At 73.9% G+C, this 111,639-nt stretch carries 102 protein-coding genes, 4 tRNA genes, 2 pseudogenes and 1 riboswitch (2 of these 109 only partly in view); of the genes and pseudogenes, 39 read left to right on the plus strand and 69 right to left on the minus strand.

Annotated features, from left to right (window positions below):
• Nucleotides 1-1,280, plus strand: partial view of a CocE/NonD family hydrolase gene (locus AB0H75_RS11670; RefSeq protein WP_367794402.1) — the 3' portion only. The gene continues 319 nt to the left of window position 1, outside the view; only the last 1,280 of its 1,599 coding nucleotides appear in the window; its start codon lies beyond the left edge, outside the window; it ends in the stop codon at nt 1,278-1,280.
• Here the strand turns inward: AB0H75_RS11670 and AB0H75_RS11675 are convergent.
• The 4 genes from AB0H75_RS11675 to AB0H75_RS11690 all read right to left on the minus strand — a co-directional run bounded on the left by AB0H75_RS11675 (nt 1,255) and on the right by AB0H75_RS11690 (nt 3,714).
• Nucleotides 1,255-1,974, minus strand: coding sequence for a class I SAM-dependent methyltransferase (locus AB0H75_RS11675; RefSeq protein ID WP_367794406.1), 720 nt, complete (start codon nt 1,972-1,974; stop codon nt 1,255-1,257). The genes AB0H75_RS11670 and AB0H75_RS11675 overlap by 26 nt on opposite strands.
• Nucleotides 1,971-2,744, minus strand: a complete 774-nt coding sequence (locus tag AB0H75_RS11680; RefSeq protein WP_367794409.1) for a phosphotransferase — start codon at nt 2,742-2,744, stop codon at nt 1,971-1,973. Before AB0H75_RS11680 ends, AB0H75_RS11675 begins: the two co-directional genes overlap by 4 nt.
• A 210-nt stretch (nt 2,745-2,954) precedes the next feature.
• Entirely contained in the window at nt 2,955-3,149 is a 195-nt protein-coding gene (locus AB0H75_RS11685; RefSeq protein ID WP_367794412.1) for a CsbD family protein, read from the minus strand.
• A gap of 103 nt (nt 3,150-3,252) precedes the next feature.
• Nucleotides 3,253-3,714, minus strand: a complete 462-nt coding sequence (locus tag AB0H75_RS11690) for a MarR family winged helix-turn-helix transcriptional regulator (protein WP_367794415.1) — start codon at nt 3,712-3,714, stop codon at nt 3,253-3,255.
• 57 nt (nt 3,715-3,771) lie between these two features.
• Here AB0H75_RS11690 and AB0H75_RS11695 point away from each other — a divergent pair, with 57 nt between their 5' ends.
• On the plus strand, nt 3,772-4,551 hold the full coding sequence (locus AB0H75_RS11695) for an alpha/beta fold hydrolase (protein WP_367794418.1): 780 nt from the start codon (nt 3,772-3,774) through the stop codon (nt 4,549-4,551).
• Nucleotides 4,552-4,597: 46 nt separating this feature from the next.
• Here the strand turns inward: AB0H75_RS11695 and AB0H75_RS11700 are convergent, their stop codons facing one another.
• The 5 genes from AB0H75_RS11700 to AB0H75_RS11720 all read right to left on the minus strand — a co-directional run bounded on the left by AB0H75_RS11700 (nt 4,598) and on the right by AB0H75_RS11720 (nt 13,849).
• Nucleotides 4,598-6,970, minus strand: coding sequence for a glycoside hydrolase N-terminal domain-containing protein (locus tag AB0H75_RS11700; protein ID WP_367794421.1), 2,373 nt, complete (start codon nt 6,968-6,970; stop codon nt 4,598-4,600).
• A gap of 144 nt (nt 6,971-7,114) precedes the next feature.
• Complete coding sequence (locus AB0H75_RS11705; protein WP_367794424.1) at nt 7,115-8,320, minus strand: Cmx/CmrA family chloramphenicol efflux MFS transporter; 1,206 nt, start codon at nt 8,318-8,320, stop codon at nt 7,115-7,117.
• A gap of 443 nt (nt 8,321-8,763) precedes the next feature.
• A complete protein-coding gene (locus tag AB0H75_RS11710; protein ID WP_367794427.1) occupies nt 8,764-9,645 on the minus strand; it encodes a hypothetical protein in 882 nt (293 codons plus the stop codon).
• 22 nt (nt 9,646-9,667) lie between these two features.
• On the minus strand, nt 9,668-13,594 hold the full coding sequence (locus AB0H75_RS11715) for a WD40 repeat domain-containing serine/threonine protein kinase (protein ID WP_367794430.1): 3,927 nt from the start codon (nt 13,592-13,594) through the stop codon (nt 9,668-9,670).
• 75 nt (nt 13,595-13,669) lie between these two features.
• Nucleotides 13,670-13,849: a hypothetical protein gene (locus AB0H75_RS11720; RefSeq protein ID WP_367794434.1), complete on the minus strand. Its 180-nt coding sequence runs from the start codon at nt 13,847-13,849 to the stop codon at nt 13,670-13,672.
• A gap of 98 nt (nt 13,850-13,947) precedes the next feature.
• On the opposite strand from AB0H75_RS11720, the gene AB0H75_RS11725 reads away from it, so the two are divergent.
• The 4 genes from AB0H75_RS11725 (at nt 13,948) to AB0H75_RS11740 (ending at nt 17,117) form a co-directional block, all read left to right on the plus strand.
• Entirely contained in the window at nt 13,948-14,397 is a 450-nt protein-coding gene (locus tag AB0H75_RS11725; RefSeq protein WP_367794437.1) for a MarR family winged helix-turn-helix transcriptional regulator, read from the plus strand.
• Between the two features lie 95 nt (nt 14,398-14,492).
• Entirely contained in the window at nt 14,493-15,218 is a 726-nt protein-coding gene (locus AB0H75_RS11730) for a LuxR C-terminal-related transcriptional regulator (RefSeq protein ID WP_367794440.1), read from the plus strand.
• Nucleotides 15,219-15,334: 116 nt separating this feature from the next.
• Nucleotides 15,335-16,006, plus strand: a complete 672-nt coding sequence (locus AB0H75_RS11735; protein WP_367794443.1) for a hypothetical protein — start codon at nt 15,335-15,337, stop codon at nt 16,004-16,006.
• Nucleotides 16,007-16,136: 130 nt separating this feature from the next.
• On the plus strand, nt 16,137-17,117 hold the full coding sequence (locus tag AB0H75_RS11740; RefSeq protein ID WP_367794446.1) for a C40 family peptidase: 981 nt from the start codon (nt 16,137-16,139) through the stop codon (nt 17,115-17,117).
• A gap of 26 nt (nt 17,118-17,143) precedes the next feature.
• Here AB0H75_RS11740 and AB0H75_RS11745 read toward each other — a convergent pair whose 3' ends face one another.
• Genes AB0H75_RS11745 through lepB form a run of 3 tightly spaced genes read right to left on the minus strand, consistent with a single transcriptional unit; the run spans nt 17,144 to nt 19,089 of the window.
• Nucleotides 17,144-17,722 (minus strand): TetR/AcrR family transcriptional regulator, encoded by a 579-nt coding sequence (locus AB0H75_RS11745; RefSeq protein WP_367794448.1) that lies wholly within the window; start codon nt 17,720-17,722, stop codon nt 17,144-17,146.
• Complete coding sequence (locus AB0H75_RS11750) at nt 17,719-18,510, minus strand: SDR family NAD(P)-dependent oxidoreductase (RefSeq protein WP_367794450.1); 792 nt, start codon at nt 18,508-18,510, stop codon at nt 17,719-17,721. Before AB0H75_RS11750 ends, AB0H75_RS11745 begins: the two co-directional genes overlap by 4 nt.
• A 45-nt stretch (nt 18,511-18,555) precedes the next feature.
• On the minus strand, nt 18,556-19,089 hold the full coding sequence (gene lepB / locus AB0H75_RS11755) for a signal peptidase I (protein WP_367794452.1): 534 nt from the start codon (nt 19,087-19,089) through the stop codon (nt 18,556-18,558).
• A 126-nt stretch (nt 19,090-19,215) separates the two neighbouring features.
• Here lepB and AB0H75_RS11760 point away from each other — a divergent pair, with 126 nt between their 5' ends.
• Nucleotides 19,216-20,187, plus strand: a complete 972-nt coding sequence (locus AB0H75_RS11760; protein ID WP_367794454.1) for a glycosyltransferase family 2 protein — start codon at nt 19,216-19,218, stop codon at nt 20,185-20,187.
• Nucleotides 20,188-20,221: 34 nt separating this feature from the next.
• Here AB0H75_RS11760 and AB0H75_RS11765 read toward each other — a convergent pair whose 3' ends face one another.
• From AB0H75_RS11765 to AB0H75_RS11805, 9 genes are all read right to left on the minus strand, one after another.
• Nucleotides 20,222-21,454: a glycosyltransferase family 4 protein gene (locus tag AB0H75_RS11765; protein ID WP_367794456.1), complete on the minus strand. Its 1,233-nt coding sequence runs from the start codon at nt 21,452-21,454 to the stop codon at nt 20,222-20,224.
• 11 nt (nt 21,455-21,465) lie between these two features.
• Complete coding sequence (locus AB0H75_RS11770) at nt 21,466-22,806, minus strand: hypothetical protein (protein ID WP_367794459.1); 1,341 nt, start codon at nt 22,804-22,806, stop codon at nt 21,466-21,468.
• Nucleotides 22,794-23,552, minus strand: coding sequence for an NDP-sugar synthase (locus AB0H75_RS11775; protein ID WP_367794461.1), 759 nt, complete (start codon nt 23,550-23,552; stop codon nt 22,794-22,796). The genes AB0H75_RS11770 and AB0H75_RS11775 overlap by 13 nt, the downstream gene beginning before the upstream one ends.
• Entirely contained in the window at nt 23,545-24,234 is a 690-nt protein-coding gene (locus AB0H75_RS11780) for an HAD family hydrolase (protein ID WP_367794464.1), read from the minus strand. Before AB0H75_RS11780 ends, AB0H75_RS11775 begins: the two co-directional genes overlap by 8 nt.
• A gap of 71 nt (nt 24,235-24,305) precedes the next feature.
• On the minus strand, nt 24,306-25,469 hold the full coding sequence (locus AB0H75_RS11785; protein ID WP_367794467.1) for a 2-phospho-L-lactate transferase CofD family protein: 1,164 nt from the start codon (nt 25,467-25,469) through the stop codon (nt 24,306-24,308).
• On the minus strand, nt 25,466-26,257 hold the full coding sequence (locus AB0H75_RS11790; protein WP_367794470.1) for a glycosyltransferase family 2 protein: 792 nt from the start codon (nt 26,255-26,257) through the stop codon (nt 25,466-25,468). Before AB0H75_RS11790 ends, AB0H75_RS11785 begins: the two co-directional genes overlap by 4 nt.
• A 3-nt stretch (nt 26,258-26,260) precedes the next feature.
• Nucleotides 26,261-26,932, minus strand: coding sequence for a hypothetical protein (locus tag AB0H75_RS11795; protein ID WP_367794472.1), 672 nt, complete (start codon nt 26,930-26,932; stop codon nt 26,261-26,263).
• Nucleotides 26,933-27,321: 389 nt separating this feature from the next.
• A complete protein-coding gene (locus AB0H75_RS11800; protein WP_367794475.1) occupies nt 27,322-28,611 on the minus strand; it encodes an FAD-dependent oxidoreductase in 1,290 nt (429 codons plus the stop codon).
• Nucleotides 28,604-29,740 carry a cupin domain-containing protein gene (locus AB0H75_RS11805; RefSeq protein ID WP_367794477.1) on the minus strand — a complete coding sequence of 379 codons (1,137 nt, stop codon included), beginning with the start codon at nt 29,738-29,740 and terminating at the stop codon, nt 28,604-28,606. Before AB0H75_RS11805 ends, AB0H75_RS11800 begins: the two co-directional genes overlap by 8 nt.
• A 92-nt stretch (nt 29,741-29,832) precedes the next feature.
• Between AB0H75_RS11805 and AB0H75_RS11810 the strand changes: the two genes are divergently transcribed.
• Entirely contained in the window at nt 29,833-30,606 is a 774-nt protein-coding gene (locus AB0H75_RS11810) for an IclR family transcriptional regulator (protein ID WP_367794480.1), read from the plus strand.
• A gap of 115 nt (nt 30,607-30,721) precedes the next feature.
• On the opposite strand, the pseudogene AB0H75_RS11815 reads toward AB0H75_RS11810, so the two are convergent.
• Nucleotides 30,722-31,222: pseudogene (locus AB0H75_RS11815) on the minus strand (dioxygenase); the annotation flags it as partial.
• A 267-nt stretch (nt 31,223-31,489) separates the two neighbouring features.
• Here AB0H75_RS11815 and AB0H75_RS11820 point away from each other — a divergent pair.
• Nucleotides 31,490-31,681 (plus strand): helix-turn-helix domain-containing protein, encoded by a 192-nt coding sequence (locus AB0H75_RS11820; RefSeq protein WP_367794482.1) that lies wholly within the window; start codon nt 31,490-31,492, stop codon nt 31,679-31,681.
• A gap of 7 nt (nt 31,682-31,688) precedes the next feature.
• Here AB0H75_RS11820 and AB0H75_RS11825 read toward each other — a convergent pair whose 3' ends face one another.
• From AB0H75_RS11825 to AB0H75_RS11835, 3 genes are all read right to left on the minus strand, one after another.
• A complete protein-coding gene (locus AB0H75_RS11825; RefSeq protein WP_367794485.1) occupies nt 31,689-32,042 on the minus strand; it encodes a hypothetical protein in 354 nt (117 codons plus the stop codon).
• A 211-nt stretch (nt 32,043-32,253) separates the two neighbouring features.
• Nucleotides 32,254-32,955: a glycosyltransferase family 2 protein gene (locus tag AB0H75_RS11830; protein ID WP_367794488.1), complete on the minus strand. Its 702-nt coding sequence runs from the start codon at nt 32,953-32,955 to the stop codon at nt 32,254-32,256.
• On the minus strand, nt 32,952-33,932 hold the full coding sequence (locus AB0H75_RS11835; RefSeq protein ID WP_367794491.1) for an NAD-dependent epimerase/dehydratase family protein: 981 nt from the start codon (nt 33,930-33,932) through the stop codon (nt 32,952-32,954). Before AB0H75_RS11835 ends, AB0H75_RS11830 begins: the two co-directional genes overlap by 4 nt.
• 129 nt (nt 33,933-34,061) lie before the next feature.
• On the opposite strand from AB0H75_RS11835, the gene AB0H75_RS11840 reads away from it, so the two are divergent.
• From AB0H75_RS11840 to AB0H75_RS11850, 3 genes are all read left to right on the plus strand, one after another.
• The gene (locus tag AB0H75_RS11840) at nt 34,062-35,372 is read left to right on the plus strand and encodes a glycosyltransferase 87 family protein (RefSeq protein WP_367794494.1); all 1,311 of its coding nucleotides are present in this window, start codon (nt 34,062-34,064) and stop codon (nt 35,370-35,372) included.
• Nucleotides 35,373-35,479: 107 nt separating this feature from the next.
• A complete protein-coding gene (locus AB0H75_RS11845; RefSeq protein ID WP_367794497.1) occupies nt 35,480-36,121 on the plus strand; it encodes a TIGR04282 family arsenosugar biosynthesis glycosyltransferase in 642 nt (213 codons plus the stop codon).
• Nucleotides 36,118-36,729, plus strand: coding sequence for a class I SAM-dependent methyltransferase (locus AB0H75_RS11850; RefSeq protein ID WP_367794500.1), 612 nt, complete (start codon nt 36,118-36,120; stop codon nt 36,727-36,729). Before AB0H75_RS11845 ends, AB0H75_RS11850 begins: the two co-directional genes overlap by 4 nt.
• A 92-nt stretch (nt 36,730-36,821) precedes the next feature.
• On the opposite strand, the gene AB0H75_RS11855 is transcribed toward AB0H75_RS11850, so the two are convergent.
• Nucleotides 36,822-37,307 (minus strand): hypothetical protein, encoded by a 486-nt coding sequence (locus AB0H75_RS11855; RefSeq protein WP_367794503.1) that lies wholly within the window; start codon nt 37,305-37,307, stop codon nt 36,822-36,824.
• Between the two features lie 371 nt (nt 37,308-37,678).
• Between AB0H75_RS11855 and AB0H75_RS11860 the strand changes: the two genes are divergently transcribed.
• From AB0H75_RS11860 to AB0H75_RS11870, 3 genes are all read left to right on the plus strand, one after another.
• Nucleotides 37,679-38,335 (plus strand): response regulator, encoded by a 657-nt coding sequence (locus tag AB0H75_RS11860; protein ID WP_367794506.1) that lies wholly within the window; start codon nt 37,679-37,681, stop codon nt 38,333-38,335.
• A gap of 15 nt (nt 38,336-38,350) precedes the next feature.
• Nucleotides 38,351-39,583, plus strand: coding sequence for a sensor histidine kinase (locus AB0H75_RS11865; RefSeq protein WP_367794509.1), 1,233 nt, complete (start codon nt 38,351-38,353; stop codon nt 39,581-39,583).
• A gap of 219 nt (nt 39,584-39,802) precedes the next feature.
• Nucleotides 39,803-40,495 carry a hypothetical protein gene (locus AB0H75_RS11870; RefSeq protein ID WP_367794512.1) on the plus strand — a complete coding sequence of 231 codons (693 nt, stop codon included), beginning with the start codon at nt 39,803-39,805 and terminating at the stop codon, nt 40,493-40,495.
• On the opposite strand, the gene AB0H75_RS11875 is transcribed toward AB0H75_RS11870, so the two are convergent.
• From AB0H75_RS11875 to AB0H75_RS11930, 12 genes are all read right to left on the minus strand, one after another.
• Nucleotides 40,474-40,653 carry a hypothetical protein gene (locus AB0H75_RS11875; RefSeq protein ID WP_367794515.1) on the minus strand — a complete coding sequence of 60 codons (180 nt, stop codon included), beginning with the start codon at nt 40,651-40,653 and terminating at the stop codon, nt 40,474-40,476. The genes AB0H75_RS11870 and AB0H75_RS11875 overlap by 22 nt on opposite strands.
• Before the next feature lie 136 nt (nt 40,654-40,789).
• Nucleotides 40,790-40,924 (minus strand): hypothetical protein, encoded by a 135-nt coding sequence (locus tag AB0H75_RS11880; protein WP_367794518.1) that lies wholly within the window; start codon nt 40,922-40,924, stop codon nt 40,790-40,792.
• Nucleotides 40,925-40,977: 53 nt separating this feature from the next.
• Nucleotides 40,978-41,757 carry a class I SAM-dependent methyltransferase gene (locus AB0H75_RS11885; protein ID WP_367794521.1) on the minus strand — a complete coding sequence of 260 codons (780 nt, stop codon included), beginning with the start codon at nt 41,755-41,757 and terminating at the stop codon, nt 40,978-40,980.
• A gap of 226 nt (nt 41,758-41,983) precedes the next feature.
• Entirely contained in the window at nt 41,984-43,075 is a 1,092-nt protein-coding gene (locus AB0H75_RS11890; protein WP_367794524.1) for a mechanosensitive ion channel family protein, read from the minus strand.
• Between the two features lie 12 nt (nt 43,076-43,087).
• On the minus strand, nt 43,088-44,083 hold the full coding sequence (locus AB0H75_RS11895) for a ribonucleotide-diphosphate reductase subunit beta (protein ID WP_367794527.1): 996 nt from the start codon (nt 44,081-44,083) through the stop codon (nt 43,088-43,090).
• Nucleotides 44,084-44,111: 28 nt separating this feature from the next.
• Entirely contained in the window at nt 44,112-46,355 is a 2,244-nt protein-coding gene (locus tag AB0H75_RS11900) for a ribonucleoside-diphosphate reductase subunit alpha (protein ID WP_367794530.1), read from the minus strand.
• Between the two features lie 93 nt (nt 46,356-46,448).
• Nucleotides 46,449-46,644: riboswitch (cobalamin riboswitch) on the minus strand.
• 4 nt (nt 46,645-46,648) lie between these two features.
• Entirely contained in the window at nt 46,649-47,614 is a 966-nt protein-coding gene (locus tag AB0H75_RS11905; RefSeq protein ID WP_367794533.1) for a tripartite tricarboxylate transporter substrate-binding protein, read from the minus strand.
• Between the two features lie 125 nt (nt 47,615-47,739).
• Nucleotides 47,740-48,537 (minus strand): SAM-dependent methyltransferase, encoded by a 798-nt coding sequence (locus AB0H75_RS11910; RefSeq protein ID WP_367794536.1) that lies wholly within the window; start codon nt 48,535-48,537, stop codon nt 47,740-47,742.
• A gap of 69 nt (nt 48,538-48,606) precedes the next feature.
• Complete coding sequence (glmS, locus tag AB0H75_RS11915; RefSeq protein ID WP_367794539.1) at nt 48,607-50,427, minus strand: glutamine--fructose-6-phosphate transaminase (isomerizing); 1,821 nt, start codon at nt 50,425-50,427, stop codon at nt 48,607-48,609.
• A gap of 35 nt (nt 50,428-50,462) precedes the next feature.
• Nucleotides 50,463-50,738: a hypothetical protein gene (locus AB0H75_RS11920; RefSeq protein WP_367794541.1), complete on the minus strand. Its 276-nt coding sequence runs from the start codon at nt 50,736-50,738 to the stop codon at nt 50,463-50,465.
• A 72-nt stretch (nt 50,739-50,810) separates the two neighbouring features.
• The gene (locus AB0H75_RS11925) at nt 50,811-51,563 is read right to left on the minus strand and encodes an ABC transporter permease (protein WP_367794544.1); all 753 of its coding nucleotides are present in this window, start codon (nt 51,561-51,563) and stop codon (nt 50,811-50,813) included.
• The gene (locus AB0H75_RS11930) at nt 51,550-52,359 is read right to left on the minus strand and encodes an ATP-binding cassette domain-containing protein (protein ID WP_367794547.1); all 810 of its coding nucleotides are present in this window, start codon (nt 52,357-52,359) and stop codon (nt 51,550-51,552) included. Before AB0H75_RS11930 ends, AB0H75_RS11925 begins: the two co-directional genes overlap by 14 nt.
• A 53-nt stretch (nt 52,360-52,412) precedes the next feature.
• On the opposite strand from AB0H75_RS11930, the gene AB0H75_RS11935 reads away from it, so the two are divergent.
• The 7 genes from AB0H75_RS11935 (at nt 52,413) to AB0H75_RS11965 (ending at nt 56,555) form a co-directional block, all read left to right on the plus strand.
• The gene (locus tag AB0H75_RS11935) at nt 52,413-53,021 is read left to right on the plus strand and encodes a TetR/AcrR family transcriptional regulator (protein ID WP_367794550.1); all 609 of its coding nucleotides are present in this window, start codon (nt 52,413-52,415) and stop codon (nt 53,019-53,021) included.
• A 65-nt stretch (nt 53,022-53,086) separates the two neighbouring features.
• Entirely contained in the window at nt 53,087-55,087 is a 2,001-nt protein-coding gene (locus AB0H75_RS11940) for an N-acetylmuramoyl-L-alanine amidase (RefSeq protein ID WP_367794553.1), read from the plus strand.
• Between the two features lie 91 nt (nt 55,088-55,178).
• A tRNA-Gly gene (locus AB0H75_RS11945) sits at nt 55,179-55,250 on the plus strand.
• Between the two features lie 15 nt (nt 55,251-55,265).
• A tRNA-Cys gene (locus AB0H75_RS11950) sits at nt 55,266-55,336 on the plus strand.
• A gap of 48 nt (nt 55,337-55,384) precedes the next feature.
• Nucleotides 55,385-55,456 (plus strand) — tRNA-Gly (locus tag AB0H75_RS11955).
• Nucleotides 55,457-55,475: 19 nt separating this feature from the next.
• Nucleotides 55,476-55,550 (plus strand) — tRNA-Val (locus tag AB0H75_RS11960).
• A 147-nt stretch (nt 55,551-55,697) separates the two neighbouring features.
• On the plus strand, nt 55,698-56,555 hold the full coding sequence (locus AB0H75_RS11965) for a hypothetical protein (RefSeq protein WP_367794556.1): 858 nt from the start codon (nt 55,698-55,700) through the stop codon (nt 56,553-56,555).
• 221 nt (nt 56,556-56,776) lie between these two features.
• On the opposite strand, the gene AB0H75_RS11970 is transcribed toward AB0H75_RS11965, so the two are convergent.
• Both AB0H75_RS11970 and pobA read right to left on the minus strand, forming a co-directional pair.
• The gene (locus tag AB0H75_RS11970; protein WP_367794559.1) at nt 56,777-57,043 is read right to left on the minus strand and encodes a DUF6401 family natural product biosynthesis protein; all 267 of its coding nucleotides are present in this window, start codon (nt 57,041-57,043) and stop codon (nt 56,777-56,779) included.
• A 54-nt stretch (nt 57,044-57,097) separates the two neighbouring features.
• Entirely contained in the window at nt 57,098-58,285 is a 1,188-nt protein-coding gene (pobA, locus tag AB0H75_RS11975) for a 4-hydroxybenzoate 3-monooxygenase (protein ID WP_367794562.1), read from the minus strand.
• 81 nt (nt 58,286-58,366) lie between these two features.
• Here pobA and AB0H75_RS11980 point away from each other — a divergent pair, with 81 nt between their 5' ends.
• A complete protein-coding gene (locus AB0H75_RS11980) occupies nt 58,367-59,146 on the plus strand; it encodes an IclR family transcriptional regulator (RefSeq protein WP_367794565.1) in 780 nt (259 codons plus the stop codon).
• Here the strand turns inward: AB0H75_RS11980 and AB0H75_RS11985 are convergent.
• Nucleotides 59,115-60,881, minus strand: a complete 1,767-nt coding sequence (locus AB0H75_RS11985) for a thiamine pyrophosphate-dependent enzyme (RefSeq protein WP_367794568.1) — start codon at nt 60,879-60,881, stop codon at nt 59,115-59,117. The two genes, AB0H75_RS11980 and AB0H75_RS11985, sit on opposite strands and share 32 nt — an antisense overlap.
• A gap of 68 nt (nt 60,882-60,949) precedes the next feature.
• Between AB0H75_RS11985 and AB0H75_RS11990 the strand changes: the two genes are divergently transcribed.
• Nucleotides 60,950-62,137 (plus strand): SDR family oxidoreductase, encoded by a 1,188-nt coding sequence (locus tag AB0H75_RS11990; protein WP_367794571.1) that lies wholly within the window; start codon nt 60,950-60,952, stop codon nt 62,135-62,137.
• A 255-nt stretch (nt 62,138-62,392) separates the two neighbouring features.
• Here the strand turns inward: AB0H75_RS11990 and ligD are convergent, their stop codons facing one another.
• On the minus strand, nt 62,393-63,580 hold the full coding sequence (gene ligD, locus AB0H75_RS11995) for a non-homologous end-joining DNA ligase (RefSeq protein WP_367794574.1): 1,188 nt from the start codon (nt 63,578-63,580) through the stop codon (nt 62,393-62,395).
• A gap of 43 nt (nt 63,581-63,623) precedes the next feature.
• Entirely contained in the window at nt 63,624-64,388 is a 765-nt protein-coding gene (locus tag AB0H75_RS12000; RefSeq protein ID WP_367794577.1) for a crotonase/enoyl-CoA hydratase family protein, read from the minus strand.
• 116 nt (nt 64,389-64,504) lie between these two features.
• On the opposite strand from AB0H75_RS12000, the gene AB0H75_RS12005 reads away from it, so the two are divergent.
• Nucleotides 64,505-64,861 carry a hypothetical protein gene (locus tag AB0H75_RS12005; protein ID WP_367794580.1) on the plus strand — a complete coding sequence of 119 codons (357 nt, stop codon included), beginning with the start codon at nt 64,505-64,507 and terminating at the stop codon, nt 64,859-64,861.
• Between the two features lie 6 nt (nt 64,862-64,867).
• On the opposite strand, the gene AB0H75_RS12010 is transcribed toward AB0H75_RS12005, so the two are convergent.
• Entirely contained in the window at nt 64,868-66,562 is a 1,695-nt protein-coding gene (locus AB0H75_RS12010; RefSeq protein ID WP_367794583.1) for an acyl-CoA dehydrogenase family protein, read from the minus strand.
• Nucleotides 66,563-66,592: 30 nt separating this feature from the next.
• Between AB0H75_RS12010 and AB0H75_RS12015 the strand changes: the two genes are divergently transcribed.
• The 3 genes from AB0H75_RS12015 to AB0H75_RS12025 all read left to right on the plus strand — a co-directional run bounded on the left by AB0H75_RS12015 (nt 66,593) and on the right by AB0H75_RS12025 (nt 69,038).
• The gene (locus AB0H75_RS12015; RefSeq protein ID WP_367794586.1) at nt 66,593-67,315 is read left to right on the plus strand and encodes a PaaX family transcriptional regulator C-terminal domain-containing protein; all 723 of its coding nucleotides are present in this window, start codon (nt 66,593-66,595) and stop codon (nt 67,313-67,315) included.
• Nucleotides 67,316-67,404: 89 nt separating this feature from the next.
• Nucleotides 67,405-68,439 carry a metalloregulator ArsR/SmtB family transcription factor gene (locus AB0H75_RS12020; protein ID WP_367794589.1) on the plus strand — a complete coding sequence of 345 codons (1,035 nt, stop codon included), beginning with the start codon at nt 67,405-67,407 and terminating at the stop codon, nt 68,437-68,439.
• A complete protein-coding gene (locus AB0H75_RS12025; RefSeq protein WP_367794592.1) occupies nt 68,436-69,038 on the plus strand; it encodes a dihydrofolate reductase family protein in 603 nt (200 codons plus the stop codon). Before AB0H75_RS12020 ends, AB0H75_RS12025 begins: the two co-directional genes overlap by 4 nt.
• A 7-nt stretch (nt 69,039-69,045) precedes the next feature.
• On the opposite strand, the gene AB0H75_RS12030 is transcribed toward AB0H75_RS12025, so the two are convergent.
• Both AB0H75_RS12030 and AB0H75_RS12035 read right to left on the minus strand, forming a co-directional pair.
• Nucleotides 69,046-70,029 (minus strand): hypothetical protein, encoded by a 984-nt coding sequence (locus AB0H75_RS12030; RefSeq protein ID WP_367794595.1) that lies wholly within the window; start codon nt 70,027-70,029, stop codon nt 69,046-69,048.
• A gap of 108 nt (nt 70,030-70,137) precedes the next feature.
• Nucleotides 70,138-71,535: a glutamate--cysteine ligase gene (locus AB0H75_RS12035; RefSeq protein WP_367794598.1), complete on the minus strand. Its 1,398-nt coding sequence runs from the start codon at nt 71,533-71,535 to the stop codon at nt 70,138-70,140.
• A 113-nt stretch (nt 71,536-71,648) separates the two neighbouring features.
• Between AB0H75_RS12035 and AB0H75_RS12040 the strand changes: the two genes are divergently transcribed.
• Entirely contained in the window at nt 71,649-72,686 is a 1,038-nt protein-coding gene (locus AB0H75_RS12040) for a zinc-dependent alcohol dehydrogenase family protein (protein WP_367794601.1), read from the plus strand.
• Here the strand turns inward: AB0H75_RS12040 and AB0H75_RS12045 are convergent.
• Complete coding sequence (locus AB0H75_RS12045) at nt 72,661-73,104, minus strand: carboxymuconolactone decarboxylase family protein (protein WP_367794604.1); 444 nt, start codon at nt 73,102-73,104, stop codon at nt 72,661-72,663. The genes AB0H75_RS12040 and AB0H75_RS12045 overlap by 26 nt on opposite strands.
• 209 nt (nt 73,105-73,313) lie before the next feature.
• Here AB0H75_RS12045 and AB0H75_RS12050 point away from each other — a divergent pair, with 209 nt between their 5' ends.
• Nucleotides 73,314-73,919, plus strand: coding sequence for a DNA-binding response regulator (locus tag AB0H75_RS12050; protein WP_367794607.1), 606 nt, complete (start codon nt 73,314-73,316; stop codon nt 73,917-73,919).
• A gap of 28 nt (nt 73,920-73,947) precedes the next feature.
• Here AB0H75_RS12050 and AB0H75_RS12055 read toward each other — a convergent pair whose 3' ends face one another.
• The 6 genes from AB0H75_RS12055 to AB0H75_RS12080 all read right to left on the minus strand — a co-directional run bounded on the left by AB0H75_RS12055 (nt 73,948) and on the right by AB0H75_RS12080 (nt 83,433).
• Nucleotides 73,948-75,933 carry a prolyl oligopeptidase family protein gene (locus AB0H75_RS12055; protein ID WP_367794610.1) on the minus strand — a complete coding sequence of 662 codons (1,986 nt, stop codon included), beginning with the start codon at nt 75,931-75,933 and terminating at the stop codon, nt 73,948-73,950.
• Nucleotides 75,930-77,723 (minus strand): ATP-binding cassette domain-containing protein, encoded by a 1,794-nt coding sequence (locus AB0H75_RS12060; protein WP_367794614.1) that lies wholly within the window; start codon nt 77,721-77,723, stop codon nt 75,930-75,932. The genes AB0H75_RS12055 and AB0H75_RS12060 overlap by 4 nt, the downstream gene beginning before the upstream one ends.
• Complete coding sequence (locus AB0H75_RS12065) at nt 77,720-79,453, minus strand: ABC transporter ATP-binding protein (protein ID WP_367794617.1); 1,734 nt, start codon at nt 79,451-79,453, stop codon at nt 77,720-77,722. Before AB0H75_RS12065 ends, AB0H75_RS12060 begins: the two co-directional genes overlap by 4 nt.
• Nucleotides 79,454-79,542: 89 nt before the next feature.
• Nucleotides 79,543-79,674: a SapB/AmfS family lanthipeptide gene (locus AB0H75_RS12070; protein ID WP_367794620.1), complete on the minus strand. Its 132-nt coding sequence runs from the start codon at nt 79,672-79,674 to the stop codon at nt 79,543-79,545.
• Entirely contained in the window at nt 79,661-82,216 is a 2,556-nt protein-coding gene (gene lanKC, locus AB0H75_RS12075) for a class III lanthionine synthetase LanKC (protein ID WP_367794623.1), read from the minus strand. Before lanKC ends, AB0H75_RS12070 begins: the two co-directional genes overlap by 14 nt.
• Nucleotides 82,217-82,350: 134 nt before the next feature.
• Nucleotides 82,351-83,433 (minus strand): sensor histidine kinase, encoded by a 1,083-nt coding sequence (locus AB0H75_RS12080; RefSeq protein ID WP_367794626.1) that lies wholly within the window; start codon nt 83,431-83,433, stop codon nt 82,351-82,353.
• A 257-nt stretch (nt 83,434-83,690) separates the two neighbouring features.
• Between AB0H75_RS12080 and AB0H75_RS12085 the strand changes: the two genes are divergently transcribed.
• Entirely contained in the window at nt 83,691-84,662 is a 972-nt protein-coding gene (locus AB0H75_RS12085; protein ID WP_367794629.1) for an aldo/keto reductase, read from the plus strand.
• A gap of 295 nt (nt 84,663-84,957) precedes the next feature.
• On the opposite strand, the gene AB0H75_RS12090 is transcribed toward AB0H75_RS12085, so the two are convergent.
• The 3 genes from AB0H75_RS12090 to AB0H75_RS12100 form a co-directional block, all read right to left on the minus strand.
• Nucleotides 84,958-85,146: a hypothetical protein gene (locus AB0H75_RS12090; protein WP_367794632.1), complete on the minus strand. Its 189-nt coding sequence runs from the start codon at nt 85,144-85,146 to the stop codon at nt 84,958-84,960.
• A gap of 65 nt (nt 85,147-85,211) precedes the next feature.
• Nucleotides 85,212-85,370 (minus strand): hypothetical protein, encoded by a 159-nt coding sequence (locus tag AB0H75_RS12095; protein WP_367794635.1) that lies wholly within the window; start codon nt 85,368-85,370, stop codon nt 85,212-85,214.
• Nucleotides 85,371-85,606: 236 nt separating this feature from the next.
• Entirely contained in the window at nt 85,607-86,827 is a 1,221-nt protein-coding gene (locus AB0H75_RS12100) for a helix-turn-helix domain-containing protein (RefSeq protein WP_367794638.1), read from the minus strand.
• A gap of 283 nt (nt 86,828-87,110) precedes the next feature.
• On the opposite strand from AB0H75_RS12100, the gene polX reads away from it, so the two are divergent.
• Nucleotides 87,111-88,796, plus strand: a complete 1,686-nt coding sequence (gene polX / locus AB0H75_RS12105; protein ID WP_367794640.1) for a DNA polymerase/3'-5' exonuclease PolX — start codon at nt 87,111-87,113, stop codon at nt 88,794-88,796.
• A gap of 53 nt (nt 88,797-88,849) precedes the next feature.
• On the opposite strand, the gene AB0H75_RS12110 is transcribed toward polX, so the two are convergent.
• Nucleotides 88,850-89,029 carry a hypothetical protein gene (locus AB0H75_RS12110; protein WP_367794643.1) on the minus strand — a complete coding sequence of 60 codons (180 nt, stop codon included), beginning with the start codon at nt 89,027-89,029 and terminating at the stop codon, nt 88,850-88,852.
• Here AB0H75_RS12110 and AB0H75_RS12115 point away from each other — a divergent pair.
• Complete coding sequence (locus tag AB0H75_RS12115) at nt 89,024-89,371, plus strand: TetR/AcrR family transcriptional regulator C-terminal domain-containing protein (protein WP_367794646.1); 348 nt, start codon at nt 89,024-89,026, stop codon at nt 89,369-89,371. The two genes, AB0H75_RS12110 and AB0H75_RS12115, sit on opposite strands and share 6 nt — an antisense overlap.
• Here the strand turns inward: AB0H75_RS12115 and AB0H75_RS12120 are convergent.
• Nucleotides 89,335-90,402, minus strand: a complete 1,068-nt coding sequence (locus AB0H75_RS12120) for a hypothetical protein (protein WP_367794649.1) — start codon at nt 90,400-90,402, stop codon at nt 89,335-89,337. The two genes, AB0H75_RS12115 and AB0H75_RS12120, sit on opposite strands and share 37 nt — an antisense overlap.
• 97 nt (nt 90,403-90,499) lie before the next feature.
• Here AB0H75_RS12120 and AB0H75_RS12125 point away from each other — a divergent pair, with 97 nt between their 5' ends.
• Nucleotides 90,500-91,276, plus strand: a complete 777-nt coding sequence (locus AB0H75_RS12125; protein ID WP_367794652.1) for a hypothetical protein — start codon at nt 90,500-90,502, stop codon at nt 91,274-91,276.
• Nucleotides 91,277-91,302: 26 nt separating this feature from the next.
• On the opposite strand, the gene AB0H75_RS12130 is transcribed toward AB0H75_RS12125, so the two are convergent.
• Nucleotides 91,303-92,049: a helix-turn-helix domain-containing protein gene (locus tag AB0H75_RS12130; RefSeq protein ID WP_367794655.1), complete on the minus strand. Its 747-nt coding sequence runs from the start codon at nt 92,047-92,049 to the stop codon at nt 91,303-91,305.
• Between the two features lie 267 nt (nt 92,050-92,316).
• Here AB0H75_RS12130 and AB0H75_RS12135 point away from each other — a divergent pair, with 267 nt between their 5' ends.
• From AB0H75_RS12135 to AB0H75_RS12145, 3 genes and pseudogenes are all read left to right on the plus strand, one after another.
• Complete coding sequence (locus tag AB0H75_RS12135) at nt 92,317-93,027, plus strand: alpha/beta fold hydrolase (RefSeq protein WP_367794658.1); 711 nt, start codon at nt 92,317-92,319, stop codon at nt 93,025-93,027.
• Nucleotides 93,028-93,562: 535 nt separating this feature from the next.
• Nucleotides 93,563-94,612, plus strand: coding sequence for a sulfite oxidase (locus tag AB0H75_RS12140; protein WP_367794661.1), 1,050 nt, complete (start codon nt 93,563-93,565; stop codon nt 94,610-94,612).
• Nucleotides 94,613-94,754: 142 nt separating this feature from the next.
• Nucleotides 94,755-96,653 (plus strand): annotated as a pseudogene (locus AB0H75_RS12145) (wax ester/triacylglycerol synthase domain-containing protein); the annotation flags it as partial.
• Between the two features lie 12 nt (nt 96,654-96,665).
• Here AB0H75_RS12145 and AB0H75_RS12150 read toward each other — a convergent pair.
• Together AB0H75_RS12150 and AB0H75_RS12155 are read right to left on the minus strand one after the other, a co-directional pair.
• Nucleotides 96,666-97,196 carry a TetR/AcrR family transcriptional regulator gene (locus tag AB0H75_RS12150; RefSeq protein WP_367794664.1) on the minus strand — a complete coding sequence of 177 codons (531 nt, stop codon included), beginning with the start codon at nt 97,194-97,196 and terminating at the stop codon, nt 96,666-96,668.
• Nucleotides 97,197-97,297: 101 nt separating this feature from the next.
• Nucleotides 97,298-98,290, minus strand: coding sequence for an alpha/beta hydrolase (locus AB0H75_RS12155; protein WP_367794667.1), 993 nt, complete (start codon nt 98,288-98,290; stop codon nt 97,298-97,300).
• Nucleotides 98,291-98,326: 36 nt separating this feature from the next.
• On the opposite strand from AB0H75_RS12155, the gene AB0H75_RS12160 reads away from it, so the two are divergent.
• The gene (locus AB0H75_RS12160) at nt 98,327-99,262 is read left to right on the plus strand and encodes an aldo/keto reductase (protein ID WP_367794670.1); all 936 of its coding nucleotides are present in this window, start codon (nt 98,327-98,329) and stop codon (nt 99,260-99,262) included.
• 459 nt (nt 99,263-99,721) lie between these two features.
• On the opposite strand, the gene AB0H75_RS12165 is transcribed toward AB0H75_RS12160, so the two are convergent.
• Nucleotides 99,722-100,735, minus strand: coding sequence for a polyprenyl synthetase family protein (locus tag AB0H75_RS12165; RefSeq protein ID WP_367794673.1), 1,014 nt, complete (start codon nt 100,733-100,735; stop codon nt 99,722-99,724).
• 365 nt (nt 100,736-101,100) lie between these two features.
• Between AB0H75_RS12165 and AB0H75_RS12170 the strand changes: the two genes are divergently transcribed.
• Nucleotides 101,101-101,688: an ATP/GTP-binding protein gene (locus AB0H75_RS12170; RefSeq protein ID WP_367794676.1), complete on the plus strand. Its 588-nt coding sequence runs from the start codon at nt 101,101-101,103 to the stop codon at nt 101,686-101,688.
• A gap of 152 nt (nt 101,689-101,840) precedes the next feature.
• On the opposite strand, the gene AB0H75_RS12175 is transcribed toward AB0H75_RS12170, so the two are convergent.
• The 7 genes from AB0H75_RS12175 to AB0H75_RS12205 form a co-directional block, all read right to left on the minus strand.
• On the minus strand, nt 101,841-102,584 hold the full coding sequence (locus AB0H75_RS12175) for a TioE family transcriptional regulator (RefSeq protein WP_367794679.1): 744 nt from the start codon (nt 102,582-102,584) through the stop codon (nt 101,841-101,843).
• A 71-nt stretch (nt 102,585-102,655) separates the two neighbouring features.
• Complete coding sequence (locus AB0H75_RS12180; RefSeq protein WP_367794682.1) at nt 102,656-104,572, minus strand: hypothetical protein; 1,917 nt, start codon at nt 104,570-104,572, stop codon at nt 102,656-102,658.
• The gene (locus tag AB0H75_RS12185) at nt 104,566-107,097 is read right to left on the minus strand and encodes an alpha-mannosidase (RefSeq protein ID WP_367794685.1); all 2,532 of its coding nucleotides are present in this window, start codon (nt 107,095-107,097) and stop codon (nt 104,566-104,568) included. Before AB0H75_RS12185 ends, AB0H75_RS12180 begins: the two co-directional genes overlap by 7 nt.
• Nucleotides 107,098-107,108: 11 nt before the next feature.
• The gene (locus AB0H75_RS12190) at nt 107,109-107,705 is read right to left on the minus strand and encodes an SIS domain-containing protein (RefSeq protein WP_367794688.1); all 597 of its coding nucleotides are present in this window, start codon (nt 107,703-107,705) and stop codon (nt 107,109-107,111) included.
• A complete protein-coding gene (locus AB0H75_RS12195) occupies nt 107,702-108,685 on the minus strand; it encodes an ROK family protein (protein WP_367794691.1) in 984 nt (327 codons plus the stop codon). Before AB0H75_RS12195 ends, AB0H75_RS12190 begins: the two co-directional genes overlap by 4 nt.
• A 109-nt stretch (nt 108,686-108,794) precedes the next feature.
• Nucleotides 108,795-109,835: a LacI family DNA-binding transcriptional regulator gene (locus AB0H75_RS12200; protein WP_367794694.1), complete on the minus strand. Its 1,041-nt coding sequence runs from the start codon at nt 109,833-109,835 to the stop codon at nt 108,795-108,797.
• Nucleotides 109,832-111,639: the 3' portion of an MBL fold metallo-hydrolase gene (locus tag AB0H75_RS12205; protein WP_367794697.1), read on the minus strand. Its footprint extends 40 nt past the window's final position; only the last 1,808 of its 1,848 coding nucleotides appear in the window; its start codon lies off the right edge, out of view; its stop codon occupies nt 109,832-109,834. Before AB0H75_RS12205 ends, AB0H75_RS12200 begins: the two co-directional genes overlap by 4 nt.

The following is a 111,639-nucleotide window of genomic DNA, read 5'->3' on the forward strand; positions in this document are numbered from 1 at the left end:
CGAACGGTGACGTGGTGATGAGCGGCATGTCGTACCTGGCCGGCTGCGCCCTCCAGGCCGCCGCCACCCGGCCGCCCGGCCTCAGGGCCGTCGTCGCCCAGATGACGCCGCACGACTTCCACGACGGGCTCAAGTACCACGGCGGCGCGTTCGCGCTGGGCTCGGCCCTGGGCTGGGGCGCGATGCAGGCGATGCTGGGGCTGCTGCACGCCGCCGAGGCGGGCGAGGACGCCGGTCCCGGCCTCGGCACGCTGCTGCCCGTGCTCGGCGACCAGCAGGCGGCGGCGCGGACGCTGCCGGTGCGCGACATCCCGGGCATCCCCTGGTGGCACGAGTGGACCGGGCATCCGGAGCGGGACGCGTACTGGGAGGAGCTGGCCGGGACGCTGCGGCACGACCGCATCGAGGTGCCGGTCATGCACGTCGCGGGCTGGTTCGACCTGTTCCTGGCCGGGACGCTGGAGAACCACCGCCGCCTGGGCGGCCCGCTGGTCGTCGGGCCGTGGACGCACCTGGCGCCCGGCGCGTCGGGGGCCGGGCGGCTGGACTTCGGCTTCTTCGCGCAGGCCGCGGCGATCCAGCTCGAACAGCGGCAGCTCGCCTTCCTCAAGGGCGAGGACACCGGGCCCGCCGTGCACCTGTTCGTGATGGGCGACGACGTGTGGCGGGAGGAGGAGTCCTGGCCCCTGGCGCGGGCCGTCGAGACCCGCTACCACCTGCACGCCGACGGCCTGCTGTCGCCCGCCGCTCCCCCGTCCGGCGAGCCGCGCGTGTTCACCTTCGACCCGCGCGACCCGGTGCCGACGACCGGCGGCCCGCTGCTGCTGCCCGACCCGACCAACGTCGGCCCGCAGGACCAGCGGGACGTGGAGCTGCGGCCCGACGTGCTCTGCTACACCACAGAGCCGCTGGCGGCCGACGTCGAGGTGACCGGCCCGGTGTCGGTGACGCTGCGCGCCGCCACCTCGGCGGCGAGCACCGACTGGACGGCGAAGCTGGTGGACGTCCACCCCGACGGGCGGGCGATGAGCGTCATCGACGGCATCACGCGCACCACCACCGCGTCGGGCACCTACCACGTGGACCTGGTGGCCACGAGCCAGGTCTTCAAGGCCGGGCACCGCATCCGGGTGGAGATCTCCAGCTCCAACTTCCCGCGCTTCGACCGCAACCCGGGCACCGGCCGGCCCGCCGCCGAGGCCACCGAGGCCGACCTGGTGGTGCAGCACCAGCGGGTCTACCCGGACTCCTCCATCACCCTGCCGATCGTGCCCCGCTGACGCCCCCGGGCGAGCGGCGGGCACGCAGGGCGAGCACCATCGGGACCGGGCGCTCGCCCGGCTCCTCGGCGTGCTCGACGGCCAGCCCCGCCCCGGCGAAGGCGTTGATCAGCTCGGCCAGCGGGACGTGGCTCATGCCGAGCCGGTCGCGCACGCCGCCCTCGCGCCACCACGGCGCGCGCCGGTGCCAGCCCTGGACGCGGTAGGTGGGATGGATGACGACCGCGCCCTCCCCGCCGGCGCCTCGGGCCTCCAGGTGCGGGCCGGTCTCGATGTGCGGGCCGTTGAAGCACGGGTGCACGCCGTAGAACAGCAGCAGCCCGCCCGGCCGCAACACCCGCGCGGCCTCCCGGAGCACGCCGGGGAAGCCCGGGATGTCGGTGGAGACCCAGATCGCGGTGACGGTGCCGAACGTCGCGTCGGCGAACGGCAGCGCCGCCGCGTCGCCCTGCAGCAGCGGCGCGCCGTCGCGCCGCCGGGCCCGGCCGAGCTGGTCGGCGGAGCGGTCGAGGCCGACCGGGGTGCGGCCGGTGGAGCGGATGGCGTCGAGGTAGAGCCCGGTGCCGCAGCCCAGGTCGAGGCAGGGGCCGTCGCCGGGGCCGAGCAGCCGGGCGACGTCGGCGATGCCGTCGCCGGCGGTGGACCCGATGTACTCGTCGTACCACTCGGCCAGGCCGTCGTATCGCGCGCTCATGGTTCCTTGATAACGCGGGAGGGCAGCGGGAAGCCGTCGAGTTCGCCGACGGCTTCATCGAGGTCGTCGGCCACGCCCTGGCGCAGCAGGCGGGCGTGCAGCGGGTCGCCAGCCGGGCCCAGCCGGCGGATGCGCGCGGCCCGCTCGGTCATGCGGCGGCGGATGTCGGCGATGAGCGTCACCGGGTCGCCCGTCCAGCCGTAGGCGTCGAGGAACGTCAGCAGCCGGGCCGGGCGCGCGGCGAAGTCGGTGAAGCCCTCGGCGGCGGCGACGCGCCGGGCGTGCAGCGGGACCCAGGACAGCGCCACCCAGGCCACGTCGGAGTCCACGGTGGCGGGCCCGGCGAAGTCCCAGTCGAAGAAGCCGGCCAGGCGGCCCTCGTGCCAGGCCGCGTTGAACGGGCTGGCGTCGTTGTGCGCGATGACCAGGCCGGGCGCCCACCGGCCGCCGGTGCGCCAGCGGGCGGACGGGGACGGCACGAAGTCGGCCACTGCCTCGTGGTAGGCGCGCAGCCAGCGGGCCACCTGGCGCAGGGTGTCCTCGGTCCGGGTCCACTGCGGCCAGACGCTGCGCCCGCCGAGCGTGTCGCCGTCCAGGTAGGTGAGGATCTCCCGGCCGTCGGCGTCCACGCCGAGGACGCGCGGCGCGCCCTCGAACCCCTTGGACTCCAGGTGCCGCAGCAGTTCGTGGACGGAGGCCGTCCAAGCCCGCACCGGCCGCCGGACCGTACGGCCGATGCGGATCGCGCCCGAGTCGTTGCCGCCTTCCATCGCCCCACCGCCAGCACGCGTGAACGGACCCGCTACCGGCACTATCGCCTATCGGGGCCGTGTCGCCTATGCCTCTTCCGCGGGGACCTGGCGGGGCACGCCGGCGGCCGCCGTCCGGCCCGGTGAGCCGGCGGCGGCCGCCGGTGAGCGTGTCCGCGCGCGCGCCGCTGGTGCGGCGGGCGTCACGTCTTGGACGTCACTTCTTGAACGTCACTTCTTGAAGGCGTCCTTGACCTTGCGGCCCGCGTCCTTGACCTTCTCGCCGGCCTGCCGGAGGTTGCCCTCGGTCTGGTCGGCGCGGCCCTCGGCCTGGAGCCGCTCGTCGTCGGTGGCGTCCCCCAGGTTCTCCTTGGCGCGGCCCTTGAGCTCCTGAGCCTTGTTAGCGATCTTGTCGTCGGCGCTCATATCCCGTGCCTCCTCGATGTCCTTCAGAAGCACTCCTCTTTCCCGGAGACCGGAAGGGAAACCTGGACGGCCCGTTCCCGGCCGCCACCCCTCCCTCGCCCCGTCAATCGACGTCCACGTCGTCGAGGAGCCGCAGCAGGCGCGACAACACGCGCAGGCAGGCGTCGATCTCGGCGTCGGTCAGGTCGCCGCCGATGCGGCGCAGCACCGCCCGCTCGCGCGCCAGCACGGCGTCGATGGCCGCCCGCCCCTCCTCGGTGAGCCGGACGAGGGAGGACTTCTTGTGCGCCGGGTTGGGGCCGAGCGCCACCAGGCCGCGGGCGGCCGCGTCGTTGGTCATGCGCTGCACGAACTGCCGGCTCAGCGCCTGCTCGCGGCCCATCTGCGGCACGGTCATGGGGCCGTGCGCGCGCAGCAGGTGGAGCACGGCGCGCACCCCCACCGACAGGCCCTCGATGGGCGCGTCCAGCTCGACCTTGCGCTGGGCCCGCCGGTACAGGGGGCCCACCAGGTCGAACACCTCTGTCAGCCGGTCGGTCGGCCGGCCGCGGTCCGTCTCGCTCACCCCTCCATCATGACACCTGGGTTGTCATCTCGCCGCAAAAATGACACCTTAGTTGTCATGAACGACCTCTTCTGGCTCGACACCGGCGGCTCCGGCCGGCCCCTCGTCCTGTTGCACGGCGGTTTCCTGGACCACGGCATGTGGGCCGACCAGCTCCCCTTCTTCGCCGGGCGGCACCGGGTGATCGTCCCCGACGCGCGCGGCCACGGCCACTCCGCCAACGCCACCGGCCCGTACCGGCTCGCCGACGAACTCGCCGCCCTGCTGCGCCACCTGGACACCGGGCCGGCGGTCCTGGCCGGCGTGTCCATGGGCGCGGGCATCGCGGTGGACACCGCGCTGGAGCATCCGGAGCTGGTGAGGGCCGTGGTGGTCAGCGGCGCGGGCACCTCCGAGCCGTCCTTCACCGACCCCTGGACCACCCGCGCCCTGGCCGCCTGGAACGCGTCCATGGCCGCCGGCGACCTGGAGGGCTCGATCGAGGGCTTCATGCTCTTCGCCGCGGGCCCGCACCGCGCCGTGGCCGACCTCGACCCGCGGGTCGAGGGCCGCCTGCGCCGCATGGCCAGGGCCACGATGTCCAAGCACGCCGTGGGCGAGCCGGCCCACCTCGTGCCGGTCCACGACACCTGGAAGCGCCTGCCCGAGATCGAGGTCCCGGTGCTGGCCGTCAACGGCGACCTCGACTCCCCCGACCACCTCGGGATGGCCGAGCGCCTCGTCGCGGCCGTCCCCGACGGGCGGGCCGTCCGCGTCGGCGGGGCCGCCCACTACCCCAACATGGAGCACCCCGGCGAGTTCAACGAGATCGTCGGGGAGTTCCTGAGCGGCGTGTGAGCGGGACGCCCGGCGGAAGGCCGGGTGGCGGCGCCGCCGCCGGGCGTCAGGGGTCCAGGGTGAGCGCGGCGGGCGCCGTGATCGCCACCGCCGCCTCGTTCTCGATCGTGTACGCCTTGCCCGCGCGGGCGTCCCAGCTCAGCGTGTCACCGTCGCGGCGCGGGACGACCTCGTGGCCCTCCTCGTCGTGGACGCGGTAGCGGCCGGCGGCGAACGGCGTGGCGACCCTGACCGGCCCGGTCCTGCCGGGGCGGACCGTGACCGTGTCGGGGGCGCCGTTCCGCCAGGTGGCGTCCACGGTGAGGTCGCCGCGGGCGCGCAGGCCGCGTACCGACCCGTCCCGCCACGCCGGCGGCAGGGCGGGCAGCACGCGCACCACGTCGTGCTGGCTCTGCACCAGCATCTCGGCGATGCCGGCGGTGGCGCCGAAGTTGCCGTCGATCTGGAACGGCGGGTGGGTGTCCCACAGGTTGTCCAGCGTGGCGGACCTGAGCTGCTCGGCGAGCATCCGGTGGGCGCGGTCGCCGTCCAGCAGCCGCGCCCAGAAGTTGATCTTCCAGGCTCTGGACCAGCCGGTGCCGCCGTCGCCGCGCGCGGCCAGCGAGACCTTCGCGGCCTCGGCCTCGGGCGTGCCCGGCCGGATCCGGTCGCCGGGGTGGAGGGCGTACAGGTGGGAGACGTGCCGGTGGGTGTCGGTCCTGGAGTCCCAGTCGCCCTTCCACTCCTGGAGCTGGCCCCAGGAGCCGACGCGCAGGCCCGGGTCGAGCCCGGTCAGCGCGGCTTCCAGCTCCTCCTGGAGAGCCTCGTCCACCTCCAGCGTCCGCGCCGCGGCCAGGGCGTTCGCCAGCACCTCGCCGACAATCTGCTGCGACATCGACGCGCCCGCCGAGAAGTCGCCGTGCTCGGGCGAGTAGCTGGGGCTGGCGACCAGCGTGCCGTCGCGCGGGTCGGTGTGCAGGAAGTCCAGCCAGAACTCGGCCGCGCCCCTGATCACCGGGTACGCGGTGTCGCGCAGGTACGCCTCGTCGCCGGTGAAGCGGTAGGTGTCGTACAGGTGCCGGGCGACCCAGGCGGCGGCCTCGGGGAACCAGAAGGCGGTCGCCCAGTCGTGCACGCCGGTGAAGCCGAACGGGTTGGTCTCGTTGTTGACCACCCAGCCGCGGGCGCCGTACATCTCCCGGGCCGTCCTGCTGCCGGGCGCCACCATCGACGTGACGTAGCGGTCGTACGGCCTGGTGGTCTCGTGCAGGTTGGTCTGCTCGGCGAGCCAGTAGTTCATCTGCAGGTTGATGTTGACGTGGTAGTCGGCCGACCAGGGCGGGCTGGTGGAGTCGTTCCAGACGCCCTGGAGGTTGGCGGGCAGCAGGTCGTTCTCGCGGGAGGAGGAGATGAGCAGGTAGCGGCCGTAGGCGAAGAACAGCGCCTCCAGCGCGCGGTCGCCGGGCGCGGCGCCGCCGGTGTAGTCCCGGCGGAGCCGGTCGGTGGGGATCCCCGGCGCCCGGCCGCCGAGGTCCAGCTCCACCCGGTCGAACAGCTTCCGGTAGTCGGCGACGTGCGCCCGCCTGAGCTGGTCGTAGCTGCTGGCCGCGGCGGCGTCCACGGCGGCGGTGACCCTGGCGTGCGGGTCCTCGCCGCGGTAGGAGGGGTAGGTGTCGGCGTAGTCGGTGCCGGCCGACAGGACGAGCACGGCGCTGTCGGCGCCGGTGACGGTGATCCGGTCGCCCGCGTCGGTACGGGTGCCACCCTGGACGACCACCTGTACCTGGGCCTCGAACACCATCGCGTTGTCGCCGAGCCGCCCGCGGACGGTGAGCCGGCCGCCGGCGGCCGTGACGGTCTTGTCGTCGCGCGGCGAGGCGTGGCGCAGCGTGAACGACACCTCGCCGCCCCGGTCGGCCGAGATCCGGCCGACGATGACGTTGCCGGGGTTGCTGGCGAAGTACTCGCGCTCGTGACGCACACCGGCGACGGTGTAGCCGACCCGGGCGACGGCCTCGCGCAGGCTCAGCTCGCGGCGGTACCCGGCGGCCCCCGCGTGGCCGAGGTCGAGGAACAGCTCGCCGAAGGTCTGGTACGCGCCGAACCCGGTCCTGGGCTGCCCCAGCTTGGCGGCCACCGCCTCCGGGGCCACCCTTCCCTCGCGGTCGATCCGCCGCCGGACCCCGGCGACGGCACCGGGCCTCGGGACCTTCCAGCCGCCGTGGTCGTAGCCGGGAACGCCGGGACCGCCGGTCCACAACGTCTTCTCGTTGAACTGGAGCCGCTCCGTCGCCACGCCGCCGAACACCACGGCACCCAGAGGGCCGTTGCCGATGGGCAGGGCCTGGGTCTCCCAGTCGGTGGCCGGCCGGTCGTACCAGAGGGTGAGGCCATCGGCGGGAACGGGCACGCCGAGGCGTGCTGGCGGGGGGTGGGGCACGATTCCTCCGATCAAAGGGACCCTGAATCTTAGGGGACAGCACCTGATCCTCGCACCAACCAGGAACGACATCCGATGTATCGACCCCAGCACGGGCCGATGAGCGGGTCCCGCCCATCGGCCCGTACTCCTTGCGGGCAGGTGTCACGGGCCGGCCGGGGTCTCTCCGGCCGGGGTTCCTCCGGGGGCGTGGAGCAGGCGCCGGGCCGGGCGGGTGAGGAGTGCGACGGCGAGGGCGGTCGCCACCAGGAGGGCGCTGACCCAAGGGGGTGAGCGGTGGCCGAGGTCCGCGGCGAGGGCGAGGCCGCCGAGGGCCGGGCCGGCCGTCGCGCCCACGTTGAGGGCCGCGGTGGCGAAGGAGCCGCCGAGCGAGGGTGCCGCGGACGCCGCGTACAGCGCCTGGGCGATCAGGGTCGAGCCGACGGCGAACGAGAGCGTCCCCTGCGCCAGGACGAGCAGGACGGCCGCCACCGGGCTGCCGGCCGTGGCGGCGAGCAGCGCCCAGCCGGCCAGCAGCGCGATCCCGCCCGCGACCAGGACGCGCGCCGGCCGGGTGTCCGACAGGCGGCCGGCGATGCTCACCCCGGCGAACGAGCCGATCCCGAACAGCGCCAGCACCACCGGCACCTGGCCCCCGGGCAGCCCGGAGACGCCGGTCACCAGCGGGGCCAGGTAGGTGAAGGTGCAGAAGGTGGCGGCGTTGACCAGGGCCGCCAGCAGCAGCACCACGAGCAGCCGCGTGTCCCGCAGCGCCCGCAGCTCCTCCCGCACCCCCGGCAGCCCCTCGCCGCCCGGGGCGGCCGGGGCGGTGTCGGGGATCGAGCGGAAGATCGCGTAGAGGGCCGGGAGGGAGACGAGGGCGACGGCCCAGAAGGCGGCGCGCCAGCCGAGCGCCTGCCCGAGCACCGCCCCTCCGGGCACGCCGGCGACGCACGCCAGCGTGACGCCGCCGAGCAGGACGGAGGTGGCCCGCCCCTTGGCGCCCGGCGGCACCATCGCGACCGCCGCCGCCAGGCCCACGGCGAGGAACCCGGCGTTGGCCAGCGCGGCGAGCACCCGCGTCAGCAGCAGCACCGCGAAGCTGGTGGTGACCGCGCCCGCGACGTGCACGAGCACGAACACGACCAGGAAGGCCAGCAGCGCCCGCCGGCGCGGCAGGCGCATCCCGGCGATCGCCGTCAGCGGCGCGCCGACGACCATTCCGGCGGCGAACGCGGAGGTCAGCGCGCCGGCGGCGGAGAGGGACACGCCGAGGTCGCGGGCGATGTCCGGGATGAGGCCGGACAGCATGAATTCAGAGGTTCCCTGGGCGAAGACGGCCAGCCCGAGGATGTACAGGGCGAAAGGCATGAGAGGCGACTCCACGGCCACGTCGAGAGGATCAACGGATCGGTCGGAACGACGGGACGGTGATCCGGTGGCGTGGAACGGGCCGCGCGAGCGCGCGAAGGCGCGGGCGAGGCACGCGGCACTAGGCGTGGGGCACTAGGCGTGGGGCGCTAGGCACGGAGAGGCGCCGGTGACGGCGGCACGCGTCACGACTGGGCACGCGTCACGACTGAACGTGTCGTACGTGTCGTACGCGGCGGGCCGCCGGAAAGGCGGGCACGAGGGCTTGAGCGCGCGAACCGGTCAGGGCGCGCGCCGGGTCAGCCCCGGTGCTGCCGGGTCAGGAGGACACCTCGGAGAGCCACCGGATGACCGGTGGCCGGCGTCTTGACGCCTCGGGGCCGGAAGACATGATCACACCCTAGTGAACGCCCGGCCCCGCCGTCCAACCGGTTTCGCCCGGCTCAGGGATAACTCCTGGTGCTGTGCGAGGAGCCGTAGCCGTGGCCGGCGAAGAAGTCGGCGCGCCAGACGCCGCCACTGCGCGGCGTGATGACGGTGAACCGCCCGGAGGGGTTGCCGGTGCTGTGGTCGGTGACCGAGACGCCGCCCTTGGAGACCGTCACCGCGAGATCGTCGAGCTTGGTGTGCCCGTTCCTGGTGCGCAGGATGCCGGAGTGCTTGAGCCGGTCGTCCGGGTAGGGGCTGATCGTGTACTTGTAGATCTCGGTGCCGGTGAGGGCGCGCGCGACGCGCGGCCTGCTCCGCGAGCCGATGAACCTGTCGTCGCCGTCCAGCTCGCCGCGCCACTCGCCGTCCTCCAGCGCCTGTGCGAGGGTGCTGAACGCGCCGTCCTCGCGGGTCAGGACCTGGGTGACGGTGTGCCAGCCGCACTCGTCCGCGCCGCGGAAGGCGATGCGGACGATCACCCCGGCCAGCGGCACCCACCTGTCGCCGCTCTCGACCTCCACCGTGCCCAGGACGGCCAGCCGCTCGCCGGGCGACACCTCGCGCGGCCGCAGCTCGAACGAGGCGAACCGGGTCCGCGGCTTCGACCCCGCCCGCTCGACCCGGAACTCCTCGACCACCGACGCGGCCCCGTCCGTCACCTCGGCCCGCCAGCGCCCGGCCGGCGCGCCCGGCTCGAAGACGTGCTGGGCCCGCCAGTCGCACGGCCCCTGCGCGGCGGCCAGGTCGAGCTCCACCGGCGGCCCGTCCGGCGGGTGCAGCAGCCCCCGGGCCTCCGGCAGCCCGAACGCCACCAGGAACGTCACCTCCACCGGCGCGTCGCCCATGACGACGGGGTCGGGCACGATCTCGATGGATCCACCGGTGACACACGGCATCGTCCTGCTCCTTCGCTCGCGTTCAACAGACCTGGCGGTACGGCGTCCACGGGATCAGCCGGGCCCACGCCTGCGGGGCCAGCGTGGCGCCGGCCCTGGCGCACACCTCCCGGACCAGCAGGCCGGGGTCGAGCGGGTGGACGCCCAGCCGGCCGTCGCCGCCGGCGCTGTACAGCAGGCGGCCGTCCCGGCTGAAGGCGAGCGCCAGCACGGCGCCCTGGTGCTGGGGCACCGGCAGCCCCAGCTGGACGGCGCGGGCCACGTCCCACAGCCACACCTTGCCGTGCGCGCCGGCGGCGGCCAGGGTGCGGCCGTCCGGGGAGAAGGCGAGGGCGTCGATCTGCTCGCCCTCCTCCGCGCCGACCGGCAGCCGCCGCAGCGGCCGGGTGCCCGCCCACAACGTGACGCCCTCCGTGGTGGCGCCGGTGGCGAGCAGCCCGCCGTCCGGGCTGTAGGCGAGCGCCCGGACGCCGTCCGCGGCGGTGAAGGGGGCCTCGGCGGCGCGGCCGGAGCGCAGGTCGAGCAGGGCGTTGTCCCTGCCGTTGACCGCCAGCGCGCCGCCGTCGGGGCGGAAGGCCATCCGGGCGCCGCCCGCGTGCGGCAGGACGGCGGCCCGCCGGCCGGTCGCCACGTCCCAGCGCTCGGCGGGGCCCCGGCCGCGCGCGGCGCTCTGCGGGGAGACCACCAGCGTGCGGCCGTCCGGGCTGAAGGCCAGCCCCTCGATCTCGTCGGCGCCGCGGACGCCGAAGGCACGCGGCCTCCCGCCGGGGGTCAGGGTGTCCCACAGGGTGACGGTGGCCGGGTAGGACGTGCCGATCGCCAGGGTGCGGCCGTCCGGGCTGTAGGCGAGCGTGGCCGGGCCGGCGCCGGCGGACGCGGCGAGGCGGGCGACGCGGCGGCGGGCGGCGACGTCCCACAGCTCGGCCGCGCCGCCGCGCCACAGCGCCAGGGTCCGGGCGCCGGGGGCGATCGTGGCCGCCTCGGGGTCGCGGGCCAGCGGCGGGGGCGCGGCGAGGTCCAGGACGGCGGCCGTCCCGTCCGTCCTGAGGGCGACCAGCGTGCGGGCGCCGGGGCCGAAGGCGAGGGCGGCGGGCGGGCGCGGCATCGGCCACGCCAGGAGCGGGTCGTCGCGGTCCGGCGACCAGAGGGCGACGTCCGTGCCGTCGTAGGTGGCCAGGCGGTGGCCGTCCGGGCTGAAGGCCAGGACGCGGGCGCGGGCGGGGAGCCGCCGCGGCCACGCGGGAGCGGCCGGGGCGGCCGGGGCTCGGCCCGCTGCCAGGGCGGGCGGGCTGCTGACGTGTACGGCGGCGCCGCTGGTCACGGCCAGGGAGCCCCGGGTGAAGGCGACCGCCTGGCCGGGTGCGCGGGCCAGGCGGTGCCGGCGGTCCCACAGCTCGTACCGGCCGGCCGAGACGGGCACGGCCAGGTGCCGTCCGTCCGGCGCGAACGCGACCTCCAGCGCCTCGGGAACGTCCAGCGGGAGCGGCTCGGGGACGGGCGCCGCCAGGTCCCAGGCCCGGGCCCGCCCCTCGGGGGTGACCGCGCCGAGCAGGCGCCCGCCGGGCCCGAAGCCCAGCCACTCCGCGCCGCTCGTCGTGATCGCGCCGGCCGGGCGGGCCGACGGGACGTCCCAGAGGCGGATGGAGCGCCCGTCGCCGACGGCGAGCGTCCTGCCGTCGGCACTCAGGGCCAGGGCGTGCGCCGGCCCGCCGACCCCGGGCAGCGCCACCACCGCCGCCGTCGCCGTCCCGGTCGCTGGCGTCGTCCCGGTCGTGGGTGGGGCGGGCAGGCGCCAGACGGTCGCGGAGTCCCGGTCGGCGACGGCCAGGGTGCGGCCGTCGCCGCTCAGGGCGAAGCGGGCGTTCCCGCTCGCCCGCACCGGCGGCGCGAACGTGCGCAGCTCCCGCTGGGCGAGCGAGCTGTGCAGCGCCGCCACGGCCTGGGGTACGGGGGCCACCCGCCAGGCGGCCACGCTCAGCAGCATCGCGGTGACCGGGTCGTCGGCGCGCGTCGCCGCGGCGAGCTGGGCGATCCTGGCCGCGGCCGCCTCGTCGCGCTGCCGGGAGCCCGTCCGGCCCTGGGCGACGGCGACGGCGGTGGCCGCGAGGGCGAGGGCCAGCAGCGCGGCCATGCCGCCCGCGGTGCGCCGGCGCCGCCTGACCCGGGTACGGCTCCGCGCCGCCGACGCCGCCAGGAACGCGCCCTCCAGCGAGTTCGGCCGCAGCAGGCCGCTGCCGGTGTCGGCCCAGGTCAGGGCTTCGCGCAGGGCCGTGCCCCGGTACAGGTCGTCCGGGTCGCGGCCGTGGTCGTCCCACAGGCGGGCGGCCGCGCCCAGGGGGCCGTGCACGGCCAGGGCCGGCCGTTCGGCCTCGATCCAGCCGCGCAGCCGGGGCCAGGCACGCAGCAGGCCCGCGCCGGCCAGCGTCACCACGTCGTCGCGCCGTACCAGCAGGCCCCCGCCCGCGAAGCCCTGGAGCACCCGCTCCACGGCGCGCGGGTCGGTGGCGGGGTCGGCCAGCTCGTGCACGTACGCGGTGCGCAGCGCGCCGTCGGCGCCCTCGCCCGGCAGCACGAGGCGCAGCAGGACGCGCGGCACGACCTGCCGGTCCTGCGGGGCCAGCTCGGTGTAGACCTGCTCGGCCAGCTCGGCGGGCGAGGGCTCGGCGGGCACCGCGGGCCGGGCCAGGGTGGCGGCGGTCCTGCTGCCCAGGAGGAGCAGCCGGTCGGTGCCGTCCCAGAGGTGGCCGTGGGAGCGGAGGCCGGGGCCGTCGTCCTCGGGCCGGTCGGGATCGTCGCCCACGGGCCGGTCGGGGGCCTCGTCCTGGGGACGGTCGGGGTTCTCTGGCCGGTCGAGGGCGGGGTCGGTGCGGAGGGCGGGGAGGGGCTGCGGGGCGGGTGTGCCCGGTTCGTCCCCGCGGAGGGCGGGCGCGCGCCCCGCCAGGGCCTCGGCCCGCAGGAACGGGAACTCCCGCGTCCCGGACGCGTCGCCGCCGCCGTGTCCGCCGCCGTGTCCGCCGCCGTGTCCGCCGTCGTGTCCGCCGCCGTCGCCGCCGGGCGGCGCGGAGCGCGCGAGGAGTTCGGGTCTGGCCAGCCCGTCCGGCGTGAGCATGGTCTCGGGGAGCAGCCGTTTGGGCGCCCAGCCGCCGGCCAGCCGGAGCAGCAGCGTCACGGCGTCCGGCCGGGCCTCGGCCCGCAGGGACAGCGCGGCCTCCACCAGCTCTCTCAGGGGCTGCCGGCGGACGGCGGAGAAGTCGGGCCGGCGGTTCAGCACCCGGTAGCGCACCAGGGTCACGTCGTTGCCGCTGTCGCCGGCGAAGGGCGAGTGCCCGCTGGCCGCGAACAGCACCACGGCGCCCCATGCCCACACGTCCACGGCCGTCCCGCCGCGCCGGCCGGCCAACCGCTCCGGCGCCATGTACGCGGGCGTCCCGGCGGCGGCGCGGCCCTCGTTCGTCAGGGTCATGTCGCCGGCGCGGGCGATCCCGAAGTCGATCAGCCGCGGCCCGTCCGGGCCGAGCAGCACGTTGTCGGGCTTGAGGTCGCGGTGCACGATGCCGACCCGGTGGATGCCGGCCAGCGCGGTGGCCAGGCCGACCGCCAGCCGGTGCAGCGAGTCGTCGTCGAGCGGGCCGCCGTCGCGCACGGCCCGGCGCAGGTCGGGGCCTTCGACGTACTCGCTGACGATGTACGGCGGCACCGCGTCCAGGTCGGCCTCAAGGATGCGCGCCGTGCAGAACGGCGCCGCCCGCCGCGCCGCCTGGACCTCCTTGGCGAAGCGGGCCCGCATGTCCTCCTGGTCCAGGAACTCGTCCCGCAACGCCTTGATCGCGACGCGCCGCCCCGCGCGGTCGTACCCCTCGTAGACGACCCCCTGCCCGCCCGCTCCGAGACGCCTGGCCAGCCAGTAGTCCCCGAGCTGCCGCGGGTCCCCCGGTAGAAGGAGCCCCATGGCGCCCGCCATCCCCACACCTGTCGAAGCCTCGTCCTGTGCAGAGGGCGGAGGGGGGTCTTCTGATACGGGCCGTCAGGAGGAGAAGTGCATCACGATGCCGAGGCCGACGAAGTGCATGAGCACCACGGCGACGATGAGCGCCACGAAGACGAACTTGGCCGGGCCGTGCTCGAAGTGCTTGCCCTCCTTCAGCGGCGGGAGCTTGGCCTGGCGCTCGGCGATGCGCTCCTCGATCGGCTTGCGGTGAAACACGGCGGTCCTTCCCGGCGGTTCGTTTGCGTACTCATATTTTGCGGGCTAATACTTTGTACACAAACTAATTTACCAGAGAGCACCGGAGGTGCCTCACGATGGAGACTGTGACAGAGGCGACAGATCCCCTCGCGCTGGAGCGGCAGGTGTGCTTCGCCCTCAGCGTCGCCTCGCGCAGCGTGATCGCCCTCTACCGGCCGCTGCTCCAGCCGATGGGGCTGACCCATCCCCAATACCTGGCCATGCTCGCCCTCTGGCAGCACGAGCCGCTGTCGGTCAAGAAGCTGGGGGAGCTGTTGCAGCTCGACCCCGGCACCCTGTCCCCGCTGCTCAAGCGGCTCGAAGCCCTGGGCTACGTGCAGCGCGAGCGCAACAGCAGGGACGAGCGCTCCCTGTCGGTGACCCTCACCCCCGAGGGCAGGCGGCTGCGTTCGGAGGCGGAGAAGATCCCGCCCGCCATCGTGTCCAGGCTCGGGATGAGCCTCGACGAGCTGCAGGAGCTGCACGGGGCGCTGACCCGGGTGATCGCCGCCGCCCAGCGCGGGTGAGCCGCGGCCCCGGACCCGGGGCGCCGTTGTCCTTATCATGTCGGTCTTTACCATGTCGGTGTCGCGATCCGGCTCGATGCCGAACGAGGAGAGGTGTGGACGAGAACGTGCCGCTGGACCAGCTGGCCCGACGGCTGGAGAGGGTGGTGAGCGAGCTGCGCGGCCTCCCCGTGGACGTCGAGCGGCTGGAGGACGGCGCCCTCGTCCAGCAGCGGATCGCGCAGGCCGTCGGCGCGGCCCGCGAGCTGCGCGCCATGCACCCGGTGGGCACGGCCGACCTCGGCCGGCAGGAGCAGCGCTCCCGGCGCGAGGTGCTCGACGCCCTGGAGCGCGGCATGGCGATGCGCACGATCGTGCACGCGAGCATCCTGGACGACCCGCGCAAGGCGGCCCGCATCCGGCAGTTGCACGCCGCCGGCGACCTGCACCGGGTCGTGGACGAGCCGATCCAGCAGTTGCTGATCTTCGACCGGACGGTGGCGTTCCTCCGGCTGACCCCGCTCCCCTACGCGCCCGGCGCGCTGATGATCCGGCACCAGAGCCTCATCGCCACGCTCATCGACCTGTTCGAGCAGACCTGGGCCAGGGCCAGGGAGGTCGGCGAGCCGGCGTACCGGCTGACCGCGCGCGAGCGCGAGGTGCTGGCGCTGATCGCCGAGGGTCGCTCCAACGGCGCGGTCGCCCGGGCGCTGTCGATCACGGAGGCCGCCGTCGGCAAGCACGTGGCCAGTGTGTTCGCCAAGCTGGAGATCCCGGCGGGCCCCGACGACAACCGGCGGGTGCTGGCGGTGCTCGCCTACCTGCGAGGGGCGGCCCGGTGAGCCGCGCCGGGCAGGGCCGGTGAGCCGCGCCGGGTAGGGATGGCCCTACCTCGATCTCGCCCTGTCCCCCGTGCGGCGGGTGCCCGCGGCGCCGTTGAATGGGCGCCATGCAACGCATGACCGGACTCCTCATCGGCGCGATCTTCGGCGCCGTCTTCGTCGTCGTCAACGCGCACGAGCCGCTGAACGGCGTGCTCGCCACCGTCCTGCGGGTGGCGGCCTGCCTGGCGGCCGCGGCCGTCGTCGCCCTGTGGCTCGCCGCCGCCCGCGAGCGACCGGCCGGGGCGGAGGAGGGCGACCAGGCGAGTGGCCAGGAGGGCGGCCGGGCGGACGGCCGGGCGAGCGGCCAGGAGGGCGGCCGGGCGGACGGCCGGGCGAGCGGCCAGGAGGGCGGCCAGGAGGGCGGCCGGGCGGACGGCCGGGCGGGCGGCCGGGCGGGCGGGGCCATGTACGGCCGCGGTTACCTGGCGGTGGTGGCGGCCGAGGCGGTGCTGCTGTTCGGCGGGCTGCGGGCGCTCGCCGCCTGGGGCGCCCCCGAGCAGGCCAACGTGGCCTGGATCGCCCTGGTGGTGGGCGGGCACTTCGTCGTGCTGGCGCCGATCTGGCGGAGCTGGGACATCGCCGTTCCCGGCGCGCTGCTGGCGGCGCTGGGGATCGCCGGCCTCGCGCTGGCCTGGACGCCGATGGCCCCCTGGGTGCCGCTCGTCAGCGGCGTGCTGTCGGGCGTGGTGCTGCTGGCCGGGTCCCTGACGATGGGCCGCCGGACGGTGTCCGCCCGGGCGGCGTGACCGCGGGCTCGCCGGCCATCGGCCGCCGGTACCGCTGAACGTCCTTCTCGCTTGAACGCCTCCGCCCCCGCCGGCGTACCTCCCTATGGGCCGCGCACCCCCGCAGGGAGATCGACGAGGAGGCTTCGTGGTGGCCGTGCCGACAGCGCTCGCGCGAATGGCGGTGGCGGTCGCGCTCGCCGCCGCCGCGGTGGCCGCCCAGCCGGGCGCCGCCCGCGCCGAGCCGACCCCCGCCCAGGCCAGGGCGCGACTGGTGAAGCTGAACGAGCGCGCCGACCAGCTCGTCGAGCAGTACAACCAGGCGACCGAGACCTACCGGAAGGCCAGGGCCAGGTACACCGCCCTCGACGTCGAGATCCGCCGCAAGGACGCCGCGACCGCCGAGCTGCGCCGCCAGGTCATGGCGGCCGTGGTCAGCGACTACCAGACCGGCCCCATCGACGGCTGGGCCAGGCTCGCGGGCCGGGGCAGCCCGGAGACGCTGCTGAGCGGCATGGCCACGCTCGACCAGCTCGCCCTGGCGCGGGCGGCGAGGCTGCGCGCCTACGAGGCCGCCACCGCCGACCTGCGCGAGCGGCACGCCCGGGCCAGGGCCGTCCTGGCCGAGGCGGGGTCGGCCCGCGACCGGGTACGCGACCGGCAGGCGAAGGTGGACAAGATGGTCGCCGAGCAGACGAAGCTCCTGCGCAGGCTGGGCACCTTCCGCACCGGCGACCCGGCCGGCTCGGGCATGACGTACGCGGGGCCGGCCTCCGGCAGCGCCCGCAAGGCGCTCGAGTTCGCCTTCGCCCAGGTCGGCAAGCCCTACCGGTACGGCGGCACCGGGCCGGACGCCTACGACTGCTCCGGCCTCGTCCAGGCCGCCTGGCGCGCCGCCGGCGTCGAGCTGCCCCGCACGACGTACACGCAGTGGAGCTGGGGCGCCGCCCGCCGCGTCCCGCTGGACGCCCTGCAACCCGGCGACCTGCTGTTCAGCAGGGGGCTCGGCCACATGGGCATGTACGCCGGCGACGGCCGGATGGTCCACGCCCCGCAGACCGGCGACGTCGTCAAGGTGGTCGACCTCGACGGCTACTGGCGTGGCCGGCTCGTCGGCGCGATCCGTCCCTGACGGCCCCCGCGCCCGCGACCAGGGGGTCAGGCGCTCAGCGAGCGCCAGATCCGCTCGGGCAGGACGCACGCCGCCTCGGCCAGGTCGATCTCCGGCGCGCCGGCCAGCCACCGCCTGGTCACCTCGGCCACCGGCCCGATCAGCAACATCTCCACCTGTGCCGCGGGCAGCGGCGCGACGCTCCCCGCCTCCATGTGGCGGCGGATCCAGCCGTTCAGCCGTTCCAGCCGCTCCGCCTTGTCCGCCGCGATCCGGCCGGCGTGCGGGCCGAGGTCGACCGCGTACGGGGCCGCGTGGATGAAGCGGGCCTTGTCCGGGTGCCCGGCGGCGAAGCCGAGGTAGGCGAGCACCGCCCGGCGCACGCCGTCGCGGGCGTCGGCGGCGCCCTCCACGGCGGTGACGAGCGTGTCGAGGAGCTCGGCCATGCACCGGCTGTACAGGGCGGCGGCCAGTCCCTCCAGGCTGCCGAAGTGGTGGTACAGGCTGCCCATGCTGACGCCGCTGCGGGCGGTCAGCGCCCTGAGGGTGAAGTCGCCTGGATGGAGCTCCAGGGCCGTGTCGAGGAGCCTGCCGATCGTCTCCGCGCTGCGGCCGTGCCGGGTCACCGGGCCGCCGTCAGGGCCTCGGCCTCGTCCCAGATGCGCGCGGCCAGCTCCCGGTCCCGGGCCGGGCCCTGCAGCGGGACCTCGCGGGCCTGGTCGAAGAAGCGGCCGCTGCCGGTGCCCGCCGCGAGGGCCGCGACGGACGCGGCGCCCTCCTCGGGCGTGGCCCACGTGCGCTTCACGGCCTTGAGCAGCCAGCCGAGCGGGCCGCGCCGGTCGCCCAGGCCGGTGCGGATCACGCCCGGGTGCACGGCGTCGATGGTGATGCCCGCCTCCCGCCAGCGCTCGGCGAACAGCGGGACGGTCAGCAGGTTGCACAGCTTGGTGTCGGCGTAGGTGCGTACGGCGGAGAAGTCCGCGCCCACGGCGGTGCGGCCCGGCTCGGCCCTGCCCTTGACGTAGAGGCCGGCGCTGACCTGCACCACCCGCCCGAGCCGGTCCTCCAGCAGGTGGTTGAGCAGGAACGGCGCCAGGTGGTTGACCGCGAAGGACTCCTCGACCCCGTCACCGGTCAGGACGCGGCGGTTCGGCCACAGCCCGGCGTTGTGGACGAGCACGTCGAGGCGCGGGCACCGGGAGCGCAGCTCCCCGGCCAGCCGCCGGACGGATGCCACGGTGGTGAGGTCACCGGTCACGGGCTCGACGTCCCCGGGCAGCTCGGCGGCGGCCCGCCGCCCGCGCTCCGGGTCGCGGGCGACCAGCAGCACCTTGTATCCGTCGGCGGCCAGGCGCGCGCACACCGCGCGCCCGATGCCGCGGTTGCCGCCGGTCACCACCGCGAGAGAGGCCATGCCAGAGCATTTTTCTGGAGAAATGCTCTAATTTCAAGGGTCGCGCTACGGCCGCGCCCAGTCCTCCACGACGGCGATGACGTCCGTGACGGCGATGGTGCCGCCGCCGGAGGCGTCCATGTGGGCGCGGGAGTCCAGGGCGACGGACCGGTTGTCGCTCATGACCCAGAGGCGGCCCTGGGGCACCTTGACGTCGAACCCCCTGGCGGAGACCGGGCCCGGCGCCAGGAACGTCTCCTTCCGCGGCACGTCGTTCACCTCCAGCAGCGCGCCGGGGTTGTCGCAGCACGCCACCCGGTCCCCCGGCGCGCCGACGACCCGCGAGACCTGCCAGCGGTCCGGGGAGTTGCCCTCCCAGTCCGCGGGCGGCCGGAAGACGACGATGTCGTCGCGGCGCGGGACGTAGTCGCCGTCGACGCGGCGCGTGTCCAGCTCGGCGTTCATCCTGATCGTCGGCTGCATGGACTCGCTCGGCATCGTGTAGGTGCCGTTGACGGCCTGGTCCAGGAGCCCGCAGCCGGTGGCCGGCAGCAGTAACAGGGGCAGGGAGAGCGCGGCGGCGAGGCGGTGACGGATCATCGTGGCATTCTCCATGAAACCGGCTGGAAAGCGCGCGCGGACCGGGGAGGCGATGCGGGATCATGGGGGTGGCCGGAGGCGTCGCCGTCCGGCGTCAGGACGATCCGTTCGCTGGGGGCCGCGACCGTGACGAGAGTTTCCCTGATCGTGCCGTGCTACAACGCCGCCAGGACGCTGCGCCTGTGCCTGGAGTCGGTGCTGGCCCAGACCCGCGTGCCCGACGAGATCGTGGTCGTGGACGACGCCAGCACCGACGGCTCCCCCGCCATCGCCGACGAGCTGGGCTGCCGGGTGGTGCGGCTGCCGAGCAACCGGGGCGTGTCGGCGGCCAGGAACGCCGGCGTCGCGAGCACCGCCGGCGAGGTGGTCTTCTTCCTCGACAGCGACGTGGCGCTGCGCCCCGACGCCGTGGCCGGCGCCCTGGCGATCCTGGAGGCCGATCCGGGCGTGGGCTGCGTCCACGGCGTCTACGACACCGAGCCGCTCATCGACGACGGCCCGGTGGAGTGGTACCGGCTGCTGCACCAGGTCCACTGGCGCAGCAGGCACGTGGGCGAGGTCAACAGCGTGGTGTTCGCGCTGGCGGCCGTCCGCAGGGAGGTGCTGGCCGCGGCGGGCGCGCTGGACGAGAGCCTGCGCGACTGCGAGGACGTCGAGTACAGCAGCCGCCTGGCCGTCCGCACCCGCATCGTGCTGTCCGACGCCGTGGTGGGCCGGCACGACGAGGGCCACCGGCTGCTGCCGGTCCTGGGCGAGCAGTGGCGGCGGGCGCTGCCGCTGATCCCGCTGGCGCTGGCCACCGCCAGGCGCGGCGCGGCCAAGCCGGAGAACGCCAACAGCCGGGCCGGCATCCTCGCCTGCGCGCTCGCCCTGGCCTGCCTGCCGCTGGCGCTGCTGTCCCCGGCGCTGCTGGCCGTGCCCCTCGCGCTGGTCGGGTGGTTCGTGGTGGCGGATCCGGGGTTGCTGCGGTTCGTGCACCGGCAGCGGGGGGCGGCCTTCACCGCCTACTTCATGGCCGTCCACCTGGCCGTGCACGTGGTGCTGGTGGCCGGGCTGGCGGTCGGCTCCCTGCGGGTGCTGCGCCCGGCCCGGGCCTGACCAAAGCCCGCCCGCGACCCGAAGGACCGCCCGGTCAGCGCTTGAGGGCCGCGCGGTAGATCCCGGCGGTCTCGGCCGCGGCGCGTTCCCAGCTCAGGCTCTCCCGGACGAACCGCTCGCCGCGCCGGGCCAGCGCCCGCCGCAGCGCCGCGTCCGTCATCACCTCGATCACCCCGCGCGCGATGTCGGCCGGCTCGCCGGCCCGGACGAAGCGCACCGCGGGCCGGGCCGGGTCCGGCCCGGCGAAGATCCGCGAGAAGCCGTCGCCCAGCACCGTCGCCCGCCCCAGCGCCATCGCCTCGGTCGCCACCAGCCCGAACGGCTCGAACAACGACGGGAACACGCACGCCTCGGCCAGCTCGTAGTACGCCATCAGCTCCCGCCCGGTCACGAACCGCCCCGAGGTCAGCACCCGCCCCCGCAGCCCGGTGGCCGCCACGATGCGCCGCACGCCGGTCTCGTCACCCTCTCCGACGAGCACCAGCCGCACCCCCGGCACCGCGGCCGCCACCTCCCGCATCGCCTCCAGGAGCTGGTAGACGCCCTTCTGCCGCTCGATCCTGCCGACGAACAGCAGCACCCGCTCCCCCTTCGCCAGCCCCAGCGTCCCGCGCAGCGCGGCCGCCTCCGCGCCCAGCGCCTCGCGGTCGAAGGCCGGGTCGGCCAGCACCGGCTCGTACGTCCCGCCGAGCGGCACCACCTCGATCGGGGTGCGCCGCCAGCCCGCCGCGAGAAGCTGCTCGCGCACCTCCGGCGTGGCCACCACGACCCGCCGCGCGACGCGCGCCAGCCAGCGCTCCAGCGCGGCGAACAGGTTGAGCGGGTCGGTGATGCTGCGCTGCGGCGCGACGCCGTACTCGGTGGTGTGGACGTGGAAGACGACCGGCAGCCGCAGCAGGTAGTGGCACAGCAGGCCGGCCAGGAAGTTCGTGGAGTCGTGCACGGCCACCAGGTCCGGCCGGGGGCCGCGGCGCAGCCGCAGCACGTAGCGCGCGTTGCTCGCCACGACCCGCAGCGCGAGCAGCAGGAACTCCACGCGCCTGGTGCGGTTGAGCCGCCGCCGGCGGCCGCCGCCGAGCAGGCGGTTGCGCGGCCGGTGGACGGTGACCCCGTCCACGCGCTCGTCCACCGGCAGGCCGCCGTCGTTGAGCGTGTACACGGTCACGTCGTGGTCGCGCGCCAGGTACGGGGTGATCAGCTCCACGTAGCGGCCCAGGCCGGCGGTGATGTTGGGCGGGAACTGGTTGACGATGCAGGCGATCCTCATGCTGTCCGTCCTCATGAGCGGTATCTCCGGGCGGCGGTCGTCCCCACCACGGCCAGCAGGACCAGGTTGGCCAGCGCGAAGCCCACCAGCCCGCCCGTCAGCCCCTGCCAGCGCACGCACGCCGCCAGCACGGCCAGCGCGGGCGGCGTGCCCGCCAGCAGGCAGCCGGCCAGCACCTTCGCGCCGCGCACGCCGTCCATCGACAGCGCCACCGAGTACAGGTTGAACGCGGTGTGCACGCCGATGCCCAGCGCCGACAGCGCCATCAGCTCCGTCGAGTACGGGTACGCGCCGCGCATCAGCAGGAAGAACACCGTGCTGGCGGCGAAGGAGAACACCGCCGTGACGACGGCGACGACCGGCGCCAGCCGGGCGATCCGCCGCATCAGAAGGGGTTTGTCGGAAGTGGCCATCAGCGGCAGCAGTGCCAGCCCGATCCCGTCGGTGAACACCACGCCCATCAGCCGCTTGGGGAAGCCGTTGTAGACCGAGTAGACGCCGACGTCGGCCGGCGCCGCCCAGTGGTTGAGAAAGATCACGTCCACGCCGAAGAGCACGCCGGTCAGCGCGGCGATCGCGCTCACCCAGCCGCCGTGCCGGTAGAGCGTCCCGGCCAGCCGCGCCGAGAACGCCCGCGGCCGCACCCCGGCCGCCACCACCGCCACCGCCGCGAACAGCAGGTTCGTGACGACCAGCGCGGCCAGGTACGGCCCCGCCTCCCGCACGCCGAGCACCAGCAGGCAGAAGCAGGCGGCGCCCAGGTAGCAGGCGGCGATGGCCAGCTTCAGCCAGGCCACGAGCGCGAAGCGCTTCAGCCCGCGCAGGAAGCTCTCGGCGAGCTGGTTGACCGTCATCGAGAACGCCAGGGCCAGCCCGGCCGCGAGGGTCGCGGTGTCCACGTTGAGCGCCGCGGTGAGCAGCGGCGCGGCCAGCATCCCGAGCCCGGCCAGGGCCGCGCTGACCGCCAGCGTGGCCAGCAGCGCCGTGGCCAGCAGCGCGGGCCGCCGCTCCGGCTCGGCGCGCGGCAGCTCCTGGAGCATGACGTAGTGGAGGCTGAACAACATGCCGACGGTGACGATCAGCGCGACTGTCAGCACCACGGTGAACTGGCCGAACGCTGCCGCTCCCGCGCCACGCGCGATCACCAGCGTGGTCGCCGCGGCGATCGCGCTGGCCAGCGTGCTCACCAGCGTCGGCCCGGCCGCCCACCGGTGCGCCGCCATCCAGCCGCGCGCGCGGCCGGCCGCCCCGCCCGCCGGCCCGCCCCTCAGCCCGTCCCTCAGGCCGCCCCTCAGCCCGCCCCTCAGCCCGCCGGGCCCCCGGGCGCCGGGCCGGGCCCTCAGCCCGGGCACCGCAGGTACGCCCGGCGGGCGAACTCCAGGTCCTCGGCGGTGTTGACGCCGCGTGCCTCGGCCGGGTCGCGCACCGGCACCACGGTCACCGGCCAGCCCTCGGCCTGGGACAGGTGCGCCAGGAACGGCAGGAAGTTCACCTCGCCGGTGGCCGCGCCCCGCCCGGCCGCGGCCGCGTACCGCGCCCAGGCCGCCTCCAGCCCCTCCGTGGCCAGGCAGAACACGCCCACGTCGCTGAGCCCGCCCGGCCGGCACTCCTCGCCCTCCCTGGACTGCCGCACGCGTACGAGCCCGCCCCCGGCCAGCTCGTACTCCACGTACGGATCGGGCATCGGCACCAGCGGCAGGGTCATGCCCTTGCCCGGGTGGGCGGCCAGCACGGCGCGCACGGTCTCCGGCGACAGGTTCGCCTGGTCGCCCCAGACCACCAGGATCGTCCCGTACGCCGACCAGTGCCGGGCCGCCGGGCCGAAGATCGCGTCCCCCATGCCGGTCGGCCGCTCCTGCACGCTCACCGACACCCCGCCGCCGGCCAGGTCCGCCGCGGCCAGCGCCCGGAACGGCCCCTCGCCCTCCGGCGAGACGACCACGTGGACGTGCCCGGCCGCCGGGCTCAGCCGCCGGTGCAGCAGGTGCCAGAGCGTCACGCCGTCCGCGATCTCGATCATGATCTTCGGGACGCCGGAGCCCAGCCGGGTCCCCCGGCCCGCCGCGGGGACGACCGCGCACACCTCCCGCTCACTCACTGCCGATCACCTCATCTCCGAGAAGGGACACCACGTCGTGCAGGCTGCCCGCCGCGATCGCGCCCGGCGCCGGCTCGGCGGTGTGGACGTGCAGCGTGGCCAGCCCCGCGCCGACCGCCGAGGCCACGCCGGGCGCGGAGTCCTCCAGCACGACCGCCTCGGCCGGGTCCACCCGCCACCGCTCGCAGGCGAGGGCGTAGAAGCGCGGGTCGGGCTTGCTGACCGGCACGTCGTCGGCGGTCAGCACGCCGCGGAAGGCGTCCGCCAGCCCGCAGGCCGCCAGCGCCCGCGCCACCGAGGCCCGGCTGCCGCCGGTCACCAGGTATGCCGCCCGCCCGCCGGCCGCCAGCCGGTCGAGCAGCGGGCGCGCGCCGGGGAAGGGCCGCACCAGGCCCGCGCGGACGTGCTCGCGGTAGAGCTCCTGCTTGCGCCGGGCCAGCCGGGCGGCCACGGCGGGGTCCTCGGCCAGCCGGGCGGCGACGGCCGCCGTGCTCGCGCCGGCGTGGTCGGCGTACCGGAAGGTGGCCAGCCGGTCCGGGGCCAGCTCGGCGATCGCCTGGCGGAAGGCGGCCTCGTGCGCCGGGAAGGAGTCCAGGAGCGTGCCGTCGAGATCGCACAACCACACCCGCCACCGCCGCCCGCCCGCGCCCGTCGCACCCGCGCCCGTCGCACCCGCGCTCATCCCACCCGCGCTCATCCGGTCCGCGCCCATCCGGTCCGCGCCCATCCCACCCGCGCCCATCCCACCCGCGCTCATCCCGCTCGGGCCAGCGGGGTCTCGCCGAGCAGGGCGCGCAGGGCGGCGGCGGTGCGGGGGCCGTGGTGGGCGCCGGGCCGGCCGGGGTCCTCCAGGTCGGCGGTGATCCAGCGGGCGCCGGCCCACGCCCCGTGCTCGGCGACGGCCCGCGGCACGGCCGGCCCGCCCGGCGCGCCCCGGTGGCTGAGGACGTGCGTGACCGTCCGGCGCTCGTTGCCCGGATCGCCCAGGTATGCCAGCGTCCGGTCCACCAGGTCCGTCGCGGTCAGCCCCTGGACGTCGTGGTCGCGCCCGACGTTGACCACGAACACCCGGGCCGCCGCCCGCCCGCCGGCGATGGCCGCGGCGACGCCCGGCGTGAGGTAGCTGGGCAGCAGTGAGGAGTGCGGCGTGCCGGGCCCGTACACGACGAGGTCGGCCTCCGCGAGGGCCCGCAGCGCCTCCGGGTCGGGCGCGGCGGGGACCGCGCGGCGCGCCAGCAGCTCGCGCACCCGCTCGGCGGGCAGCCCCGCCAGCCCGGCCAGCTCGTCCCCGGTGAGCGGCCTGGGCAGCAGGAACAGGCCGGTGATGGCGGTGGCGTCCTGCGGCGCGACGATGTCGGCCTCGTCGGCGAGGACCCGGCCGTCCTGCTTGAGCGCGACGAGGTAGGCGTCGGCGCCGTCGGTCACGTTCAGGATCCGGACCGGCGAGCCGAACAGGCGGGCGCACTCGCGCACGGCGGCGTTGAAGTCCCCGCCCAGCCGCAGGTAGGCGCCCGCGAGCACGAGGTTGCCCAGCGCGCAGTCCGCCAGGTCGAACGTGCCGGGCCCGGCGGCCAGCCGCGCGGCGAACGTGCGCAGGTCCCGCACGACCGGCTCGGCCACCGTGCCGGAGGCGGCCAGCCCGGCGATGAGCCGCTCCAGGTCGGCCGGGCTGCTGCCGGGCGGGAGCCGGTGTTCGAGCACCGCTCGCCGGGGGTCGTCGCGGCCGAGGTGCAGCAGGAGGTTCTTGCGGAAGTCGGACGGGCCGAGCATGCCCGGCAGGTAGCGGCGCAGCGCGCCGGTGGACAGGCCGTTGTCGTACCCGTTGACCAGCAGGGACAGCTTCAGACCCGGCACGCGCAGCAGGGCGCGGGCGATGCCGGCCGCGCCCCGCCCGCCGCTGAACATGGCCACCCTCATCGGGCCTCCTGGAGGGACGACGGGGCGTGCTCCGGCACCTCCGGCGTCTCCGGCACCTCCGGCGCGCGCAGCACGCCGCGGCGCAGCAGCCAGTGCCGCAGCCCGAGGTAGCCGACGAACAGCGCGCGGTCGCGGGCGCCGCGCCAGAACCGCCAGCCCCGGCTGCCGCCGCCGCGCTCGCGGTGCTCGATCGGCAGCTCCACCCAGGTGTGGCCCAGCTCGGCGACGCGGGCGGTGATCTCGGTGGAGCAGTTCATGCCGGCCGACTCCAGCGGCAGCGCGCGGAACAGCGGGCCGTGCACGACCTTGAAGATCGAGTTGAAGTCGCGGTAGCGGGTGCGGTGCAGCAGGTTGCTGACCGCGCCGCTGGCCGCCGACCCCCACCGGTACGCCAGGCCGTCGGCCTTCCTGATCCGGGCGCCGGACAGGGCGCGCACGCCGCCGGCCGCGATGCGGTCGAGGAAGCGGTCCAGGTTGGCGATGGGGAACTGGCCGTCGCTGTCGAGCAGCACGACCCATTCCAGGCGGGTGGCCGCGATCGCGGCGGCGATGGCGGCGCCCGCGCCCCGGTTGCGCTCGAACGTGACGACCCTGAGCCGCGGGCAGCCGGCCTGCAGCTCGCGCAGGACCCGGCCGGTGCCGTCGGCGCTGCCGTCGTCGCAGACGACGATCTCCCAGGCGCCGACCTCCGGATGGCGCTCCAGGTAGGCGCGCCACTCCGTCACGGCGGCCTCGATGTTGTCCGCCTCGTTGTAGGCGGGGGCGGCCACCGAGATGTCGATGGGCATCGGTCACCTCCTCGGGCCGGCGCCGGCGCCCGTCAGGCGCTCGATCCAGCGGTCCAGGGGCAGCAGGTTGATCCCGACGATGATCGGGACGTGGACGAGCGTGAACACGATCGCGCCCCCGAACGAGATCGGCCCGCCGGTGAACAGGTTGATGTGCGGGGCGTCGATGGTCTCGGGGATCGCGACCGGGTTGACCACCTGCCACATCACGTCCAGGAAGCCCGAGAACACGATCAGCACCCCGCTGGCCATGATCTTCAGGCAGCGGCCGGGCGAGCCGCCGCCGATGCGGTAGGCGGCGGCGGCCGTGAGCACGATCCCCGGATAGAGCAGCAGGTAGAGGTGGGTGTAGAAGCTGTCGCCCTGGGCGCGGGCGCCGTCGCCGTAGTAGAACCAGCTGATCCTCGGGATGAGGTAGCCGGTCAGGAAGACGAACGGGACGTACAGCAGCCAGTGCAGCCGCGGCGTGACCCAGGGGAAGAACGCGATCGCGCAGCACAGGCAGGCGAAGGCGAGCAGCCTGGCGCCCAGTTGCCAGGCGGCCTCGATGTCGCGGGTGTGCGGGGTGGCCAGCCACACGAAGGCGAAGCCGGCGGCGCCGACGGCCAGGGCGATCCACCAGATGTGCGCGGCCCACGGGCGCCGGGCGTTGAGCAGGGGGTCGGGATGATTCACTACCGGTCCTCGGACGTCGAGACGGGTCGCGGGAGCGCTCCCAGCGCAGTATGTCATCCCTCGGGACGCAGCCGGTCTGAATACTAAATTAGGTGCCCGCCGGAACTTGCACCGTTACTGACTGCCTGTGATGTCCGGGCAAAAGTCCTGCTGGAGGCCGATTTTTACGGCAGTCCGAAAGAATGGAACGATTTACTTAAATCCTGTATCACGTCGCCTGCCTGCGCCGTCGAGATCGCGTTCGGGAAATGGCCCGCAACGCTCTCCCGAGTCGTTTCCCGGGCAGGCGCCGACGCCCTGGAGGGTCGCCGCAGGCAGATGGCCGTTTTTAGCGTTTGGGAGCGCTCCCGAAATCTTCGGCTGATTGGACCCGAAACTCGCGTTTCGGGCTACCGCAATGAGCCGCCGCCGTCGTAACCGGGGAACATCGGCGGCAGCTCCTCCGGGGTGAGGGCCGTCGGCCCGAACAGCCAGTCCACGTAGCGGTAGTCGTGGACGTCGCGCTCGCGCAGCACCGCGTTGCGCCACTCGCGCGCGTGCCCGTCGTGGTGCCACAACCTCCCCCAGGCCCGCGCCGTCGTCTGCACCCGCCGGCAGTGCCGGGCGCGCACGGCGTTGTAGGCCGCCAGCGCGGCGTCCCAATCGATGCCCGAACCGGCGCCCGAACCGGCGCCCGAACCGGCGCCCGAACCGGCGCCCGAACCGGCGCCCCAGCCGGTGCCCGCCCGCGCGCCCACGTGCTCGGCCAGCACCCAGGCGTCCTCGATGGCCATGACCGCGCCCTGCGCCAGGTACTGCAGCGGCGGGTGCGCGGCGTCCCCGGTGAGGGCGATCCGGCCGCGTACCCAGCCGTCGATCGGCTCGCGGTCGTACATCCGCCAGCGGCGGTCGCGCCACAGCAGCGGCAGGCAGGCCCGCACCTGCTCGCCGGTCGCCGCGAACGCCGCGTCCAGCTCGTCCGGGGTGCCCCAGTCCTCCTGCCCGGCCAGCGCCTTCGGCGACTCGAACACCGCGACCTGGTTGAACATCTCGCCGTTGCGCAGCGGGTACTGCACGAAGTGGCAGCGCGGGCCGACGTGGACGACCACGTCCTTGGGCCGCACGTCGAGGCGGGCGACCCGGTCGAAGGGCACCGCGCCCCGGTAGGCGACGTACGCGGAGCCGACCGGCTCGTCGTCGCTGAGCAGGCGGCGGGCCACGGAGCGCAGCCCGTCGGCGGCGAGCACGACCGCGCCGTGCTCGCGCCCTCCCGCGTGCACGGCGACCGCACCCCCCGCGGCCTGCTCGTACCCGGTCACGGTGACGTCGTCGACCAGGTCCACGCCCGCCCTCCGGCACGCGCGCAGCAGGGCGCCGTGCAGGTCGCTGCGATGGATCACCAGGTAGGGGAAGCCGTAACGCCGCTCCACGTCGCGCAGGTCGAGCCTGGTCAGGACACCGCCGTCGAGCGCGTCCCGCATGACGATGCCCTCGGGCCGCGCGCCGAGCGAGGTGACCTCGTCGAGCAGGCCCCAGCGGTCGAGGATGCGCGTGCAGTTGGGCGCGATCTGCAGGCCGGCGCCCACCTCCCCGAACCGGTGGGCCTGCTCCAGCACCCGGACCCGCAGCCCCTTCCTGGCGAGCGCCAGGGCGTTGGCCAGGCCGCCGATGCCGCCGCCCACCACCACGACGTCAGCCATGCTCGGCCCGGTCCAGGCGCAGCGCCTCGAAGATCGGGCTGTCGCTGAACCGGAAGAGGTCCAGCGCCCCCGAGTCGGAGTCGGACGCCGAGGACTCCGAGCGCGCCGAGAACGGCGTCCAGGAGGGCACCACGAACAGGTCGCCACGGCTCACCGACCACGACGCCTCGCCGACCGTGACCCGCCCGCTGCCGTCGAAGACCTGGTACACCGAGGAGCCGGTCTCCCTGCGGGGCGCGGTCTCCGCGCCGCGGCGCACGCGGTGCATCTCCACCCGGATCGTCGGCAGCACGTCGCCGCCGGTGGTGGGGTTGGTGTAGCGGACGGCGGCGTGACCGGGCCCGGCCGTCCCGGCGTGGCCCTCGGCCTCCAGCGCGAGCTGGTCGGCCAGCGCGCGGTCGGTGTCGGCCCACCGGTAGGCCAGCAGCGGGGTGGCGGGCAGGGCCCCCGGCAGGGCGACCGGGCGCAGGCCGGGGTGACCCCACAGGCGCTCCGACCTGGACCACTCGGGGGTGGTGCGCTCGGCCGCGCTGATCCGGTCGCGACCGAACTCGAAGAACGGGGCCTCGGTGAGGTACTGGAACGGGATGTCCAGGCCGTCGATCCACGCCATCGGCCGGTCGGCCGCGTTGTGGTGGGCGTGCCAGTTCCAGCCGGCCTGCGGCAGGAAGTCGCCGCGCCGCATGGGCACCGGGTCGCCGCCGACCACCGTCCACACGCCCTCGCCCTCGACGACGAAGCGGAAGGCGTGCTGGGTGTGGCGGTGCTCCGGGGCGTCCTCGCCCGGCATCAGGTACTGGATCGCCGCCCACAACGTCGGCGTGGCGAACGGCCGGCCGCCGAGCGCCGGGTTCGCCAGCGCGATCGCCCGCCGCTCCCCTCCCCTGCCGACCGGTACGAGCCGCCCGGCGCGGTCCGCCAGGGCCAGCAGGCTCTCCCACCGCCACAGGTACGGCACCGCCTTGGACCGGGGATGCGGCGGCATCAGATCCCCGATCTCCGTCCATAACGGGACCAGCAGCTCCTTCTCGAAGCCCCGGTACAGCTCCTCCAGCGCCGCCGACGGCGCCGGCTGGTCCGGCGAGTCGACCGCGGTGAGGCGGACCGGGGAGTCGGCGGGCTCGGTCATGTCTCCTCCTGGCTCCGGTGCGGGGACGGCCGCCGGTCCGGCGGGGTTCCAGCTTGTAGGGTGGCGCCCAGAAGAGAACAGGAGATTCTGCTGTGAAGAATCCTCCCGGCTATCCCGTCCGCAGCGTCGACCACGCGTTGCAGCTCGCCGTCATGCTCCAGGTCGAGGGCCCTCTCGGCGTGGGCGAGGCGGCGCGGCGGCTCGGCGTGGCGCCCTCCACCGCGCACCGCCTGCTGGCCGTGCTCGTCTACCGGGACTTCGCCGTCCGGCGCGCGGACCACACGTACGCGGCCGGGCCGGTGCTCTCGCTGGGCGCCGGCTCGCCGTCCCACACCGCGCTGCTGCGCGCGGTCGCCATGCCGCACCTGGCCGCCCTCGTCGAGCGGGTCCAGGAGAGCGCGAACCTGCAGATCCTCGCCGGCGACCACGTGCGCTTCCTCGGGTCGGTCGAGTGCGCGCGGGCGCTGCGGGTCGGCGACCGCGAGGGCATGGTCTTCCCCGCGCACCTGGCCTCGGGCGGCAAGGTCCTGCTCGCCGACCTGCCGCCGGAACGGCTCGACGCGCTCTACGGCGCCGACCGGTGGGCCGGCCGCCTGGAGCGGCGGCCCGGCCTCGGGCCGCTCCGCCGCGAGCTGCGCAACGTCCGCGAGCGGGGCTTCGCCATCAACGCCGGCCGCACCGAGCCGGGCGTCACCGCCGTCGGCCGGGCCGTGCGCGACGCGGGCGGCCGCGCCCGGGCCGCCGTGTCGGTGTCGATGCCCACCAGCCGCTTCTCCCGCGACCGGCTGCCGGAGCTGGTCGCCGCCCTGTCCGTGACCGCCCGCGACATTGAGGCGGAGCTGCGCGACTCCCCCGCCGCCACCTGACCTCCTCCCGGGGGCCGGCGGCCGGAGAGCCCTCCCGGCGGACGGTGATAGGGAAGTCCACCCGCCGGTACGGGTTCGGCAGCCCGGCACGCGCCGCGCCCTCCGGATCGTCCACCAGGGCGAACTCGCGGACGAGGCTCGCCTTGACGCCGAACACCGCGCCGGAGTCGAGGTACGGCGACCCCACCACGAACAGGTGAGTGGTGAGCGTGCGCACGTCCGGCGCGGACACCTCGACGTGGAGGTGCGCGGCGCGGTGGGGATGGCGGCGGGTGGCGCGCAGCAGCCGCCCGACCGGGCCGGTCGCCGAGCCGCCTCGGCGGCGAGTCACCAGATGGGAGGGGCCCTCCACGGTCGATTCCGTGCGGGTGCCGCCGGAGCGGTTGTTCAGGGTCCCGACCAGCATCGGCACGCCGAGCACGTCGGCCGGCAGGATGAACTCCTGCCGGGTGGCGTCGCACTTCTGCGCGGTCTCGGTGAGGAAGCGCACGCCCTCGGCCCGCTCCTCCCGCGTGAGCCGCACGTCCTTGACGAAGGCGTGCGCGTGGCGCACCAGCGAGGTGAGGACGGTACGCAGCCGCTCGTCGGGCGTCCCGGCGAAGGAGGCGGCGACGATCCCGGCCGAGCGCTCCTCGTCGAACGGGCCGGGGCGGGCGGGGCCGGGCGCGGGGTGTCGGTCATGGTGTCCGTCCTTCTCGGTGACGCCGACGCCACGGGAGACGGTCGTAGGAGAAGGGTCTCAGGCGCGGGCGCAGCCGGCACGGCCAGGCCGGCCGCCTCGCCCGCCGCGAACAGGAACGCGGGCACGTCCGGCGGGTGCCGTCCAGGCTCGGCGGGACGATCCTGACCTGGCCGTAGGAGGTGACGCCGAGGTCCTGGCGGCGTGCCGTACTCGAAGGCGCGGGCCGGACCGCGGCTCGGTAACTCCCCGGTGCCGCTGGAGACCCGCCCGGTGGCCGAGGTGGCCCACCGGGTCGGGTGCTCCAGCCCGTCGGCGTTCATCACGGCCTTCACCAAGGAGTACGGCTGCACGCCCGGCCGCTACGCCGGGCGTGAGCACGGTACTGAAGGCTGACCGACGATCAGTTCCACCCGCCGGGCCACCACCACGGGTTCCGGTTGTGACCGTAGTCGCGGTCGTAGTCCCGGTCGTAGCCGCCGCGGTCGTACTCGTCCCTGTCGTACTCGTCCTTGTCGTAGTCGTCCTCCACCGGCTCCGGCGTCTTGTCGACGCCGTGGTCGTCCACCTTGTCGTGGTGGTGGCCGTGCCGCTTGCCGTAGTTACGCGACTCGTTGTCGTTACGGATGATGACCTTGATGCGCGGCAGGCGCGGGTTGCGCAGGAGCGGCTTCTCGCCGTGCCGCGGGCCGCCGGCCTGGACGGCGGGGAAGCCCGCGGCCGCGGCCGCCACCCCCGTGCCCAGCGGAAGGAGCATGGCGCCGGCGACAGCGCCGGTCAGAACCGCCGCGGCGAGCCGCCCGCGACGCGTTGCCGAGGTTTGCCGAGTATCGGTGTTCACGTGCTCTCATTTCATGTCGAATGTCGTCGGACGAGAGCAGACGTACCCACGTCGACACTCTCAGTTACCTCTCGAAAACCAAACATCACACCAAACCCACAGATGTCATTCGTCACCGGATGATGGATCAGGAGCGCCGCAGACGCCCACGCGACCGGGTCCCGTGCGAGAGCGGGCGGGAGCCGGTCATGACCCGTCGCATGTCCGAGACGGCGTGGAGGGTGCCGCGCAGGGTGCCGGTCACCTTGCTGACGCCCGCCCGGGGCAGGTAGTCGACCTCTGTCTCGGCGATCCGCCAGCCGGCCGCGGCGGCGCGCAGCACCATCTCCAGGGGGTAGCCGAAGCGGCGGTCGGTCAGCCCGAGGTCCAGCAGCGCCGCGCGGCGGGCCGCGCGCATGGGGCCGAGGTCGTGCAGCGGCGCCCCCGTACGGCGGCGCAGCGTGGCGGCGAGGACGGCGTTGCCCAGCCGGGCATGCCAGGGCCAGGAACCCGCGGCCGTCCGGATGCGGCGTCCCAGGACGAGGTCGCAGCGCCCGTCGAGCACCGCGGCGGTCACCCGGGGCAGCTGGCCGGGTTCGAGCGAGGCGTCGGCGTCCATGAAGCAGACCAGATCGGCGGTGGCGGCGAGCAGGCCGGCGTGGCAGGCGGCGCCGAACCCGCGCACCGGCTCGTGGACCACCTCGGCCCCGAGCTCGCGGGCGATCAGCGCGGAGCGGTCGGTGGAGCCGTTGTCCACCACGATCGCGCGGTAGCCGTCGGGCATGCGCCCGAGCACCCAGCCGAGCGCGGCCTCCTCGTTCAGGCAGGGCAGGATCACATCGACGGTCATGACCCGGCGAACTCCTTCATGCCGGTCCCGAAGTCGATCTCGGCGTGGAAGCCGAGCTCGGCCCCGGCGCGGCCGGGGGCGGCCACGATGTGGCGGACGTCGCCCAGCCGGTAGTCCCCGGTGACGACCGGGCTGGGCCCGCCCCGTTCCGCGGCCAGCGCGCGGGCCATCTCGCCGACGGTGTGCGGGGTGCCGGAGGCGATGTTCCAGGCACGCAGCTCGCCGGGCCGGACGGGTGCCGACACGGCCGCCAGGTTGGCGCGGGCGACGTCGCGCACGTGGACGAAGTCGCGGAGCTGGCGGCCGTCCTCGAACACCTTCGGGGCGCGGCCCGCCTCCAGCTCGGAGCGGAAGACGGCCGCCACTCCGGCGTAGGGGGTGTCGCGCGGCATGTGGGGCCCGTAGACGTTGTGGTAGCGCAGCGCGGCCGCGCTGCCGCCCGTCTCCCTGGCCCAGTTGGCGGCCAGGTGCTCCTGGGCGAGCTTGGTGGTGGCGTAGGCGTTGCGCGGATCGGTGGGGGCGTCCTCGTCGATGGCGGCGCAGGCCAGCGGCTCGCCGCACCGGGGGCAGGGCGGGTCGAACCGGCCGCGCTCCAGGTCCTCCGCGGCGCGCGGGCCCGGCCTGACCGGGCCGTGCGCGGCGCACTCGTAGCGTCCTTCGCCGTAGACCACCATCGAGGACGCCAGGACCAGCCGGCCGATCGTGTGCCTGGCCATGGCGGCCAGCAGGACGGCCGTGCCGTACACGTTGGCCGAGGCGTAGTCGGGCAGGTCGGAGACGTCCACGCCGAGACCGACCTTGGCGGCCTGGTGCACGACGACCTCGACGCCCGGCAGCGCCGCGTCGAGCCGGCCGGGGTCGCGGACGTCCGCGCCGGTCCGCAGGTCGAGACCGACGACGTCGTGGCCCGCGGCTTCCAGCGCCTCGACCACGTGCCTGCCGACGAAACCGGCCGAGCCGGTGACCATCACTCTCACGCCGCCGACCGTAGCCCGGCCGGGTGGTGCCGGACAGCGACGTTCGCGATCCGTAAGGGTTCTTACGGAGCTCGAACGGCGGGCGCCAGGACGGCCGGCGAGCGGGCGCGGGATGCCAGGCTGCGGGCTGTGAGCCGGAACCTGTCAGCGGCCGTGGCGGCGCTCCTCGCGCTGGCGGCCGTCGTGGCCAGGATGGTGGCGGGCCCGCCCGCCCTGGGCTGGTACCTGCTGGGCTGGGCGCTGTTCGCCGCGGCGTTGTGGCTGGTCGGGCGGGTGCCGGAGCGGCAGGCGGCCGTGCTGGTCGTCGCCGGCGGGATCGCGCTGGCCGGGATCGGGCTGACGGCGCCGCCGAGCAGCAGCACCGACTCCTTCCGGTACGCCTGGGACGGCCGCGTGCAGGCCGCCGGCCTCTCGCCCTACGACCGCCCGCCCGCCGACCCGGCGCTCGCCGGGCTGCGCGACGGCTGGCTCTTCCCCGCCGGCTGCGGGGAAGCGCGCCTGTGGCCGTTGCCCGGCGGCGGCTGCACCCGGATCAACCGCCCCACGGTGCCGACGATCTACCCGCCGCTCGCGCAGGGGTACTTCCTGCTGGTCCACTGGCTGTCGCCGGAGGGTTCCCGGCACAAGGCACTGCAGCTCGGCGGCTGGGCGATGGCCGTCCTCGCGTCGCTGGCGCTGTGGCGGGCGGCGGGGGCGCGGCGGGCGGCGTGCTGGGCGTGGTGTCCCGCCGTCCCGGTCGAGGCCGTGAACAACGCGCACGTGGACATGCTCGGGGTGCTGCTGGTGGTGGTGGCCTTCTGCGCCGTCCGCGGGCGGGGCGCGTTCCTGGGCGCGGCCGTGGCGGCCAAGCTGCTGCCCGCGACGGCGCTGCCCGGCGCCCTGGCGGGCGTGCTCGCGAACGCCGCGGGCGGGGTGGCGTGGCGGCGGGCGCTCGGCGTCGTGCTGCCCGCCGCCCTCGTGGTCGTGCTGTCCTATGTCCCGTACGTGCTGCTCTCGGGCACCTCGGTGGCCGGTTACCTGCCCGGCTACCTCCAGGAGGAGCACTACGACGGCGGCGGCAACCGGTACGCGGTCCTGCGGTTGCTCCTGCCGGACTCCTGGGCGCCCGTCGCCGCGGTCCTGCTGCTGGCCCTGGCCGTCCTGGCCGTCCTCCGCCACGGCGACGCGGAGCGGCCGTGGCGGGGCGCGCTGCTGGTCAGCGGGGCGCTCCTGCTGCTGTTCACGCCGGGGTACTCCTGGTACGCGCTGCTGGTCGTCGCGCTGGCCGCGCTGGACGGCCGGTGGGAGTGGCTGGGCACGGCCTTCGCCGGCGCCGTCGCCTACGCCACCGGACCGGCGGCGCCCGGCGGCCCCGCCACCCTCGTCTACGCCGTGGCCGCGCTGGCCGTACTGGCCGGGTGGGCCGCGCGCCGTCCCCGGCGGGCGGAAGCACTCCGATGACCCTCAGAACGATCTCCGACACGTCCACCGGCCGGCGGCGCGCTCCTCGTCATCGCGCCGCCCGCGCCGGTGGAGCACCTGCTGTCCGCACCTCGTAAGGACGGGTAATGCCGCGTCATCACCACCCGCAGTATCTGATCATCGCCAAGGAACCGGTGCCGGGGAAGGTCAAGACCCGGCTGACCCCGCCGTTCAGCCCGGTCCAGGCCGCGGCGCTCGCCGAGGCCGCGCTCCGCGACAGCCTGCGGGCCGTCGCCGCGACGCCCGCCGCCCAGCGGGTGCTCGCCCTGGACGGCCTGCCCGGCGGCTGGCTGCCGCCGGGGATCGTGGTGATCCCGCAACGCGGCGGCGGCCTGGACGAGCGCCTGGCGGCGGCCTTCTCCGACGCCCACCGGCTGCGCCCCGGGCCCGCCGTCCTGATCGGCATGGACACCCCGCAGGTCACCCCCGAGCTGCTGCGCGCCGCCGGCGAGGCGCTGGACAGCCACGACGCGGTGCTCGGCCCGGCCGCCGACGGCGGTTTCTGGCTGCTCGGGCTGCGGCGGCCCGGCCCGGAGCTGGTCCTGGGGGTGCCCATGTCGCATCCGGAGACCGGCAAGCTCCAGCTCGACCGGCTCGAACGCGCCGGGCTGTCCGTCCGGCTGCTGCCTGAGCTGATCGACGTCGACACCGCGGCCGACGCCGCCACGGTGGCCGCCCAGGCGCCCGGGTCGTGTTTCGCCGCCGTGCTGGAAGGGCTGGGCCGGTGATCGGGGAGATCTACGCGGACGCCCTCGCCGGGGAGAGCGCCGAGATCGAGTACGTGGACGGCACCCGCGTCGCGCTGGAGACCGCCCGCTGGTTCGAGCCGATCGACGGCGACGAGGAGCTGCTCAGCCGGTGCGCCGGCCCCACGCTGGACATCGGCTCCGGCCCCGGGCGCCTGACGGCGGCGCTGACCCGTCGCGGGATCCACGCGCTCGGCATCGACGTCACGCCGCGCGCCGTCGCCCTGACCCGCCGCGCCGGCGGCTTCGCCCTGCTGCGTGACGTCTTCGACGACGTCCCCTGGAGCGGGCACTGGGCGACGGCCCTGCTCGCCGACGGCAACATCGGCATCGGCGGCCACCCCGAGGCGCTGCTGCGCCGGGTCAGGCAGCTCATCCGGCCCGGCGGCGCGGTGCTGGCCGAGGTCGCCCCGCCCGGGACGCGCAGCCGGGTCGACCGCGTCCGGCTGCGCCGCGGGCGGCTGACCGGTGAGTGGTTCGGCTGGGCCACCGTGTCGGCGACCGACCTGCGCCGGGTGGCCCTGGCCGGCGGGTTCGGCGACGTCGAGTGCTGGACGGCGCACGGCCGCTGGCTGGCGTGCCTGCGCTGACCGCCCGCGCCGGGGCGGCGCCGGCCGGCCCGCGGCTGCCACCCCGCGCTGACGGGGCGCCGGGTGGCAGCGGGTCGTGCTCCTTCAGCGGGTCAGTTGTAAGGGTTGTCGTAGGTCACCGACTTGGTGCGGCTGTTGTAGGTGTTGCCGGGGTAGAACCAGCCGCCCGTCAGGTACAGGGTGACGTTCTGGAGGGTGGTGGAGTGGGTGTATTCGCCGTCGTACAGGAACAGGTAGAGCTGACATCCGGGGGGAGCGGTCGTCGTGCCTGTCTGTGACGGGTAGAGATAGGTGCTGCCGTTCACCGCGAGGTAGAGGTTCGGCATGGGGTAGGAGCCGCTGCCCCAGCACAGGCGCAGCGCGTACTTGAATTTCGTGTTCCCGTCGTCGAACGCGATCGTGCCGGTGAGCTGGGCGAGCATGATCGAGGGACCGGCGTTCGAGTTCACGGTGAGGTACACGCTCTGGTCCGGGCCGTACGCGGCGTGTGCGGGGGTGACCGGGAGCAGGAGCGCCGCGAGCGCGGCGATGGCGACGGCGACGGAGCTGACCGCGCGGCGTGCTCTGGAACGTGTCAAGTCCAACCTCATCTCTCCTCACGATGTCGGCGGAGTGCGCACGGAGACTATGGGCGGGTACGTGAGGCGTCCAGAGTGGTGGATGAGGGCCGGTGATTCGGCCCGGCGGTAACGTACGCCGTGGTGATGCGCGTACGGGTGAGCGGAGCCGCCACCAGGCCGGGTGATCGTGGCTGGTGAGCCGTAATGGCGGCGTGAAGGATGGAATTTTCATGCCGGTGGTGGCCGGGAGGCGTGGTCCGCCGTCCGGCGGAGGAGCGCTCCGCCGGACGGCGGAGACCGGGGGCGGGCGGCTCCGCGCGGCGGCGGTGGCGGGCGCGTTCCCGGGGTGGCTAGGGTCGGGCCGTGCTCGCGTACCCGGGGGTCCCGTCATGACGATCAGGCTGGTCATCGCCGACGACCACGCCATGATCAGGGCCGGCCTGCGGCTGGTCGCCGAGAACGCGGCCGGCCTGGAGGTGGTCGGCGAGGCGGCCGACGGGAACGAGGCCATCGCCGTGGTCCGGCGCGAGCGCCCCGACGTGCTGCTGCTGGACCTCGCGATGCCGGTCCTCGGCGGGCTGGAGACCGCCCGCGCGCTGCTCCCCGACCCGGCGGCGCCCAGGATCGTGATGCTGACGACGTTCGGCACCGACGAGAACCTGCATCGGGCGCTGCGCACCGGCGTCAACGGGTTCCTGCTGAAGAGCTCGCCGCCCGAGCACCTGGTCGAGGCGATCCGGGTCGCCGCGGCCGGCGACGGCCTCATCGACCCGGCGGTGGCCATGCGGGTGATCGCGTCCTTCGCCGCGCGGCCGGTGCCGGTGCCGCCGCCCGAGCTGGGCACGCTCACCGAGCGCGAGCGCGAGGTGCTGCTGCTGATGGCGCGGGGGCTGGCCAACCGGGAGATCGCCCGCGCGGCGGGCATCGGGGAGGCCACGGTCCGCAGCCGCGTCACCCAGGTCCTGCACAAGCTGGGGCTGCGCAACCGGGTGCAGGCGGTGATCCTGGCCTACGAGTCCGGCCTCGTCCGTCCCGGCGAGAGCTGACGGGCCGGGGGCGGGATGACGGGCCGCGTGCGGGTCCGGCTGCCCGGCGGATGGCGGCCGAGCCGGATGGACGTCCTGCTCGCGCTCGCCGTGGCGGTGGCCGGGCAGGTCGAGTCGTTCGGGCGGCAGGGGCTGGAGGCGGGCCAGATCCGCCATCCGGTGCCGCTCGCCGTGGGCGCCGTCGCCGCCGGGGCGCTGCTGGCGGTGCGCGGCCGGTGGCCGGTGGGCGCGCTGCTGGCGCTGGTGGCCCTCGGCGCGGGCGTCCGGGCGGTGACCGGCGGCCTCTACTATCCGGCCTGGCACTTCTACTCCACGCTGATCCTCGTGCACACCGTGGCCGGTGCGGCGGAGCCGCGCAGCCGCCGTGGCGCGGCCGGGCTGGCCGCGACGCTGCTCGCCTACCTGTCCCTGCAGACCCTCCAGTACAACGACGTGGCCGAGGTGCTGATCAGCGCCATCTTCGTCGGCGTCGCCCACCTCAGCGGCATCCTGCTGCGCCGCCAGATCGACCGGACGTTGCGCCTGGCGAAGGAGACCTCCCGGCTGGAGGCCGAGCGGGAGGAGCGCGCCAGGCACGCCGTGGCCGAGGAGCGGGCCAGGATCGCCCGCGAGCTGCACGACGTGGTCGCGCACAGCGTCAGCCTGATGATCCTGCAGGCGGGCGGGGTGCGCACGATGCTGGACCGGGAGGCGCGGCGCGAGCGCGAGCTGCTGCTCGGCGTCGAGCGGGCGGGCCGCCAGGCCGTGGAGGAGCTGCGGCTCATGCTCGGCATGCTGCGCGACCCCGGCGGGACGGGGGTCCAGGCGGCGCCCGCCGGGCTGGCGCACCTGGCCGCGCTGGTCGGGCAGGTCGAGGAGACGGGCGTGGCGGCCGGCCTGGACGTGCGGGGCCGGCCGGGGCCGCTGCCGCCCGCGCTGGACCTGTCGGCCTACCGGATCGTCCAGGAGGCGCTGACCAACACGCTCAAGCACGCCCGCGCGAGCCGCGTGGACGTCACCGTCACGCACGCGCCCACCGCGCTGACCCTGGAGATCACCGACGACGGCACCGGCCCCGGCCCCGGCGGTGACCTCGACGGGCACGGCGACCCCGACGGGCACGGCGACCCCGGCGGGCACGGCGACCCCGGCGGGCACGGGCTCATCGGGATGCGCGAGCGGGTGGCGATGCACGGCGGCGAGCTGACGGCGGGGCCGCGCCCCGGCGGCCGCGGCTACCGGGTGCGGGCGCGCCTCCCGCTCGGCTGACCCGCTCGGCCGGTCCCCGCCTGGCCGACTCCCGTGTCCGGCCGACTCCCGTGTCCGGCCGACTCCCGTGTCCGGCCGACTCCCGCGTCTGGCCGGTCCCCGCCCGGCCGGGACTCGCATCGGCGCGGGGGCCGGATCGTCCGGCAGGTGGACGACCGCCGCGGGCCGACCGCCTTAGCGTCCTTGCCCGGCAGTCACCCGCCGACGAAGGAGAGTCCCGTGTCGCCGTTGTCCGATCCGATCCGTTTCCGCCGCCTGGCCGCCGGAACGTGCCTCATCGCCGCTCCGCTGCTCTACGTCGCGGGCGTCCTCGCCGACCCCGCGCTGCGGCTGGGCGGCGAGGCCGACACGGTGGGCGTCTACGGGCGGGAGCTGGAGCAGGTGTCGCTGAGCGCCGCGGTCCTGCACTGGAGCTGGGTGCTGCTGGTGCCGGGCGTGATCGGCATGATCCACCTCGTACGGCGGCGCGCGGTGCTGCTCGGCCACCTCGCGGGCGCCCTCGCGCTGCTGGGCGTGGTGAACTTCTCCGCCCTCATGCTGGGCGACTTCTTCTACGCCCGGCTGGAGCGCGAGCTGCCCCCGGCGACCGGCGCCGCGCTCGCCGACCGGGCGCTGGCCGACCCCGGGGCGGTGCTCGGCTTCCAGATCCCGGGGTTCGCCGGGCTGGCCGGGCTGCTCCTGCTGGGCCTGGCGCTGGCCTACGACCGCCGGGTCCCGTGGTGGGCTCCCTTCGCCATGCTGGCCGGCGTCCTCGTCACGCCGATGTTCTGGGTGGGGACGGTGGCCGGCGGGCTGGCGTACCTGGCCGGCTCGGGCGTCATCGGGCTGCGCATGATCCGGATGACCGACGCCGAGTGGGCCGCCCCCGCCGTGCCCGCCGTGCCCGCCGTTCAGGAGAGGAAGGCGCCGTAGGGGCCGTTGAGTATGCCGTTCTTCTGGGTCTGGTCGAAGGTGCAGCTCGGGTAGCCGTAGAAGGAGGCCGACATGCACGTCCCGTCGGTGGAGGCCGCGTCGGGCAGGCCGAACGCGTGCCCCGGCTCGTGCACCATGCCGCCGTACCACCGGTTCATCGGACCGTTGATCCCCGTAGCGCCGTCGGCGTCGTGGCCGCTGAGGATCACCCAGCCGTTGCCGCCCCCGCTCTCGCCCTCGACGCTGACCTCACCGACGTTGACCCAGCGGCTGTCCGGAGCGCCGAGGCCGAACTTAGGTGACCTGGCAGCCGGCCGCGGCGGCGTGCGCGGTGGCCGCGTTCACCATCGCCAGGGCGGCCAGGCAGGCGGCGACGGCCACGCCGGCGACGCCGGTGCGTGAGCGACGTTGCTGCAGGCGCTCCGCCACTCGTCTGTTATCGCTAACATCACCGTCCCTTCCTCCGGGGAGCGGATCGGGTGTCACGGTCTGCGCGCGAGGACGAGCCGGCAGCGCGGGCTGCCGTCCGCGCGCCGGCCCAGCGCCGCCAGCGGCACCGTCGTCACGGTGAACCCGGCCGCGACCAGGTCGGCCCGCACCGCGCCCAGCCAGCCGGTGCCGTAGTACATGACGAACGGCGGGCGCCACAGGGCGTTGCGCACCCGCATGGCCAGGTCGAACCCGAGCAACGCCCAGTACCGGGCGGACCCGATCGGCGGCGGCCCGCCGATCGGGAAGGCGAACAGCCCGCCGGGCCGCAGCGCGCGGCGCACCCCGGCGAACAGCGCCAGGCGCTCGGCGGGCAGGAAGTGCCCGAGCGCCCCGAAGGTGACCGCCAGGTCGAAGGACGCGCCGAAGGGCAACATCCGCGCGTCGGCCCGCACCCATTCGAGCCGCGCTCCCTCGGCCAGCGCCCCCTCGGCCAGGGCCCCCTCGGCCCGCTCTCCCTCGGCCAGGGCCCCCTCGATCCGCGCCCGGCGCGCCTGCTCCAGCATGCCCGCGCTGAAGTCGACGCCCGTGACCCCCTCCCGGCACAGGGGCAGGAGGGCCCGCGTGCCCGCGCCGGTGCCGCAGCACACGTCCAGCCCCCGCTCGAACGGCCCGAGCCGCCGCAGCGCGCCGGCGGTCGCGTCGAGGACGCCGTCGGGGGTGCGGAAAGGGGTGTGGTCGAACTTCGGGGCGAGCAGGTCGTAGCCGCGCTCGACCGAGGAGAGCGCCTGGATCACCAACTCCCGCGACGACGGGCCTGACGGCGAGAACATCCGCCCAGGCTACTGCCCGCCCGCCCCGACGGCCGGAGCAAGAGGAGGAAAAGAGGTGGTGGACCCCGGGCGTGGCTGGCGTGGGCCGGCCCGGGGTGTGGGCGGGGTCCGGCCGGGGGGCGCCAATCCCGTCGGCCAGGCCGTGACCCTCGGCCCTCTTCTTTCAGGGCCGTGCGTGGCAGCTCATGACCACGGTAAAGGGATCATCATCCGGGGTTCCACCCATTTACCCGGTGACCGGGACGTCACCGGCGACCGGGACGCCGGCGCGGCTCTCCGGGGTTTCGACGCGGAAGCGGGGCAGCGCCTCCGGGTAGTTGTCGCGCACGTAGTCCACCAGGAACTCGCGCACGTCGCACTTGAGGTCCCACGCCGACGGCGAGTCGGCCGCGCTCATCAGGCAGCGCAGCTCGACCAGCCCGTTGGGCAGCACGTCGGTCACCTGCAGCGTCCAGTCCTTCTGGTCCCACAGCGGGTTGGCCTGCAGGAACTCGTACAGCGCCTCGCGCAGCCGCTTGACCGGCACCGACCAGTCCACCCGCAGGTACACCACGGCCAGCACCCGGCTGCCGTGCCGGGTCCAGTTCTCGAACGGGTTCTGGGTGAAGTAGTTGACCGGCAGCACGAGCCGCCGCTCGTCCCACAGCCGCAGCACCACGTACGTGAGCGTCAGCTCCTCGATGCGCCCCCACTCCTCCTCGACCACGACCACGTCGTCCAGCCGCAGCGCGTCGCTGAAGGCGAGCTGGAGCCCGGCCAGCACGTTGCCGATCGTGGGCTGGGCGGCGATGCCGACGATGGCGCCGGCGATGCCGGCCGAGGCCAGCAGGCCGGCGCCGAGGGCGCGCACCCCCGGGAAGGAGAAGAGCATCGCGCCGATCGCGATCACCACGATGACCGCGGCGGCGATGCGCCGCACCAGCGCGATCTGCGTCATGATGCGCCGCGCCCGCCGGTTGCGCTCGCCCTCGATCTGCACCAGCCGGTCGAGGACGACGTCCGTCAGCGCGTACGTGGCCTGCACGATCAGCCAGGTCACCGCCGCGATCGTGGCGAGCCCGAGCACCCGGTCCACGCCGCCCGCCAGGGTCTGCTGCCGCGTGGAATCGCCGAGGATGCCCGGCCCGAACACCACGTTGGCGGCGACGACGGCCGCCACCGCGAACGCCGGCCACGTGCAGCGTTCCACGAGGTGCCGGGCGAGCGACCATTTGCGCCCGATCCTGTTCAGCACCCGCCGGGACAGTTCCACCAGGAGGATCGATCCGATCACCGAGATCACGAGAATCGGCCAGTCCGCCGGAGACTGCACGTTCATGCCCCCAAATATCTAGAACGTCTCGTCAAAGCTCACATTGCCCTCAACCGCCACCTGGTAAGCAGAGACACGTCTCTCAAAGAAGTTGGCCAGCTCCTGCACGTCCTGGAGCTCCATGAACGCGAAGGGGTTGGCCGAGCCGTAGCGGCGGGGCAGGCCGAGCCTGGTCAGCCGCTGGTCGGCGACGTACTCCAGGTACTGGCGCATCTGGTCCACGCCCATGCCCGGCATGCCGTCGCCGCACAGGTCCTCGGCGAAGGCCAGCTCGGCCGCGACGGCCTCCTCCATCATGGCCGTCACCTGCTCGCCCAGCTCGTCGTCGAACAGCGACGGCTCCTCGGCGCGCACGGTGTCCACGACGCTGAAGGCGAACTCCATGTGCATGGACTCGTCGCGGAAGACCCAGTTCGTGCCGGTGGCCAGGCCGTTCAGCAGGCCGCGGGAGCGGAACCAGTACACGTACGCGAACGCGCCGTAGAAGAACAGGCCCTCGATGCAGGCGGCGAAGCAGATGAGGTTGAGCAGGAACCGCCGCCGCTGGTCGGCGCTCTCCAGCCGGTGCAGCTCGCCGATCGAGTCGATCCACTTGAAGCAGAACTCGGCCTTGTCCCTGATGGACGGGATGTGCTCGACCGCGGCGAACGCCTTGACCCGCTCGTCCGGATCCGGCAGGTACGTGTCCAGCAGCGTCAGGTAGAACTGCACGTGCACCGCCTCCTCGAAGAGCTGCCGGCTGAGGTACAGCCGTGCCTCGGGGGCGTTGACGTGCTGGTAGAGGTTGAGCACGAGGTTGTTGGCGACGATGGAGTCGCCGGTGGCGAAGAAGGCGACCAGCCGGTTGATCAGGTGCCGCTCCTGCGGCGTCATCCTCGCCAGGTCGGCGAGGTCGGTGTGCAGGTCCACCTCCTCGACCGTCCAGGTGTTGCGGATGGCGGCGCGGAAGCGCTCGTAGAAGCCCGGATAACGCATCGGGCGGAGGGTGAGGTCCATTCCGGGGTCGAGCAGCATGGCAGGGGTCTCCTTACTGGCCGGATTCTTACTGGCAGGCTTCGCAGGTCTCGGGGTTCTCCAGGGAGCAGGCGACGGCGCTCTCCTGGGGGGTCGCCGTCACCGTGGTCTGGGCGATGCGGGTCGCGGGGCGCGAGCGCAGGTAGTAGGTGGTCTTGAGGCCCTTCTTCCAGGCGTAGGCGTACATCGAGGAGAGCTTGCCGATGGTCGGGCTGGCCATGAAGAGGTTGAGCGACTGCGACTGGTCGATGTACGGCTGGCGGGCGGCGGCCAGGTCGATGAGCGCCTTCTGCGGCAGCTCCCAGGCGGTCCGGTAGAGCGTCCTCAGGTCGTCCGGGATGCCGGGGACGTCCTGGATCGAGCCGTCGGCGCGCTTGATCGCGTCGCGCAGCTCCTGCGTCCACAGCCCGCGTGCCTGGAGGTCGGCCACCAGGTAGCGGTTGACCTGGAGGAACTCGCCGGACAGGGTCTCGCGCTTGAAGACGTTGGACACCTGCGGCTCGATGCACTCGTAGCAGCCGGCGATGGAGGCGATGGTCGCGGTCGGCGCGACGGCGATCAGCAGGGAGTTACGCAGCCCGGTCGTCGCGATCTTGTCGCGCAGCGCGTCCCAGCGGGGCGTGGACGGCAGGTAGTGGTCGGGGTGCAGCACGCCCCCGGCGGCGCGGGTGTCGGGGTAGGACGGGTGCCGGCCGCGCTCGGCGGCGAGGTCGGCCGAGGTGTCGTACGCGGCCAGCGCGATCTCCTCGGCGATCCGCGTGGACAGCTCCAGGGCCTCGGCCGAGTCGAACGGCAGCCGCAGCGCGAAGAACACGTCGGCCAGCCCCATGACGCCGAGCCCGACCGGCCGCCACTTCCTGTTGGCCGCCTCCGCCTCGGGCGTCGGGTAGAAGCCGAGGTCGATGGTGCGGTCGAGGAAGCGCACGGCGGTGCGGACGGTGCCGCGCAGCCGCTCCCAGTCCACGCCGTCCCCGCCGTCCCCGCCGAGGTGGGCGGCCAGGTTGACCGAGCCCAGGTTGCAGACGGCGGTCTCGGCGTCGCTGGTGACCTCCAGGATCTCGGTGCACAGGTTCGACAGGTGGATGACGTTCTCGGGGCGGGCGGTCTGGTTGGAGGTGCGGTTGGCGGCGTCCTTGAACGTCATCCAGCCGTTGCCGGTCTGGGCGAGCGTGCGCATCATGCGCCCGTACAGGGTGCGGGCGGGGAGCCGCCGGACCTGGCGCCCGGCGGCCTCGTGGGCCCGGTAGGCGGCCGTGAAGGCGTCCCCGTACAGGTCGGTGAGGTCGGGCGTCTCCTTCGGGTCGAACAGCGACCACATCTCGTCCGCCTCGACCCGGCGCATGAACTCGTCGGGCACCCAGTTGGCCAGGTTGAGGTTGTGGGTGCGGCGGGCGTCCTCGCCGGTGTTGTCGCGCAGCTCCAGGAACTCCTCGATGTCGGCGTGCCAGGTCTCCAGGTAGACGCAGGCCGCGCCCTTGCGCCGGCCGCCCTGGTTGACCGCGGCCACGGAGGCGTCCAGGGTGCGCAGCCACGGGACGATGCCGTTGGAGTGGCCGTTGGTGCCGCGAATGAGGGAGCCGCGCGAGCGGACCCGGGTCCAGGAGATGCCGATGCCGCCGGCGTACTTCGACAGGCGGGCGACCTGGCCGTAGCGCTCGTAGATGCCCTCCAGCTCGTCGCGCGGCGAGTCGAGCAGGAAGCACGAGGAGAGCTGCGGGCGGCGCGCGCCGGAGTTGAACAGCGTGGGCGAGCTGGGCAGGTACGACAGCGTGGACATGAGCCGGTACAGCTCGGCGGCCTCGGCCACGCTCTCGGCCAGGCCGCAGGCCACCCGGAGCAGGAAGTGCTGCGGCCGCTCCAGCACCGCCCGGGTCTCGGGGTGGCGCAGCAGGTAACGATCGTAGACGGTGCGCAGACCGAAATACTCGAAACGGTCATCGGCCGCGTCGTCGATCAGGGCGTCCAGCTCGGCGGCGTGCGCGGCGGCGAAGGCGGCCAGCCGGTCCTGCACCAGCCCGGCCGCGTGGGTGGCGGCCACCGACTCGGAGAACGAGCGCACCCCGTGGCCGGCCGCCTCCTCGGCGATCTCCTCGGCCAGCAGCCGGGCGGCGACCCGGGAGTTGGCCGGATCGACGATCACCCGGGCGGCGGCCTCCTCGATGGCCAGCCGGCGCTCGGCGGCCTTCCCGGCATTACCAGTGTTCCCGGCATTACCAGCGTTCCCGGCGTTCCCGGCGTTCGGGCGCGGGCCAACCTCGGCGATCTGCGTCACGTGCTCTCCTCGCGAGCTCATTCCTCAGGCAGGAGGGCACGCGGAAAGCAGGCGGGCACGCCGCATCGCTCCCCCGGCCCTCCCTCGAGGCCTTGGACAGTCAACGCCGCGGGCAGGTCTTCGGGCTCGCGGGCGCGCCTCGTCGGCTCCTACTGGCCGTCGCTTCCCGGATCGCTCCAGTGCTCATGACGGCGGTCGTTCCCGCTCACCGCTGCGGGGCAGCCCCGGAATCGCACCGGGTTCCCTTTCACTCCGCCCCGAGGGGCGAACCAGCGACGAGCAGGATCCTACATCTAGTGGCCATTCCCGCAACTACCCCAACAGGTTGTGGCTCTAACCGAGTCGAGCAGCCCCAGGTCGCTCAGGACGGCCCGGGTGCGCTCGACCTCCGAGGCCAGCCAGAGCCGGAAGTCGTCGCCGCCGAGCGGGATCGAGACCCATCCGGCGGCCCGGCAGGCGGCCAGCCAGCCGGTCGAGGAGGTCACCTCCTCGCACATCCGCACGGCCGCCTCGCGGCCCTCCTCCGGCATGCCGTCCGGGCCGAAGGCGGCCGCCCAGTCGGCGAAGTCCACCCGCACGCCGGACTCCAGCAGCGTCGGCGCGTCCACCTCGGGCACGCGGTGGGCGCAGGAGACGGCCAGGGCCCGCACCCGGCCCCTGCCGATGCTCTCGCCCCAGTCGGCCAGCACGCCGGCGGCGGCCACGGCCTTGCCGGACAGCAGCGCGGCCACCGCCTCCTGGCCGCTGGGGTAGCCGGTGTAGTCGACCTGCCGGGTGTCGGCGCCGATGCCCTTGGCGATCAGACCGAACAGCAGGTGGTCGGGGGCGCCCTGCGGGCCGCCGGCCAGCAGCGTGCCGTCCGGGCGGGCCAGCAGGTGGGCGGCGAAGTCGCCGAAGTCCTTGAACCGGGAGTCGTCGGGCACCACCACGACCTCGACGTCGCCGGCCAGCCGGGCGAGGGGCGTGGCCACGTCGAGCAGCGTCTGGCCGTGGTTCAGCTCGGCCGCGGACAGCGCGGACAGGCCGCTGACGGTGATCCTGGCACCGGTGCCGGTCTCGTACCCGGCGGCGCGGGCCGCGCCGGCGAACGCCTGCCCGACGGAGCTCCAGCGGGGCCCGGCCGGGTTGATCGAGAAGCGGGTACGCAGCCCCACCGCCCGCCCGGCGACGCGCTGGGCGCCGCAGCCCGCCGCGGCCGTGCCGGCCGCCGCCACGCCGGACGCCGCCAGCAGGCAGGCCAGGAACCGCCGACGGCGCATGTGTCTCCCCCCGAAGCCGCGAACCCCCTCGCTCCAAGTTATTGACACATTACGCAGAGATACACATTTACGCGCTCGGCCCCGCACCCCAAAATTTGGTGATTTGTCGCTTTTATTCGTTCCTATTACCCGGAACTGGGTCGCTCGATTTTCCGCGCCACCCCCGCCATGAGCGACGACGGCAGCGCCCAGTCCCCCACGAGCTTCGGCCGGTCCGGCCGCCAGTCCACGGCCTGCACCAGCCCCGGCGGGTCCAGGGCGAACTCCCCGAAGAACGCCCGGATCTCCGACGGCGCCCGGTCGGCCCCGCCGCCCGACGAGCTCCGGTAGACGCCCCGCGCGCGCTCCTCGTCCTCCAGCCGGCCCATCGTGGTGGCGTGGCTGATCACCAGGTAGCTGCCGGGGACGACCCGCTCGCGCAGCCGGGCCACCGCCCGCCCGGGGCGGGCGGAGTCGGGCAGGAAGTGCAGGATCGACACCAGCAGGACGCCGACCGGCTGGTCGAGGTCGAGGAAGGCGCCGGCCCTGGCCAGCACGTCGTCGGCGTCCAGCAGGTCGGCCTCCACGCAGACGGCCCCGCCCACGTTCGCGAGCAGGGCCTTGGCGTGCGCCGCCACGACCGGGTCGTGGTCCACGTACACGACCCTGGCCCCGGGGTCCACCTCGTGCGCGATCTCGTGCGTGCTGCCCTGGGTGGGCAGGCCGCTGCCCAGGTCGAGGAACTGGCGGACCCCGGCGGCGGCCACGTACCGCACGGCACGCTGCAGGAAGGCCCGGTTCGCGCGGGCCAGCGGGACCGCCTCCGGGACCAGCTCGGCGAGCTGCTCGATGGCCAGGCGGTCGACCGCGAAGTTGTCCGTCCCGCCGAGCATGTAGTCGTACATGCGTGCGAGATTAGGCCGCTGTTGGTCGAACTGCCGCACGTATCGAATTTATGTCGTCCAGAGCCAAATAACACTACCCTGAGCGAATTGTGGCTTAATCGGAGTCCATTACTCGACGGTAACGCTCTTGGCGAGATTGCGCGGCTTGTCCACGTCGCGGCCCAGCGCGACCGCCGCGTGGTAGGCCAGGAGCTGGAGCGGGATCGTGAGCAGGATGGGGTCGAGCTCGACCTCGTTCTTGGGGATCACGATGACGTCGTCGGCCAGCTTGGCCTCCGGCTCGCGGTGGCCGACCATCAGCACCTTGCCGCCCCGGGTGCGGATCTCGCCGAGCGTGGTGAGGTTCTTGTCCAGCAGCTCGTCGTCGGGGACGATCGCGACGGTCGGCATGTCGGGGCCGATCAGCGCGAGCGGGCCGTGCTTGAGCTCGCTGGCCGGGTACGCCTCGGCGTGCACGTACGAGATCTCCTTGAGCTTCTGCGCGCCCTCCCTGGCCACCGGGTAGCCGCGCACCCGGCCCACGAACATCATGCTGGGGTGGTTCGCGTACTTCTGCGCCAGCTCGGCGATCTTGTCGCCCTGGGTGAGGATGTCGGCGATCTGGCCGGGCAGCCGGCGCAGGCCCTCCACGATGCGCCGCCCGTCGGCCGGCGACAGGTCACGCACCCGGCCCAGGTGCAGCGCGAGCAGCGCGAAGGCGATCGCGGTGGAGGTGAACGCCTTGGTCGAGGCCACCGAGACCTCGGGCCCGGCGTGCAGGTAGATGCCGCCGTCCACCTCGCGGGCGATGGCGCTGCCGACCGCGTTGACGATGCCGATCACCCGGCCGCCCTTGCGCTTGAGCTCCTGGACGGCCGCGAGCGTGTCGTAGGTCTCGCCTGACTGGCTGATCGCGACGTAGAGGGTGTCGGGGTCCACCACCGGGTTGCGGTAGCGGAACTCGCTGGCCGGCTCGGCGTCGGCCGGGATGCGCGCCAGCTCCTCGATGAGCTGGGCGCCGATCTGCCCCGAGTAGTACGCGGAACCACAGCCGATGATCTTCACCCGGCGGAACGAGCGGGTCTCGCGGGCGTCCATGTTGAGCCCGCCCAGGTGCGCGACGTGGAAACGCTCGTCGAGGCGGCCGGACATGGTGCGGGTGATCGTCTCGGGCTGCTCGGAGATCTCCTTGAGCAGGTAGTGCTCGTAGCCGCCGGTGTCGTAGTGGCCGGCGTCCCAGTCGACGGTCAGCGGCTCCTTGGCCGTCTCGCGGGCGTCGCTGGAGAAGGTGTGGAAGCCGTCGGCCTTGATCACGGCCAGCTCGCCGTCCTCCAGGTGGACGACCTGGCGGGTGTAGCGGATCAGGGCGGCCACGTCGGAGGCGGCGAACATCTCCTTCTCGCCGATGCCGAGCACGATCGGGCTGCCGTTGCGGGCCACCACCACCTCGCCGGGGCGCTCGGCGTCGATGACCGCGATGCCGTACGTGCCCACGACGCTCTTCAGCGTCTTCCTGACCGCCTCCTCCAGGGAGTCGTTCTCGTCGGCCGCGGCCGCGATCAGGTGGGCCAGGACCTCGGTGTCGGTGTCGGAGGCGAACGTGACACCGTCGGCGACCAGCTTGGCGCGCAGCTCGCCGGCGTTCTCGATGATGCCGTTGTGCACGACCGCGATGCGCTGGTCGGCCGACAGGTGCGGGTGGGCGTTCTCGTCACTCGGGACGCCGTGCGTGGCCCACCGGGTGTGCCCGATGCCGAGCCCGCCCTTGAACCTGGCCGGCACGACCTTGGCCAGGTCGGCCACCCGGCCCTTGACCTTGCGGAGCTTCAGCCCCTTGTTGGACACCACGAGCCCGGCCGAGTCGTAGCCCCGGTACTCCAGCCGCTGCAACCCCTCCAGCAGGATGGGCGCCGCGTCCTTGGGGCCCACGTAGGCCACGATTCCGCACATCGAGGTCTCCTCTTCGTTCCGTTGTCCGTCATCCGTCATCCGTAGACGATCCTGCGGAGCTGCCGCAGCGACAGCTCGGGCGCGGCCACCCTGCGGCCGCGTAACTCGGCGGCGATCCTGGGGAAGATCTCATCGTTGGTGTGGCCCCGCGTCTTCAGCTCGCCGTGGCGGCGGCGGACGTACTGCTCGGTGGACTCCGAGAAGTACGCCAGCACGTCCGCGACCACGCGGGCCGCCTCTCCCGGGCCGAGCGGGCTCGTCCGGGTGAGGTGCGCGATGAGGTCCTCGTAGGGATGCCGTGCCGTGGACACAGAGCAGGACCCTACGCATCGGGAACGAGACACGCCAACATCCTGCCCGAAATCGGGCAGGCTTTAACTCTTTCAGCGCACGCTCCCGCGTCCCCAGCCCCGCGCCGCCCGCCACCAGGCGAGCGCCAGGGTCGCCGCGCCCACGCCGAGCAACACGGCCGCCGGCCCGGCGACGCCCGCCGCGTCCCCGCGGACGCCGGCCTGCATCATGGTGGTCGCCCAGTAGCCGGGCGAGACCGGCGCGATCGAGCGCGCCCAGCCGGGCATCAGCGCGTACGGCACCAGCGCCCCGCCGAGCGCGCTGACCGACAGCGCGGCGAGGTTGCACACCGTGGACAGCTCGCCCTGGCTACGGACCATCCCGGCGATCGCGGTGCCCATCCCGAGCAGTGCGAAACACCAGACCGCCACGGCCAGCACGAGCGGCCACGGCGGCCACGGCGGGCGCAGCCCGAGCACCGCCACCCCGTACGCCAGCAGCACGGCCTGCTGGAGGGCGAGCACGGCGAGGACCGGCAGCGCCTTGCCGGCCATGATCTCGGGGACGCGGGCCCCGGTCGCCCGGAGCCGGTCCCAGGTGTGCCAGACCCGCTCGGCCAGCGTGGCGTTGGCCACGTCGGCCATCGACAGGATCGAGAACATCACCAGCAGCCCCGTCGCCACCTGCGTGGCGTCGCCCACCATGGCCTGGAAGACCGGCATGAGGACCATGGGCATGACCAGGTAGCTGATCAGGTGGGCCGGGTCGCGGCGGCGCAGCAGCGCGTTGTGCCCGGCCAGGACGGCGATCCGGTGCAGCGATTCCTTCAGCTCAGCGCCGGCCACGGGACAGCTCCCGGTAGAGGTCGTCGAGGGACGGCTGCCGGATGTCGATGCCGCGCACGGGACCGTCCAGCTCGCGCAGCAGCCCGGCCAGGGCGGCCGTGGGATCGGTGGTGCTGAGCGCGATCTCGCGCTCGTCGTCGAGGACCACCCGGACCTCGCCGGGCAGGTCCTTGAGCAGGTCGGCGGCGGCACCCCTGGCGATCACCCGGCCGCGCGCCGCCACCGCGACCGTGGCGCCCAGCTCGGCCAGCTCCGGCAGGTAGTGGGTGCAGTAGACGACCGCCGCGCCGGCCTCGGCCCGGCGGCGCACGGCGGCCAGCAACGCGGCGCGGGTCTCGGGGTCGGCCCCGGCCGTGGGCTCGTCGAGCAGGAGCACGGCGGGCTCGCCCATCAGCGCGGTGGCGGCCTGGACGCGGCGCTGCTGGCCACCGGACAGCAGCGCGACCCGCCGGTCGAGCTCCCCGGCCAGCTCCAGCTCCCCGGCCACGGACTCGACGGCGGCGGCCAGGGCGCGGCGGCGCAGGCCCGCCAGGCCGCCGAACAGCCGCAGCGTCTCGCGTACGGTGACGCTCGGGTAGAGGGCCAGGCCCTGCGGGGCCATGCCCACCTCGCCCCGGACCTCGCTCTCGCCCTCGTCGGGCCGCAGGAGCCCGGCGGCGATCTCGAAGAACGTGGTCTTGCCCGCGCCGTTGTGCCCGACCAGCCCGGCGATCTCGCCGGGCGGCACGCGAAGGTCGAACCCGTCCAGGGCGGTGACGGGGCCGTAGCGCTTGACCAGCCCTCTGGCGTGCAGCATGGCATCCCCTTCCAGTCTACGCCGTAGACTGCTCTACACTGTAGACTGAGGCCGTGCGGAAGCTCAAGACCTCCCGGCAGCCGGAGATCCTCGACGCGGCCATGGCCATCGCCGACGAGCGCGGGCTCGATGCCCTGTCCATGCGGGCGGTCGCGGAGCGGGTCGGGGTGACCCCGATGGCCCTGTACGGCTACTTCCGCAACAAGGACGAGCTGCTCGACGCGCTGGTCGGCCGGCTGCTCGGCGAGCTCACCCCCGGCGACCCCGGCCGGACGTGGCAGGAGCGGCTGGAGGCCGTCGCCTGGGGCGCCCGCCGCCTGGCCCACCGGCACCCCGCGCTCGTCCCGCTGCTGCTGAGCCGGCCCTCGGTGACGCCCGACGCGGTGCGCCTGGTCGACCTGCTCTACCAGGCGCTGATCGACGCCGGCGTGCCGGACGCGGACGTGCCGCGCGTCGAGCGGCTGCTGAGCACGTTCGTGCTGGGCTTCGCGGTCTCCGAGGTGAACGGTCGCTTCACCGACGACTCCGGCGCGGCCCGGGCGCGGCGCGGCGCCGACCTGCCCGCCCACCGGCGGCTTGCCGAGCATCTCGCGCCGGACGACTGGGACGCCGAGTTCGCGGCCGATCTCACCGATCTCATGCGTATCATCCGACCCGTCTGACACATCCCTTTCGGGGAACAGTTACGGTGAGTAGTCACATCGTGACGTTCTTCGGGGGAGATGTCATGCACCTCTGGCTGAGCCGGCCGCTCTGGCTGGTCGCCGTCCTCGTCGGAGGCGCACTCGCCGCCCCCGCCGCCGGTTCCGTCCGCGAGGTCCCGGCCGGACGGCAGGGCGACTTCGCCGCCGCCGCCCGGGAGTTCGGGGTGCCGGAGAGCGTGCTGCTGGGGGTGGCCTACCTGGGCTCGCGGTGGGACGCGCACGCCGGGCGGCCCAGCACGGCGGGCGGGTACGGGCCGATGCACCTGGTGGACGTCCTGCCCGCCGCCGCGCTCACGGTGGGCGACGCGCTGGGGGACGCCCGGGGCGACGACGCCCGGCCCATGCCGCCCCGGCCCGCGCTGCTCCCCTCCCCGCTGAGCGCCGCCGCCAGGCCGCCGAGCACGACGCTGCCCGAGGCCGGGCGGCTCATCGGCGCCGGGCCCGCCACGCTGCGCGACGACCCGGTGGCCAACATCCGCGCCGGCGCCGCCCTGCTCGCCTCCTACCGCGGCTCCCCCAGCTCCGACCCGGCCGACTGGTACGGCGCGATCGCCCGCTTCTCCGGCGCGGACGACCCCGCCACGGCCCGGCAGTTCGCCGACGAGGTGTTCGCGGTGATGCGCGAGGGCGTACGGCGGCGTACCGACGACGGCCACGAGATGCGGCTCGACCCCGTGCCCGGCCTGCGCCTCCCGGGGACCAAGTCGGCCGGCGAGCTCGACCCCTCGTCCCCGGAGGAGCCGCTGGAGCCGCTGGCGCCGGACGCCGAGCCCGCCGAACCGGGCGAACCGGGCGAGCCCGTCGAGCCCGCCGCCGCCGCTCCTGGCCGCTCCGCCACCGTGGAGTGCCCCAAGAGCCTGGCCTGCGAGTGGATGCCCGCCGCCTACAAACGCTTCGGCAAGAAGAAGAACCGCGACTACGGCAACCACGACCGCCTGTCCAGGGCCCGGTCCGTCGACTACATCGTCATCCACGACACCGAGGGCGGCTACCAGGGCATCTCCTCGATGATCCGCAACCCGAAGTACGTGAGCTGGCACTACACGATCCGCTCCCGCGACGGGCACGTCGCCCAGCACGTCAAGACCAACGACCTGGCCTGGCACGCGGGCAACTGGGACGTCAACACCCGCTCGATCGGCATCGAGCACGAGGGCTACCTGGCCAAGGGCGGGACCTGGTACACCGAGGCGATGTACCGGGCCTCGGCCAAGCTCGTCCGCTACCTGGCCGGCGAGCACGGCGTCCCGCTCGACCGGGCTCACATCCTGGGGCACGACAACGTCCCCGGCACCACCCCGAAGACCGTCGCCGAGATGCACGAGGACCCCGGCCCCTACTGGGACTGGGCCCACTACTTCGAGCTGATGGACAAGCCGCTGAAAGGCGTCAAGGACGGCGACTCGGTCATGATCCGCCCGTCGTACGACGACAACCGCCCGCGCTTCACCGGCTGCGTCACCACCAAGGCGGGCAAGGACTGCCCGCCGCACGGCGCGGCCACCGTCTGGCTGCACACCGCGCCCGCCGAGAGCGCCGCCCTGGTCACCGACACCGGCAAGCACGGCGACAAGCCCAGCACCTACAGCGTGTACGACCACGCCGCGCGCGCCTCGACCGGCCAGCGCTACGCCGTCGCGCAACGGCAGGGGGACTGGACGGCCATCTGGTACCTGGGCCAGAAGGCGTGGTTCCACAACCCGCCCGGCCGGCCGGTCGCCGTGCCCGCCAAGGGCCCGCTGGTCACGCCGCTGAAGGCGGGCACCAAGGTGTACGGGCGGGCGTACCCGGAGAAGTCGGCCTACACGCGGGCGACGGCGCAGCCGCTGACGCCGTTGCAGTACCGGATCGGGCCCGGGGAGACGTACACGGTGGGCGACACGGTCACCGGCTCCTACTACGCGGCGGGCTCCTTCAGCCCGTCCCGGCACGTCACCACGACCGGCACGACCCGTTACCACCAGATCCAGCTCGGCCACCGGATCGCGTTCGTCATGACGAAGGACGTACGGCTGATCCCGTGAATTTCGCGCTCCGGGCCGCCGAGTGCGCACAGGCACTCCGTGGAGACGATATGGTTTTCCCGTGGCCCGGTGCACGCAGCCCGGGGCGCACGCGGAAGTGGCTCAGTGGTAGAGCATCACCTTGCCAAGGTGAGGGTCGCGGGTTCGAATCCCGTCTTCCGCTCGGAGCGATACTCCTGGTGGAGTGGCCGAGAGGCGAGGCAGCGGCCTGCAAAGCCGTCTACACGGGTTCAAATCCCGTCTCCACCTCGCTGAACAGCGGACCCTTCGGGATCCGTTAACATAAGTGCACATCGCGCGGAAGTGGCTCAGTGGTAGAGCATCACCTTGCCAAGGTGAGGGTCGCGGGTTCGAATCCCGTCTTCCGCTCTGAGTCCCGGCTCCACACGGACGATTAGCTCAGCGGGAGAGCGCTTCCCTGACACGGAAGAGGTCACTGGTTCAATCCCAGTATCGTCCACCACGCTCCACCTCAGACCCGCGGCCACCCGGCCGCGGGTCTTTTGTTCTGGGCGAATTGTCGGGTCGTGCGGAGTTTTGGTGTCCCTCCGTGCATGATCCGTTACAGCCCGGGTAGCGCCGAGGCATTGGCTCCTCGGGGGAGGAAAGCGTGGACATCAACATAGGCCAGGGCATCACCGACGCCTGGCGGTCGATCGCGACGTTCGTTCCGAGACTGGTCGCTTTCCTGGTGATCCTCATCATCGGGTACATCGTGGCCAAGGCACTGGAGAAGGTGGTCGACAAGATCCTGGAGCGGGTCGGGTTCGACCGGGCGGTCGAGCGCAGCGGCGTGCGCCGCTGGCTGGAACGCAGCAAGTACGACGCCAGCAGCCTGCTGGCCAGGATCGTCTTCTACGCGATCGTGCTGGTCACCCTGCAGATAGCGTTCAGCGTCTTCGGGCCGAACCCGATCTCGGCGCTGCTCAACGGCGTGGTCGCCTGGCTGCCCAAGGCACTGGTGGCCATCGTGATCATCGTGGTGGCCGGGGCGCTCGCCAAGGGCGTCCAGGACATCGTCGGCGGCGCGCTCGGCGGGCTGTCGTACGGTCGCTGGCTGGCCACCGCCGCCGCCGTGTTCATCTGGGCGCTGGGCATCATCGCGGCGCTCAACCAGATCGGCGTGGCCACCGCCGTCACCACTCCGGTGCTGGTCACGGTGCTCGCCACCATCGGCGCCATCCTGGCCATCGGCCTCGGGGGCGGCCTGGTCCGGCCGATGCAGCAGCGCTGGGAGCGCTGGCTGAGCCGGATGGAGGCGGAGGCGCCGCAGGCCAGGGCGCACGCCGAGGCGTACCAGCGCGGGCGCCAGGACGCCGCGTCGATGAGCGACGAGCAGACGGCGCCCATCGGCACCGCGCGGGGCACGGCGGCCGGGGGCGGGGCCTCCGGCATGACGGCGGGGGGCGGGGCCTCCGGCATGGCGACGCCTCCGGGAGCGCACCGCTCGGACCTGCCGCCGAACTGACCGCCCGTCTCGGCCGGCCCTTCCGGCGGCCCTTCCGGCGGCCCTTTCGACGGCCCGCCGCCCGGCACGCCCACCCGCCGGGCCGCGGGCCCACCCCGCCGGCCGGCCGCACCCGTCGCGGCCGGCCGGCGTCGGGCGGCCGTGCCACGCGGGCGTGCCACGCGGGCGTGCCACGCGGGCGTGCCACGCGGGCGTGCCACGCGGGCGGCCGGCCGGCGGCGTCAGGCGGGTAGTTCGTCGCTCAGGAAGCCGTGCTCGCGGGCGAGCCAGCACACCGCCGTCAGCCGCAGCGACGGCGCGTCCGGCTCGCCGGTGAAGGTCCAGCCGCGCCGGCGCAGCTCGTCGAGGAAGCCGAGCAGGTAGTCGCCCAGGGTCTCGCGGTCCAGGGGGATGGCGTCCCGCAGGTCGGCCGCGTGCTGGTCCACGGCGGCGACCAGGCCGGGCTCGGCGGCCAGGCGGGCGAGCTGGGCGTGGCCCAGCGTGTTCATCAGCCAGCGAAGGGGCGCGGTAGCCCAACCATCCTCAAAAACCACCAAAACACCTTAAAGCACATCCGACGATGGCCCGCCGGCGAACGGCAGGCCGACGTAGTTCTCGGCGAGCGTCGTGGCGGCGGCCTCGGACGAGGTGACGTAGTCCAGGTAGGACAGCTGCAGCCGCCGCCCGTAGGCGTCCTCGTCCTCGAACGTGTGCAGCAGCGTCGTCATCCACCACGAGAAGTGCTGCGCCCGCCACACCCGCTTCAGGCAGGCCGCCGAGTAGCCGTCGAGCAGCTCGGTCGAGCCGTCGGCAAAGTACGCGGCCAGCGCCTCGGTCAGCACCCGCACGTCGGCCACGGCCAGGTTGAGCCCCTTGGCGCCGGTCGGCGGCACGATGTGGGCGGCGTCCCCGGCCAGGTAGAGGCGGCCGTACTGCATGGGCTCGGTCACGAACGAGCGCATCGGCGTGACGCCCTTCTCGGTGATCCGGCCGGTGGTCAGCGTGAAACCGGGCACGCTCTCCAGCCGCGCCCGCAGCTCGTCCCAGATCCGCTCGTCCGGCCAGTCCTCCACCCGGGTGTCGGCCGGGACCTGGAGGTAGAAGCGGCTGACGGTGGGCGAGCGCATGCTGTGCAGCGCGAAGCCGCGATCGGTCCTGGTGTAGATCAGCTCCTCGGACGAGGGTGCGACGTCGGCCAGGATGCCGAGCCAGGCGAAGGGGTACTCCCGCTCGAAGACGGTCAGGACCCCCTCGGGGATGGACGGCCGCGACACGCCGTGGAAGCCGTCGCAACCGGCGATGACGTCGCAGTCCAGCCGCTCCCCGTCGCCGAAGGTGATGTACGGCTCGGACTCCAGGGAGTGCACCGCCACGTTCTCCACCTCGAAGCGCACGTCTCCCCCGACCGCCAGCCGGGCCGCGATGAGGTCCTTGACGACCTCCTGCTGGCCGTACACGGTGATCGCCCGGCCGGGCACCAGCTTCTCGAAGGCGATGCGGTGGCCCGCGCCGCCGTAACGCAGCTCGATGCCGTGGTGCGGCAGGCCCTCGCGCAGCATCCGCTCGCCGACGCCCGCCTCGATGAGGGTGTCCACGGTGCCCTGCTCCAGGACGCCGGCCCGTACCCGCCGCTCGACGTAGTCGCGGCTGCGCCGCTCCAGCACCACGGAGGAGATGCCCCGCAGGTGGAGCAGATGAGACAGCAGCAGGCCCGCCGGGCCCGCGCCGATGATCCCGACCTGAGTTCGCATGAGGGGAAGCATGCTGCCCCGGACGTGCCGACGCCGAGCCCTCGCTTCCACTCAGTGGAATCCTGGTGCAGGATTGTCCCCGTGGCAGGTGGATCCCGCGAGCCCGGCCGTACCGTGACCTCCAAGGTGCTGGCCCTGCTCGGCGCGTTCGACGCCGAGCATCCGCAGCTCACGCTGACCGAGCTGGCCCGGCGCGGCGGCGTCCCGCTGAGCACCGCGCACCGGCTGGTCGCCGAGCTGGAGGAGTGGCAGGCGCTGGCCCGCGGCCCCGACGGGCGGCTGCGCGTGGGGCTGCGGCTGTGGGAGCTGGGCCAGCTCGCCCCGGGCCGGCTGGTGGGGCTGGCGCACCCGTGGTTGCAGGAGCTGTTCGGCACGACGGGCGAGAACGTGCACCTCGCGATCCGCGACGGCATGGAGGTGCTGTACGTGGACAAGGTCTACGGCCGCCGGGCCGTCCCCATCGTCTCCAGGACCGGCGGCCGGCTGCCGATGCACCCGACCGGCGTGGGGCGGGCGCTGCTGGCGCACGAGCCGGACTGGTTCGTCTCGTCCTACCTGGCCCGCAAGCTCGAACGGCCCACCCCGCACACGATCACCGAGCCCGGCCGGCTGGCCAGGGAGCTGGCGACGGTCCGGGCGCAGGGGTACGCGCTCACCTACGAGGAGATGACGCTCGGCTCCTGCTCGGCCGCCGCGCCCATCCTCGTGGACGGGCGCGCCGTGGCGGCGCTGGGGATCGTGCTGTCCTCGCGCCGCGCCCGCGAGCTGCCCCGCCTGGTCGAGCCGCTGCTGCACGCGGCGGGGCGGATCGCCCGCGCGCTGGGCCAGGTCAGTCCCCCAGCTTCTGGATCCGGTCCTTGAACAGCGTGCTGGCGATGGCCGCGCGGTGCGGCTGGCCCTTGAGGAACGCCTGCGCGAAGTTCTTGGCCTGGTCGTAGGAGACCTTGCCGGGCATGGGCGGCTCGTTGGGGTTGACGTCGATGTCCACCAGTGCCGGGCCATCGTGCGCCAGCGCCTCCCTGATCGCCGGGACCACGTCCACCGCCTTGCCGACCTTCGCCCCGAAGCCGCCGCACGAGCGGGCCCAGGCGGAGAAGTCCGCCTCGGGCGCGGCGTAGCGCACGCCGTGCTCCGGGTAGCCGAGCACCATCTGCTCCCACAGGATCTGGCCCAGGGAGTTGTTGTTGTTGATGATCACCTTGACCGGGAGCCGGTGCTGGACCGCGGTCAGGAACTCGGCCATGAGCATCGAGAAGCCGCCGTCGCCGACGTAGGCGATGACCTGCCGGTCGGGGTAGGCGTGCTGCATGGCGATGGCGTACGGCAGCCCGTTGGCCATCGAGGCGAGCGTTCCCGACAGGTAGAACTCGCGCGCGCCGCGGATCGTCCAGTGGCGGGCCGCCCAGGTGGCGATGGTGCCGCTGTCGCAGGTCAGGATGGCGTCGTCGGTGGCGAGGTCGTCCAGGACGGAGACGGCGTACTGGGGGGCGATGGGGTCGCGGTCGGGGTTCTCCAGCGCCCGCATGTCCGAACCCCACTTCTCCATCATCTGCTGATATTTCGCCAGATGGGCGTTGTCCTGCCGCGGGGTCAGCAACGGCAGCAGCGCGGCCAGCCCCTCCCTGGCGTCGCACACCACCGGCACGTCGGTCGCCACGCGTGCCCCCGCCCTGACCGGATCGGCCTCGAACTGCACCACCCGCGCCTTGCCCGGCTCCGGCAGGTACTTCGAGTACGGGAAGTTCGTGCCCACCATGAACAGGACGTCCGCCTCGTCCATCAGCTCCTCGCTCGGCCGGGTGCCGAGCAACCCGATCCCGCCCGTCGTGAACGGCGAATCGTCCGGGACGACCGCCTTGCCGGGCAGCGTCTTGACCACCGGCGCGCCCAGCGCCTCGGCCACCGCCAGCACCTCCCGCCGGGCGTGCAGCGCGCCCTGCCCGACCAGCATGGCCGGCCGCTCGGCCTGGTTGAGCACCTCGGCGGCCCACTCGATGTCCTCCTGGCGGGGGATGCCGGGCGGCTGCAGGTAGACCGGCGCGGTCTGCGGCGGCCGGGCCAGGCCCACGTGCTGGTAGGGGTCGGCGTCGGCCTCGGCCACCTGCAGGTCGTTGGGCAGGGTGAGGTGGGCGACGCCGCGGCGCGCGTACGCCGTCCTGATCGCCAGGTCCACCAGCGACGGGAGCTGCCCCGGGTTGGTGATCATCATGTTGTACTCGGCCACGTCGGCGAACAGCTTGTCCAGGTGGACCTCCTGCTGGTAACCGGTGCCCAGCACGGACGTCTCCTGCATGCCGGTGATCGCCAGCACGGGCACGTGGTCGAGCTTGGCGTCGTACAGGCCGTTGAGCAGGTGGATGCCGCCCGGCCCCGACGTGGCCAGGCAGACGCCGATCCTGCCGGTGGCCTTGGCGTAGGCGGTGGCCATGAAGGCCGCGGCCTCCTCATGGTGCACGAGGACGAAGCGCACCCGGTCGCGGTGGCGCCGCAGCCCCTCCATGATGCCGTTGATACCGTCGCCCGGCAGGCCGAACACGGTGTCCACGCCCCATTCGGCCAGCCGTTCGATCAGGTCCTCAGATGCGATTCGCGCCATAGGGGCCCGCCCTACCCCGCTCCGCCGCGGTCATGTCAGTCGCGCGGAATCAGGGGTAGGGGGCCGGCATGCGCATTCTGGTCACGGGAGCCACGGGCATGCTGGGCAGGGCGCTGGTGCCCGCGCTGGTGAGGGCGGGGCACCAGGTGCGGGCGCTGAGCCGTACCAGGAGGGAGAGCCGGGGGAACGTCGAGTGGGTCTGGGGCGACCTGTTCTCCGGGCACGGCGTCCCCGAGGCGGTGGCCGGCATGGACGCCGTCGCGCACCTGGCCACCAGCGGCCGCAAGGGGCGCGGCGCCGTGGACGTCCCTGGCACCCGCCTGCTCCTGCTCGCCGCCGGCGAGGCCGGGGTCGGGCACCTGCTGCTCACCTCGATGGTGGGCGCCGACCGCGCTCCCGTCGGCCACCTCAAGGACAAGCTGGAGGCCGAGCGGCTGGTCGCCGGCAGCGGGCTCGGCTGGACGGTGCTTCGCAGCACGCTGTTCCACCAGTGGCTGCACCGGCGGCTGCGCGACCTCGCCGCGTTCCCGGTGCTGCCGGTGGACCCGACCGTGCTCATGCAGCCGGTGCACACGGGCGAGGTGGCCGCGCGGGCGGCCGGGCTGCTCGCCGAGGGGCCGCTGGGCGCGGCGGTGGAGTTCGGCGGGCCGCAGGTGCTCGGCCACGCCGAGCTGGCCCGTACGTGGTGCCGCCTGCGCAGCCCGCACCGCCTCTGCCTGCCGATCCGCTTCCCTGGCCGGCTGTACGCGGCCCAGCGCGACGGCGCCCTCACCACGGACGCGACGCCGGCGGGCACGATCACCTGGCACGACTACCTGGCGCCGCCCGCCGACCCCGCCACCACCGGCCGCACCACCGACCGCACCACTGACCGCAGAACCGACGACCGAGAGGCCATCCACCATATGACCACCGCCGACCGCCGCACCAGCGACCGCGAGACCGACGACCACCGGACCCGGAACAGCACCACCCGGAACAGCACGACCCAGAACGGCACCACCCAGGACGGCACCACCCAGGACGGCACCACCCAGGACCGGGCGGCCGCCGACCGCGCGGCCGCTGACCACGCGGCGGCCGACCGGGCGGCGGGCGACCCCCGGGTGCGCGCCTCCCTGGACTCCGACGACTCGGGCGACTTCGCCACCGAGCACACCGCCTCCCCCACCAGCCCGGCCAACCAGCCGGAACGCGACCCGGACGCCCGCGTGTACGGCGGCGACGACGGCTACGAACACCCGACCCGCGACTGACGACAACCGACGACGCCGACGACGGCCGACGGACGACCGGCGACGGCTGACGGACGGCCGGCGACGCGACCACGACCAGCGCGAAGGGCCGCTCCCGCCCAGGGGCGGCCCTTCGCCGAGGGGCGCCGCGGGACGACCGGCCCACCCGAGGAACCGCCGGTCCCGTCACCAGAGGGCGTAACCGGCCTCAGCCCCGCCGGAGGAGGGCGTAACCGGCGGCCTCAGCCCCGCCGGAGGAGGGCGTAACCGGCGGCCTCAGTCCCGTCTCCAGGGGTCGTAGTCGACCTCCAGAGGCTCCTGCGGCGGCCGCTCCCCCTCGGGCACGTGCTGCAGGTTGACCCGGATCCGGTACCAGACGCTGCTGCGCCCCCGCATGCCGTCCACCAGCACGTCGGCGGGTTCGAGCCGGGCCGCGACCTCCGGGTGCCGGGCCTTCCACCGCTCCAGCCCGGCCAGGGCCTCGTCCTTGTGCTCGGCCCTGGCGATCTCGATGACCGGCATGGTCTGCTGCCTGCGCCCCGCGCCCTTGGGCGGCCTGGGCGCGGGCCCCAGCTCCTCGGCCAGCTCCAGCAGCCCGTCGAGGGAGCCGGCGTGCAGGTCGATGTCCTGCCACGGGTCACCGCGCTCGGCCAGCCGCCGGGGCACGGTCTCGATCGTGAACTCCTCCGGCCGGCAGCCCGGCACCTCGTCCCAGGTCAGCGGCGTGGAGACGCGGGCGTCGGCCACGGCTCGCACCGAGTAGGCGGAGGCCACGGTGCGGTCGTAGGCGTTCTGGTTGAAGTCCACGAACACGCCGTGCCGCTCCTCCTTCCACCAGCGGCTGGTGGCCAGGTCGGGGGCGCGCCGCTCGACCTCGCGCGCCACGGTCTCGGCCGCCTTGCGGACCTCGGCGAACGGCCGGCGCCGCTCGATGCGCGCGTAGACGTGGAACCCGCGCGACCCGGACGTCTTGGGCCAGGCGACGAGCCCGTGGTCGGCCAGCACCTCCCGCGCCACCTGGGCGGTGCGCAGCACGTCGGCCCATTCCACGCCGGGCACGGGGTCGAGGTCGATGCGCAGCTCGTCGGGGCGGGACAGGTCGTCGGCGCGTACCGGATGGGGGTTGAGGTCCACGCAGCCGAGGTTGACCACCCACAGCAGCTGCGCCAGGTCGGTGCAGACGACCTCCTCGGCGCTCAGCCCCGACCGGTACTTCAGCGTGGCGACCTCGATCCAGTCGGGCCGCTTGGCGGGGGCCCGTTTCTGGAAGAACGCCTCCTCCTCGATGCCGTGCACGAACCGCTTGAGCACCATCGGCCGCCCGTGCACGCCCCGCAGCGCGCCCTCGCCCACGGCCTGGTAGTAGCGGATCAGGTCGAGCTTGGTGTGCCCGCTGTCCGGGAAGACCACCTTGTCGGGGCTGGTGATGCGCACCGCGCGGCCGGCGACCTCGATCTCAGGCATGGGATCACGATACGTGCCGCCCCCGACAATCGGCCTCCCCCGCTCAGCCGTTCTGGGGAGCGCCGGTGCCGAAGTCGCCGTGCCGGCCCGCGCCCGCGGCGAAGCGGGCCGCCCCGTCCGCCGCCTCGGGCAGCGACACCAGCCCGTGGCGCAGCTCGTTGCGCAGGGCCGTCTCCTCGCCGAGCCCGTCCTGCTCCAGCACGGACATGCGGTCGCCGCGCAGGCAGGTCTGCGGGAAGCGGGCGATCTCGCGGGCCAGCTCCTCCGCCCGTCGCCGGGCCTCGCCGGTGGGGACGAGCCGGTTGGCCAGCCCCATCTCGTACGCCTCCCGCCCGCCGACGGGCCGGCCGGTGAGGATCATGTCCAGGGCGCGGGACGTCCCGACGAGCCTGGGCAGGCGCACGGTGCCGCCGTCGATGAGCGGCACGCCCCACCTGCGGCAGAAGACCCCGAACACCGCGTCCTCCTCCGCCACCCGCAGGTCGCACCAGAGGGCCAGCTCCAGGCCGCCCGCCACGGCGTGCCCGGCGACGGCGGCCACGACGGGCTTGCTCAGGCGCATCCTGGTGGGCCCCATGGGCCCGTCGCCCTCCTCGCCGACGTGGTTGTCCAGCGCCTTGAGATCGGCGCCCGCGCAGAACGTACCGCCCTCGCCCCACAGGACGGCCACGCGCGCGTCGGACTCCTCGAAGCCGCGGAAGGCGTCGGCGAGCGCGTCGGCGGTCTTGCGATCGACGGCGTTGCGCGCCTCCGGCCGGCAGATCACCACGGTGGTGACGGACCCCTGGCGCTCCACGCGTACGGTCATCCGGCCCTCCTCCAGAAACGCGGTCGGGCAACGTGCCGAGCGTACGTCCCCCACGGCATCCGGGCCATTGATCGATACGCCATCACTCCGCGCGCTCGTCGTGGAACCATCGGTGCATGGCCACGTCCGAGGTCCGACTCCTCCTGGAGGAAATCATGGCGTCCACTTCCTGGCCGGTCTACAGCCCGTTCGCACGAGAGCACTACGGCCGCGGCCGCGAGGAAGGCAAGGCGGAGGGGATCGCCGAGGGGAGGACCGAGGGGAGGACCGAAGGCATCGCTGAGGGTGAGGTGCGGGAGGCGGCGAGGATGGTGTTGCTCGCGCTCGGCGCGCGGGGCCTGAAGGTCACCGACGACCTCCAGGCCCGGATCACCGGCTGTGCCGACGTCCGGCAGCTGGAGACCTGGCTCACCCGCGCCATGACCGCCCGGACCGCCCACGACCTGTTCGCCGAGGGAGTGGACGGCGGCTGAGCGGGGTCACCGGGTGAGGGCTCCGGCGGCGAGGACGTCGAAGGGGTCGTCGGCGGGGGCGTCGATGCCGCGCAAGGGGCCGCGGTCCACCAGGTGGGCCTCGGCGTACAGGCGGGCGACCAGGGCCTTGCGGCCGTCGTCCAGGCCCCAGGTGGCCTGCTCCTCCAGCAGCGCGGCGGCGTACACGTCGGCCATGAACTGGGCGAGCGGGTAGAGCCGGGCCTCCGCCACGGCGGGGTCCAGGGCCGACCAGGCGGTGACGGCCTTGGTCAGGTCGTCGATACGGGCGTGGACGAGGTCGGAGGTGGCGGCGGCGCGCAGGCGGTCGAGGAACGGCTCGTGGGCGTTCTCGCGCAGCATGGCGCGGCGCACGTCCAGGCAGAGGATGTTGTCGCCGCCCTCCCAGATCGGGTTGACCTGGGCGTCGCGCAGGAGGCGGGCGACCGGCCACTGCTCGATGTAGCCGTTGCCGCCGTGTATCTCGACGGCGTCGCTGGCGGCGGTGACGCCGAGCCGGGAGGCGCGCAGCTTGATCAGGGCGGGGGCGAGCCGCAGGCGCGGGCCGAGGTGGCCGTCGAAGACGAGCGCCTGCGCGGCCTCCACCTCGACGATGAGCTCGGCCAGCTTGCGGCGCATCAGCGGCTGCTCGATGAGCGGGCGGCCGAACGCCTCGCGGGCGGCGGCGTAGCAGAGCGACTCCACCAGCGCCCGGCGGGCCACGCCGACGCCCATCATGGAGACGCCGAGCCGGGCGGCGTTGGTGAGCTTCATCATGGTGCCGAGCCCCGAGCCGGAGCCGGAACCCGTGCCCGCGCCCTCCCCCTCCGGCCGGTCCATGAGCAGGAACGCCTCCGCGTCGGCGAACTCGACCTCGCCCGAGGCCACCGAGCGGGTGCCGAGCTTGTCCTTGAGGCGGCGGATGCGCACGCCGTTGCGGCTGCCGTCCCGCCGCTCCCACAGCACGAGGAACGGCGCCACCGCCCCTTCGGGCAGCCGGGCGAGCACCACGAACGCCGACCCGTTCGCGTTGGAGGCGAACCACTTGAACCCGGTCAGCAGCCAGGCGTCCCCGGCGGGCGTGGCGGTGGTCTCCAGGGCCGCCAGGTCGGAGCCGCCCGTCCGCTCGGTGAGCATCTGAGCGGCCTCGCCGGAGTAGTACCCGTTGGCGAAGATCTCCCGCACCCGGTCGCGGACGTCCGGCGGCGCGTGCCGCTCGGCGAGCTGCACCACCATGTCGCCGCCGGTGCCGAGCGCGCAGCCCATCCCGATGTCGGCCTGGTCGAGCAGGTACGTCCACGCGGCGGCGAGCGCGGCAGGGTCGGCGTGGTGGGCGCGGGCCTCGGCGGCGAAGGCCGGCGAGGTGAAGTTGTCGGCCATGAGCGCTTGGCGGGCGGCGTGGAACGACGGCGGCATGACGACCTCACTGACGTCCCTGCCCCATTTGTCGTACTTCTCCAGCCGCGGCGGGTTGCGGTCGGTCTCCTCCGCCCAGGCGGCGACCGGCCCGCCCATGAGCGCGCCGAGCCGGTCGAGGTGCGGCTCGGCCCAGGCGTAGCCGTCACCCAGGTGGCGCCGCATGAGCAGGCGCAGCGTCGGGTCGCAGGACCACCAGTTGCGCCCGGCCGCGCCCTGGTAGCGCTCGGTGGCGTAGCGGTCGCTGCGGTCGCTGCGGTCGAAGGGTTCGATGAGATAGCGCCCCATGACGCGAGTGTTACATATACTCGACACGCGATGGAAGAGCGTAACACCCTGAGTGCCCGTTCGGCCGTGCTCAGCGCGCTGCTGGGCTGCCATCCGCCGCGACTGCCGGCCCGGCAGCTCGTCCGCATCGGCGCGCTGTTCGGCATCGCCGAGGGCACGGTGCGGGTGGCCCTGTCGCGCATGGTGGCGGCGGGCGACCTCGTCCAGGACGACGGCTTCTACACGCTCTCGCGGCGCCTGGTCGAGCGGCAGGCCCGCCAGGACGAGAGCCGCGACCCGCACACCAGGCCGTGGGACGGCACGTGGGAGGTGGCGGTGGTCACCGCCGAGCGGCGCGCGCCGGCCGACCGCGCCGCGCTGCGGCACGCGATGATCGCCCTGCGCCTGGGCGAGCTGCGCGAGGGCACCTGGATGCGGCCCGCCAACCTGGTACGGGCCTGGCCGGAGGTCGTCACCGCGCAGTGCACGCTCATCGACGGCCGCCCGCACGGCGACCCCACTCCCCTGCTGTGGGACCTCGACGGCTGGGCGGCCGAGGCCCGCCGCCTGGAGCGGGCCCTGGAGCGGGCCGAGGCCGACGGGCTGGCGGAGGGCTTCCTGGTGTCGGCCGCGGTGCTGCGCCACCTGCTGGCCGACCCGCTGCTGCCGCCGGAGCTGCTGCCGGAGGGGTGGCCGGGGGCGGAGCTGCGGGCCCGCTACGACGCCTTCGACGCCCGCTACCGCGAGGTCCTGCTCCGCCACCTGGCCGGCTGACGCGCTCCTTCGGAAGGTCCTCCCGTTCCAGAGAACCGGTCCAAGTTATTCGTTGACAGGAATATTCGCTCTGGTGAATACTTCTGCTCGTGGACGTACTCCTCGCCGCGCTGGCCGACCCGGCCCGATGGCGGCTCGTGACCCTGCTGGCCGAGCGGCCCCGCCCGGTCGGCGTCCTCGCCCAGCTCGCCGGTGCCCGCCAGCCGCAGACCACCAAGCACCTGCAGACCCTCGAACGCGCCGGCGTCGTCACCTCACAGCGCTCCGGCCAGCGCCGCGTCTACGCCCTGCGCCCCGGCCCCCTGCGGGACCTGGCGGCCGCGCTCGTCCGGCTCGCCGACACCGCCGACCGGGCCGGCGGCCCGCGCGAGACCTACGACCGCTACGGCGCCGGCCTCGACGCCGAGCGACTGGCCGCGCGGCGGCCGGGATGGGCCGACGGCCGCGTGTTCACGTTCACGCGGTCGCTGGCGGCGCCTCCCGAGCTGGTCTGGCGCCACCTGACCGAGGCCACGCTGCTGGCGGCCTGGTGGGCGCCCGACGACCTGCGCGTCTCGGAGCTCGTGTTCGAGGCGCGGCCGGGCGGGCGGGTCGTCCTGGAGTACCGCGACGCCGAGGACGCCGGGGACGCCGGGGACGTCGGCAAAGCCGGGGAAGCCGGGGACGCCGGGGACGTCGGCAAAGCCGGGGAAGCCGGGGACGCCGGGGACGTCGGCAAAGCCGGGGAAGCCGGGGACGCCGGTAGCACCGAACCGGTCGCCGGGCGCGCGGAGGGCGTCGTCGAGGACGCGCGTCCCGGCGAGCGCCTCGCCTACCGTTCCTCCCCGCTGCTCCCCGGCGGCGCCCCGGCCTTCACCTCCCACGTCGACCTCCGCCTGTGCCCCACCGGTGCCAGCACGCGGCTCGACGTCCACTTCCGGATCACCGACAGCACGATCGACTCCGCGGACTTCGTCGCGGGCGTCGAGATCGGCTTCGGGCAGAGCCTCGACAAGCTGGCGGCCGTCCTCGCCGCCGGCACCGGCGACACCGCCAATACCGGCGACACCACCGACACCGGCGACACCACCGACACCACCGACACCACCGACACCACCGACACCACGGCAAGGAGCACGACATGACCCAGCAGACCGGCGGGCGCAGGATCGTCACCAACATGAGCCTGTCCCTCGACGGCCGCTACGCCCGGCCGGACGACCCCCGCGACATGAGCTGGGTGATGCCCTACGCCGTCACCGACGTCGCCCGCGACCACCTGACCGGCCTGTGGAGCACGGCGAGCACGGCCCTGCTGGGCCGGGTCAACGCCGAGGGCTTCCTCGGCTTCTGGCCCACCGTCATCGGCGCGGAGGGCGCCGACCCGCGCGACGAGGGCTTCGCCAGGTGGCTCGTCGGCGCCGACAAGGTGGTCCTGTCCAGCACGCTCGGCGAGGCCCCGTGGGAGCGGACGACGATCGCCGACAAGCCGGCCGCCGAGGTGGCCGCGGACCTGAAGGCGGCCGAGGGCGGCGACATCCTCGTGCTCTCCAGCGCGAGCGTGATCAAGGCGCTGCTCGCGGCCGACCTGGTGGACCGGCTGGCGCTGACGGTCTTCCCGGTGTTCCTCGGGGGCGGGCCGCGCCTGTTCGACGACGGCCTGCCCGCGGGCCGCTGGACGCTGGCCGCCCAGGCCGCGGGCGAGCACGGCACCCTGTCCCTCGTCTACGACCGGGCCCGCTGAGCGGCCTCTACAGGCTCACCCCGAAGATCACCCGCTTGTTCTTGAACTCGGTCAGGCTCCACAGCTTGCCGTCCTGGACGGTCAGGTCCTCGGGGCCGATGGGGAACGGCCTGGTCTGCACCGCGTCGCCGCGGCGCACCACCAGCTTGCCGTTGCCGGCGGAGCCGGCCGTCTGGCTGAGATACCAGGTGTCCCCCTGGGAGACGGCGCCCTGGATCCTGGGCCGTCCCATCACGTACGCCTCGGCGGGCTCGCCGCCGGCGAAGGGCAGGCTCCAGCGGGCCACCCAGCCGCCGGGGTCGTTGTCGCGGTACTCCCCCGCGATGAGCTTGTCGGTGGCGCCGCTGCGGTCGATCGAGACGAACGAGAAGTGCGGGCCGCTGTGCGCGAGCTGCCACAGGTCGGTCTGGGGGATGATGTAGCGGTAGCCGAAGGCGTGGAACCTGCCGCCCTGCCGCCCGACGCGCTCGGGGTCGCCGAGGTCCTTCTGGGCGGTGCGCAGGTCGAGGATGTGGCGGAGGTCGAAGACGCGCAGGCCCTTGGCCGTGTCGGCCACGTAGAGCAGGTCGCCGTCGATGGCGATGCCGCCGGCGTGGATGTTGATCGGCCGGTACGAGCCGTCCGGCGCGGCCAGCACCAGCAGCGCGTGCTGGTACTTCAGCGTGCGCGGGCTCAGGAACGTCACCCTGATGCCGCGCTCGCCGGTCTTCGGCTTGAAGTACCAGCTCGCCACGAACGCCGGCACGCCCATCCCGCCGGAGTCGCCGCTGCCGGTCAGTCCCTGCGGATACCAGTCGACGGTGTTCTGGTCGCCGGCGTCGAAGGCGTACCACTCGGCGGGCCTGGGCCGCATGGAGCCGAGGGCGGCCGTCGCGCCCTTGCGTACCGCCGCCCGGTTGGCGTGGGCGAGCACCGCGTCCACGGAGACGGCGCCTATCTCCCCGGTCAGTTTGGCCGCTCCGTCAGCCGCGCCCCCCGTGGCCCGGTTCACGGCGTAAATCGATTTCTCGGCCGGTGCCATCCCCGTCGCCGCCATAACTTCCTTCCTTGTCCGTCTTTTTACCAAGTGTGACGGAGCGGGGACGGGGATGGTTGCGACTCAACGCCACAAATGCACCGGCAGCCCGGACAAAGCCAGCTCACGGTAGCGGCGCACCAGCCGCTCCCGGTCGCCGCCGAAACGCTCCAGCGTCTCCCGCTGCCACACCGAGCCCGTGCGGCGCAGCCGGGTGCGCTGCGCCACGACCTCCAGCGCGCGGTCGGCGTCGCTGGGCGCCACGCCCGCGCCCAGCAGGCCCTCGCGCGCCTCGGGCAGCAGCCGGAGCACCAGGTCGGCGGCCTCGTGCTCGCCCTCCCAGCCGGGCCACGACAGCTTGGCGTCCAGCCCGTGCATGGCGGCCCGGTAGAAGTTCTGGTAGACCTCGGCGAAGCGGTAGCCGGTCAGGTCGCGCTCGGCCTGCGAGAGGGTCAGCCCCAGCAGGAACGCCGTGTTCGCGGCCATGTCCGCGCAGGAGGGCCCGGCGGGCAGGGCGCGCATCTCGATGCGCAGGTGGCCGCCATCGGCCGGGTCGTAGACGGGGCGGTTCCACTGCCAGATCGTGCCCTGGTGCAGCCGCAGCTCCGGCACCTCGTGCGGCTCGGCGTCGCGGGACAGGTCGGGCAGGATCGGCTCGTAGTCGTCCACGTACCGCTCGAACAGCTCGATCGCGCCCTCGCGCACCCAGTCGGAGCCGAACGTGACCCGGCCGTCGCGCCGCTCGGGCCGCGCCACGTCCCGGTCGTCCACGGCCTCCTCCATCAGCGCGATGCGGGTCTCCTCCCACTTGCGCGGGCCGAGGAAGATCGGCGAGTTGCCGCACGCCGCCAGCACCGGCCCGATGGCGAGCTGGGCGGCGTTGAACAGCCGGGCGAAGCGCTCCGGCGGCGTGCGGATGTGCACCTGCCAGGAGGTGTTGGCGCTCTCCAGGATGACGTCCTCGACCGCCAGCTCCAGGTCGTCGATCCGCACCAGGAACGGCTCCAGCCGCAGCCGCCGCACGCCCCTGCTCATCGCCCGGTAGCGGTTCTGGTCGCTCATGGCGCCGGCGGTGAAGTCGCCGGCCTCCAGCGTGGGCAGGATGCCGATGGGCACCGCGCCGCCGCCCTCGACGGCGGCGTCCACCTTGGTGACGGTGTCCTGGACCTCGGCGCTCATCAGCTCGAAGGGCTTGCCCTCCAGCGTCGTGGGGGTGAGGTTCACCTCAAGGTTGTAACGGCCCAGCTCCAGCACCACGCGGGGGTCGCCGAGCGCGTCACGCACCTCGCTGTTGCGCGGCAGCGGCCGGCCCCGCTCGTCGACGAGGAACAGCTCCAGCTCCGCGCCGATCGTCACGGGTCCCTGACCGAAGCCGGGGCGCGCGAGCAGCTCGCGAAGGGTGCCGAGCTGCTCGCGGATGCGCTCGCCGAAGAGGCGGAACTCCTCCTCGGTGAAGCGCTCCTTGTCCAAGTCTTGTCCCATCACCCCTAACTGTCCCGGGCGGCGGATTCCACACCTCCACCAGGGCACCGCGCACCACGACGGCCCCCACCAGGTCTTGCGCCGGTCACGGCCGCTCACTCTAAGCTCATGAGATGCGAGCGGTTGCGTTTGACATCTTCGGGGGCGAGCTCGACGTGCGCGAGCTGCCCGATCCGGCCCCCGCCCCGCACGGCGCGGTGATCAGGGTCGAGGCGACGGGGCTGTGCCGGTCCGACTGGCACGGCTGGCAGGGCCACGACCCCGACATCAGGGCCCTGCCGCACGTGCCGGGGCACGAGTTCGCCGGGGTGGTCGAGGCCGTCGGGCCCGACGTGCGCGGCTGGCGGCCGGGGGCGCGGGTGACGGCGCCGTTCGTGTGCGCCTGCGGCACGTGCCCGTCCTGCACGGCGGGCGAGCAGCAGGTGTGCGAGCGGCAGACGCAGCCCGGCTTCACCCACTGGGGCTCCTTCGCCGAGTACGTCGCCATCGACCACGCCGAGGTCAACCTGGTCGCCGTCCCCGAGGACATGGCCTTCGCCACCGCGGCCGGGCTGGGCTGCCGCTTCGCCACCGCCTTCCGCGCCGTCGCGCAGGTGGGCGAGGTGCGGCCGGGCGAGTGGGTGGCGGTGCACGGCTGCGGCGGCGTGGGGCTGTCCGCCGTCATGATCGCCACGGCGGCCGGCGCGCGCGTGGTGGCCGTGGACGTCAGCGCCGACGCGCTGCACCTGGCGGAGCTGGCCGGCGCCACGCACTTCGTCAACGGCGCGGCGGGCGACGCGGCGGCCCAGGTGCGCGAGCTGACCAGGGGCGGCGCGCACGTGTCGCTGGACGCGCTGGGCAGCCCGCGGACCTGCGCGGCCTCGGTCGAGAGCCTGCGGCGGCGGGGCCGGCACGTGCAGGTGGGGCTGCTGCCCGGCGGGCCCACGCCGGTGCCGATGGAGCGCGTGATCGCCCACGAGCTGCGGCTGCTGGGCAGCCACGGCATGGCCGCGCACGCCTACCCGCGGATGCTGGAGCTCATCAGGGCCGGGGTGCTGCACCCCGACCAGCTCGTCACCCGGACCATCGGCCTGGCGGACGCGGGCAAGGCGCTGGCCGCGATCGGCTCGGTGCCGGGCGTCACGATCATCGCTCCTCGATCGCCACTCTGAACGTCCGCAGCACCAGCGCCAGCATCCGGTAGTGGGCGACCAGCACCACCAGCTCCATCCGGCCGGGCTCGTCGTAACGGTCGCACAGCGCCGCCCAGGTGGCGTCGGTCAGGTCGCCGCCGTAGTGCAGGTCGTCGGCCACCTGGAGGACGAGCCGGTCCTCGACCGACCACAACGCGTCGAGGTGGCGCACCGAGTCGATCTCCAGCGCGGTCAGGCCCGCCTCGCGCGCGATGCGGGCGTGATGGGCCCACTCGTAGGCGCTGCGGCTGTGGTAGGCCGTGCGCAGGATGGCCAGCTCCCGGTCGCGGGCCGGCAGCGTGCCGTGGAGCAGCACCCCGCCGAAGCCGAGCCATGCCTGGTAGAGCTTCGGATGGCGGGCCAGGGTGGCGAAGACGTTGTACGGATTGGCCTTCATGAATTCGTCCCGGTCCTCGGGTGGGAGGGGCCGCACGCGGGGTTCCATACTGGAAGCATCTCCCGAATCGCGGGTTACTTGGTAGAACAGAAAGGGCCCCTTAATACGCTTGACGGTTTTATCCTGAACGATTTTCACGATCAGGTCAGCGCGTCAGGATTAAGGGGGCGCAAACGTCGTGTAAGCCCGGCCGACCGCAAGGACGAACGGTGATTCGAACGTTGCTCGCAGAGGACATGAACCTGGTACGAGGGGCCATCGTGGCGCTGCTGGCGTATGAGGAGGACATCGAGGTCGTCGCCGAGGTGGACCGGGGCGACCGCATCCTGGCCGTCGCCCGCGCCTGCAAGCCCGACGTCGCGGTGATCGACATCGCGCTGCCCGGCATGGACGGGCTCGCCGCCGCGGGCGAGCTGCACGAGAAGCTGCCCGAGTGCGGCGTGCTCATCCTCACCGGCGTCGGCACGCCGGGGCTGCTGAAGCGGGCGCTGGACGTGCACGTACGGGGTTTCATGGCCAAGGACGCGCCGCCCGGCCGGCTGGCCGACGGCATCCGCCGGGTGGCCGACGGCGAGCGGGTCATCGACTCGGAGCTGGCCATCGCCGCCATGCGGCCGGCCGCGGCGCCGCTGACGCAGCGGGAGCTGGACGTCATCGGCGCCGCCGCCGACGGCGCGTCGATCGGGGAGATCGCCGCCTCGCTGTTCCTGGCCGAGGGAACGGTCCGCAACTACCTGTCCAAGACGACGGCCAAGCTGGGAGCGCGCAGCAGGATCGACGCCATCCGCATCGCGAGGGAGTCCGGCTGGATCTGACCCGGGGCCGGTCCCGGCTCCCTGGGGCTCAGGGGGCCAGGCCGGTCCGGTCGGCGAGGAAGGCGAGGACGTCGGCGGCCAGCCCGATCGAGCGGCTGACCGCCCGCGCGCCGTGCCCCACGTCCGGCTCGTGCCGCAGCAGCACCGGCCGGTTCCCGCCGGCGGCCCACTGCATCGCGGCGCACATCTTGCGGCCGTGCAGCGGGTTCACGCGGGTGTCGGCCGCCGCGACCGTGAACAGCGTCGCCGGGTAGTCGGTGCCCTTGCGCACGTGGTGGTAGGGCGAGTAACGCAGCAGCCAGGCGAGCTGGTCGGGGTCGTCGGGGTCGCCGTACTCGCCGGTCCAGGTCGGGCCGAGGCCGCTGAGGTGGTAGCGGGCCATGTCGAGCAGGCCCGCCGAGCACACGGCCGCGGCGAACAGGTCCGGCCGCTGGGTGAGGGCGGCGCCGACGAGCAGGCCGCCGTTCGACTCGCCCCAGACGCCGAGCCGGCGGGGCGTGGTCCAGCCGTCGTCGATCAGCTTCTCGGCGGCGGCCACGAAGTCGTCGAACACGTTCTGCTTGCGTTCCAGCATGCCGGCGCGGTGCCAGGACTCGCCCTCCTCGCCGCCGCCGCGCAGGTTCGCGACGGCCAGCACGCCGCCCGCCTCGACCCAGGCCATCGAGTCGGCGGCGTAGCCGGGCGTGAGGGGCAGGCCGAAGCCGCCGTACCCGGTGAGGATGGTGGGGCGCGGCCGGCCCGCCGACGGGCGGGCGACGACGACCATGCGCACGCGGGTGCCGTCGGCGGAGGTGCAGGTGACGTGGTGGCTGCGTACGTCCGGGAGCGTGACCCGGCCGGGCGCGGCCGACCACAGGCCGCTCTCACCGGTGCGGGCGTCGTAGCGCCAGATCTCGGCGGGCGTGACGGCGTCGGTGTAGGAGAACCACACCTCCGAGCCGCCCTCGGGGCGGGAGGTGAGCGAGGCGATCGAGCCGCTGCCGGGCAGCGGCACCTCGCCCAGCCGCTCCCCGGTACGGGCGTGGTGCACGGCGATCTCGCCGACCACGTGCCGGGTGCGGCAGATCACCAGCCGGTCGTCGTCCAGCACGGTGAACGCGCCCAGCACCGCCTCCGGGTCCTCCGGGATCAGCTCCCGCCAGATCGCCGGCTCGGCCGGGTCGGCCACGCACAGCCTGCGCCGGGGCGCGTTGCGGTCGGTGAGCAGGTAGAGCCGGCCGTCGGCGGCCACGGCGCCCGCGGTGCGGGCGTGCGCGGCCTCCTGGATCGGGCGCGGCCGCGGATCGGCCGGGTCGCGGCCGGCCAGGTCGGCCAGCCAGAGCGAGTTGCCGCCCGCGCCGCCCGCCGAGATGATCAGCCAGCGGCCGTCGGGGCTGATCTGCACGCCGTAGGAGACCGGGCCCGCGCGCAGGACCGGCACGTCCTCGGGGACGCCGAGCCGGTGCAGGTGGACGCCCTCGTGGAAGCGCACGTAGTAGAAGGCCCGGCCGCCGGGCAGCCAGGCGACCGGCGAGTAGCGGCAGCCGCCGATCGGGCCGTCCACGACGGCGCCGCTCTCCACGTCGCGGACGTACAGGTCGGCGCGCTCGTCGCCGCTGCGCGAGAGCTGGTACGCCAGCAGCCGCCCCTCCTGGTCGGGCTGCCAGTCGTCGAGCGTGGTCAGCCCGGTGGAGTCGAGCTCCATCGGGTCGATGAGGGGGCGGTCGTCGCAGTAGAGGACGGGGTGCTCCTGCGCGGTGGACTGGCACAGGTGGAAGCGCCGCCGGCCGCGCCACACCGGGGGCGTGACCATGCCGGTGACGCTCATCTCGGTCAGCCGGGCGAGGAAGCGCTCGCGCAGGGGCAGCCGCTGGGCGTAGGCGCGCCAGAGCCGGTCCTGGGCGGCCAGCCAGTCGCGGGTGCGGGGGTCCTCGGGGTCCTCCAGCCAGCGGTAGGGGTCGGCGACCTCGTGGCCGTGGAGGCGGTCGGTGAGGGGGAGGCGTTCGGCGGGCGGGTAGTTGTCGGGAAATCTCATGACACGGGCTCCGGGTGCCAGTGGCCGGCCAAATCCGCGTACAGCGGGGAGGACTCGACCAGCGCGTCGTGGGTGCCGATCAGGGTCTGGCCGCCGTCCATGAGCAGGATGCGGCGGGCGCGCAGCGCTGAGGTGAGCCGGTGCGCGATCACGATGAGCGTGCCGCCGCGCCGGGCGAAGGCGAGCTCCGCCCGCGCCTCGGCGGCGGGGTCCAGGTGACACGTGGCCTCGTCCAGGATGACGAGGGGGGCGGGGCTGAGGTGGGCGCGGACGAGCGCGAGAAGCTGGCGCTGCCCGGCCGACAGCGCGGCCGGGTCGAGCTCGGCCGCGTAACCGCCGAGCGCGTCCACCAGCTCGCGGGCGCCGATCGCCGCCACGGAGGCGTCGATCTCGGCGGGCTCGGCCGACGGGCGCAGGTAGGTGAGATTCTCCAGGACGGTGCCGCGGAAGACGTACGCCTCCTGCGGGATCAGGGCGCGGGCGGCGTGCTCGGCCCGCTCGGCGGGGACGCCGCCGATCAGGACCTCGCCCGCGCCCGGGCGCAGCAGGCCGGCGATCAGGAGGGCGAGCGTGGACTTGCCGGCGCCGCTGGGGCCGACGACCGCCAGGTGGTCGCCCTCGGGGACGGTCAGGTCGAGCCCGTCGAGGACGGGGGCCGAGCCCGGGCCGTAGGAGAAGGCGACCCCGCGCAGGCGCAGCTCGCCGGTGGGCGGCCGCACCCGGGCCGGCTCGGGGCCGGACGGCGGCGTGGCGGCGGCGATGCGGCGCAGCGCGGCGGCCAGCCGGACACCGCTGACGCCGATCCCCTGCACGAGACCGCTGAGCGCGGGCGCGAGCGACTGCGTCACGTACGCCAGCGCCCCCACCACCACGCCGGCCCCCGCGCCCGACGACAGCAGCCAGGGCGTGCCGGCGAGCAGCAGCAGCACCGGCAGCCAGGAGCCGACGGCGAGCGCCGCGGTGCGGACGCCGGTCACCCGGGCCAGGGCACGGGCGGCGGCGGCCTGCTCGGCGGTCCGGCCGGCCAGGCGGGCCGCCACGCGGTCCCGCAGGCCGCACGCCTCGATGTCGCGCAGGCCGCCCGCCGTGGCGGTCATCTCCTCGGCCAGCCGCTCGTCGGCCAGCAGGAACGCCCGCTGCCGCCGGGCCAGCGCGGGCAGCGACACCAGGAACAGGCCCAGCCCGGCCACGAACGGCGGCAGCACCAGCACCAGCGTCCGCGGCGCCAGGGTGGACAACCCGAGCACCACGCTGACCACGGTGAACGCGAACCCGCGCACCGTGGTGACCACGGCGGCGAAGGCGTCCCTGGCCAGCTCCACCTGCAGCCCGGCGCGAGCCACGGCGGCGCTGCCGTCCGCCGCGCCGCCGTCCGCCGCGCCGTCCACCGCGCTGCCGTCCACCGCGCTGCCGTCCGCGAACGGGCCGCGCCGCAGGACGCCGCGGACGACGTACGCCAGCAGGTCGTCGCGGAACGGCTCGGCCACCGCCGCGACGGCCAGCACCACCTGCCGGGCGGCCACGGCGGCGACCAGCCACGTCAGGCCGAGCCCGGCCAGCCAGGCCAGGCCGGTGGCGGGGGCGCCCGCGGCGAAGCCGTCCTCGATGGCGCGGGCCACGGCGTGGCCGATGAGGAACGCGGGCCCGGCCTCCAGCACCGACCACAGGCCGATGCGGGCCAGGGCGCGCGGGTCGCGCCGTAACGCCCGCCAGAAGCCGGGGGGCGCCGCCGGGTCCGTCTGGTTCGTCTGGTTCGTCACGTCCGTCCGGTCCTCGCGCGCGGCGCTCATCGGGACCTCCCGGGCATCGCGTCCGAAGCGCCCTCCGGCCGGAGCGAGCTTTCATCCGGGGAAGCGGCTTCCTGGAACTCCTGGAAGACGGCGCGGTAGGACGGGTCGCGCCACAGCGTGTGGTGGGTGCCCACGGCGCGTACCCGGCCGCCGTCGAGCCAGACCACCTGGTCGGCGCGGGCCGCGGTGGCGGGGCGGTGGGCGGCGATGAGGCGGGTGCGGCCGAGCGGGTCGGTGGTGAGGGCGCGGGAGACCTGGCGCTCGGTGACGGTGTCCAGGCTGGAGGTGGCGTCGTCGAGGACCAGCAGCCGCTCCCCCTGGGCGAAGGCGCGGGCCAGGCCGAGCCGCTGCCGCTCGCCGCCCGACATCGGGGCCTCGCGCAGCGGGGTCGCGTAGCCGTGGGGCAGCCGCTCGACGAACGTCCGCGCGCACGCCGCCTCGGCCGCCCGCGCCGCCTGCTCAGGGGGCGCGCCGAGGGCGTCGGCGATGGTCTCGCCGACCAGGACCGGGCGCTCGAAGGCGTAGCCGATGGCGCGGCGCAGCTCGGCGCGGGACAGCTCGGGCAGCGGGACCCCGTCGAGCAGGACGGTGCCGCGCCCGGGGTCGGCCAGCCGCCCGGCGAGCGCGGCCAGCAGCGACTTGCCCGACCCGGAGCGTCCCACGACGGCGGTCACGGACCCGCCGGGCAGGGTGAGGTCGCCGACGGTCAGGCCGTCCGCGGCGACGTCCCGGAACTCGACGGTGCCGGGGCCCGCCGGGCGCGGCAGCGCGCGCTCGCCGTGGGCGACCGGGGTCAGGGACAGGACCTCGGCGACGCGCTCGGCGGCGGCCCGCGCCCTGGCCAGGCCGCCGACGTGGCCGAGCGCGGTGCTGAGCGCCGCGCCGAGCACGGCGTAGCGGGCGGCGGCGTACAGCTCGCCGACGGTGAGCCGCCCGGCGGCCAGCATGAGCCCGCCGGCGGCCAGCACGGCGATCTCCAGCAGCGGCACGACCAGCCCGGCCCGGACGGCGGCGGAGGCGTTGGCCCGCCACAGCTCCATGCCGTGGGCGCGCAGCCGGGCGAGCGGCACGAGCACCCGCCGCGTCTCCTGCCCGGAGGTGCCGGCGGCGGCGATGGTGCGGGCGCCGTCCAGCGCGGACACCAGCCGGGCGGCGATCTCGCCCTGGACCTCCTGGTAGCCGCCGGAGATCGAGGTCGTGGCCCGCAGGAAGGCGCGCAGGACGAAGAGGATGGCCACGACGCCCAGCCCGAGCGTCAGCGTCAGGATCGGGTCGATGAGGGTGAGCGCGACCAGGGCGCCCGCCGTGGGCACGAGGAGGGCGAGCGCGCTGGTCAGGGTCTCGGGGGCGCGGCCGGTCTCCTCGGCGTTGAGTCCCGCGCGGGTGACGAGCTCGCCGGCCGGGAAGCGGCGGGTGGCCGCGGGCCCGGTGCCGAGGACGTGGTTCAGGACGCCGAGCCGGAGCGTGGCGGCGGCCTGGGCGCAGCTCGCGCCGCGGGCCCAGACGCCGAGGCTCTCGCAGAGCAGGACGGCGGCCACGACGCCGGCGCAGAGGACGAGCCAGGAACGGCCGTCCGGCCCGCCGGTGACGAGGACGTCCACGGTGCGGCCGATGACGTACGGTACCGCCAGCTCGGCCGCCGCTCCGGCGACCGCGAGCGCCGTGAGCACGACCGGCCAGGGCCCGCCGCGCCGCAGCGTGCCGAGGACGAGCCGGTCTCCTGCCCGCACCGGGGCCTCCTTCGTCGGTACCGTAGACGGAGTCCCCGCGCCTCCACGAACGGCGCGGGGACCCTATGTCGTTCCGAATGTCATTCTGCTCAGTGGCAGAGCGCGACACTCAGGTTGCTCGGCGTGTGGCTGCCACACGTCGCGACGGTCAGGCTGCTGCCGCCGCTGGCCACGTCGGTCGCCGACGGAGCCTCCAGACCCTGCAGGTCAAGAAGAACCATGGTGTACACCTCCTTCCTCGGTATCGTCGGGAGCAGGCCGCTCGGGGGATGCGGCCTCCAGGAACGGCAGGTGGGCCCGCTGGTCACCCAGTGCTGCGCAGAGGGCGAAGAGCACCCCCGCCGTTCCGGTCGCGAAATCCATGGACAGGCGCAGCATCTGGTCGCCGGGGAAGGCGAGCCCGTCCCCGTACGGCAGCGCGTGCCACCTGAGCCCCTTGACGAGGTGATCCGCCGAGGGGTCGCGGGCGAGCGCGGCGATGATGCCCGCGCGCCCGGTGAACAGCCCGGACTGGACGAAGAACCGGGAGCGCCCGACCAGCTTCAGCTTGGTCAGCGCGTCGGCCAGCTCCTCGTCGGTCCGGTGGGCGAGGTAGCGCTCCAGCACCGTGGCGATGCCGACGGAGCCCTCGTCGAGGTACGGCAGCAACCGCCAGCCCTGGTTGACCTGGAGCGAGCCGTCGTCGGCGGCCTTGCAGCGGCGCAGGTCCTGCCGCAGCGCGGTGGCCGCGAGGTCGAGCAGCGCGCTGTCGCCGGTGTGCTCGTAGGCCCGCAGGAACAGCAGCGCCGGGCCGGACGAGCCGTACAGGAGCCCGGCTCGCGGGTTGGTGCCGCCGCTGATCTCGGGGACGGGCGTGGCCAGCCGCTCGGCGCACAGCTCCACGGCGCGCAGGGCCTGCTCGGGGTGGCCGAAGCGCAGCAGGTTCAGCCCGATGCCGGCCAGGCCGGAGTAGAGGGCGGACTCACTGCGTTCCCAGTCCTCGCGCAGGCAGATGTCGATGAGGTCGTGCGCGTCCTGGTGGTGGCCGAGCAGGTCCAGCACGTACGCGATGCCGTGCATGCCGTCGTAGAGGCCGAGCCCGGTGCCGGGAGCGGGGTTCAACGCCCGCTCGCGCAGCCATTGCTCGTACTCGGGGAAGGGGCCGAGCCCGGCGGTGTGCAGGGCGAACAGCACGCCGGCGGCGCCGTTGGCGAGGTTGAGCCCGCCGCCGGGGCGGAACTGGTCCACGTCCCCGGGGAAGAGCCGGTCGTCGCGGTGGGGCGTGGCGCTGGCCGTGATGGCGCGGCCCATCGCCTCCCGCAGCTCGGGCCAGGGGGCCTCGCCCGGCATGGGGAGCGGGGCCTCCTCGATGGGGCCGCCCGCGATGGTGGCCACGGCGTCGTCGATCAGCTCGGCGGGCACCGGGAACGTCTCCTTGACGATCTTCCCCAGGTGCGCGACCTTGCCGCGGTGCAGCGGCACCATGACCGTGCACTGCGGGGCGAACAGGCCGAGGCGCAGGCAGGCCATCGCGTACCGGTCCACCTCCACGCCCGTCCGGTCGGCGGGGGCGACGAAGGCGGGGTGCGCGAGGGTGGCCCTGGCGTTGTCCTCGGCGAGCGTGGCGACCTCGTAGTCGATGAGCACCACCCGGCCGCCCTCGGCGAGCAGCACGTTGTCGGGGTGCAGGTCGCCGAAGACGACGCCGCGCTCGTGCAGGGAGGCGATCGCCGCGGTGACGGCTTCCAGGGTCTCGACCGCCCAGCCGGTGTACTCGGCGAGGTCGGCGTCGGTGCAGGTGGCGCGGGTCAGCGGGAAGCGGTGCACGAGGCGCCGCTGCAGGGCCGTGGCGTCGATGAACTCCTGGACGAGGAAGTGGTGCTCGCCGAGGGTGAAGTAGCCGCGCAGCTCGGGGGCGGCGGGCAGGCCCGCCAGCCGGTCCAGGATGTCGCGCTCGTGCTTCAGGCGGGTGACGGCGTCGCGGCCGGCCGTGTCGAGCCCGGCGTGCGGCCTGGCCTCCTTGAGCACGACCCGCTCGCCGGTGACCTTGTCACGGCCGAGGTAGACGCCGCCGCCGTTGGAGAAGTGCAGCACGCTCTCGATCTCGTACGGCAGCCCGAGCGTGGTCACGGCGTTGCGCGCGGCCAGGTGGGGCTCCAGGAAGGCGGGTAACGTGGTCCACGGCGGCACCGAGAACGTGGCGCCGCGCACGTCGGGCACCAGCCGCCCGTCGCCGTCCTCGACGGCCAGCACGCGCTCGCCGGCCTCCGACAGGCAGTGCCGCTCGGCGAAGCCGCCGTACCTGACGAACAGGGGGCCGTCGCCGTAGCGCAGGTCGCTCAGGATGTACGGGCCGCGCACGTCGTGCAGCAGCTCGTCGAGGTCCTTCAGCACGATTTCGAGCTGGGCCTCGTCCCGCGGGTAGACGGTGATGAGCTTGCCGCTGGAGGCGCGGGAGGCGGCCTTGGAGTTCACCATGACGTGCACCGCGGGGCCGCGCAGGAACTTGAACGCGATCCCGCGCGGTACGCAGTAGTCCCAGACGGCGGCGATGGCCTTCTCGGCCTCGTCCACGCGGGCCGAGACGTGGATCTTCCAACCCTGCGCCGGCAGCGGGAGCTCGCCGGTCGGTGCGTAATAGGACCAATGGTCGCCAAGCTCGTGAACCCAATTGTCGGGAAGCGAGCGGCGCACGAAGGAGAAGTCGGCGTCGTCGGCCGTGGTGTGCTCGATCGTGTCGTAGAAACACGGATCTACCAGGCAGTAGAGCTCGTACTTGTCCATCGGGCGGGACCTCCAAGGCGTTGTGCTTACGAGATTGCCGCCCGGGAGGCTTGAGGTCTAGTTACACGCTACACGCGCTCAATATGCCTATTTAAAGTTAATTTGTGAATCCATCACAATACATCGGGAATGGATTATTTCTTTCGTGGGACGTACACGCTGAAGGTGAACTGGCCGGCCCGCGACGACGTCGTCTCCAGCCATCCGCCCAGGCCGGCCATCCGTTCGGCCAGGTTGAGCAGGCCCTGCCCGGCGCCGTCGGGGCGGCGCGAGGTGCGCACGCCGTCGTTACGGAGTGTCAGGCGGATGAGCCGTTCACGCTCCAGGAGATGAATCGAGCACTGGCGGGCCTCGGCGTGCCGCAGGACGTTCGTGACACCTTCACGCAGCGCGTGCGTGAGCGCCTCCTCGGCCTCCTCCGGCAGGTCGCGGCAGGAGACCTTGATCTGGCAGCGCACCCGTGCCGACTCCAGCAGCGCCCGCGCCGAGCTCAGCTCGGCGGCCAGCGCCGAGCTGCGCAGGCCGTGCGCGACCGCCCGGACGTCGGTGGACAGGCTGCGCAGCAGCTCGATGGTCTGCTCCATCTCGGCCCGCGCCTTGTCGTCGTCCCCCTCGTCCACCAGCCGCTGCACGAGCTGCGCCTTCAGCACCAGCACGGTGAGGCGGTGGCCGACCAGGTCGTGCAGGTCGCGGGTGAAGCGGCGGCGCTCCAGCGCCACGGCCCTGCGCATGACGTCGGTACGGGCCTCGGCCAGCCGCTCGGTCCGGTTGGCCAGCGTCACCAGCGCGAACTCCACCAGCCCGGCCAGCGGCCCCACGATCGCCCAGGTCACGTCCACGGCCGAGAGCTGGGGCGCGGCCAGCAGCACCAGCCCGCTGGCGGGCGCGAGCAGCGCCAGCACCGCCGACCTGATCCGGGCCGCCATCACCAGCAGCGCCCCGGCCAGCAGCCCGCTGACCGGCGTCCAGGCCGCGCCGAACACCGGAAGCGGCAGGTACGTCAGCCACGCCTGCACGGCCACGATCCACCACGAGCCGGCGAGCCGCCCGCCCGGGGTCTGCAGGATGAACCAGGCGTGCAGCCCGAGCAGCACGAGCAGCGTGACCGACCCCGGCACGAGCAGCCCGGCCTGCGCCAGCCCGCCCATGACCGGCACCGCCAACGCGGTGCCGCCCGCGACCAGCCCCAGATCGCCCACCCGCCTGGGGGAGGACAAGGCGTCCCCCTTGGAACGTGCCCAAGCGAGGACCCTACGGTGCGCTCTTTCCACCTCACCCCCGCTCCGCGGCCCCACCGTCCCTCGCGCCGCCCGGCCTGCCCACGGGCCGGGCGCGTCGCGAGCACCCCGCTTCCAGTCCCTCTAATCGACCCGATCGCCACCACCGCTGTAAAGGTCATTTCCGCTTTTGGACAAGCCTGACTTTCCGTTCGACACATCGGTTAACCAGTACGTTCACCCATAAGGTGGAGCGTATGGATTACACGCGACTCGGTGACACGGGGTTGAAGGTCTCGCGGCTGTGCCTGGGCATGATGAGCTACGGCGATCCGGCCCGGCAGGAGTGGGCGCTGCCGCAGGAGCAGGCCGAGCCCATCGTCCGGCGGGCGGCCGAGGCGGGCGTGACGTTCTTCGACACCGCCGACGTCTACAGCCGGGGCGAGAGCGAGGTCGTGACCGGGAACGTCCTGCGCTCGATCTTCCCGCGCCGCGAGGACTACGTGCTGGCGACGAAGGTCTACTTCCCGATGAGCCGCCGGCCCAACGACGGGGGCCTGTCGCGCAAGCACATCCTGGCCGGCATCGACGCCTCCCTGCGCCGGCTGGGCACCGACTACGTGGACCTCTACCAGATCCACCGGTGGGACGACGAGACGCCCATCGAGGAGACCATGGAGGCGCTGCACGACGTGGTACGGGCGGGCAAGGCCCGCTACATCGGCGCGTCCAGCATGTGGGCCTGGCAGTTCGCCAAGGCGCAGCACGTGGCCGACCTGAACGGCTGGACGAGGTTCGTGTCCATGCAGCCCCACTACAACCTGCTCTACCGGGAGGAGGAGCGCGAGATGCTCCCCCTCTGCCTGGACCAGGGCGTGGGCGTGATCCCGTGGAGCCCGCTGGCGCGCGGCGTGCTCGCCAGGGCCGGCTCCGGCACCGGCACGACCGCCAGGACCGGCTCGGACGCGCGCATCGAGGCCCTGTACGACCCCGAGAACGACAAGACCATCCTGGACCGGGTGGCGCACGTGGCCGCCGAGCGCGGCCTGCCCGCCGCGCAGGTCGCCCTGGCCTGGGTGCTGCACCAGCCGGCCGTCACCGCCCCCATCGTCGGCGCCACCAAGGACCGGCACGTGGACGACGCGGTGGCGGCGGTCGGGGTGACGCTGTCGGAGGAGGAACTGGCGTCCCTGACCCAGCCGTACCGCCCGCGCGAGGTCCGCTTCTGACCCTTCCGGACCATCCGGGCGGCAAAACGGCCGTCCGGACGCCGGATCGCGGCCCGGGGCCGATCCCTGCGTGAGCACCAACTCCGCCCATAGCTGGACATACAGGGCGGGAGCACCCTTCTTCGGATCAGCCGGCCTGCTACGGAAGTGAGCACGAAAGCACCAGATCCGCCGGTCTCGGAGCTGGGCTCAGGCCCGGGAGCGGCAGCAGCGGGGCCGCGTCGCGTCTCCGGCTTTTTTGACGGAGCCGCAAAGGGAACACCCTTGTCGCCATCAGCGCACGCGAAGAGGCGTACTAATCGCTCCGGGTTCTGCCGGGGAGCTGGACCAGATCGCCCCAATGGAACGTCCAGCGTCGTATCCCGTTCGGCAGATCATGCTCTGGTCCGTCGAGCTTGACGACAGCGAGACGGCCGTCACGCATTACGGCGAGCACCAGGCCGGTGTGACCGACCATCAGCGGTCCGAACACGCGCGTCGTCATCGGGCTGTGCTCCATGCTGAAGACCCGCACGTGACATCCCGACATCCGCCACAGGCTCCGAGCCTTCACGCGGCCCTCGGACCCTGGGTGAGCCCGAGTTCGACGTGCGCCTCGCGCATGAGCTCGCGCAACTCCCCGACGCCGTCGGCGTCCAGGACGAGCGGATGCGGGGAGGACCAGGCGGCTATGGCGTAGAAGCGCCGCGTGTACGGTCCGTAGAACACGACCCAGCCGGGTTCGGAGCAGTCCAGCTCCCGAGCAGCGCGCCTCTGGTCGGGATCCCAGTTCCGGGATCGCGCCGACGGCGGGTGATCGTGTGTGCTCGTATCGCCGGTTGACGTCGTACCCCGTCCCATCCGTCCTCCAAGGTCACCAGCGCTCTCTCACCGGGACCGTAGAGACGGGAAAGGGGACTGATGTGCACGCTCTGTGCACATCAGCCCCCTTGACAGACTGTCGTCTACATGCCCATGCGCTCGGTCAGCAGACGCAACGACTCCGGAGGATGCCGGTAGCCACGCTGAAGCTGGCGCACGGTCTCCCTGGCGGAGGGATGGAAACGGGTCATCTGCGGAGCGACACGTTCGGCGTGCAGCACTCGCTTGAGCGACCTGTCGTGATCGCCGGCGCACAGGTGGGCACGAGACATGTCGAGGTCGTGATGCGCCCGCCGTTCGCCGCCGACGCTCTGTTGTCCTGGATCCAGTTCGCGGTCCAGCCTGATCGCCTCGTCGATGTCGCCCAGCTCGACGGCGACCGCGCAGCCGTGGATGGCGGCGTTCTGCGGGTTCATCTGGAGCCCGTACGGGTCGCGTCGGTCTCGGGGGCTGATCCGAGCCGCAGCCTCTGCGGCTATGCCGTGATGCTCCCAGGCTTCCGGTTCCCTACCGGCTCGCGCAGCGGCGATGGCGGCGCTGAGGTGAAGGGAGCCGAAGACCTCGGTGGAGACCGGGTTGTTCTGGTCGATCTTGGCGGCGGCCTTTCCGATCACCTTGAGGGACACATCCCATGCGCCGAGCGTCATCAGCAACCGCGCCCTGCCGAGCGAGACCAGACAGGGAAGGTGCTCGTCCTCGGCACGCTGCGCGGAGACGGAGGTCCGCTCGACGATGACCTGAGCGAGGTCGTTGTAGCCCAACCGGCGTGCCAGTGAACCGGCCAAAGCTTGGGCCCGGTTGAGCATGCGCCATGCCCGTGTGGCATCCGTCTCCATGACGTGGACGGTCAGTTCCTCCAGGACGGCGGGCAGACGAGCACCGAGACGGACATGGGACGCGGCTTCCTGGAGCTTGCGCAACTCGGCTATTTCGCTGCGCAACTCGTCCAGCGTCCGGGGAGGCGTGTCGAGTTCGGGCGCGATATCCACGTACGCCAAGGCCATCCGGATCGGCGGAATCGTCGCGTGTACAGCGTCGCTGTCTTTGTCCTTACCCCGGTACGGCTGGCCGTTGATCTCCGCTGGATCCACGGCGCACGCTCTCGCGACCGCGGCGACCAGCGACGGAGTGGCGGGTTTCGCTCCTGTCTCGACTTTGGCGAGCAGGCTGCGTGACACGTTCGCCCGCATGGCCAGGCCCTCTTGGGTGAATCCTCGAAGGTGTCGCACTCTCGCTATCCGGATACCCGTGTGTTCACTGTGAGGAGTGGTCGCCGGTTCGGGATTCCAGTCAAATCCGGCCATATGCCTTCCCCTTTTCCGGTTACGCGACTTCTCCACGATAAAGCGTTCACGCAGCTCAGAGAGGTGAGTTCTTGGGACCGTCCACCTGGCCCTCGCCCGAGCGTGATCGTCCGATGCCCGCTCGTGTCCCGGTGGAGCCCCTGGCCTCTGATACTCCGCGCGCCTCGCGATCACGGCTCTGACCCGCGCGGGCGACGGCGCTGCCCGGCAGCGGCCCGGCGCCGGCGGGCCGGGGCGAGTGCGGCCAGGGTTACTTGTCGGTGCGAACCCCTAGGGTATGGGCATGCGGGCGAATGAGGAGGCGGCGTCGGCGCTGCAGGAGTACGCGGAGCTGTTCGCGCTCTGCGGCGGCGACGCCTTCCGGGTGCGGAGCTACCAGAAGGCGGCCAAGGCCATCGCCGGGTTCCCCGAGGACATCTCGGTGGTCGACGTGCGCTCCGTCCCCGGTGTCGGCGAGGCGATCGCCAAGAAGATGGAGGAGTTCCTCCAGCGGGGGAGCTTCCGGCAGCTCGACGAGCTGCGGGGGCGGGTGCCCGAGGGCGTGCGCAGGCTGACGCGGGTGCCGAGCCTGGGGCCGAAGACGGCGATCATGTTGTTCGAGGAATACGGCATCGACTCCCCCGACGCGCTGCGCGAGGCCATCGCGGGAGGCCGGCTGGAGGGCGTCAAGGGCCTCGGCCCGAAGACGCTGGCCAACCTGCTCAAGGGCGTGGAGCAACTGGAGCAGTCCGGCCGGCGGGTGCACATCGGGGTGGCCATGTCGCTGGCCGAGCAGGTGATGGCGTCGCTGACGGCCGAGCGCATCGCGTACGCGGGGTCGCTGCGGCGGATGAAGGACACGATCGGCGACATCGACATCCTGGCGGTCGCGCCCGAGTCGATCATGGAGGAGTTCCGCGCGCGGCCGTACGTCGCGGAGGTGATCGCCGCCGGCGACAAGAAGACCTCGGTACGCACCACGTCCGGCCTCCAGGTCGATCTGCGGCGCATCCCCGCGGAGTCGTGGGGCGCGGCCATGCAGTACTTCACCGGCTCCAAGGAGCACAACGTGGCCGTCAGGGAGATGGCGGTGAAGAAGGGGTGGAAGCTGTCGGAGTACGGCCTGTTCGAGGGCGAGCGGGTGATCGCGGCCGAGTCGGAGGAGGCCATCTACGACGCGCTCGGCATGCAGTACGTCCCGCCGCCGATGCGGGAGGACGGCGGCGAGGTCGGGGCGGCGCTGCGGGGCGAGCTGCCGGCGCTGGTGGAGCTGGCCGACCTCAAGGGCGACCTGCACACGCACACCGACCTGACCGACGGCATCGCCTCGCTCGACGACATGGTGGCCGCCGCGCGCGCCCGCGGTTACGCCTACTACGCGGTGACCGATCACGCGCCCGACCTGACGATGCAGCGGATGACGCTGGACAAGGCGCTGGAGCAGCGGGAGCAGCTCGCCCGCCTCCAGGAGAAATATCCGGACATGCGGCTGCTGCACGGCTCCGAGCTCAACATCGCCCCCGACGGGTCGGTCGACTGGCCCGGGGAGGTGCTGCGGGAGTTCGACGTGTGCGTGGCCTCGGTCCACTCGCACTTCACGATGTCGCGGGAGGAGATGACCCGCCGTTTCATCACCGCCTGCGAGAACCCGTACGTCAACGTCATCGGCCACCCCACCACCCGCAAGATCGGCAAGCGGGAGCCGGTGGACGCCGACTGGGACGCCGTCTTCCGCGCCGCCGCGCGCACGGGCACCGCGATGGAGATCGACTCCTACCCCGACCGCTCCGACCTGCCCTCCGACCTGGTGCGGCTGGCCAAGCACCACGGGGTGAAGTTTTCCATCGACAGCGACTCGCACGCGATCCCGCACCTGGCGCACCAGCGCTTCGGCGTGGGTATCGCGCAGCGGGCGTGGCTGACCCCCGACGACGTCATCAACACCTGGCCCCTGGAGCGCCTGCTGGGCTTCCTGGGCCGTTCCCGGTGACCCGGGCCGGGGCGGGTTCCGCGGGGCCGCCCGCCCCGCTCCGGCCGTGACCCTCAGGCCGCTTCGGGCCAGTCCCACCCGAGCTGGAAGAACAACCCCAGCCGGTCGCTGACCGCCCGGATCTCGCTGATCCTGCCGTTCCTCACCGTGAGGACGAAGATCGCCTCGATCGCGAAGCCCTTCCCGGCCGGCTCGGGCTCATCGACCGCGTCCTGTCCCGGGCCCAGGTGCATCCGGAGGGCCCGTGGCCGGCGTGGGCACGCGACTTCGCCGTCTCGTTCCGCTCGGCCCTCCTCGCCCACCCCGCCCTGCTCCCGCTCCTGGCCACCCGCCCGGTCACCACCCCCGGCGGCCTGCGGACGGTGGAACGCGCCGCCAGGGCGCTCACCGACGAGGGCTTCACCCCCACCGAAGCCCTGCACGTGATCACGACGATCGGCACCTTCGCGATCGGGCAGGTCCTGGCCGAGGCAGGCAGCACCCCCGGCCACAGCGCCCCCGCCGGACCGGCCGGTGAGACCCGCGTGGCGGGCCGGGGTCAGCAGGCGCCGTGCGCGGCGGCGAAGGCCGGGTAGCACGGCAGCTCGGGGACGTCCCATTCCGCGGTGGTCTCCAGGCACGCCCGCACGACCTGGCGCACGGCGGCGAGCCCGTCGCCCGCGCCGTCGAGGTCCTCCAGCAGCCGCGTCCACCGGTGACGCAGCAACTGCCGCTCGGTCGGCACCGGCGTCCGGACGGAGTGCATGGGCCCGTCCTTCTCGCGTGCCCGCGGCAGGAGCACCAGCGTCATGAAGATCGTCCAGGTCGCCGCGGCGCGGCGTACCCCGTCTTCCCAGACGCGGTCGTCCCCCAGCTCGGGGTGCACGGCGACGACCTCCTCGCGGTAGGCGCGCTCGACCTCGGCCCGCACCCCGGACGGCAGCCGGAACACGCACCAGCAGGTCGAGAACGGCATCCGCACGTAGGCCGCGTCGAGGAAGGCCGAATGGTAGCCGGCGCCCTCGAAGTCGAGCACCCGCAGCCCGTCCGCCGTCAGCAGGTTGTTGTCCGGGCAGATGTCCCCGGGGGAGAACACCGCGTACCGGTCGCCGTCGGCCTCCAGCTCCGCCAGCTCGCCGGCCAGCCCGGCCGGCACGACGGGCAGCACCTCCAGCGCGTTGCCGGCGTGCCGGAGGGGCCGCCACCGCGCGCCGCCCGCGGCGTGGACGGCATGGGCCCGCTCCCACTCCCGCCGCCGCCCCGCCCCGGCCACCGCGATGCGCCCGTAGGTGCGCGCCCACGCGAGCAGCCCCTCCCTCGCCGCCCGCGCCGACTCCCCCAGCAGCACGTCGGCCAGGCTGGGACCGCTGCCGAGATCGGACATGACGACCAGCGGGAACGACGGGTCCACGGCCAGCAGCCGCGGCCCGTACCCGCCGCCGAACGGCAACCCGGCCGCCTCCGCCGCGAACCCCACGGCGTCCCGGTACGCCTTGACGACGACCGTGCCGCCGTCCTCGCCTGCCCTGCACCGCAGGACGCTGCTCCGCGCGCTCCCGCCCAGATCGACCGGCCGGTCGAGACTCCGCCCCAGGACCGCGGAGGCCGCCGCCAGGATGTTCTCCACGCCCCGACACCCTAGCCCGAGCCGGCGGTGCCTCTCACCCGGGTTTCCGATCAACCCGTGGGTTGACAGACCTCGGGCGGATGTGTCCCTCCGCGAAATGCGGAAGAGTGTCCCCGCCGGCTCCCCGCCGCACCACCTGCTCATCCCGGAGGCCCCCGTGCGCAAGAGATCCCGTCGGCTGTGGGCGCGCCTCGCCGCGGCTGTGGCGGTGCTGCTCGTGGCCGCCGTGGCCGGGGTCGCCCTGGCCTTCCCGTCCGTGGCCGCCACCACCTGTCCCGGCTGTTACGGCCTGACCGAGCTGGAGGAGGGCGTCTACACCGAGCCCGGTCTCACCGGCGCTCAGCGCGCCCAGGTGACCGAGGCGGTCGCCCAGGCCCGCCGGCTGGTCACCGGCTTCTACGGCGCCCGCCGCACCAGCCCCGACCTCCTCGTGTGCCTGACCGACGCCTGCTACCGGCGCATCGGCGGCGGCGGGGAGCGCGGCATCGCCATCCTCAACCGGGCGGTGATGTTGTCCCCGCGCGGCGCCAACCCGGTGATCGCCGCGCACGAGATGTCCCACGTCGAGCTGCACGCCCGCCTCCCCGACGCCGATGCGGTCCCGCACTGGTTCGACGAGGGCCTGGCCGTCGTGGTCTCCAACGACTCCCGCTACCTGGCCGCCCCCTCGGCCCCCGACCGCTGCCTGGTCGAGCCGACGGGTCCGCTCCCGGCCACGCTCGACGAGTGGTTAGCCGCGGGCGCCGCCGACCCGCACCTCTACGCCAAGTCCGCCTGCCGGGCCAGCCGCTGGCTGCGTGCCCACGGCGACCGCGCCGGCCTGCTCGCCCAGCTCGAACGCCTCCACGCGGGCGAACGTCTCCCCGATTCGTAGGGGCCGCTCCCGGGCTCGGGCACGGCTCACTCCGAGGGCCTGACCACCGCCGGGGGCCGGGGCGGGCGGGCGGTGGCCCGGCGGCCGGCCTGATAGCGGCCCGGGGTCGTCCCGATGATGCCGGTGAACGCCGCGATGAAGCTGCTGGGGTTGGCCCATCCGCAGGCGTAGGCGGTGCGGGTGGCGTCATGGCCGTCGGCGAGGAGCACGAGCGCGTGGTAGATGCGTAGCTGCGTGCGCCACTCGTAGAAGGTCATGCCGAGTTCGTGGCGGAAGAGCCGGCTGAGGGTGCGGGTGCTGGCTCCGATCGTCCTGCCGAGCTCGGCCAGCGTGGTGTTGTCCGCCGGGTTCTCGTACAACATCCGGGCGACGGCCTGCAGCCGGTCGTCCTGCGGCTCCGGCAGGTGCAGGGGCTGTTCGGGTGTTTCGCGAAGCTCGTCGACGAGGACTCGAAGAATGCGGGAGCGCGCGGAGCGGCTGTAGCCGGGCGCGGCGACGTCGTAGGTGCGGGGGCCGGTCAGAGCGAGCAGGGCCTCACGGGCGAGGCCGGAGGCCAGGAACACCACGGGGTGGTCCGGGACGCGCCGGGCGAGGGAGGGCGGGAGGAAGACGATCCGCATGTCGGTGTCGCCGTGGGCGCGGTGGTAGTGCGTGAACCCGGCGGGGGTCCAGGCGACCCGGTCGGCGGGGACGATCGACGTGCCGCGCTCGGTGTGAACCGTCAGGACGCCGCCGGCCGCGTACACCAGATGCCCTCGCGCGTGTGACTGCACAGGGCTTGTCTCGCCGGAGGGCCACAGGTGGCGCCCGCCGGACGGCCATGTGTGCGACGTCACGCCGGGGGCCGGAGGAGCTTGGCGGCGAACGGGCATCGCTTGGCATCTTATCGGTGGTCGGCCACGCCTGGAGGCGGCGAGACTGACTGACGCCAAGTGGTCCCCGGTCGCGCGGAGCGCCCGGCCTGACCGCAGGTCGTGGAGGCGGCACGCCTCGACGACGGGATCGATCGGAGAGATCGATCGGAGAGAAGGAGAAAGCGTATGGCGACGTTCGTCCTCGTGCCCGGTGGCTGGCACGGCTCCTGGGCGTTCGACGCGGTGGTTCCGTTGCTGGAGCGTGCCGGTCATGCCGTTCACGCCCTGACGCTGACCGGTCTGCGGCCGTACGACGACGAGGCGACGGTCGCGACCGCCAACCTCGACACACACGCCGGCGACGTGTTGCGGCTCCTCGATCGTGCCCACGTCACCCGCGCGACGCTGGTCGGCCACAGCTACGGCGGGATGGTGATCGCCGCGGCCGCCGACCGCGCCGGCGGCCGGGTCGCACGGCTGGTGCACCTCGACGCCTACGTGCCGCGCGACGGCGAGTCGTGCTGGTCGTCGACCACCGAGCGTTACCGGGAGGCGTTCGCCGCCGGCGCCGCGAGCACCGGCTACGCCGTCCGCCCGCCGGACGGCGGCGATCCCCGCCGCCGCCCCCATCCCCTCGCCTCGTTCCTGCAGGCGATCCGGCTCACCGGGGCGTTCGCCCGGGTCCCCCGCCGGGAGTTCGTCTACTGCTCGGGATGGGAGGACCGGACGCCGTTCGCGGAGCTGCGCACCCGGCTCCAGGCCGATCCCCAGTGGCAGGTGCACGACCTCCCGACCGGCCACAACGCCATGCGCGAGGCCCCGGAGGCGGTCGCCGCGCTGCTGCTCGGCGACCGCCTCTCCGAGGCGCCGGCGCACAACCGGCGGGCATGCCGTTAGGACCGGCGGGCATGCCGTTAGAGCCGGCGGGCACGCCGTTAGGACCGGCGGGCATGCCGTTAGGACCGGCGACCGGCCCGGTTCGCCCCGGCGACCGGCTCGATCTGACCGGATCGGCCAATCGGCCAGGTTCACCCGGCTCGATGCGCGCCCGGTGGTCCCGAAGTCATCGGGCAGCGGCCGGGCCCGGATCGTGCGAGGCCGCCGCCGTTGCCGCCGCGATCTGGGGGTATGGGGACCGTTGCACCGTCTCGGCCTGGAACGCGAGCACCGGCCGCCGTTCCGGAACGGCCCGCGCCCCGCGGGTCGCGGCCCCGCAGGACGGCCACGGCTCTCCGCGACGAGGCCGGACCGCCTCGCGACGCCGGCCCGCGTGATGGCCCACGCGCCGGCCTGAGCCCGTACGGCGCCGAGCCTTCGGGCCCTCCGGCGGGGCGGCTCAGGGGCTGGGTTCGGCAAAGAAGCTGGCCAGAGAGTGGCGGAAGGAGATTAAATGGTTTACAGGTAGGGAATACCGAGTAATGAGGTGAGGGCCATGCAGAACGCCACGGCGACCATCCTGAAGCCCCTGCCCGACGACCTCTTCAAGCTGCACGGCGACAACGCCGAGATGCGCTGGGAGGCCATGTCGGGGCAGGGATACCACACCCCGACCGACCGGTTCTTCGTCCGCAACCACACCCACACGCCGCTCATCGACACCACCACCTGGCGCCTGCGCCTCCACGGCCCCGGAATCCGATGTCCGCGCGAGCTGAGCTACGACGAGCTGCGCGCCATGCCCTCACGGACGTACGACGTGGCGATCGAGTGCGCGGGCAACGGGCGCCGGTTCTACGACCGCCAGCAGCACGCCGCCGCGCCGGGGACGCAGTGGGGGCTGGGCGCGATCGGGGTGGCCCGCTGGCGCGGCGTGCCGCTGAAGCACCTCCTCAAGGAGGCGGGGCTGCGGCCCGACGCCGTGGACGTGGTGCCATCCGGCCTGGACGCGCCGTTCGAGGGCTACGGCCACGTACGCCGCCCGCTGCCGGTCCGCAAGGCGATGGACGACGTGCTCGTGGCGTACGAGATGAACGGCGAGCGGCTGCCTCCGGACCACGGATTCCCGGCACGGCTGGTGGTCCCGGGATGGGTGGGAATAGCGTCGATCAAATGGCTCGGCGACATAGAGGTCTCGACGAGCAAAATCCTGACCCCCTGGAACACCGTCTTTTACCCGGAGGTCACCACGCAACCGGTGAAGAGCGCGTTCGAGCTCGCCTGGAATGCGTTGCTGCGGATCGCCGGCAATCCCCTGGTCCTGCACGGGCGGTCCTGGTCGGGGCGGGGCAGGATCGTCCGGGTCGAGGTCAGCTTCGACGGCGGGCTCACCTGGCGCGAGGCCGAGCACCACGGACACCGCCTGGTCAGCGCCTGGTTGCCGTGGCACATCACCTGGGCTCCCCGGCGGCCGGGCAGCTACGTCCTCATGGCCAGGGCGACCGACGAGACGGGCGCCACGCAGCCGCTGGTGATCCCCCGGCATCCCCTCGGCTACAACTTCGACGCCGTGGTAAGGCATCCGGTCCAGGTCGTCATCGGTTAGGAAATTGTCACGGACCAAAGCTGAGCTGGTGATTCGCCATAAGCGTCCGGGGAGCCGGTGAATTCATCTGGAAGACTCTGCCGGAAACCTTCCGGAAACCCCCTCGTGTGACGCTTCCCGCAGGACGGAAAAGGGAGAGCAGATGCGCCAGCTCACCGCGCTCGACGCCCAGTTCCTCAATGTCGAGACCGCGAGCACCGCCGCGCACGTGGCCGGGCTGGCGATCCTGGACTCGGGAGAGGGCTCGGTCAACCGGGCCGCGCTGGCCGAGCTCCTGCTCGACCGGGTGCACCTCTCCCCCGCTCTGAGCCTTCGCCTGGTCGAGGTCCCCCTGGGGCTCGACCACCCCTATTGGGGGCACGATCCCGAGTTCGACATCGACAATCACCTGTTCGAGGTGACGCTGCCCCAGCCCGGCAGCGACTGGCAACTCGCCGAGGCGGTGGCCGAGCTCCACGCCCGCCGCCTGGACCGGTCGCACCCGCTGTGGGAGATGCACCTCATCCACGGCCTGACCGGGGGGCGGGTGGCCGTGTACACGAAGGTGCACCACGCCGCCATCGACGGCGTCTCCGGCGCCGAAACCCTGGCCACCCTCCTCGACCTCACCCCCGACGCCCACCTGACCCGCCCCCACCATCACCCCTCCCAACCCTCACCGCCCCCTAGGACTGTGGACGCGACCACAGACAGGACCCCAGACGGGGCCACAGACAGGACCCCAGACGGGACCGCAGACAGGACCCCAGACAGGACCCCAGACAGGACCACGGACGGCACCGCAGACGGCACCGCAGACGGCACCGCAGACGGCACCCCGCCCGGGGTCGCGCCCGGCCTCACGCCAGGGGTCGTGCCCGGCACCACACCCAGGGCCGTGTCCGACCTCACGCCCGGGATCGCGCCCGACACCACACCCAGGGTCGCGCCCGACACCACGCCCGCGACTGTCCTCAGCACCACGCCCGGCACCACGCCGGGGGCCGTACCCGACAGCACACCCGGGGTCGCGCCCACCGCCACGCCCGGAGCCGTGGACGTGCGAGGGGTGTTTCAGGTGGACGAGGGGGTGGGTGGCGGGAGGGAGGCCCGGCCGGCGGGTCGTGCGCCGGCCGCCGAATCCGGCCCGGGCGGCGTCGAGCGTGGGGGCGGCGGGCCCGGGTTGGTCGGGATGCTGGCGGGGGCCGCCGTGCGGTCGGCCACGCAGCCGGTGCGGGCCGTGCGGTCCGTGGTCAGGATGGTCGGCGACCTGGACGCCATCCCGCTGGCGTCACGGCTGCCCGGCGCGCGGACGGTCGCGAGGGCCGCGCGGCTGGCGACCGGGAGGCGGCCGGACCCACCGGAGCTGCCGAGCCTGTCGGCTCCGCGCACGCCGTTCAACGGGCCGATCAGCGGGCGGCGGCACGTCTCGTTCGGCTCGCTGTCGCTCAAGGACGTCAAGAACGTCGCCAGGGCCGGCGGTCTCAGCGTCAACGACGTCGTCATGGCCCTGTGCACGTCGGCCCTGCGCGGCTGGCTGGCCGAGCGGGACGCGCTGCCGCGGGAGCCGCTGGTGGTCGCCGTTCCCGTCGCGGTCCGTACGCGCCGGGCCAGGGACGCGGCGGGCAACCAGATCTCCGCGATGGTCGTCCCCGTTCCCACGAACGTCAGCGACCCGCACGAGCGCCTGCGGAGGGTGGGCGCGACGATGAGGCAGGCCAAGCGGCGTTTCGCCGTGGCGCCGGCCACCTGGCTGCGGGAGCTGTGCACGCTGATGCCCGCCCCGGTGACGGCGCTGGCCACGCCGGCGGTCTTCCGGCTGGCGGGCCTGGCGTTCCCGCCGATCAACCTGATCATCAGCAACGTGCCCGGCCCGCAGTTCCCGCTGTACCTGTGCGGTGGCAGGGTCCTGTCGTACTACCCGATATCCGTTCTGACCGACATGAGCGGCGGGCTCACCATCACCTGCTTCTCCTACGACGGCATGCTCGACTTCGGCCTCGTCGCCTGCCCCGAGCGCGTGGACGACGTCTGGGGGCTGCTGCGGCATCTGCGCGAGGCGCTGGACGAGCTGCTAGACGAGCGAGTGGGCGATGAGTTCCGCGACGGCGTCGGGGTCGAGCTGGTGCCCGGTCAGCTGCCAGAGGTTCTCCTGGTAGAGCAGGACGGCGGCGAACATGGCCGCCGCGACCTCCAGCCGCGCCGCGTCGCCCCGCGCGCCGGGTAGCGCCAGCTCCAGCGCGAAGCGGGCACGGCGTACCAGCTCGCCGTTGAGGCGGCCGAGTCGTTCCTTGACCGAGCCGTGCGTGTCGGCCTCGCGGAACAGGATGCGCCGCATCGCCGGCGAGGCGCGCAGCGGCAGCGCGCGGGCGAGCCGGGCGAGCGTGCCCGCCGGGTCGCCGGGCACCGCGTCGATGTCGCGCCCCTCCTCGATGTGGGTGCGTTCGTTGACGAGGGCCACCAGTACGTCGATCTTGCGAGGGAAGTAGTCGGCGACCAGCCCTCTGGGGACTTTCGCGAATTTGGCGATGACAGCCGTCGGTGTGGCCTCGTAGCCGGAGCCCGCGAACAGCTCCTCCGCCGCGTCCAGGATGCGCGTGCGCATGTCACCCGTCACCACAGCACGAACCATAGCGCCGCCCCGGCCCGGTCGCCACGCCGGGGAGCGGGCGACCGGCGGGGTGGAGGCGGCCCGGCCGGGGCGGGTCAGCGGGCGCCGATGGCGGCGGTGAGCATGGGGTAGGCGCGGTGGAGCTCGCGCTGCCAGTACGTGTGGTTGTGGCCGCCACGGTAGAAATGGGTGCGTACCGGGATGTGAAGGTCGTGGAGGCGGCCGGCGAAGGAGCGGGCGGCGCGGTTGGCCAGGTCCTCCACCACGTCGCCCTCGCCGGCGGCCACGTACAGCTCGACGCCCTTCAGCTTTCCGGCCTGGTCGTAGGGGTTGTGCGCGCGCCAGATCGAGCGCTGGGCCTCCGGATCCCCCCAGATGCGCTTCCAGTCGGTGCCGAAGCAGCCCACCGCCGTGCCGGCCATCACCGCCTGCGGGACGCCGGGGCCGAGGATGTCCACCGCGCCGCTGAACGAGGCGGCCGCCTTGAAGGAGCCCTTGGCCGCGTACAGCATGGCGCCCTGGCCGCCCATCGAGTAGCCGGCGATCGCGCGGTTCGGGCCCGCCCGGTAACGGGATTCGAGGAGGGGGAGCAGCTCGCGCAGGTGGTAGGTCTCCCAGCGGGGCGGGCCGCCGTCGCCGCCGTTCCACCAGTCGGAGTAGCTGCCGCACTTGCCGCCGTCCGGCATCACGACCATGACGCCGGTGTCGCGGGTGAGCGCGGCGACGTCGGTCTTGGCCGTCCAGGAGGTGTGGTCGTCGAGCCCGCCGTGCAGCAGCCACAGCACCGGCCAGTCGCGGCGGGACTCCCAGCCGCGCGGGAGCAGCAGGCGGACCTTGGTGGTCTCGTCCCCGAGCGCGGGGGATCTGATGGTGAGCTCCATCCTGCGCTCGTCGAGCCGCCTCTCGTCGAGCACCTCGGCGGACGCGGTCGCGGACGGAGTCGCGGGCTCCGAGGTTCCGGTCGCGGAAGAGGTGGGTTCCGGGCCGGCCCGTTGCTCCCCGCGAGGCAGCAGCAGCGCCAGCCCCAGCAGGAACAAGCCGCCGGCGACCACCGCGCCGATCAGGCATCCACGTAATCGGGGCGCCATCGAGGCCTCCTTATTGGATGCGCGGATAATAGCGGGATGAGATCAATAGGCAACACGGATCTGTCCGTATTTCCCATAGCGCTGGGCACCAACGTCTTCGGCTGGACGGCCGACAAGGAGACCTCGCACGCCGTTCTGAACGCGTACGTCGAGGGTGGCGGCAACTTCATCGACACCGCTGACGTGTATCCCTCCTGGGCGACCGGCGACTCCACGTCCGAGACGATCATCGGCGAGTGGCTCGCCGAGCGCCGCATCCGCGACTCGATCGTCCTGGCCACCAAGGTCGGCATGCTGGAGGGGCTGCGCGGGCTGGCCCCGGCGACCATCCGCACGGCGGTGGAGGACTCGCTGCGGCGGCTGCGCACCGACTACATCGACCTCTACTGGGCGCACGTGGACGACCACGACACGCCGATGGTGGAGACGCTGGGCACGTTCGACGAGCTGGTGCGCGAGGGCAAGGTCCGGTACGTCGGCGCGTCCAACCACGGCGCCCAGCGGCTCGCGGAGGCGCTCAAGATCTCGGACAACGAGGGGTTCGTCCGGTACGTGGCGTTGCAGCAGGAGTACAACCTGGTGGAGCGCGGGTACGAGGGCGAGCTGCGGGACGTCGTGGCGGAGGCCGGGCTGGCAAGCACGCCGTACTTCGGGCTGGCGCGCGGGTTCCTGACCGGCAAGTACGCGCCGGGCACGACGGTGGACAGCCCGCGGGCCGGGCAGGCGTCGAAGTACCTGGCCACCGAGCACGGGCGGCGCGCCCTGGAGGCGGTGCTGCGGGTGGCGGGCGATCGCGGGGTGGAGCCCGCGTCGGTGGCACTGGCGTGGCTCGCCGCGCAGCCCACGGTCGCGGCTCCGATCTCCAGCGCGCGTGACGTCGGGCAACTGCGGGCGCTCATGACGGCGGCGGCACTGGAGTTGAGCGAGGAGGAGCTGTCCCTCCTGGACACCGCCTCCCGCCCCAGCGACTGACCCGGGCAACCGGCCCCGGCAACTGATCGAGGAAACCGACCCCGACGTCGATCCGGACGGCCAATGCGAGCGGCCGATCCCGGCGGCCAACGCGGCCGGCCAACGCGGCCGGCCGGCCCCGACCGCCAACGCGAGCGGCCAACGCGGCCGGCCGGTCCCGACCGTCAACGCGAGCGGCCCGTCCCGGCGGCCGATGCAGGCAGCCGATGCGGGCGACCGGTCCTGCGGCTGATCCAGTAAGCCGATCCCGGCGTCGAGCCAAGGGACCGATCCGGGCCACGCGTCCGGCCCTCGGGGAGGACGACTGCCCTGAGGGCCGGGGACGGGGCAGAGCGGGACCGGAGGTGGGGCCCGGAACTGGCGCCCGAGCCGAGGCCGGAGCCGGAGCTGGGGCCGAGCCCCGCGTCGGGTTCAGGGCGGGTACGCGCGGTCCTGAATGGGTGGGCGGGCGGATGGGTGTCAGTGGGTGCGGTGGGTCAGGGATTTGCACAGGGTGCGTAGTTCCGTCGCTCCCGGGAGGTGGGTGTCCAGGGTGTGGAGGGCCGCCGAGAGGTGGCGTTCGGCCAGGGCGTGGGCGGCGGCGCGGCCGCCGGCTTCCTCGACCAGCCGCGCCGCCGTCCGGACCGTCTCCTCGTCCGCCAGGCCCGCCGACAGGACGGCGGACAGCTCGCGCCCGGCCGCACCGTCCCCGGCGAGGGCGCACAGGACGGGGAGCGTCTTCTTCTCGCGCCGCAGATCGTTGTGCACGGGTTTCCCGGTGACGGCGGGGTCGCCCCAGATGCCGAGCACGTCGTCGGCGATCTGGAAGGCCACTCCCAGGTCGCGTCCCATCCGCCGCATCGACTCCCCCAGCTCCGGCGGCGCTCCGCCGAGCGTGACGCCGAGCGCGGCCGCCGCGCCCAGCAGGCTTCCGGTCTTGCCCGCCGCCATCTCGGTGTACTCGCCGATGGTGACCGCGTGCGGCCCGTGCCAGGGACGGTTCTCGAAGGCCATGTCGGCGCTCTGCCCGTGGACGAGGTCGGTGAGGGCCGCCGACAGCAGCGGCATCGCCGTCGGGGTGGCGGCGAGCTGGGCGACCGCCAGGGCGAGGAGGGCGTCGCCGGTCAGCAGGGCGGGCCCCACACCGTACGCCTTCCACAGGGTCTCGCGGTGCCGGCGCCGTTCGTCGTGGTCGATGATGTCGTCGTGCGCCAGCGAGAAGGCGTGCACCAGCTCCACCGCCACGGCCCCCGGCACGGCGGCCCCGGCGTCGGCGCCTACGGCCTCGGCGGCGAGCAGGGCGAGGGCCGGGCGCACGCCCTTGCCGCCGTCCCCGGCCCGCGGGCGGCCGTCGGCGTCCGACCAGCCCAGGGCGAAGCCGGCCATCCGCGCGTTCCACGGGTGCAGGCCGGCGATCGCCTCGCGGAGGGCGGGTTCGAGCAGGCGGCGGCAGCGTTCCACGGCTCCGCCGTCCGGTGGCCGGCTGAGACTCACTCGACGTTCCTCCCCCGCTGCGATCTTGATCCGCATGCAGGCGCATGCGATGATCCGTTCCGCGTCCGCCGTTCGTCAGGAAAGGTCGGCAACAGGAGTGCCGACCATTTGGTTGATCGATACACTTTCCCCGTGTGACAATACGCGAAATATGGTAAACGGCGCGTAGCTGACCTTATGGCTACATGCCGCCATAAAGCTGCATACAGTACGGGCTGCAGCGCGCCGACGGCGAGCACCCCCGTCGGCCGTGGCCTCCGGGCCGCCGAGCCTGGCCGAGGGCGTCTCCGGTCACGTCGCCCCTGCTCAGGAACCACGATCCGAGGTGGACATGCGTCACGTGAAGGTGCACAGGGCGGTGCTCGATGATCTTCGCTCACTCTGAGCGCTCGCGCCTGCCGACGGCGCTCAAGATCCTCGTCGCCGGAGGCTTCGGCGCGGGCAAGACGACGATGGTCGGCGCGGTCTCCGAGACCCGGACGCTGCGCACCGAGGAGATCCTCACCGACCGCGGCATCGGCGTGGACGACCCCACCCAGGTCGAGGCCAAGCGCACCACCACCGTGGCCATGGACTTCGGCCGGATCACCCTGAGCAACGACTACGTCCTGTACCTGTTCGGCACGCCCGGGCAGGAGCGGTTCTGGTTCGTCTGGGACGAGCTGGCGGAGGGCGCGCTGGGGGCCGTCGTCCTGGCGGACACCCGCCGGCTGGCCGACTGCTTCCCGTCCGTGGACTACTTCGAGCGGCGCGGCACGCCGTTCGTGGTGGCGGTCAACTGCTTCGACGGGGCGCCGAGGTACGAGCTGGACGACGTACGCGTGGCGCTGCAGCTCGATCCGTCGATCCCCATCCTGCTGTGCGACGCCCGCAAGCGGGAGTCGAGCAGGGAGGTCCTGATCACCCTGGTCGGGCACTCGGCCCGGATGCGCGCGGAGCCGGTCGGCGGCTGATCCCTTGGCGCAGGCCCAGCCCCCTGGTGCCGGCTGGGCCCGGCGGACGTGCGGTCCTGGCTCTGACTCTGGCTCTGGCCTGGCCCTGGCCCTGGCTCTGGCCCTGGCCGGGCCCTGACCCTGGCCCTGGCTCTGGCCCTCGGGCCGGGGGGTCAGGCGGGCGTGGCCAGGTACGCCTCCAGCTCGGCGGCGGCCGCGAGCATCGCGCGGCCCCGGGCCGTCAGGCGGTCGCGCCAGCCGTTCATGGTGGCGGCCAGGGGCTCCACGCCGCCGGCGGCGCGTACCTGCTCGATGAGCGGAGCGATCTGCTCCAGCAGATAGCCGCCGCGCCTGAGCTGATGGGTGAGCCGGGCGTCGCGCACGTCGGCGGCGGTGTAGACGCGATAGCCGGTACGCGGGTCGCGGCGCGGGCGGACCAGCCCGGCCCGCTCCCACTTGCGCAGCGTGGCGGGCCGGAGCCCGAGCCGCCGCGCCAGCGGCCCGATGAACGCGCCCCCGTCCGCGCCGCCGTAGCCGTCCCCGGGAGCGCTGGAGCCGTCGGGCGGCGGGCTCAGGTCGGTGAGGGCCCGTTCCACCGCCTCCAGCGTCCGGCGGTCGTCCAGGAGCTGGGCGTGGCTCTCGTCGATGAGCCGCAGCGCGTCCTCGACCGCGCCCGCGTTCACCGACCGCATGATCGCCGTCGCGGTCGGATGGCCGTGGGCGGGCACCAGTGCGAGGAACGTCCGCAGCGCCTGCGCGTGGCGCGGCGTGTACGCCCGGTACCCGGCCGGCGTGCGGCCCGCGGGCGGCAGGATGCCCGCCTCCTCGTAGTTCCGTACCGCCTGGGTGGACAGGCCGTGCGGGCGGGCCAGGTCCACCGGACGCAGCCGCTCGCCGTGTTGAAGGTCGTTCCTCATGGATGGCGGTTTCTCCGGGCAGAAGTCTCAACAGAAGCCGCAAGGATATCGTTGACCACCGAGGGCCGCGCCTAGGCCGGTTGCGCGTCCCCGCTCAGCTTCCGCCCGCCCGGCTCGCGCTCAAGGAGGGCCCGCGGGCGGGCGTCCCGCGACGCGGCCAGCACCTGCTCGCAGGCCAGCAGCAGCACCCCGGCGCTCCAGGCGTGCGACAGCGTCAGGTACATGCCCTTCGGCTGGAAGCAGTCGGTCTGGTAGTAGCGCTCGGTGATCATGCCCCGGTAGCCGTTGACGTCGCCGTCGGCGGCCGGCAGGAGCTGGCGGAAGCACGCCAGGGACTCCCGCGCCCGCTCGGCGTAGTAGGGGTCGCCGAGCGCCCGCGACAGCTCGATCAGCTCGGCGGTGCAGACCAGCCCGTACGCGTGCACGTGCTGGTTGGACGGCGACGCCTGGTCGGCGCCGCGGGTGGCGAAGCCGTACGCGCCGAGCGGGGTGCGCGGCCCGAAGCGCACGTTGTAGGTGTAGCGGAAGGTGAGCGTCCAGTCGGCGGCGCGGCGGGCCAGGTCGAGCCAGCGCCGCTCGCCGGTGCGGCGGTGCAGCGCCAGGTAGGCGAGCACGGCGGCGTAGCCGTCCTCGGAGGTGGGGGCCAGATCGACGTCCTCGGGCGCGCCGTGGATGAACTCCTCGCGTACGAAGCGGGTGTAGTACTCCCCCGCCCGGACAGCGGCCGCCAGGTAGCGCTCCGGCCCGGCTTCGGCCAGGGCGGCCACCCAGGTCAGGCCGGACGCGCCGGACCAGGACAGGACCTCGCCGGTGACGGCGTGGTGCAGCGCGCCGAGGTTGCCGTCGGGACGCTGGCGGGCGGTCACCGCGTCGAGGTTGGAGCGGGCGGCGGCCGCCCACTCGGGGTCGGGACGCAGCCGCAGCGCCCGCAGCAGGAAGAGGGTGGCCTCGCCGAGCGTGCGGGCGTGCAGCGCGTCCTTGACCGGGGTCCAGCTCTGGGCCCAGCCCGCGTGCCGGTACCAGGTGCCCCAGAACGTGCCGGACGGCGACAGGTTGGCGCAGACGAAGCCGATCACCCGCTCGGCGGCGGCCACGTGCTCGGCCCGCCCGGTGCGCAGCCCGTGCTCCAGCAGCGCCGCCGCCCACGGGATGCCGCTCACCCAGCCGACGTGCATGGCCTGCCGGTCCACCCGCTCGCCGTTGGTGCCGCTGACCTCGCGGTCGAAGCCGACGGTCTCCAGCAGCACGCCGGGGTCGGGGTCGTAGTGCCAGCGGTAGAGCCCGTCGGCGGCGATGTCGGCCGCCGACTCGACGCTCTCCCAGGGGCGGACGGGCGCGCCGGGCAGCCGCAGCTCGCGGTCCTCGCGCAGCAGCGGCGCGTACGCGTGCCGGTCGGCGGGCAACCCGCAGGTGGCCGCCGTCAGGACGCGGGTCTCGCCCGGCTGCCAGACGTGCTCGGCGGCCCGGGCGGGCAGCGGCGGCGCCGACCCGTAGTAGGTCACCGGGTACTCTCGGTACGGGAAGAGCAGCGCGATCGTGGCCCGTTCCCCGTCGTGCTCGAACGCCAGCCCGGTCGGCCCCAGCGGCGACTCCTCGTCGGCCAGCAGCGCGGCCCCGCCGTCGTCCCCCCACGCCAGCACGGCGGGCGTGGCCGCCCGGTCCGCGCGGAACCCCCACCGGGCCGAGACCATCTCCTCCGGCCGGTCGGCGCCCGCCTCGAAGCGGGGGAAGATCCGCTCGCAGGCGGCGGGCCGGTTCTCGCCGTAGAACAGGCCGGGGATCAGCCACCACGGGTCGGCGGCGGGCAGCGACCTGCTGACCCGGACGGTGCCGACCGCGGGCACCGGGCCGTCGTGGCGGACGGTGAGCCGCAGCTCGCGCCGCCCGGTGGGCAGCGGCCGGCCCCACCGCCCCTCGACGGTGAACGGCCCCTCCCCCAGCACCTCGACGGCCACCTCGCCGCCGCCGGGGTCGCGGAAGGTCACCATGCTTCCACCGTGAACGCCCCCTTGCGGGTGGTCAGCTCGACCAGGTCGCTCTCCGTCGCCGCGAACGGGTCGTCCAGCGGGATGCGGAAGGTCCGGATCTGGCTCGGCCCGAAGTCGGCGGTCAGCCGGATCCCGGCGAGCGGCACGTCCAGGGTGGCCACGGCGGGGCGGCCGGTGGTCTCGACGGCCCGCACGACGAGGTCGCCAGGGGTGTCCTCGTGCAGCTTGACCGCGGTCACCATGACCTGGCCGCCGCCGTCGTCGAGGTAGCCGAGCGCGGCGGGCAGCGGCCCGTCGTGGAAGCTCTCCAGCATGGCCCGCACCGGCGAGCCGAGCAGCGCGGCCCGCCGCGCGGGACCGGCCGCCCGCCAGTCGCCGGCGTGCGGCACCAGCAGGTACGTGAACCGCTGCGCCCCCTGGTCCTGATAGGAGTAGACGCCTTCGGGGTCGAGCAGGCGGGGGTCGTGCCAGGCGTGGACGGGGCTGCGCACGGCGGTGATGCCGATGCTGGGGCTGCGTCCCGGCGACCGCGGGGCGACGTCGTAGCCGTGCTTGGCGTTGTTGATCACGATCAGCCCGGCGCCGGTGCCCGACAGGTCCACCCACGACTGCGCCGGCTCCTCGGCGCCGTCGAGCGGCCGGCCGAGGTGCCCGAACGGGATCTCGTACGTGGCCCGCGGGCTCTCCAGCGCGACCGGGAAGCGCAGCTTCATCAGGTGGGCCCGCTCGCGCCAGTCGAGCGTCACCCGTACCTCGACCGCGTCGTCGTCGCCCGCGCCGAGGATGAACTCCTCGCTCATCGTGGAGCGGCCCCACTCCCGCTCGACGCGCACGCGGGCGCGCAGCGGGCCGGCCTCGCGCAGCGTGATCGAGGTGACCCTCATGGCCTCGCCCGGCCAGTCGTAGGAGACCACCCGGTGGCCCCACGTGTCGGTGGGATCCTCGCAGATCACGGTGTGCTCGCCGGCCGCGCCGGCCACCAGGTCGACGCCGGTGCGCTTGTCGAGCAGGCTGCGCAGCCAGCCGGTGTCGGGGTCGAGCTCCAGGCTCAGGACGTCGTTCTCCAGGTGGCAGGGGGAGACCGCCAGGCCCGCCGCCGGCGCCGGGGCGCCCTGGCGCAGGCGGTAGAGGCGGTAGCCGAGCGGGGGCAGCTCGGCGCGGAACACGGTCGCGCCGCGGCCTCTGTCGTCGGTGGTGGCCACCGGCTGGCTGCGCTGGCAGAGCACGCCGGCGCCGTCGGCGTCCACGACGTGCACGCCGCCGGGGGCCAGGCCGTACTGCATCTCGACGCGGGTGGTGACCGGCCACGGGTGCGGATTGAAGACGACGACCGGCTGGGTGCCGTCCTCGTACGGGACGTCGATGTCGCGGGCGATGACGTTGTGGGCCCGGGTGATGATCCGCTTGGAGATCGCGACGGCCTCGCCGAGCTGGTCGCGGGCGTCGTCGTAGGCGGGCTCGACGGCCGAGCCGGGCAGCACGTCGTGGAACTGGTTGAACAGCACCTGCTTCCAGGCCCGTTCGAGGTCGGCGCGGGCGTCGTGCCCGGCGACGGCGGCCCAGCGCTCGGCCGACAGCACCGCCGCCTGCGCCCGCCGCTGCCACTGCTTGACGCCGGAGTGCGCGGAGTAGCAGCCGGCCGCGTGGTGCTGCAGGTCGTCCTTCCACACCGGCAGCTCGGCCAGGCCCTGCTCGCCGAGGCGCTTGGCGATCTCGTCGAAGTAGCGGCGCGGCGAGGACATCGTCAGCTCGCCGAAGGTGCCCATGCGGTCGTAGCGGTGGATGGACTCGATGTTGGCCCTGGTGGGGCCGCCGCCGTGGTTGCCGACGCCGTAGAAGACCATGAGGTCGCCGAGCGAGCGGTCGAGCTGGCCGAGCGCCTTCTCGGCCTGGCCGGCGACCTCGCCGGGCGGGCTGCAGTACTCGAACGGGATGCGGTAGGCCAGCACCCGGCTGCCGTCGGCGGCCTCCCACCAGAACAGCGTGCCGGGCAGCTCGCTCTCGTGCGGGCCGGGGCGCAGGAAGCAGTAGGAGTCCATGCCCTGGCCGCGCAGGATCGCCGGGAGCATGGCGTGGTGGCCGAACGGGTCGACGTTCATGCCGACGGTGGCGGTGACGCCGAACTTCTCCTTGAGGTAGCGCTGGCCGTACAGGCCCTGGCGGACGAACGACTCGCCGGAGGGCATGTTGCAGTCGGGCTCCACCCACCAGCCTCCGGTCATGACCCAGCGGCCCTCCGCGACCCGCTCGCGGATGCGGGCGAACAGCTCCGGGTCGGACTCCTCCACCCACGACAGGAGCACCACCTGGTCGCAGGTGAAGACGAAGTCGGGGTATTCGTCCATGCGGTGGACGGCCGACCAGAACGTGGCGCGGGCCTCCTGGTAGCCCTCCTGCCAGGGCCAGAGCCAGACCGGGTCGAGGTGCGCGTTGCCGATCATGTGGAGGGTGCGGTCGGGGGCGGCCGCCGGGCGGGGGGCTCTGGAGAGGTCGCCGGGCTGGGGGCCGGAGGGGGCGTTCGACATGGGGGCCCTGCTCACGCGGCCGCCCATGCGTCGACCTTCTCGCTGATCATGTGCAGCATCAGTGTGTGGATCTCCTGGATGCGCGGTGTTTCCGAGCTGGGGGCGAGGAGGAGGTGGTCGGCGTGCGCGGCGGCCTTTCCGCCGTCGCCTCCGCCGAACAGTAGCGTCACCGCGCCGTTGGCCCGGGCGGTTTCGAGGGCGGCGACCACGTTGGGTGAGTCGCCGCTGGTGGTGAAGGCGGCCACGGCGTCGCCGGGGCGGGCCAGGGCGCGCACCTGGCGGGCGAAGACGTCCTCGTAGGAGTAGTCGTTGGCGATGCAGGTCATGACGGTGGCGTCGGTGGTGAGCGTCACCGTGGGGAGGGGGCGGCGCTCGCGTTTGTAGCGGCCGATCAGCTCGCCGGTGAGGTGCTGGGCGTCGGCGGCGCTGCCGCCGTTGCCCAGGGTGTAGAGGGTGCCGCCGCGGGTGAAGGTCTCGATGAGCAGGTCGGCGGCGGCCTCGACGGCCGGCACCAGCGCCGCCATGGCCCGCGCGGCGGCCAGGTGCCCGGCCAGCGCGGCGGCCAGGTGCCCGGCGAGCGCGGCGGCCGGGGACGGGTCGGGTGTCATCGTGCGTTCCCCCCGGTGAGCAGGTCGTGGGCGACGGCGCCGGCGCCGACCACGCAGACGCCCGCGCCGAGCCGGGACAGCTCGACGCGAACGGCGCGGGCCGCCGGCGGCATGGCGTCACGGGCGACGGCGGCGGCGACGGGCTCCAGCAGCCGCTCTCCCGAGCGGGTGACGCCGCCGCCCAGGACCACCAGCTCGGGCTCGAAGGCGTTGACCAGGTCGGTGAGCGCGCTGCCCAGCGCCCAGGTGGCCTCGTCCCAGATCTCCGTGGCGAGCGGGTCGCCGGCCGCCGCCGCGAGGGACACCTCCTCGGCGGTGAGCCGCCCGGCGGCCGCCAGCGCCGAGGGCCGGCCGGCGGCCAGCGCCTCGCGGGCGCGCTCGGCGATGGCCGTCCCCGAGGCGTACGCCTCCAGGCAGCCGAGCCGCCCGCAGGAGCAGCGGCGCCCGCCCGGCCGCACCATGACGTGCCCGAGCTCGCCGCCGTTGCCGGCCGCGCCCCGGTGCAGGCGCCCGCCGACGATCGAGCCGCCGCCGACGCCGGTCGAGACGGTGAGGTAGAGCATCGTGCTGGTGCCGCGGCCCGCGCCGTAGCGGTGTTCGCCCAGCGCGGCGGCCGTGGCATCGTTCTCAAGCGCGGCCGGCACGCCGAACGCCTCGGCCGCCATCGTGCCCACCGGGACGCCGATCCAGCCGGGCAGGTGCGGCGGGCACTCCAGCACGCCGGTCGCCGCGTCGAGCGGGCCGCCGCACGAGATGCCGACGGCGGCCACCTCCTCGGGCAGCCCGGCCTCGGCCACCGCCTTCCTGCCCAGGTCGAACAGCCTGGTCAGGACCGCTTCCGGCCCCTCCTCCCTGCGGGTGGGGGCGAGCTGCCAGCCGTGGACCGCGCCGTCGCCGGTGACCACGCCCACGGCGAGCTTGGTGCCGCCGATGTCGAGCGCCAGGACCGGGGGGAGCCTTGGGGGACGTGTGTGCTGCATGGGGCCTCCGAGCGGGAACGAGCACCGCGTGCGTGCTGTGACATCGTTCCCACAGGGGATCCTAGGCCGCGCCTTCCCCGCGGGTCAACGCGCGCGAGGAAGGGAAAGGTCAGAGCGCGGGCGGGGGCGCGGTGGACTCGCGGGTCACCAGACGCACGTTGAGCACGGTCGTGACGGAGTCGGCCTCGGGCATCTCGATGCGCTCGTCCAGCCGGCGCACGGCGGCCGCCCCGAGGTTGAAGGTGTCCTGGGAGACGGCGGTGACCGTGGGCGAGACCATGCTCATCCAGGGCGCGTCGTCGAAGGCCACCAGGCTGATGTCGGCGGGCACCCGCAGCCCCAGCTCGCCGATGGCCCGCCAGACGCCCTCGGCCAGGACGTTGTTGGCGGCGAAGACGGCGGTCGGCCGGTCGGGGCCGCGCAGCATGTCGACCGCGCGCCGCCGGGAGTCGGCGACGTCCCAGCCGGAGGAGACCACCAGGCCGGGATCGACCTTGATGTCACCGGCCGACAGCGCCTCCAGGTAGCCCTGGTAGCGCTCGTAACCGGTGGTCCAGTCGGTCTCGTCGATGAACAGGGCGATCCTGCGGTGCCCCAGCCCGACCAGGTGGGCGGTGGCCGTGCGGGCGCCGACGCGGTTGCCGACCACCACGCCGTCGGTGGAGCCCGGCGCGAACTGCCGGTCGACCTCGACCACCGGGATGTGGTGCGAGGCGAGGTAGGTGGAGACGGCCGGGGAGTTGGGCGTGACGATGACGCCGGCCACGCGCAGCGCGACCAGCGCCTCGGCGGCCTCGCTCTCGGCCTCGGCCGACAGGCTCGTGTCGGCCAGCACCAGCGTGTAGCCGCGCTCGCGGGCCTCCCTGCTCGCCCCGGCGGCCAGCTCGGCGTAGAAGGGGTTGCGCAGGTCGCTGACCAGCACGCCGACCGAGCGGCTGACCTGCTGCTTGAGCGTGCGGGCCATCACGTCGGGGACGTATCCCAGCTCGGCGGCGGCCCGCAGCACGCGCTCGCGCACGTCGCTGGCCGCGTACCCGCGCCCGGTGAGCGCCCGGGAGACGGTGGAGCGCGAGACGCCGGCGGCCTCCGCGACGTCCTTGATGGTGGGCCGCCGGGAACGGCTGAGAGGGGTACGCCGCTCTATGGTCATCGATTCCCTTCCGCGACCACGTCGGCCAGCGCCTCGGCGTGCTGACCGAGACGCAGATCGCCGATGGTCAAGTCGACTGCGAGGCGAACGCGGCGTCGCGGCACGGCGTCGGCGCCGAGACGGAGATGCACCTGCTCCATACCCCCTTCGGGGATCCTTAGCGTCAACGGCCCTGGCTCGCGCTCCCAGCCAGGAGGGACGACGGGCTCGACGGTGGCGGTGACCTTCTCGGGGAAGGGGTTGCGCACGGTGGCGGTGAGCACCAGCTCGCCCCCCGCGGGGACGCTGGCATAGTACGGCGTCAGCCGGCACAACACGCCATCCGCCCCCAGATCGAGGCGTTCCAGCGGCAGCAGCTCGCGGTGCAGCTCGGCCAGCTCCTCGCCGCGCTCGGCGAGCATGCGCAGGTAGGCGTCGTCGACCCAGCGGGGCCGCCAGTGGCCGCTGACCATCAGGTCGGGGCGCAGCCGCCGGTAGAGGGCCGCGCTCCTGCGGTAGTCGTCGATCCTGAAGCGGTTCTTGTACTGGAAGTTGAGGATCTCCTGGCGCTCGCCGGGGATGCCCATGCCGTCCTGCTGGTCGCCGGTGACCAGGACCTTGTGGCCGTCGACGGTGAACTCGTAGGCCGCCGCGAACAGCGTGTGGCCCGGCAGGTCGTGCACCGTGATGTCGTACTCCCGCCAGCGCACGGTCCGCCCCAGCTCCAGCACGCGGTCGGCGGGGATGGGGTCGAACCACTGGCAGGGCAGGTCGTGGTGGCGCGGCGCGGCCAGGACGGGCGCGATGTGGGAAGGTACCCAGATCCGGGTGCCCTCGACGTCGCGCAGCAGCGGCATGCCGGCCACGTGGTCGTCGTGGTAGTGGGTGGGCACGGCGACCTCGATCTCGGTGACGCCGTAGCGCTCGCGCAGCGCGGGCAGCGAGGCCAGCCAGGGGCGGCGGGCGGCGCGGGAGGTATCGCCGACCAGGCCGGTGGACATGTCGTAGCCGAAGTCGAAGACCATCGCCGCGCCCGACTCCGACAGCAGCACGTAGCTGTAGGACTGGGCGCTGCGGTTCATCAGCAGGTGCGTGGTGACCTGGACGAACGGGTCGGCCAGCAGCCCCTTGACGTCCCACGGGTAGGGGCGGCGGAAGTCCACGTAACGCTGCATCGACCCGGAGAGCCGCTCCAGGGCGTCGCCGGGGTCGGTCATGGGCTCGCCGTGCGAGGGCAGCAGCACGTCGAGGTCCTCGCGGCGCAGCAGCTCGCAGCTCAGGACGACCATGGCCGGGCCCTCGTTCTCGGTGTAGGACCACTGGGTGGCGGCCAGCGACCACACCTTGCCGGGGGCGTAGATGAGGTCGCCGGTGAACGCCGTGCGGCCCACGACGTAGGTGACCGAGCCGGGGGTGTGCCCGGGGGTGGGCAGCACGCGCACCTCCACGCCGCCGTAGACGGCCGTGCGGTATTCGGGGACCACGCCGGCCACCGGCACCGGCTCCAGCAGGGAGAAACGGTCGTCGCGCAGGTCGTAGTCGTTGCCGAGCCGGCGCCCCTCCCACATCTCGTCGACCTTCTCGAACAGCTCCCGCTCGACCGGCGGCACGTGCACGGCGACGCCCGCGGCGGCCGCCCTGGCCAGGCCCTGCGCCTGGTCGCGGTGGTGGTGCGTCATCAGCACGTCGGTGAGGCGGTCGACGCCGATCTCGCCGAGGAGGTCGAGGACGCGCCCGGAGCCGAAGTCGATCGCGATCGCGGTGCGCTCCTCCCCCTCCCGCGCGGGGGCCGTCACGACGTAGACGTGGCAGGTGTCGGCCACGC

It is taken from the genome of Nonomuraea sp. NPDC050783 (genome assembly GCF_040802095.1).
GTDB lineage: Bacteria > Actinomycetota > Actinomycetes > Streptosporangiales > Streptosporangiaceae > Nonomuraea.

What these genes read in the sequence shown, in the direction of transcription:
- AB0H75_RS11765 (WP_367794456.1), bottom strand. Translation starts at nt 21,454, where the DNA reads ATGAGGATCGCCTGCATCGTCAACCAGTTCCCGCCCAACATCACCGCC.
- AB0H75_RS11785 (WP_367794467.1), bottom strand. Translation starts at nt 25,469, where the DNA reads ATGAGGGTGGCCATGTTCAGCGGCGGGCGGGGCGCGGCCGGCATCGCC.
- ligD (WP_367794574.1), bottom strand. Translation starts at nt 63,580, where the DNA reads ATGCCTGAGATCGAGGTCGCCGGCCGCGCGGTGCGCATCACCAGCCCC.
- AB0H75_RS12180 (WP_367794682.1), bottom strand. Translation starts at nt 104,572, where the DNA reads ATGGTGACCTTCCGCGACCCCGGCGGCGGCGAGGTGGCCGTCGAGGTG.
- AB0H75_RS11990 (WP_367794571.1), top strand. Translation starts at nt 60,950, where the DNA reads ATGCGCATTCTGGTCACGGGAGCCACGGGCATGCTGGGCAGGGCGCTG.
- AB0H75_RS11895 (WP_367794527.1), bottom strand. Translation starts at nt 44,083, where the DNA reads ATGCTGCTCGACCCCGGAATGGACCTCACCCTCCGCCCGATGCGTTAT.
- AB0H75_RS12085 (WP_367794629.1), top strand. Translation starts at nt 83,691, where the DNA reads ATGGATTACACGCGACTCGGTGACACGGGGTTGAAGGTCTCGCGGCTG.
- AB0H75_RS11985 (WP_367794568.1), bottom strand. Translation starts at nt 60,881, where the DNA reads ATGGCGCGAATCGCATCTGAGGACCTGATCGAACGGCTGGCCGAATGG.
- AB0H75_RS12040 (WP_367794601.1), top strand. Translation starts at nt 71,649, where the DNA reads ATGCGAGCGGTTGCGTTTGACATCTTCGGGGGCGAGCTCGACGTGCGC.
- AB0H75_RS12125 (WP_367794652.1), top strand. Translation starts at nt 90,500, where the DNA reads ATGCGGAAGAGTGTCCCCGCCGGCTCCCCGCCGCACCACCTGCTCATC.
- AB0H75_RS12170 (WP_367794676.1), top strand. Translation starts at nt 101,101, where the DNA reads ATGATCTTCGCTCACTCTGAGCGCTCGCGCCTGCCGACGGCGCTCAAG.
- AB0H75_RS11780 (WP_367794464.1), bottom strand. Translation starts at nt 24,234, where the DNA reads ATGAGCGCGGGTGCGACGGGCGCGGGTGCGACGGGCGCGGGCGGGCGG.
- AB0H75_RS11800 (WP_367794475.1), bottom strand. Translation starts at nt 28,611, where the DNA reads ATGGCTGACGTCGTGGTGGTGGGCGGCGGCATCGGCGGCCTGGCCAAC.
- AB0H75_RS12055 (WP_367794610.1), bottom strand. Translation starts at nt 75,933, where the DNA reads ATGAGATTTCCCGACAACTACCCGCCCGCCGAACGCCTCCCCCTCACC.
- AB0H75_RS11790 (WP_367794470.1), bottom strand. Translation starts at nt 26,257, where the DNA reads ATGCCCATCGACATCTCGGTGGCCGCCCCCGCCTACAACGAGGCGGAC.
- AB0H75_RS12110 (WP_367794643.1), bottom strand. Translation starts at nt 89,029, where the DNA reads ATGCACCTGGGCCCGGGACAGGACGCGGTCGATGAGCCCGAGCCGGCC.
- AB0H75_RS11695 (WP_367794418.1), top strand. Translation starts at nt 3,772, where the DNA reads ATGAACGACCTCTTCTGGCTCGACACCGGCGGCTCCGGCCGGCCCCTC.
- AB0H75_RS11865 (WP_367794509.1), top strand. Translation starts at nt 38,351, where the DNA reads ATGACGGGCCGCGTGCGGGTCCGGCTGCCCGGCGGATGGCGGCCGAGC.
- AB0H75_RS12155 (WP_367794667.1), bottom strand. Translation starts at nt 98,290, where the DNA reads ATGGCGCCCCGATTACGTGGATGCCTGATCGGCGCGGTGGTCGCCGGC.
- AB0H75_RS12150 (WP_367794664.1), bottom strand. Translation starts at nt 97,196, where the DNA reads ATGCGCACGCGCATCCTGGACGCGGCGGAGGAGCTGTTCGCGGGCTCC.
- AB0H75_RS11905 (WP_367794533.1), bottom strand. Translation starts at nt 47,614, where the DNA reads ATGCGCCGTCGGCGGTTCCTGGCCTGCCTGCTGGCGGCGTCCGGCGTG.
- AB0H75_RS11705 (WP_367794424.1), bottom strand. Translation starts at nt 8,320, where the DNA reads ATGCCTTTCGCCCTGTACATCCTCGGGCTGGCCGTCTTCGCCCAGGGA.
- AB0H75_RS11805 (WP_367794477.1), bottom strand. Translation starts at nt 29,740, where the DNA reads ATGACCGAGCCCGCCGACTCCCCGGTCCGCCTCACCGCGGTCGACTCG.
- AB0H75_RS12200 (WP_367794694.1), bottom strand. Translation starts at nt 109,835, where the DNA reads ATGACCATAGAGCGGCGTACCCCTCTCAGCCGTTCCCGGCGGCCCACC.
- AB0H75_RS11680 (WP_367794409.1), bottom strand. Translation starts at nt 2,744, where the DNA reads ATGGAAGGCGGCAACGACTCGGGCGCGATCCGCATCGGCCGTACGGTC.
- AB0H75_RS12060 (WP_367794614.1), bottom strand. Translation starts at nt 77,723, where the DNA reads ATGAGCGCCGCGCGCGAGGACCGGACGGACGTGACGAACCAGACGAAC.
- polX (WP_367794640.1), top strand. Translation starts at nt 87,111, where the DNA reads ATGCGGGCGAATGAGGAGGCGGCGTCGGCGCTGCAGGAGTACGCGGAG.
- glmS (WP_367794539.1), bottom strand. Translation starts at nt 50,427, where the DNA reads ATGTGCGGAATCGTGGCCTACGTGGGCCCCAAGGACGCGGCGCCCATC.
- AB0H75_RS12140 (WP_367794661.1), top strand. Translation starts at nt 93,563, where the DNA reads ATGCAGAACGCCACGGCGACCATCCTGAAGCCCCTGCCCGACGACCTC.
- AB0H75_RS11725 (WP_367794437.1), top strand. Translation starts at nt 13,948, where the DNA reads ATGGAGACTGTGACAGAGGCGACAGATCCCCTCGCGCTGGAGCGGCAG.
- AB0H75_RS11830 (WP_367794488.1), bottom strand. Translation starts at nt 32,955, where the DNA reads ATGACCGTCGATGTGATCCTGCCCTGCCTGAACGAGGAGGCCGCGCTC.
- AB0H75_RS12195 (WP_367794691.1), bottom strand. Translation starts at nt 108,685, where the DNA reads ATGCAGCACACACGTCCCCCAAGGCTCCCCCCGGTCCTGGCGCTCGAC.
- AB0H75_RS11875 (WP_367794515.1), bottom strand. Translation starts at nt 40,653, where the DNA reads ATGAACCGGTGGTACGGCGGCATGGTGCACGAGCCGGGGCACGCGTTC.
- AB0H75_RS11845 (WP_367794497.1), top strand. Translation starts at nt 35,480, where the DNA reads ATGCCGCGTCATCACCACCCGCAGTATCTGATCATCGCCAAGGAACCG.
- AB0H75_RS12190 (WP_367794688.1), bottom strand. Translation starts at nt 107,705, where the DNA reads ATGACACCCGACCCGTCCCCGGCCGCCGCGCTCGCCGGGCACCTGGCC.
- lanKC (WP_367794623.1), bottom strand. Translation starts at nt 82,216, where the DNA reads ATGGACAAGTACGAGCTCTACTGCCTGGTAGATCCGTGTTTCTACGAC.
- AB0H75_RS11750 (WP_367794450.1), bottom strand. Translation starts at nt 18,510, where the DNA reads ATGGCCTCTCTCGCGGTGGTGACCGGCGGCAACCGCGGCATCGGGCGC.
- AB0H75_RS11735 (WP_367794443.1), top strand. Translation starts at nt 15,335, where the DNA reads ATGACCGGACTCCTCATCGGCGCGATCTTCGGCGCCGTCTTCGTCGTC.
- AB0H75_RS12025 (WP_367794592.1), top strand. Translation starts at nt 68,436, where the DNA reads ATGACCCAGCAGACCGGCGGGCGCAGGATCGTCACCAACATGAGCCTG.
- AB0H75_RS11715 (WP_367794430.1), bottom strand. Translation starts at nt 13,594, where the DNA reads ATGGGGCTCCTTCTACCGGGGGACCCGCGGCAGCTCGGGGACTACTGG.
- AB0H75_RS12100 (WP_367794638.1), bottom strand. Translation starts at nt 86,827, where the DNA reads ATGGCCGGATTTGACTGGAATCCCGAACCGGCGACCACTCCTCACAGT.
- AB0H75_RS11710 (WP_367794427.1), bottom strand. Translation starts at nt 9,645, where the DNA reads ATGCCGTGTGTCACCGGTGGATCCATCGAGATCGTGCCCGACCCCGTC.
- AB0H75_RS12045 (WP_367794604.1), bottom strand. Translation starts at nt 73,104, where the DNA reads ATGAAGGCCAATCCGTACAACGTCTTCGCCACCCTGGCCCGCCATCCG.
- AB0H75_RS11685 (WP_367794412.1), bottom strand. Translation starts at nt 3,149, where the DNA reads ATGAGCGCCGACGACAAGATCGCTAACAAGGCTCAGGAGCTCAAGGGC.
- AB0H75_RS12005 (WP_367794580.1), top strand. Translation starts at nt 64,505, where the DNA reads ATGGCCACGTCCGAGGTCCGACTCCTCCTGGAGGAAATCATGGCGTCC.
- AB0H75_RS12015 (WP_367794586.1), top strand. Translation starts at nt 66,593, where the DNA reads ATGGAAGAGCGTAACACCCTGAGTGCCCGTTCGGCCGTGCTCAGCGCG.
- AB0H75_RS11940 (WP_367794553.1), top strand. Translation starts at nt 53,087, where the DNA reads ATGCACCTCTGGCTGAGCCGGCCGCTCTGGCTGGTCGCCGTCCTCGTC.
- AB0H75_RS11675 (WP_367794406.1), bottom strand. Translation starts at nt 1,974, where the DNA reads ATGAGCGCGCGATACGACGGCCTGGCCGAGTGGTACGACGAGTACATC.
- AB0H75_RS12185 (WP_367794685.1), bottom strand. Translation starts at nt 107,097, where the DNA reads ATGTCGAACGCCCCCTCCGGCCCCCAGCCCGGCGACCTCTCCAGAGCC.
- AB0H75_RS12175 (WP_367794679.1), bottom strand. Translation starts at nt 102,584, where the DNA reads ATGAGGAACGACCTTCAACACGGCGAGCGGCTGCGTCCGGTGGACCTG.
- AB0H75_RS12070 (WP_367794620.1), bottom strand. Translation starts at nt 79,674, where the DNA reads ATGGTTCTTCTTGACCTGCAGGGTCTGGAGGCTCCGTCGGCGACCGAC.
- lepB (WP_367794452.1), bottom strand. Translation starts at nt 19,089, where the DNA reads ATGATCCGTCACCGCCTCGCCGCCGCGCTCTCCCTGCCCCTGTTACTG.
- AB0H75_RS11825 (WP_367794485.1), bottom strand. Translation starts at nt 32,042, where the DNA reads ATGCTCCTTCCGCTGGGCACGGGGGTGGCGGCCGCGGCCGCGGGCTTC.
- AB0H75_RS11930 (WP_367794547.1), bottom strand. Translation starts at nt 52,359, where the DNA reads ATGCTGCACGCCAGAGGGCTGGTCAAGCGCTACGGCCCCGTCACCGCC.
- AB0H75_RS12010 (WP_367794583.1), bottom strand. Translation starts at nt 66,562, where the DNA reads ATGGGGCGCTATCTCATCGAACCCTTCGACCGCAGCGACCGCAGCGAC.
- AB0H75_RS11860 (WP_367794506.1), top strand. Translation starts at nt 37,679, where the DNA reads ATGACGATCAGGCTGGTCATCGCCGACGACCACGCCATGATCAGGGCC.
- AB0H75_RS12035 (WP_367794598.1), bottom strand. Translation starts at nt 71,535, where the DNA reads ATGGGACAAGACTTGGACAAGGAGCGCTTCACCGAGGAGGAGTTCCGC.
- pobA (WP_367794562.1), bottom strand. Translation starts at nt 58,285, where the DNA reads ATGCGAACTCAGGTCGGGATCATCGGCGCGGGCCCGGCGGGCCTGCTG.
- AB0H75_RS12000 (WP_367794577.1), bottom strand. Translation starts at nt 64,388, where the DNA reads ATGACCGTACGCGTGGAGCGCCAGGGGTCCGTCACCACCGTGGTGATC.
- AB0H75_RS11885 (WP_367794521.1), bottom strand. Translation starts at nt 41,757, where the DNA reads ATGTTCTCGCCGTCAGGCCCGTCGTCGCGGGAGTTGGTGATCCAGGCG.
- AB0H75_RS11890 (WP_367794524.1), bottom strand. Translation starts at nt 43,075, where the DNA reads ATGAACGTGCAGTCTCCGGCGGACTGGCCGATTCTCGTGATCTCGGTG.
- AB0H75_RS12090 (WP_367794632.1), bottom strand. Translation starts at nt 85,146, where the DNA reads ATGACGACGCGCGTGTTCGGACCGCTGATGGTCGGTCACACCGGCCTG.
- AB0H75_RS12160 (WP_367794670.1), top strand. Translation starts at nt 98,327, where the DNA reads ATGAGATCAATAGGCAACACGGATCTGTCCGTATTTCCCATAGCGCTG.
- AB0H75_RS12135 (WP_367794658.1), top strand. Translation starts at nt 92,317, where the DNA reads ATGGCGACGTTCGTCCTCGTGCCCGGTGGCTGGCACGGCTCCTGGGCG.
- AB0H75_RS11970 (WP_367794559.1), bottom strand. Translation starts at nt 57,043, where the DNA reads ATGAACACGCTGGGCCACGCCCAGCTCGCCCGCCTGGCCGCCGAGCCC.